Here is a 114,372-nt window from a genome sequence, read left to right as displayed (position 1 = left end):
CATTACTGCCCGTCGGGTTGCAGGCAGTGCGGCCTGACAGCCTCAGATGATGTCATCTACCACGCCGCCATCGACGCGCAGCGCCGCGCCCGAGGTGGCGGAAGCCTGGGGCGAACAGACATAAATCACCATATTGGCCACCTCTTCAACCGTGGCCGCGCGCTGGATCACCGAGCTGGGGCGGTTGGCCATCACAAACTCTTTCGCCAGCTGCTCCAGCGATTTACCGGTTTTTTCGATTTCATCCTTCATCATCTCTGCGAAACCGTCCGACATCGTTGGCCCCGGCAAGACGCTGTTGACCGTCACGCCGCTTCCCGCCACGAACTTTGCCAGCCCGCGCGCCAGGGAGAGCTGCGCCGTTTTGGTCACGCCGTAGTGGATCATATCCGCCGGGATATTGCAGGCCGACTCGGAGGAGATAAACACCACCCGCCCCCAGCCCTTTTGCACCATGCCTGGCAGCAGGGCGCGGGACAGACGCACGCCGGACATCACGTTGGTCTGCCAGTAACGCTCCCAGGTTTCATCGTCGGTGGCATAGAAATCCTGCGGTCCGTAAATCCCGGCATTGTTAACCAGAATATCGACGTTATTCGCTACCTTGAGCAGCGACTCGACCCCTTCCGCCATGCTGAGATCGGCAATCGCGGCGCGCACCTGCACGCCCGGCACCACCTGCTGCAGCTGCTGAATGCCTTTATTCACCGATTCCGTGCTGCGGCCATTGACGATCACCTCGGCACCGCTTTCTGCCAGCCCTCTGGCAATGGCGAACCCGATCCCGCCGGTTGAGGCGGTCACCAGCGCCACTTTCCCCGTAAAGTCGATTTTCATCATCCGCTCCTTATCGTTTTAACGTTCGGACCTTAAAGCGTAGCAGGTGAGGATGACGGCTCCTGGCTAAAAAGGCGCAGCAGCGTCTCCACCTGCTCGTCAAGCGGGGCGAGGGAGCGCTTAACAATCAGGTGAAGCGGCGTCGCTCTGCGTGCACCGTGGCTCAGCGGCAGGCGTTTCAGGATGCCTTGATCCAGCTGGGTCTGGATGCGTTCCTCCGGCAGCCAGCCGTAGCCGACCTGAGAGAGGACGGCCTCAATGGCGGCATCGATGGTGGAGAAGGTCCATGACTCACCGGCCGCGCGCGCGGCGGGCTGACTGTCCGCAATCTGAATGAGCGGCCACGGGCGTAGCATGTCGTCGTTAAGCTGCGCGTCGAGGTGAAAGAGAGGATGCTGATGGTGGGCCACGGCAACAAAGTCGATATTCATCAGCCATTCGCCGAGCCCGGTCATGTCCTGGCGGCGGGTGAGGACCATCACATCGGCTTCGTCGTTAATGGCATCGTCCCGGGTGTTTTCCAGCACCTCGGTGAGGCGTACCTGGGTTTGCGGATACTGCTGCTGGAACTGGCGCAGAATGGCAAACAGGCGGCGGCGGGGGAAAATGGAATCCACCACCAGATCCAGCCGCGTGCGCATTCCGTTGCGAAGGGCCGCTGCGCGCGTCTCAACGTACGAAAAGGCTTTCAGCAGCGGTTTAACCTGGTTGAGCAGCAGTTCTCCTGCCGGCGTTAACACCGCCCGTCGTCCTTCCGGCACCAGGAGGGCCACGCCCAGCCGCTCCTGCAGCAGCGACAGGTTATAGCTCACCGAAGACTGGCTGCGGTGCGTTTCTTCCGCCGCTCGGGCAAAGCTGCCCGCCTCGACCACTCTTTCCAGTAAAGACCATTGTTCCAGCGTCGTCTTATGCATAATTTATCTAAAATTTGGATGGATTTGATTAAAACATAGCGTTATTCATTCATTTTTTGAAGGGGTACGATCGTCTCATCAAAACAAAGGAGACATCTTATGAACACCTTCGACAAACACGACTTAAGCGGCTTCGTTGGCAAACACCTTGTTTATACCTACGACAACGGCTGGAACTACGAGATTTACGTCAAAAATGAGACGACCCTGGATTACCGTATTCACAGCGGTCTGGTGGCAAACCGTTGGGTGAAAGATCAGCAGGCTTACATCGTGCGGGTAGGGGAGAGCATCTATAAAATTTCCTGGACCGAGCCAACCGGTACCGACGTCAGCCTGATTGTGAACCTGGGCGACAAACTGTTCCACGGCACCATCTTCTTCCCGCGCTGGGTCATGAACAACCCGGAAAAAACCGTCTGCTTCCAGAACGATCATATTCCACTGATGAACAGCTACCGTGATGCGGGCCCGGCGTATCCAACGGAAGTGATTGATGAATTTGCCACAATCACCTTTGTACGCGACTGCGGTGCCAATAATGAAAGCGTGATCGCCTGCGCGGCCAGTGAATTACCGAAAAACTTTCCAGATAACCTGTAATAAGCGCGACAATTAACTAAATAGAAAAGTTCCCGGCTATTTCATATTATTTTGAAATGGCCGGGATTTTTTTTTGTTTGTTGAGGATTGGTTTAAATGTTTCCATTTCAAAATGTTGCGGAAGATCACATCAAAAATATTTAATATAAAATTAACTTGTTGTTTTTCAATTGGCTGCTAGTTGTCTTATAGCGTTGTAAACGCTGTCTTAATTTTTCCCTAAGGAAAGAGAGCTACTTTGATATGAGTTTATGGTTCGTTGAAATAAGCGGGCTGGCATTTGGTTAATATCAAAAACATGCCATTTTGATTGCAAGGAAATTAATAATGAGTGATTTTCTGCCTTTTTCGCGGCCGTCGATGGGCGCTGAGGAAATTGCGGCGCTTCAGGACGTTTTGATGTCGGGCTGGATCACCACAGGGCCTAAGAATCAGCAACTTGAAGAGGCATTCTGTCAACTTACCGGGAATCAGCATGCGATTGCCGTCTGTTCCGCCACCGCGGGCATGCACGTTACGCTGATGGCGCTGGATATTGGCCCGGGCGATGAAGTTATTACCCCTTCCCAGACCTGGGTCTCCACGCTGAATATGATCGTATTGCTGGGCGCCACGCCGGTCATGATTGATGTGGATAAAGATACATTAATGGTGACGCCAGAAGCCGTGGAAGCCGCTATTACTCCGCGAACCAAAGCCATTATTCCCGTTCACTATGCCGGCGCGCCGTGTGATATCGACGCAATTCATGCCATCGGTGAACGTCACGGTATTCCGGTGATTGAAGATGCGGCCCATGCCGCCGGAACGTATTACAAAAACCGTCACGTGGGCTGGAAAGGAACGGCAATTTTCTCCTTCCACGCCATTAAAAACATGACCTGCGCGGAAGGCGGCCTGGTGGTCACGGATAATGCCCAGCTGGCACAGCGGATCCGCAGTCTGAAATTCCATGGCCTCGGCGTAGACGCCTATGACCGCCAGACGCACGGCCGCGCGCCGCAGGCGGAAGTGATCGCGCCGGGCTATAAATACAACCTGGCGGACATCAACGCCGCGCTGGCGCTGGTGCAGCTAGGCAAACTGAAAGAGGCCAACAGGCGCCGTGAGGAAATAGCACAACGCTACCTGCGGGAGCTTGCCGATACGCCGTTCCAGCCGCTCACCATTCCATCATGGCCGCACGTGCACGCCTGGCACCTGTTTATTATTCGCGTGGATGAAGCGCGCTGCGGGATCTCACGCGACAACCTGATGGCGGCGCTGAAAGAGAAAGGCATCGGTACCGGCCTCCATTTCCGCGCGGCCCACACGCAAAAATACTACCGCGAGCGTTTTCCTGATGTATCGCTCCCGAATTCTGAATGGAATAGCGCGCGTATTTGTTCTCTCCCTCTTTTCCCGGACATGACTCATGACGACACAACCCGCGTCATTACCGCACTCCATCAGCTTGCAGGACATTGATATGTTCAGTGCACCGCCTGTACAAAAAGTATCCGTGGTCATCCCGGTTTATAACGAGCAGGAGAGCCTGCCCGAACTGATCCGCCGTACAACGGCCGCCTGCGACACGATGGGCAAGGCCTACGAAATTCTGCTGGTGGATGATGGCAGTAGCGATAATTCCGCGCTGATGATGACCGAAGCCGCGCAGGCCGAAGGCAGCCACATCGTTGCCGTGCTGCTCAACCGTAACTACGGCCAGCACTCGGCGATTATGGCGGGGTTTAGCCACGTCACGGGCGATCTGATCATCACCCTGGACGCGGACCTGCAAAACCCGCCGGAAGAGATCCCGCGCCTGGTGGCCAAAGCCGACGAAGGCTATGACGTGGTCGGCACGGTACGTCAGAACCGTCAGGACAGCCTGTTCCGCAAGCTGGCCTCGCGCACCATCAACCGTCTGATCCAGCGCACGACCGGTAAAGCGATGGGCGATTACGGCTGCATGCTGCGCGCCTACCGCCGCCATATTGTCGACGCCATGCTGCATTGCCACGAGCGCAGCACCTTCATTCCGATTCTGGCGAATACCTTTGCCCGTAAGGCAACGGAAATCCCGGTCCTGCACGCCGAGCGCGAGCACGGGGAGTCGAAGTACAGCTTTATGCGCCTCATCAACCTGATGTACGACCTCATTACCTGCCTGACCACCACGCCGCTGCGTCTGCTGAGCGTGTTCGGCAGCATCATCGCCGTGGCCGGTTTTGCGCTGTCCGTTCTGCTGGTGGTGCTGCGACTGGTCTTTGGCCCGCAGTGGGCGGCGGAAGGGGTCTTTATGCTCTTTGCCGTGCTGTTTATGTTCATCGGCGCCCAGTTTGTCGGGATGGGTCTCCTCGGTGAATACATTGGCCGTATCTATAACGACGTTCGCGCGCGTCCGCGCTACTTTATTCAACGTGTTGTCCGTCAGGAACACAAAGCATCTCAAGAGGAAATTCACCCATGAAAGCTGTTGTATTTGCCTATCACGATATGGGGTGCACGGGCACGCAGGCCCTGCTGGAAGCGGGCTATGACATTGCGGCAATCTTTACCCATCCGGACACGGCTGGAGAGAATAACTTTTTCGGCTCCGTGGCGCGTATCGCCGCCGAGCGTGGTATTCCGGTTTATGCGCCAGACGACGTCAACCACCCGCTGTGGGTGGAGCGCATCCGCGCCCTCGCGCCTGACGTCATCTTCTCGTTCTACTATCGCAACCTGCTCTCCGACGAGATCTTAGGCCTGGCTGCAAAAGGCGCCTTTAATCTTCATGGTTCTCTGCTGCCTGCCTACCGTGGCCGCGCCCCGCTGAACTGGGTGCTGGTGAACGGTGAAACGGAAACGGGCGTGACGCTGCACCGCATGGTGCGCCGTGCGGATGCGGGCGCTATCGTGGCGCAGCAGAAGGTCGCTATTGATGCGGACGACACCGCGCTGCAGCTGCATCAAAAGCTGAACGCGACGGCACAGACGCTGCTGCGCGATGCGCTGCCGGGCATCCTTAACGGCACCTTCAGCGAGACCGCGCAGGACGAGAGCAAGGCAAGCTGCTTTGGCCGCCGCGCGCCGGAAGATGGTCGTCTGGACTGGAACAAACCGGCCCGCCAGCTGCACAACCTGGTGCGCGCCGTGACCGACCCGTGGCCGGGCGCCTACAGCTTTGCGGGCGTCAGCAAGTTCATCGTCTGGAAATCCCGCGTGCGTGACGACATTCCGGCGGCAAAACCGGGCACCGTCGTCTCCGTCTCCCCGCTGATTGTGAGCTGCGGCGAGCAGGCGCTGGAGATCGTTACCGGCCAAACCGACAACGGTCTGTACGTTCAGGGCACCCAGCTGGCGCAGTCGCTGGGGCTGGTGGCCGGGGCGCTGATCACCAGCGCGCCGGTGGTGGCCATCAAACGCCGTACCCGCGTGCTGATCCTCGGCGTGAACGGTTTTATCGGTAACCACCTGACCGAACGTCTGCTCAAAGACGATAACTACGAAATCTACGGCCTGGATATTGGCGCGGATGCGATCAGCCGTTTCCTCGACAACCCGCGCTTCCACTTCGTGGAAGGGGATATCAGCATCCACTCCGAGTGGATTGAATACCACATTAAAAAATGCGACGTGGTGCTGCCGCTGGTCGCTATTGCCACGCCAATCGAGTACACCCGTAACCCGCTGCGCGTGTTCGAGCTGGACTTCGAAGAGAACCTGAAGATCATCCGCGACTGCGTGAAATACGACAAGCGCATCATCTTCCCGTCCACCTCTGAAGTGTACGGCATGTGTACCGATAAGAACTTCGATGAAGACACCTCCAACCTGGTGGTCGGGCCGATCAACAAGCAGCGCTGGATTTACTCCGTCTCCAAACAGCTGCTGGACCGCGTGATTTGGGCCTACGGTGAGAAAGAGGGCCTGCGCTTTACCCTGTTCCGTCCGTTCAACTGGATGGGTCCGCGTCTGGATAACCTGAACGCGGCGCGTATCGGCAGCTCCCGTGCGATCACCCAGCTGATCCTGAACCTGGTGGAAGGCTCGCCAATCAAGCTTATCGAAGGCGGGAAACAGAAACGCTGCTTTACGGATATCAGCGACGGTATCGAAGCGCTGTTCCGCATCATCGAAAACAAAGATAACCGCTGCAACGGTGAAATCATCAATATCGGCAACCCGGACAACGAAGCGAGCATTCGCGAACTGGCCGAGATGCTGCTGGCCAGCTTTGAGCGCCACCCGCTGCGCGATAAATTCCCGCCGTTTGCCGGCTTCCGCGAAGTGGAAAGCAGCAGCTACTACGGTAAAGGGTATCAGGACGTTGAGCACCGTAAGCCAAGCATTCGCAATGCGAAGCGCTGCCTGAACTGGACGCCGACGGTGAAGATGGAACAAACCATTGATGAAACGCTTGATTTCTTCCTGCGCACCGTGGAGCTGTCGGAACAGGTCTCATGAAAAAAGTCGGTTTACGCATTGATGTCGACACCTTCAGGGGAACGCGTGACGGCGTACCCAAACTGCTGGAACTGCTGAGCAAGCACGGCGTGCGCTCCAGCATTTTCTTCAGCGTGGGGCCTGACAACATGGGACGCCATTTATGGCGTCTGGTTAAACCGGCATTTCTGTTCAAAATGCTGCGCTCGCGCGCAGCATCCCTCTACGGCTGGGATATTTTGCTGGCCGGCACCGCCTGGCCCGGCAGACGCATCGGCGCGGGTAATGAAGCGGTTATCCGTGAAGCGGCGCAGCATCATGAGGTGGGTCTGCACGCCTGGGATCACCATGCCTGGCAAGCCTGGGCGGGCGTCTGGGATATCCCGCGCCTGTCCCGTGAGGTCGAGCGTGGGATGCTGGAGCTGGAGGCCATTATCGGTCAGCCCGTGTGCTGCTCCGCCGTGGCGGGATGGCGTGCGGATCAGCGCGTCGTGAAGGCCAAAGAAGCCTTTGCGTTTCGCTACAACAGCGATTGCCGCGGAACCGGGCCCTTTTTGCCGCTGTTGGGCGAAAATCGCTACGGTACGGTGCAAATTCCGGTCACGCTTCCCACCTGGGATGAAGTGGTCGGGCGCGAGGTGAAAGCTGATGAGTTCAATCGCTACATCCTGGACCGCATTCATCGTGACGCCGGTACGCCGGTGTATACCATCCATGCCGAAGTGGAAGGGATTGCGTATCAGCATGATTTCGACGAACTGCTGACGATGGCCGCTCAGGAGGGCATTGCGTTTTGCCCGTTAAGCGAGCTGCTGCCAGACGACCTCAGCACCCTCCCCGTGGGCAAAGTGGTCCGCAATGAACTGGCTGGCCGGGAAGGCTGGCTTGGCTATCAACAAACCGTGAGTCCGGTCCAATGAAAACAGCCCGTTATGGCTTAGCGCTTCTCGCACTGTTTATCGTTTACTACCTCATCCCGGTTGATATCCGCCTGCTTTGGCAGCCTGATGAAACGCGCTATGCGGAAATCAGCCGCGAAATGCTGGCCTCCGGAGACTGGGTTGTCCCGCATTTTTTGGGGCTGCGTTACTTTGAAAAGCCGATTGCCGGCTACTGGATCAACAGCATCGGGCAGATGCTGTTCGGGCACACGAACCTCGCCGTGCGCGCCGGGTCTATCTTCTCCACCGGTTTAGCGGCGCTGCTGGTCATCTGGATGGCCTGGCGTCTCTGGCGGGATAAGCGGACAGCCATTTTCTCCGGCCTGATCTTCCTGACCCTGTTTCTGGTGTATGGCATCGGCACGTATGCGGTGCTGGATCCCATCATCACCCTGTGGCTGGTGGCGGCGATGTGCAGCTTCTGGCTGGCGTCACAGGCCCAGACCGTTGCCGGAAGAGCGGGGGGCTATGTGCTGCTTGGGCTGGCCTGCGGGATGGGGGTGATGACCAAAGGCTTCCTGGCGCTGGCGGTACCGGTGATTGGCGTGCTGCCGTGGGTGATCGCCCAGAAGCGCTGGAAAGAGGTGCTGATTTTTGGCTGGCTCGCGATCCTGAGCTGCGTGCTGATTGTTCTGCCATGGGGGCTGGCGATTGCGCAGCGTGAGCCTGACTTCTGGCGTTACTTCTTCTGGGTTGAGCATATTCAGCGTTTCGCCCAGAGCGACGCGCAGCACAAAGCCCCGTTCTGGTACTACGTGCCGTTCCTGATCGCGGGTAGCCTGCCGTGGCTGGCGCTGCTGCCCGGCGCGTTTCGTCTCGGCTGGCATGACAGACAAAACGCGGGCGGTGGGTTCTATCTGCTGGGATGGGTGATAATGCCGCTGCTGTTCTTCAGCATCGCCAAAGGCAAGCTGCCGACCTATATCCTGCCGTGCTTTGCCCCGCTGGCGATCCTGATGGCGCGCTATGCCTGCCTCGCGGCGGAGAAGGGCGCCAGAGCGTTACGCATTAATGGCGGGATCAACCTGGCGTTTGGCGTTATCGGCATGGTGGCGGCGCTGGTGGTCTCTCCGTGGGGGCTGGCTAAGCATCCGGTCTGGTCCTCGGTTGAACTGTATAAAGTGTTCTGCGCGGTGGTCGCGTTCCTCATCTGGGCCGCGGTCGGCTGGTTTACGTTCAGGCAGAGTCAGCAGCGCTGGTGGCTTGCGGCGCTCTGCCCTGCGGGCCTGGCGCTGCTGATCGGTTTTGCCATTCCTAACCTGGTGGTGGATTCCAAACAGCCGCAGTCGCTGGTCGACACCGTGCGCGAGCCGCTTCAGGACAGCCGATTTGTCTTGGCCAATAACGTGGGCCTGGCCGCTGGCCTGGCGTGGGAGCTGAAGCGCAATGACATCACGCTGTTTGGTCAGAGCGGCGAACTGCGCTACGGGCTGGATTATCCTGATGTGAAAGATCGTTTTGTCGGTAAAGATGACTTCGCGCAGTGGCTGGCTGAGCACCGTCAGCAGGGACGCGTATCGCTGGTGATTCTGCTGTCAAAACGCGATGACCTTTCGCGGGCGAATCTGCCAGAACCGGACAGCCTGTATATCCAGGGCCGTCTGGCCTACCTGCAGTATCTGCCGAAGTGATGACCTGGATCTGGCTGATACTGGCAAGCCTGCTCAGCTGTGCAGGACAGCTGTGCCAGAAACAGGCTACCCGTCCGGCGAAAGCCGGGCGGCGTGGCGTGCATATCGCGCTGTGGCTTGGCCTGGCTCTGCTGGCGCTGGGCAGCGGGATGCTGGTCTGGCTGGTGGTGCTGCAGAGTCTGCCTGTCGGCATTGCCTACCCTATGCTGAGCCTCAATTTTGTCTGGGTGACGCTGGCGGCGAAGGTATTCTGGCGTGAAAACGTCGCCTTGCATCACTGGCTGGGGGTGGGGTTGATCATCATTGGGATTGTTATCCTGGGAGGGAGCCTGTGAAAGGAGCGTTCTGGGCCTTATGCAGCGTGCTGTTAGTCAGCGCCGCGCAGCTGCTGCTGCGCGATGCCATGCAGGCTCTGCCTCCGGTCAGCGAGATTCTGACGTTTATTTCCGCGCTGTGGCACGTCTCGTCCGGCACGGGCGCGCTGCTGCTGGGGTTGATGGGGTATGTGGCTTCTATGGGCTGCTGGTACCTGGCGCTGCATCGCATGGCACTCAGCAAAGCATATGCCTTGCTGAGCCTTAGCTATATCCTGGTGTGGGGCGCCGCGATTCTGCTACCGGGCTGGGGAGAAAGCTTCTCCTGGCACGGGCTGGTCGGCGTCGTGTTTATTATGTTGGGTGTACTGGTGATTTTCCTGCCCCGACGTGGATAATCGACTCGGTGGTCAGGGTGTAAGGGGTCGACGTACAAACGGCCAGGCTGAGTGAGCCGATCTGCACCTGGCTGACCGAGTGCGACGGCGCCGTGCTGTCGATGCTGACAATCTGCCAGGCGCTACCGCCACGCTGTTTGATGATTGCCTCTTTTCGCGTCCAGATACGCCAGAAGGCGGCAAGCCGTTCCTCTGGCGCTTCGCGCTCAAGCTCATCATGCTCCGTCATGCTGAAGACGGCATTCGCTAACGCCTGCCAGTTCTTCCTGGGGCGAATCACTTCGATATCACAGCCGACTTCGCCTTCATCGCTCATCAGCAAGGCGATATCGTCACCGCTGTGGCTCAGGTTGAACCACAGCGGATGGCCCTCCGCAAAGGCCGGTTTCCCCTGCTCGCCGTAAATAATGTCGGGGAGCGGATGAGGGGACAACGCTCTGGCGAGCAGCATCCTGCCAGCCAGCCATGAGGCATTGCGAGCACCCTGAGGTGCGCTGTCTGCGAACGTTGACGCCAGCGGGTCCGCGCAAAGGGTGGGTATTTTTCCCAGTACAAACTGGTACATAGTTACGCCCAGCGTTTAATGATAATCGAGGTGTTGATGCCGCCAAACGCGAAGTTATTGCTCTGCAGGTACTCGCAATCGATCTGGCGGGCTTCTCCCATAATATAATCTAAAGCACCACATTGCTCATCCGGTTGCCTCAAATTGAGTGTCGGGGCAAACCAGCCTTCACGCATCATCTGTAAACTCATCCACGCTTCCAGCGCGCCGCAGGCTCCGAGCGTGTGGCCAAAATAGCTCTTCAGCGATGAAATCGGCACGTTGTCACCATAGATAGCGGCAGTGGCCTGGCTTTCAGCAATATCACCGCGATCGGTGGCAGTACCGTGTGCGGAGATATACCCCATATCCAGGGCGCTTAATCCCGCCATGGCCAGCGACTGCTCCATACAAATCTGCATGGTTTCACGCTGAGGCTGGGTGATATGGGCCGCATCACAGTTAGTGGCAAAGCCCACGATTTCGCCGTAGATAGTGGCCCCGCGCGCTTTGGCATGCTCCAGCTCTTCGAGTATCAGGGTACCCGCGCCTTCCCCAATCACCAGACCATCGCGCTGCGTATCAAATGGCGTAGGGGTGGTTTTGGGTTCATCGTTACGCTGGCTGGTGGCAAACAGCGTGTCAAACACCGCCGCTTCAGACGGGCACAGCTCCTCAGCGCCCCCCGCAACCATAACGGTCTGATAGCCGTGGCGAATCGCCTCCCAGGCGTAGCCAATTGCCTGGCTGCCGGACGTACAGGCGCTTGAGGTCGGGATGACGCGGCCACGTAATCCGAAGAACAGTCCGGTATTCACCGCGGTGGTGTGCGGCATCATCTGCACGTAGGTTGTGCCGGTGATGTTATTGGTGTGCTTTTCGGTGAGCATAGTGGCGAATTCGCTGACGGGCCCGGTACTGCCTGTGGATGAGCCATACGCGATACCCGTTTGCCCATTGGTGAGCACCGCCTCGCCAATCAGCCCCGCCTGCTCCAGCGCCAGCTCGGTGGCGCGGGTCGACATCAACGACACGCGGCCCATGGCGCGGATCCGTTTGCGGGTATAATGTTCCGGCAGCGTGAAATCATCAATCGGCGCGCCCAGCAGGGTGTGCAGGCCATCATAGACCTGCCACTCCGGCATTTTACGCACCGCGTTTTCATACGCCAGCAGCCTGCTGGACACGGATTGCCAGTTTTCGCCAAAGGCGGTCACGCCGCCCATGCCCGTAATCACCACGCGACGCGTCATAGCATTCCTCCGTTAATGGAAATGACCTGGCGGGTGACGTAACCCGCAATATCTGACATCAGATAGCTTGCCAGCCCGGCGACCTCCTCAGCCTGGCCCATGCGTTTCATTGGAATGATGGACATCGCTTCTTTCAGCGCGGCCTCTTCCATTTCAATCATTCCGGTATCAATCAGCCCCGGCGCAATGCAGTTCACGGTGATTTTGCGTTTTGCCAGCTCAATCGCCAGCGCTTTGGTGGCACCGATAATGCCCGCTTTTGCCGCGCTGTAGTTCACCTGCCCGCGGTTACCCATCACGCCGGACACGGACGATAGGGTGATAATGCGTCCCCCTTTACGGGTGCCAATCATCGGCATAATGCAGGGGTGAATGACGTTATAAAAACTGTCGAGATTGGTGTGGATCACGCTGTCCCAGTCGTCTTCACTCAATGCCGGAAAGGCGCCATCGCGGGTGATACCCGCGTTGCTGACCACGCCATACCATGCGCCATGGGCTTCAATGTCCTGTTCCAGCACCTCGCGGCACTGTTCGCGGTTGCCCACATCAAACGAGAGTAAACGGCCGTTGCCGCCCGCCTGCGTGATGGCGTCCAGCGTCTCCTGCGCGCCTGCGGCATCACGATGGTAATGCACGCCTACGGTAAACCCGTCGGCGGCAAGCTGGCGGGCGATGGCGCGCCCTATGCCTTTGCTGGCCCCGGTGACCAGTACGGAACGACTCATGCGTTAGATCCCTGATTAAAAAGCGAGGTTAATTCTTCTGCGCTTGGCTGGAAGGTGTTGACCCGGCCCGTGGCCAGCGTCTCTTCATTAGCGGAAATTGCGCATTCAAAACTGCCGAAGCGTTCGTCCTGCATCAGCAGCTTAACGGTGATGTCCAGCGTCAAGCCTGCGGCGAAACGCCCGCTGGCGCAGATCAGTTCACGCGCGCCGAGCACCATGCCCAGCGCAATATGCTCCTGCCCCTGCTGCTGGCGATGCCAGCCGGACCAGACGCCGACGGTCTGCGCCATCAGCTCGAGCGCGTACCAGCCCGGCAGGTCGCCATCGGCATTCAGAAATGGTGCCAGCACGCTTTGTCTGTCTATCGCGACGCGGCATACCGCCATGTCGTCCGTCACATTCTCAACGGACTCCAGCAACATCATGGGCGCATCGTGCGGCAAATAGGCTTCGGGTGATAAGTAGCTCATGACGCTCTCCCCAGCAGAATACTGGCGTTGTTGCCGCCAAACGCGAACGAGTTAGACAGAATGACCGGCTTTGTCAGCGCGGTGCGCTGGTGCAGCAGACCGCACGGCGCCAGCGTGTCGTCCGGTGCGTAGCGGGCGAAGTCCTGCGGCGGTAAGGGCAGATCGCGCGTCAGAATCAGCCAGCTCAGGGCCGCTTCGGTGATACCGGCAGCGCCCAGCGTATGGCCGGTAAGGTGTTTGGTAGAGCTACAGGGCACGCTTTCCCCAAAGAGATCGTGTACCACCTGCGATTCAATCTGATCGTTAAGCGGCGTGGCCGTGCCGTGCAGGTTGATGTAGCCGATATCTCCGGGCTGCATACCCGCTTCGTTGAGCGCCTGCGTGATGGCCCTGATCGCCCCTTCGCCCTGCGGATGCGGAGCGGAGATATGGTACGCATCGCTGGATTCCCCCGTCCCGAGCAGCGCCACGTCCGCGGGCTCACGGCTAAGCACCATCAGCGCGGCGGCTTCACCGATGGTGATCCCCCGACGGTCGCGACCAAAAGGCTCGCAGAGCGTAGGGGAGAAGGATTCAAGGCTGTTAAACCCGTTGACGGGCATCCGGCTCAGGGTATCTGCTCCGCCAACAATGGCAATGTCCACCAGCCCAGCTTCAATCAGACGTTTGCCGCCGATCATCGCCCGCGCGCTGGAAGAGCAGGCTGTCGAGATCGTATAGGCCGGGCCTTCGAGCTGAAGCCAGTTGGCGAGGAAGCGGGACGGATCGCCGAGCTCCTGCTGCGGGTACTGCCAGTGCGTGCTCGCTTCGCCATGGGTCATGCGCTGCACGTGCTCATCGCCTTCATCCAGCCCAGAGGTGCTGGTCCCCAGCACCACGGCCACCCGATCGCGGCCGACGCGGGCGATAGCCTCGTCGACGGTCGACTGAATCTGCGCCAGCGCGGCCAGCAGAAGCTGGTTGTTGCGGGTGCGGTGTGCGGATAGCGTTTCCGGGATGGGCGGCAGTTCGCCTTCCACACCGCCCAGCACGGCGTCGGGTGAACCCTGTAACCAGCCGGTTCGGGCATGCATACCCGGCGCTACGCCCGTCACCAGGTTAGCAGCGATTTCATCATGCGAGTTGCCCAGCGCGTTGACCATGCCAACAGCGGAAATATAAATCATCTCAGTCACCCAGATATTGAATGGTGATGTGGTATTTAAAAACGTGTTGCTCGATGCTGATCGGCTCGCGCTTGCCTTTACGCTGCAGGTAGACAATCTCCGTCACCAGCTTGCCGCTGGCGTTACGCAGTTCGCGCCGATCGCCCGTGTCAGTCAGCGTCCAGCCCTTCGGCAACTGCGGCTGCCAGGCGCTAATCGGCCAGTGGCTGAGCATCACGTCGGCCAGCACCTGGCTGGCGGGCGGCAACTGCGGCACAACGATCGACTGCTCGGTATGAATACCGGTCTCATCGTACGTCGCCAGGAACAGACGAATGCCCACGGAAGAGAGCCCGGCCAGCGTCACTTTATGCGCATCCGCGTTGAGCATCACCAGCAGGGACTGCGTTTGCCCGTTAAAGCTGCCGGTCAGCAGCTGCTGGGAGCTTACCGCCGGGCTAATGCCGGGCGGCGGGAGCGTAACGCGGGTTCCCGGCTGGAGCCAGGCCTGGGGACGCGTCTCTTGGGTATCGGTCGAATGGCTGCAGCCTGCCAGCAGCAGCGCCGCGGTTAGCGCGACGGCGCGGTAAAAAGCGTTCATTTACGTTTTCTCTCTTTCTTATCCGGCATCGCCAGCGGCGCCAGCAGGAAGGCGGTAAAAATACCGCTCACCAGCACGATACCAAAGCTGCTAATGGCCTGCGTGGCGCTGAAGACGAGCATGCCCAGCGTCAGCAGCGTGGTCATCATCGCCAGCGTAATCGCCAGCATCGAGGTCAGCGGCGTGCCGCGCGGGTTGCTGAAAAACAGCGTGTAGTTAATGCCAATGCCGAGCACCAGCACCAGTGCCAGCAGTGAAAACAGGTTTACCGGGTGGCCGGTTGCAGCCAGTACTGCCAGCCCGCAGCTCAGCGACAGAACGGACGGCACCAGGCTTATCAGCCCCTTACGCCAGCCGAGGCGCACCATCGCCCCGCAGGCAATCACCGCCAGCGCGGCAAACAGAAGCCCCGTCAGCAGCGCGCGGTAGAGGGCAAACAGGGTGTCAAAACTGGCTTTGCGATCGACCCAGACGACACCGTCATGGCGCGCGGCCAGCTCGCCGAGGGCCGCGCTGTTTTTTGCGCCGTCCACCGGTACGAGCACGCCGCTTTGACCGTCGGGCAGGGTCAGCCAGAGCAGACGCCAGCCTTCGCTGGCCGGGCTTTTAAGCCACGCGTCTACGCTGACCGGCATGGCGTCCAGATTCGGGGAGACGGCGTTGAGCCCTGCGCTTTTCAGCACGTTCGTTACCGCAGGCGCGGCGTTTTGCAGCAGCGTAAGATCGCTTTTCTGACGGGCCAGTGAGTTCAGCGGCAGGGTGCGCCAGCGGGTAATTTCTCCCGCTTTCTGCGCCTCTGCCAGCGTCGGGGTAAAGGCTTCCAGCCGCTCCAGCGTTTGCTGAGGCGAAGCGCCATGAACCACAAACCATTTCTGATCCACGCTCTGTCCGGTCAGGGCGGTAATGGCCTTCTCCTGCGCCAGAATATCTTTCGGCAGCGCCTGCAGCTGGGCGATGTCGTCGTCCACCTTCAGCGTGCTTATTCCCACGGCGGAGAGCAGCGCCAGCGCGACGGGAAGACCAATTGACAGTTTTTTACTGCGTCGCCAGGCGGCCAGCCAGCGCAACATCAGGACCATAAAGGGAACCGGGCGCACCGGTAACCCGCGGCACAACCACGGATGCCAGAAAATCACCGTCAGGCAGGAGGCGCTGAGTCCCACGGCAGCGAACACCGCCATCTGGCGGATCCCGGGGAAGGGGGCCAGCATCATAATCAGGTAGGCGGCGACGGTCGTCAGCAGCGCCAGCAGCAGCGCATTGCGAACTTTGGCCAGGCTTTGCCAGGGAGAATGCTCCGCGCCGTGTACCATCCGTTCGGTCAGGTAGTAAAGCGTGTAGTCTGCCGAAATTCCGATGATGCTCATGCTCATCACCAGCGTCATCAGGTGCAGCTCGCCAAAGAGCAGCAGCGTCACCACCGTCCCCGCCAGCGCGCCGATGGCAATGGAGAGCACGCTCAGCAGCAGCGGGCGCAGAGAGCGGAACACCGCCACGATGAGCAGGAACACGCCAAGCAGGGTGGCGATACCCAGCGTCGAAACATCACGTTTGGCCTGCTGGCTGGCGTAATCGCTGTAGAACACGGTCCCGCGGGAAAGCAGCTGTGCCTGAGGGTAGCGGGCTTTCAGCGTCTCCTGCAGCGCGTTAAGCGTCGTCACGAGCCGGTGGGTCTGCTGCATATCAAATGATGAGCCCGCCAGCTCGCCGTGGAGCAGATACCAGTAGTTTCCCGCCTCATCTTTTGCCACCAGCCAGCCGTCCATCAGCCGCAGCTTCTGGCCGTTTTGCGCCAGAGCGAGCTGCGAGCCGCGCATCAGCATCAGGGGATCGTTTTGCAGCTCTTTACCGCTGACGCCGGAAAAGGCCGAATAGAGCTGAGATAAAATCCACTGCGCCTGCGCTTCTCCGCCGTTTTGCAGGCGGGCGCGGGTGGCGGGGTCAATCAGGCCATTTCGGTGCTGCCAGAAGAACTCTCCCCAGGCCTTTTGCCCGGCGGCGTCCATCGGGCCTTTGACCTCGCTGAGCGAATCAGTGCTTTGCAGCAGCGCCAGCCACTGCTGTGCCACGCGCGGATCCGGCTCTTTGCCGGGGCTGACCAGCCAGACCAGCTGGCGGTCGAGACGCTGCATAAACCCGTCGTTGAGCGCCGGCGGGATCGCCCCCAGCGTCTGCTTCGGCAGCATGGCCAGCACGCTGCTGTTCAGTCGCGCGCCGGGCAGCAGCGACAGCAACACGCCCAGCAGAATCAGGCATAGCGTGGCCCACAGCAGCGCCGGGCGCAGGGATTTACGGTGCGGCAAAGCGTTGGCGTTCGTCATCGGTCAGGCTGGCGGGCGTCAGTTGGTGGCGAGAAAGGGCGATATCGGTACGGTCGCCCTGTTTGTCGTTGAGGCGAATCGTTTCCAGATAGGTCGCGCCGCCCAGATCGAGGGTGGCGAAAATCTTGTCCAGCGGCGTCGTTTTTGGCGTAAGCACCAGCGACCAGCGGCCCGCTCCCAGGTCTTTAAAATCGATGCGGAAGTTCTCTTCCAGCACCTTGCGGTCCGCCTGGAACAGGGCGCGCAGAAGATGGTTGAACTGGAACATCTGCGGATTATTGTCGGCAGTGATGGTTTGCGGCGGCTGGCCGTTAATCGCCTGAACCATCCGCTTGTCGTCCAGCAGGAGCGTCATCGGAAACGGCGCTTTTTGATCCCACAGCAGGCCGCTGTCGCGGGCGATCAGCATCTCGCCCTGCGAGCGCAGCGGCTGCGGCATATCTTTTATCGTGCGAACCTGTTCGAAGTGCGCGCGCACCACGGGCTGCTCGGTGAAGCGCTGCTGCAGCTCATCCAGCGTCACGGCGCTGACCAGCGGGCTGACGATCAGCGCCAGTAAAGGCAACCATTTCATGGTGTTACTCCCATACGTTCAAACAGTATTGCCGGGCTCACAAAGCACATTTCGCGGGTCGCTTCTTCCACCGCCACCTGAATGGTGTAACCGGTGGTCGTGCGTTTGCCGGTCTGCGCATCGAAAATTTGATAGGCAATGCGCAGGCGGTTTTCATACTCTTCAATGTGCGCGCGGACGCGAATACGCTGCTCAAAGGTCACCGCATCGCGGTATTTCACCCGGGTGTCGACGACGGGCCAGACGTAGCCGGAGGCCTTCATCTGGCGATAGCCATAATCAAACTGATTGAGCAGCGCCTCGCGGGCGATCTCAAAGTAGCGGAAATAGTTACCGTGCCAGACCACGCCCATCATATCGACGTCGTGGAACGGAACGGTGATCTCGACTTCAGTCGTAAAGCGGGGATCGGTCAGCACCCTTTACTCCTTCTCACTGGACTCTGGCAGATGCCAGAAATCGAAAAAATTAAACCAGTCGAGCGGCGACATGAGGGCGTAATGTTCCAGCCGCTGCGCATAGCGATCGACGGTATCTTGCAGTGCCTGCTGGCGTTCACCGCGCGGCAGGCGCAGCGGGTCGGCAAACGGCTCGCAGTGCAGGACGAGCTTACCCTGCTGGCGCAGGGCGAAAATCAGCACCACCGGGCAGCGGAGGATGGAGGCCAGGATAAACGGCCCCTGTGGGAACGGTGCAGGCTGGCCCATGAATCGGCTCCAGATCACGCGCCATTCGCCGCCGCGCTGCGGATTCACCGCGATGCGATCCCCCACAATCGCGACCCATTCACCGCGCTCAAGCTTCTCTTTGATGGCAATGGCGGTGTCCGGGCCGATGTCGGTGACCGACATCAAATTCACGCCAGCTTCGGGCGCCATTTCGCTCATGATTTGCTTAAAGCGCTGGGCGTTCTCGCTGAAAACCAGGGCGTTGATGATTTTACTGCCTTCCAGCTGAGCCAGGGCCCGGCAGGCCTCTACGTCGCCAAGGTGCGAGGCCAGCAGCAGTTTGCCCTGCGGCGCCGCGATGTTTAACGCTTCGCTCGCGCCGGGGGCAAAGACAATATCGCGATGAAGCTTCAGCTCGCCGCGCCAGCTGGCGACTTTATCCAGCATCGCGTTGCCGAAGCGCATGAAATGGAAAAAGCTGTTAAGCCGTGAGGGAACAGACATGCTCCGCTGACGCAGTTCTTGCTTCACTCTCGCCATCCACTGCCGCGAGGCCTGCCGCGCCGGACGCGCGATAAGCCAGTACACGCCGATAACCGGCCACAACAGCACGGTAAAGGCCCGCCGACCCAGTAGTTCCCAGACGCGCAGCATCAGGCGCATCCCCCACAGACCCTTGACCTCGTCCTGCTGCGCCCAGTGCTGGCGGCGTCGACGGAAAAGCAGGCCGGGCATGCGGGGCAGCATGCCGAAGAAGAGCCGGGTATGCATCAGGGAGATCCGCACGTTATCTTTTAGCGCGTCGAAGTGGGACAAACCGTCCTGCGGATAGGTCACGCGCGTGGGCAGAAAGACGCTGGTGTTGCCCTGCCAGTAGAGACGAACCATCACTTCGGTGTCAAAGTCCATCCGCTTGCCGAGCGGTTCGCGCGCGGCCAGCCGCAGCGTGGGTGAAACCGGATAGACCCGAAAGCCGCACATGCTGTCTTTAAGCTGCAGCGATAAGGTTTCAATCCAGACCCAGACGTGGGTGATCCAGCGCCCGTAAAGTCGGGAGCGCGGAATAGAGTCATCGTAAATGGGCTGGCCGGAAATCAGCGCGTCCGGGTGGCGCTCCGCCAGCGCCAGCAGTTTGGGGATATCTTCGATGGCGTGTTGACCATCCGCATCCACCTGCACGGCGTGGGTGTAGCCCGTCCGCGCGCACTCCTCCAGCCCTCTGATGACCGCGGCACCTTTTCCGGCGTTTTGCGCCAGACGAACCAGCGTCATCTGCGGCTGCTCCGCCGCCAGGCGCTCAAGCTCCTGACGGGTGACTGCGTCGCTGCCGTCATCCACCACCAGGCACGGCAGGCCGAACGGCGCGAGACGTGACAGCACGCGGGCAATCATCGCGCCGTGGTTGTAGCACGGGATCAGCACGCAGGGACGAAAGATTACTGACATAGACGAATTTTCCCGCTGCTGGCGGTGTGGCGCTCAGCCCCGGCATGGCGCTGATAGCTGAAGGTCAGCATCTGACGTTCGGCATGCCACTCAAGCATCAGCGTCACCGTGGTTTCCGGCAGCAGTGGTGCCTGAAACTTCACGTTTTGAATGCTGTGAAAGCGATAGCCCGGTGCCAGTAACGTCGTGGCGTAGTGCATCACCCAGTCAAGCTGCGCAACGCCGGGCAGCAGCGGTTGTACGGCGAAATGGCCCTGAAACCAGAACAGCGTTGCGTCGAGATGCAAAACGATCTCCAGCTTCTCCGGCTGTGTCTGGTGGCGCTCAATTTCATGAATTTTCATGAAATAACTCCTCTAACTGCGCATAGACACGCTTGTTCATACTGTTTACCGGCATTTCATCAACGATGCGCCAGTAGCGCGGCACCGCGACAGGTTCAAGCCACGGCAGCAGGGCGCGACGCCAGGCGAACTCCTGCGCTTTTTTATCCTGCACATACCCGCGCTGACGGGCCGTTTCATCCAGAACCAGCAGGGCGCCAATCCCCTGACGACCCCCGCGCGTGACCGGCAGGGCGGCCGCTTCGCAAATACCGTCGAGCTCCAGCAGGCGGCGTTCGATCTCGTTAAGCGAGATGCGTTTTTCTTCAATTTTGACCACTCGCCCGCGGCGACCGGCGATGCTGAAAAGCCCCTCGCTGTCGAAGTGCAGGATATCGTCGAGCTGGAGCCCTTCTGGCTCATGGATCAGTGGCGACGTAACGCGACAGGCGTCATCTTCCTGATGGAAGATCACGCCGGGGAACGGTAGCCAGGGCACGTTATCCTCCTGACGATGGCGCCAGGCGAGGATCCCGGTTTCGGTACTGCCATAAATTTCATCCGGCCAAAGGTTAAGCCAGCCAGAGGTGGTCGAGACGTCACGCCAGGGCAGCATTCCACCTGCTGAAATCAGCATCCTGACGGGCGGCGCGGCAAGCTCGGTATCCAGGCGCTTCAGGAACGCCGGGCTGCTGATGAACAGGTATTGCCTGTCAGGAGGCAGGGCGGCCAGTTGTTCTGCGTAATAGAGCATCGCGGCATGCAGCGGCAGGCCCAGCGCCATCGGCAATACGATACGGAATGTCAGGCCATACAGATGTTGCGGTACGACCGAGGCCACAATGCTGCATCCGGCCAGACGCTCACCAAAGCGGTTAGCCAGCAGGCAGGCTTCGCGATCCAGACTGACGATGTGCTTAACCACCCGGCGCGGCGTGCCCGTGGAGCCTGAGGTGAACAGTTCAACGAAGCGGTTTTCGTCAATGATCGGCAGAGGCACCCAGTGGCTGGCTGTCTGGTGGCTGGAGGCCACCACAATCTGTTTCCCATGAAAACCAAGAGTTCGATCGCTCAGAACGCCGCTAAACAAAGATTGCTGTTCTTCAAGCTGCGAAACGCGGCTATGGCCGGGAATGACCGGTGTTTTACCGGCGTGCAGCGAGGCCAGCAGCGCAACAATAAACAGGTAGCTGTTTTCAAAGCACAGCGCCCAGCGCTCGCCTTCCTGCTGACGCAGGGTCTCGACCAGTAAGGTTACATCGTGGCGCAACTGGCCCAGCGTCCAGGTACGATCGTCAAGCCATGCAACAGGCGTGTTGTCAGGGCGCGGCGCATTTAACCACTGGCCCAGCGGAAGGGGGTTAGTCATTGTGCATCTCTTTTTTTATCACCCGCTGGCGCACCAGCCACTCTGCTGCCATCAGCATCCCCATCAGGATGTAAGCCACCATACCGTTCCATAGCGTCCACAGATGCATGTCGCCGTGGAGGACGGTAAACAGCGCCATCGTGCCGTTGCCGACGAAAAAACCGCACCAGACGAGGGTCACCTTACGGGTATAGCGCACGCCCTCCGGGGGCAAGTTTGGCTCGCGCAAGCGCGCCAGTCGTTCGACAAGCGGCATCGCTGTCCACAGCGAACCGCCAAACACGGCCAGCATGATAAGGTTGACGACCACCGGGTAGAGCAGCAGCCACTGGTGGGCTTTCAGCAGGTAGCTTGCCGTGCAGAGGGCGATCCCCGCCAGCGCCACGCACTGCACCACATACCGCATCGGGCTTGTGTTCCGCTGCGCCTGACGCAGCCGCAGCAGTAACACCAGAGCCATCACGGGTAATAGCCACTGCAGGCTGTTATGCGCCAGCCCAAATCCAATCAGGAAGGGCCACGCCAGCAGCATCAACCCCGTCAGAAGTGGGATGATCGGGAATGTCCGTCCGCCGCGCACGACGTCTTACTCTTCGCGCAGAAGCTGTTCGACGGCGTCTACCACATCCTGAACGGTACGAACCGATTTGAAGGTTTCCGGCTTGATTTTCTTGCCCGTTTTCTTCTGCAGATGAACAATCATGTCCACCGCATCAATGCTGTCCAGCTCCAGGTCTTCGTAAAGACGGGCTTCAGGGGTAATATCCTGCGGGTCGATTTCAAACAGTCGGGTCAGAAGGCCACAGACTTCCTGATAAATGGTTTCTTGTTCGGTCATCGTGATCACATCTCAGGCGCGTTGAGCGTTGATAAAGGACGCCAGCGTGGCGACGGAAAAGAAGTGCTGGCGCATCTCTTCGCTTTCAGCAGAAAGCACCACGCCATACTGGTTTTTCACGGCCAGACCCAGTTCCAGCGCGTCGATAGAGTCGAGACCCAGCCCATCGCCAAACAGCGCGGCATCGGTATCAATATCCTCTGCGGTAAGCTCGTCCAGATTCAGCGTGGTGATAATGAGATTCTTAATTTCAAGATAAAGCGCTTGCATCATTAATTCCTGACAAAGATTGAAGGCCTGATGTTAATCGATGCTGTAGATGCCGGTTTAACTGCCTTGCCGCCAGCGCCGGTTCTTGTTCATTTGCATCGTAAAATTCGTCGATGTTCACGCGGTCGCGGACATCCACGGTGAAGACAGGTTTTTCTGGCGGCACATCATACCAGCGACTTTTTTTATCCAGCAGATGTTCGCTACAGTGGATCAGCACCACCCGCAGATCGCTGTTACAGCGCACGGCGATATTTGCTGCGCCGCGCTGGAGGGAAATAGCTTCGCCAGACCGGGTACGTGTGCCTTCCGGGAAGATTAACAGCGTGTCGCCCTGAGCCAGACGCTGCTGGCTTGCAGCAAGCAGAGGCTCGGCTTCGCTGTTAATCAGGTAATCCGCCGCGCGGATGACGCCGCTGACAAACGGATTGCGCAGCAGCGCGCTTTTCACCAGACAGTCGGTTTCTGGCATCACCGATGCCAGAATCACGTAGTCAATTAACGTGGGGTGGTTAGCCACCACCAGACAACCCCGATCGTTGCGCAGGGCGTCAAGATTGTGAATGCGATAGTCCAGTACCCCGAGGCCACGGGCAACGGTCAGGAAGAAGCGGAAGCTGGCCGCAATGCTGCGCCGCGCAAGGCGACGGCGGTTGGTGCGGTCGCGCTGGACGATCAGCAGCAGGTTGAACCATACCAGTGACAGCAGCAGCCCGCCCACGCCAAACAGCACGAAGCAGAATCCGGTCATCACCAGACGCCATAACCAGTTAATTCGGGCAGTCAGGCGGTTCATGCGCGCGTCCATTGCCACAGCAAACGTTCGCCGGGTACCACAAACTGGCGTGCCTCGCTGAGATAGCGTTGCAGGAACACCAGGCTTTGCGGAAGGGCGGGTTCATCCCCCGTGCTGCCGCTGCGGGTTTCACACTGCAATTCCTTGCCGGATTCAATCACCAGCGCCAGCGCGTAGGGCCAGGTGGGCATCTGGTGCGGTAACGCCGGGTGGTAAAATTCCGGCAGTGCGCCGTCAAAATCGACCAGCAAGACGCGGGAGTAGCCCGCCTGCAGCAGGCTCAGGACTTCACATAATGCCTGCTGGAAGGTGTCCAGCCCGGCAGAAATGGATGACGAGACGATTGCCTGGCGTGCGGTAATCGTGAGATTGCCCACCGCCGAGTTGTGCACGGACATGGCGAAGTCGGTAGGCGATACGGATTGCCCCGTCGCCAGAGCATGCAGAATACGGTAGTTGCGCTCCAGCTCGCCGTGGCGGCTGGAATAGACGACGGCATCAATGGCGTGGTGTTGCAGCATAGCGAGACCAATGTCCACCGCCAGCTTACTGCCTGAATTGAGGCGGCGCGCGGTCATCATGGGTAAAGCGGTCAGCCGGGGAAGCGGGGCCGCTGGATCGACGGGCAGCTGCAGGCGTGACCACGCCTGCCACTCTGTGGCATCGCTGAGTCCTGGGGCTCTCGCCTGCCAGTCGATAATGTTCAGTGAAAATTTCATCTACGCGCGTCCGCGAAAAAAAACCGTATTCAAAGGGCAGACCTGGCCACCCGGGCAGCTAAGCTGCTCTATTGTTCACGTTTGGTGCATATCAGCAGGGTATGCCCGACCCCAAGGTTATCCAGACGCTGTTCAACGCTGAAACCTGCGCTCTCCAGGTAACGATAAAACGCCTCTACGCTGTAAAACCGGCTATTGCCATTCGCCATACAGGTGAAATAGAGCGAGGTGGCATTCAGGCTGAAAGAGGCCGCTTCAAACTTCTGGGCATCCCAGAAAAGCTCCATGATGCACAAACGTGCGCCTGGCTTCATGACCTGTGCGACGCGCGTCAGCATGGCGACAATCTGATCCGGAGAGAAACAATCCAGAAACTGGCTCATCCACCAGACGTCGGCCTCACCCGGCAAGGCTGCTGGGCTAAGCATATCGACAGCATGGAATCCAATACGATGAGAAAAACCTGCTTTTGCGATGTTTTCCTGCGCCAGCGCTATCTGCTGCGGCAGGTCGAGGATCGTCACGGCAACATTTTCGTCATAGCGGCAGCAGCGTAACGCCCATTTACCCGTATTTCCGCCCACATCGTACAATTTTGTCGGCGAGCTTGCGAATATATATGGCAAAGCGGCGTCAAACGCGGCGTCGGAATAGTAATGATCAAAGGCGAACCAGCTCTCTTTCGCCTGTGCCGGTAATTGGGATAATGCCGGATAGATGGTTGGCCAGTTGCCAAACACCGCTAAGCCCGCAGGTTTTTCTTCCTTCAGGGCGTCCGCCAGGTGAAATAGCCCTTTGTAACAAACGTCCTGAGTGAAATCCATATTTACGCGGGTCATTTCATCGTGCAGTAAAAAGTGGCCCACTTTCGCCAGAAAATAACGTCCATGCTGTTGGGTAACGATCCGCCCGCTTAATCCCATATCCAGCAGTACGCTGACGCCATAGCTGCCGAGCGTGCTGTGTTCGGTTATTTCCTCGAGGCTGGCACCCTCTTTACCTTGTTTATCGAGCCAGGCGAGAATGCCTGAGTTACGCAGACAAAGCGCGGTCTGAAATAACATCGGAGCAAAAGCGATGCGTTGCGCTTCGGTAATGGCATCCAGTGCGCTGAGCGTATCCTTTTCGTACATTGCTGCGTAACCTTTCAGGGCAAGAAATAAGGGTTATCGGGCCATATGCGGCCCGACTTTAGAAAAATATTACAGTGCGGCGCCCGCGGAGAGGTTCAGCTGAATATCGTGGTCGAGGTTATTCACCCAACGGTTATAATTTTTGTGAATTTTACCGTCAGCCGCTTTCAGGTTCATACTGCTTTCGTAGTTAATGGAATAGCTTGTTGCGGAATAAGGAATACGAACGTCGACCGAGTGGTCGCGCGCCTGCAGACGACCTTTGATAACGCCCGGACCGGCTTCCGTCATGATCCAGTCACGTTTTTGTCCTGCTTTCAAAATCGCTGTTTTTACCTGGTCGGCGGTATGACCCGCGCTCACAGTAGAGTGAACCTGAGCGATTGGGGCAGTACGCGCACAGCCTGCCAGTGCGCCAACGAATACGGCGGCAGCACACCATTTAACGATCTTTTTCATCAACAACTCCATATCAATAATAACAATTAAAGGTAGTGGTTTTTACAAATAATATTCATCCGGCGTTTCTTATGTGCCAGATGTTTTTTTAATCAATATTAAGGTTTGCATTACGTTGACGCGAAGGCGGGCATAATAACATGGAAAATAATTAACAATTTCATTTTTTTTAATTTGCGTTAAATCATGATTTGCGTTTCAACGTAATGCGACCGACGTAAACAAAAACAGAATTAATATTTCCTTAACGCAAATAAAAATACCGCGACAGATTATGAACGCGGTAATTTAAGGCGGATTATTGACGGTTTAAACCTACCTATACAGGTAGGTCAGCTACCCAGGCAACCGGCTTTTCGGCCTTCCCGGCCCGAGCAAAATGGCCAGCTTGCTGCCGCCTTTGGTGGTCTCCATCCAGATCTTACACACGCTGGTCAGGGGGACCGAGAGCAGCATACCGACCGGGCCCAGCAGCCATCCCCAAACCAGTAAGGATAAAAAGACGACCAGCGTCGACATGCCGAGCCGGTGCCCCATCATGCGTGGTTCGAGAATATTGCCCAGCACCATGTGCACGACGAGGAATAACGCGCCGACCAGCATACATTCGTAGAAACCGTTAAACAGAAACGCCTGAATCATCGGCGGCACGGCGGAAAGCACCGCGCCAATGTTGGGCACGTAGTTCAGCAGAAACGCCAGCACGCCCCACATCAGCGCGAACTGCACGTTCATCAGCATCAGCCCCAGCCAGACGATGATCCCGGTCCAGACGCTCAGCAGCGTTTTCAGCGCCAGATATTTAGAGACGCCCTTCAGCGCCCGGTGTAAGCCAGCAATGTGAATTTGTGGGTTATTCAGTGCAAAGCGCAGCTTATAGGGGACGTGGCGGACTTCAAACAGCATAAACACCACCGTCATGACCAGCAGCAGAATGCTGGCCATCGCGCCGGAAAGCCCCGTCATCAAGGTGGTGGCGTAGGTCATGACCTTCTCGGAGTCCATCCTGCGCAGCATCCGTTCGGGTGAGATATGCAGATTAAGGAAAGGCACCATCTCCTGGAGTGCGACGATCTTACGCGTCAGCTCTTTGTTGTACTGCGGCAGCATGGTGGAGAATTCACTCAGCGAGGCCGCCAGCACGCCGAAGAGCGCCGTCAGGGCAATCAGCATCACGATGACGACGATAGTGATGGCGACCGGGCGGCTAACGCCCCGGCGCAGAAACCAGGTGACCAGAGGATTAAGCACAATGGCAAAAAAGAGCGCCAGCAGGAGCTGAACTATGATGTCGGCGGCCGCATGGATACCCGCAAGGATAACCACCAGACAGGCGAGTTTTAATAAGATGTGGAGTCCTGCTTTGTCGGACGGGTTAGCGATCATGCGCGTTCCTTAATGTGATGACCCGGTAAGTGTAGTGCCCGGGCCTCGCTTCGTCTGGCACCGTTAATCTGAAAGTCGCTGCTGATTTTCTTATTGGGGCGTGGTAATAGTGAAACACTGTTGTAAAAAATCCAGGTAGAACCCCATGCCCGAACCTGCCGCTGAACCGGCACTGAGCGGACTGCGCCTCAATCTGCGCATCGTTTCCGTTGTGATTTTTAACTTGCCAGCTATCTCACCATCGGCCTGCCGCTGGCGGTTCTGCCGGGCTATGTCCATGACGTGATGGGCTTCAGTGCCTTCTGGGCGGGGCTGGTGATTAGCCTGCAGTATTTCGCCACGCTCCTGAGCCGCCCGCATGCCGGGCGCTACGCGGACACGTTCGGTCCAAAAAGCATCGTGGTGGTGGGATTGTGCGGCTGCTTCCTCAGTGGTCTGAGCTACCTGCTGGCTGCCTCAGCCAGCCACTGGCCGCTGGTCAGCCTGGCGCTGCTCTGCCTGGGCCGCGTCATCCTCGGCATTGGGCAAAGCCTGGCGGGAACCGGCTCAACGCTCTGGGGCGTGGGGGTGGTAGGCGCGCCGCACATTGGTCGGGTGATCTCCTGGAACGGGATTGTCACCTACGGCGCGATGGCGCTCGGTGCGCCGCTTGGCGTGGCCTGCTATGCCTTTGGCGGACTGTATGGACTGTCGCTCACCATTATGGCGGTCGCGCTTGTGGCGATACTGTTTGCGCTGCCGCGCCCGAAAGTGAAGGCCAGCAAGGGCAAGCCGCTGCCGTTCCGGGCGGTGCTCGGGCGGGTCTGGCCATACGGGATGGCACTGGCGCTGGCGACCACCGGCTTCGGGGTCATCGCCACCTTCATTACCCTGTTCTATGACGCCAAAGGCTGGGACGGCGCGGCCTTTGCGTTAACCCTGTTCAGCTGTGCGTTTGTTGGCGCGCGTCTGCTTTTCCCTAACGGCATCAACCGTCTGGGCGGGCTGAACGTGGCGACGATCTGCTTTGTGGTAGAGATTGTCGGGCTGCTGTTGACCGGCGTAGCCAGCGCGCCCTGGATGGCGAAAATGGGCGTATTTCTCGCGGGAGCCGGTTTTTCACTGGTCTTCCCGGCGCTGGGCGTGGTCGCGGTAAAAGCGGTACCGCAGCAGAACCAGGGGGCGGCGCTGGCGACCTATACGGCATTTATGGATATGTCGTTGGGCATTACCGGGCCGCTGGCAGGGCTGGTAATGGCCCGGGCGGGGGTACCGGTGATCTATCTCGCCGCGGCGGGTCTGGTCATGATGGCATTGCTGCTGACGTGGCGGTTAAAAAAATGGCCCCCGGTGCAGGCACCGGAGGCCACGTCATCATCGTGAAACGTTACTGGATCACGATGGTGTTAATGATGTTTTCAGCAGCCGTCTGCGCTTTCTGCTGATCTTCCGCTGGCAGGGTGATCTGCAGGGTCAGGAGTTTGTTATCGACCTTGCCCAGCACGACAGAGGAGTACGCGGTCTGGCCTTTCGCAGAGATGATGCTGTCCAGCTGCTGCAGCTTATGGCCTTTCAGCTCGATGGATTTGTTGGTCACGACCTGCAGCTGCGGGTCGCGGCCGCGCTGCTGATCTTCCAGACGTTTGGACAGGACGGCCAGATCTTCGCTGGTGTCGTCGCCCACAATCACAATGACCGCTTTCTGCCCGGTTGCGTCGGAGTAAACGTGCATGTTGTTCGCCTGAGTGCCCAGCTTGCCGCTCTGGTCAGTCATATCGGCTGGCAAAGAGAAGCTGAGTTTGCCATCCATCAGATTCACCGGCTGGCCGGTCGCATTGCTTTCTGCGGATGCGCCCTGAGCAGGCGTTTTCGTGTCGCTGTTATCACAGGCTGCAAGACCCACAACCAGCAGGCCAATCCCGACATATTTAACCAGATTGCGCATTGACTTCTTCCTTTCGATAAACGGCCATAACGGCTCATTCGCTCATCTTATCACAACTGATAAAGCGAACCCTTAACCAGCCTGCAATGCCGTGATTTCAGATTTATCTGCCAGCCTTTTCAGCAGCATATTCAGCAGCACGCCGTACATGGGCAGGAAGAACACAATGCTGATGAGCACCTTGAAGCAGTAGTCCACCAGCGCGATTTCCATCCAGTGTTCGGCCATGAACGCATCCGGGCTACGCCAGAAGGCGATGAAGAAGAAGGCCAGCGTATCGCTCACGTTACCGAACAGCGTGGAGGCGGTGGGTGCCATCCACCAGCGATGATTCTGACGCAGGCGGTTAAACACGTGTACGTCCAGTATCTGCCCCAGCGCGTAGGCCATAAAGCTTGCTGCGGCGATACGGGCGACAAACAGGTTGAAGTGGGTTAACGCCTCAAAACCCTGCCAGCTTCCCATATAAAACAGGGACGACACCCCGTACGAGATGAACAGCGCCGGGAGCATGACCGCAAAAATAATGCGGCGAGCCAGCGGTGCGCCAAAAATACGCACGGTCAGATCGGTGGCGAGGAAAATAAACGGAAAGCTGAACGCGCCCCAGGTGGTATGAAAACCAAAGATGGAGATAGGGAGCTGCACCAGATAGTTGCTGGAGGTGATCACCAGCAAATGGAAAAGCGAAAGCCAGAACAACGCTTTTACGCGCTGAGATTCAGAAAACTGCGTCATATTGTGACCTTTTTATACGTTGGGGTGAGGGAACCCAATAAAAACCGCAGCATGATACTGCTTTGGCAGGACATTGCAATGGTTAGTTTTTACGCAATCGTTAACCTGGTTTGCATTGATCGCAACCGGGCGTAAACTACAGCCGTTTTTACCTGACCGAGAAGATCATGACCGACCTGTTTTCCAGCCCAGACCACACCCTTGATGCCCAGGGCCTTCGCTGCCCGGAACCGGTAATGATGGTACGTAAAACCGTGCGCAACATGCAGACCGGTGAAACGCTGCTGATCATCGCCGACGACCCGGCCACGACCCGCGACATTCCCGGTTTTTGTACCTTTATGGAGCATGAGCTGGTGGCACAGCAGACTGAGGCGCTGCCGTACCGGTATTTGATTCGTAAGGGGTAAGTTTTGTAGGCCGGGTAAGGCGAAGCCGCCACCCGGCGAATATGTTTCCTCTGCGGCCTGATGCCCTCACCCCGGCCCTCTCCCACGGGGAGAGGGAGCAAACACTAAAAATGGCCACGTAGTGGCCATTTTGCTTTTACCTAGCCCTTCATCCACGCCCGGATCCCGTCCAGGAACATCTGCGTTGCCATCATGACCAGAATCAGCCCCATCAGGCGTTCCAGCGCGTTTACCCCTTTTTCGCCCAGCAGGCGCAGGAACAGGGACGACTGCAGCAGGATAATGAACGTTCCGCCCCAGGCAATCAGCAGGGCAATCACCAGATGGCTCATCTGATTCGGATACTGATGCGACAGCAGCATCAGCGTGGCCAGAATGGTCGGGCCCGCGACGAGGGGGATCGCCAGCGGCACAATAAATGGCTCTTCACCCGCAGGCAGGCCGCTGCTGCTGCCTTCCGTGCTCGGGAAAATCATCTTAATGGCAATCAGGAACAGAATAATCCCGCCGGAAATCGACACGGTTTCGGCACGCAGGTTCAGGAATGCGAGAATTTTTTCACCCGCAAACAGGAAGATAAACATCACCAGCAGGGCGATGAGCAGCTCGCGGATCATGATCGCCCGGCGTCGCTTCGGCTCGGTGTGTTTTAGCACCGACATGAAGATGGGCAGGTTGCCCAGGGGATCCATAATCAGGATCAATAAAACCGCGGCGGAAATGATTTCACTCATGTAAATTATCCCTGAAACTCTCTAAGGTTATTATGATAATTAGCTGTATTTCTGATTGCCGGGCAATCATCGATTAATTTCGCTTGCGACTTTGGCAGCATTTTGTAATGTGAAGCATATCCCAGTTCAATACTGGCTTGCACAATCAGCACACACCCTCAGCAGGAAAAAAATGCTATGAAAAACGTTGGTTTTATCGGCTGGCGCGGTATGGTCGGCTCTGTACTCATGCAACGCATGGTTGAAGAGCGCGATTTCGACGCTATCCGCCCTGTCTTCTTCTCCACTTCTCAGCTCGGCCAGGCTGCTCCGTCCTTTGGTGGTACCACAGGCACGTTGCAGGATGCTTACGATCTGGAAGCGCTGAAGGCGCTCGACATTATTGTGACCTGCCAGGGCGGCGATTATACCAACGAAATCTATCCAAAGCTGCGTGAAAGCGGCTGGCAGGGCTACTGGATTGACGCGGCCTCGTCGCTGCGCATGAAAGACGATGCCATCATCATTCTCGACCCGGTTAACCAGGGCGTGATCACCGATGGCCTGAACAACGGCGTGAAAACTTTTGTTGGCGGTAACTGCACCGTCAGCCTGATGCTGATGTCCCTCGGCGGCCTGTTCGCGCAGGATCTGGTGGAGTGGGTCTCCGTGGCGACCTACCAGGCGGCGTCCGGCGGCGGTGCGCGTCACATGCGCGAGCTGCTGACCCAGATGGGCCAACTGCACCAGAGCGTTGCGACCGAGCTGGCAAACCCGGCATCCGCTATTCTGGATATCGAGCGTAAAGTGACCCAACTGACCCGCAGCGGCGAGCTGCCGGTGGATAACTTTGGCGTACCGCTGGCCGGTGGCCTGATCCCGTGGATCGACAAGCAACTGGATAATGGCCAGACCCGTGAAGAGTGGAAAGGCCAGGCTGAGACCAACAAAATCCTCAATACCGCGAACACCATTCCGGTTGACGGTCTCTGCGTACGTATCGGCGCACTGCGCTGCCACAGCCAGGCCTTCACCATTAAACTGAAAAAAGATGTGTCTATTCCGACCGTGGAAGAGCTGCTGGCCGCGCACAACCCGTGGGCGAAAGTGGTACCAAACGATCGCGATATCACTATGCGCGAGCTGACCCCGGCAGCGGTGACCGGCACGCTGATCACGCCGGTTGGCCGTCTGCGTAAGCTGAATATGGGGCCGGAGTATCTCTCCGCGTTCACCGTCGGTGACCAGCTCCTGTGGGGCGCCGCCGAGCCGCTGCGCCGCATGCTGCGCCAGCTGGCGTAATAATTTGTTAAATACCAGGGGTGATTTTCACCCCTTTTTTTTGCGTACTACATGGAGTAACACGCGTATGTCTTATTTTTTATCAGGAGTCATCTAGAGCGTTGGCTATGCTTTAAGGAAGAGTCATTTCTTACCTGAGGTTCGAGCGGAGCAGAATGGATGCACATTTTTGTGCTGTCCCGTTCAGGTCACATTAAAAGTCGTCCCGGAGCGCTTAAAAAGGACGACATAAAAAACAGGATGAATACCATGTCCGATCGTGTGGATAGAGACGTGATTAATGCGCTTATTGCGGGTCATTTCGCTGACCCCTTTTCTGTGCTTGGGATGCACCGTACTGAGGCCGGTCTGGAAGTTCGGGCACTGTTACCGGATGCCACAGAAGTCTGGGTGATTGAACCCAAAACCGGCCGCAAGGTCGGTAACCTGGAATGCCTCGATTCCCGTGGCTTCTTCTCGGGCGTGATGCCCCGTCGTAAAAATCCTTTTCGCTATCAGCTCGCCGTTCTCTGGCACGGTCAGCAAAACCTGATTGACGATCCCTACAGCTTTGGCCCTCTGCTTAAAGAGATGGATGCCTGGCTGCTCTCCGAAGGGACGCATCTTCGCCCTTATGAAACGCTGGGTGCCCATGCCGATACCATGGACGGCATTACCGGCACGCGGTTCTCCGTGTGGGCGCCCAATGCCCAGCGCGTCTCCGTTGTCGGACAGTTCAACTACTGGGATGGCCGTCGCCACCCGATGCGCCTGCGTCGAGAAACCGGCATCTGGGAGCTGTTTATCCCCGGGGCGCACCACGGGCAGCTTTATAAATTCGAGATGATTGACGCCCACGGCAAGCTGCGCATTAAAGCCGACCCGTATGCCTTCGAAGCGCAGATGCGCCCGGATACCGCATCGCTGATTTGCGGCCTGCCGGAGAAGGTTATCCAGTCGGAGGAGCGTAAACAGGCTAACCGCTTTGATGCGCCGATCTCCGTTTATGAAGTCCATCTCGGCTCATGGCGTCGCCACACCGATAACAACTTCTGGCTCAGCTACCGGGAGCTTGCCGACCAGCTGGTCCCGTACGCCAAATGGATGGGCTTTACCCACCTGGAGCTGCTGCCGGTCAACGAGCACCCGTTCGACGGCAGCTGGGGCTATCAGCCCACCGGGCTGTATGCGCCGACCCGCCGCTTCGGCACCCGCGACGACTTCCGCTATTTCATTGATGCCGCGCACGCCGCCGGGCTGAACGTCATCCTCGACTGGGTGCCGGGCCATTTCCCGGCGGATGATTTCGCGCTGGCAGAGTTTGACGGTACGAAGCTGTACGAGCACAGCGATCCGCGCGAAGGCTATCACCAGGACTGGAACACGCTGATCTACAACTACGGTCGCCGTGAGGTCTCAAACTACCTGGTCGGGAATGCCCTGTACTGGATCGAGCGGTTTGGCATCGATGCCCTGCGCGTGGATGCGGTGGCGTCGATGATCTACCGCGACTACAGCCGCAAAGAGGGGGAGTGGATCCCGAACGAGTTTGGCGGCCGCGAAAACCTGGAAGCGATTGAATTCCTGCGTAATACCAACCGCATTATCGGCGAGCAGGTGGACGGTGCCGTGACCATGGCGGAAGAGTCCACCGACTTTGCGGGCGTCTCCCGTCCGCCGTCATTGGGCGGCCTGGGGTTCTGGTATAAGTGGAACCTGGGCTGGATGCACGACACGCTCGACTACATGAAGCTGGATCCGGTTCACCGTAAGTATCATCACGATAAGCTGACGTTCGGGATGCTCTACAACTACACCGAAAACTTCATGCTGCCGCTGTCGCATGATGAGGTGGTACACGGTAAAAAATCGATTCTCGACCGCATGCCGGGCGACGCATGGCAGAAGTTTGCCAACCTGCGCGCCTATTACGGCTGGATGTTTGCCTTCCCGGGCAAGAAACTGCTGTTCATGGGCAATGAGTTCGCCCAGGGGCGCGAGTGGAACCACGACGCCAGCCTCGACTGGCATCTGCTGGAAGGCGGCGACAACTGGCACCACGGGGTGCAGCGTCTGGTGCGCGATCTGAACCTGACCTATCGCCACCACAAAGCGCTGCACGAGCTCGACTTCGATCCGTACGGCTTTGAATGGCTGGTGGTGGACGACCATGAGCGCTCGGTGTTTGTCTTTGTGCGTCGTGACAAGGCGGGTAACGAGATCATCGTCGCCAGCAACTTCACCCCGGTGCCGCGTGAACACTACCGCTTCGGCATTAACCAGCCGGGCAAATGGCGTGAAATTCTGAATACCGACTCGATGCACTACCACGGCAGCAACGCCGGTAACGGCGGGCTGGTACAGAGCGACGCCATCGAAAGCCACGGGCGACCCAACTCCCTGAGCCTGACGCTGCCGCCGCTTGGCACCATCTGGCTGATGCGGGAGGGCGAATGACGCAGCTTACGGCAGGTAAACCCGAACCGCTCGGGGCGCATTTTGACGGAAAGGGGGTCAATTTCACCCTCTTTTCCGCTCACGCCGAGCGGGTAGAACTGTGCGTGTTTGACGGGGAAGGTAACGAGCACCGTTACGATTTACCCGCGCGCACGGGGGATACCTGGCACGGCTACCTGTCCGGCGGGCGGCCCGGCATGCACTACGGCTTTCGCGTTCACGGTCCGTGGGATCCCGCGCAGGGGCACTGGTTTAACCCGGCGAAGCTGTTGATTGATCCGTGCGCGCACCGCGTGGACGGCGAATTTAAAGATGACCCGCTCTTCCACGTGGGCTACGGCGAGCCTGACCACCGCGACAGCGCGCCCGTCGCGCCAAAAAGCGTGGTGGTGAACGATCTTTATGACTGGGAAGACGATGCCCCGCCGCACACGCCGTGGGGCAATACGGTTATTTATGAAGCCCACGTCAAAGGGCTGACCTACCTGCATCCGTCGATCCCCAAAGAGATGCGCGGCACCTACAAGGCGCTCGGGCATCCCACCATGATCGCCTACCTGAAACACCTCGGCATCACCGCTCTGGAACTGCTCCCCGTCGCCCATTTTGCCAGCGAGCCGCGCCTGCAGCGGCTGGGGCTAAGCAACTACTGGGGCTACAACCCGCTGGCGATGTTCGCGCTCGAACCGCGCTATGCCGTCCATCCGGAAAAGGCGCGGGACGAGTTCCGCGATGCGGTGAAGGCGCTCCACGCGGCGGGCATTGAGGTCATTCTGGACGTGGTACTGAACCACAGCGCAGAAAGCGATCTCGACGGCCCGACGCTCTCCATGCGCGGAATTGATAACCGTAGCTATTATTGGATCAGGCAGGATGGCGATTACGAGAACTGGACCGGCTGCGGCAACACGCTCAATCTCAGCCATCCGGCGGTCACGCATTTTGCGTATGAATGCCTGAAATACTGGGTAGAGACGTTCCACGTCGACGGTTTTCGTTTCGACCTGGCGCCGGTGATGGGGCGCACGCCGGCGTTCAGCCAGCAGGCGCCGCTGTTTGAGGCGATAAAAAACTGCCCGGTGCTCTCGCAGGTGAAGCTCATTGCCGAGCCGTGGGACATCGGTGAAGGCGGTTATCAGGTCGGGAATTTCCCGCCGCTGTTTGCCGAGTGGAACGACCACTACCGCGACGCCGTGCGCCGCTTCTGGCTGGAGCGGAACCTGTCGCTGGGGGAATTTGCCGGGCGCTTTGCCGCGTCGAGCGATCTCTTTAAGCGCGACGGCAAACGCCCGTCGGCCACCGTCAATCTGTTGACGGCACACGACGGTTTTACGCTCAGGGACTGCGTTTGTTTCAATCAGAAACACAATGAGGCGAACGGCGAAGAGAATCGCGATGGCACTAACAATAACCATAGCTTCAATCATGGTATAGAAGGGTTAGGCGGAAGTCTGGATGTGATAGAGCGGCGACGCGCCAGCGTTCATGCGCTGCTGACAACGCTTTTACTGTCGCAGGGCACGCCGATGCTGCTGGCAGGCGACGAACATGGTCACAGCCAGCACGGTAACAACAACGCCTATTGCCAGGACAACACCTTAACCTGGCTCGACTGGGGTGAAGCCAACAGCGGGCTGATTCATTTTACCGCTGCGCTGATCCATCTTCGCCAGCAGATCCGCGCGCTGACCGCCAACAGCTGGTGGGAAGAGGGTGACGGAAACGTTCGCTGGCTGAATAAAGACGCGCAACCGTTAAGCGCGCAAGAGTGGCAACACGGCGTACCACGCCTGCAAATCCTGCTGTCGGATAAATGGCTGGTCACGCTGAACGCGACGGATGACGTCGCAGAGATTGTTTTACCTGACGGGGAGTGGCGAGCCGTTCCCCCCTTTGCCGGAGCGGATAATCCGGTAGTAATGGCTGTCTGGCACGGGCCTGCGCACGGAGTGTGCGTATTCCAAAGATGATAAAAAAGGAGTTAGTCATGGTTAGATTAGAGAAGAACGATCCCTTAATGTTGGCACGCCAGCTACCATTAAAAACGGTTGCCCTGATACTTGCGGGCGGGCGTGGTACCCGTCTGAAAGATTTGACCATCAAGCGCGCCAAGCCGGCCGTTCACTTTGGTGGTAAGTTCCGTATTATCGACTTTGCGCTCTCCAACTGCCTGAACTCGGGCATTCGCCGCATTGGCGTCATCACGCAGTATCAGTCGCACACCCTGGTGCAGCATATTCAGCGCGGCTGGTCATTCTTCAGCGAAGAGATGAACGAATTTGTCGATCTCCTTCCTGCGCAGCAGCGCGTTCACGGCGAGAACTGGTATCGCGGGACAGCGGATGCGGTGACCCAGAACCTCGACATCATTCGTCGCTATAACGCGGAATACATTGTGATCCTCGCCGGGGACCACATTTACAAGCAAGATTACTCCCACATGCTGATCGACCACGTCGAAAAAGGGGCGCGCTGCACCGTGGCGTGTCTTCCCGTGCCCGTTGCTGAAGCGACGGCGTTTGGCGTCATGCACGTAGATGCCGACGACAAAATTATCGACTTCGTTGAAAAACCGGCGAACCCGCCAACCATGCCGGGCGATGACACCAAATCGCTCGCCAGCATGGGGATCTATGTCTTTGACGCAGATTATCTTTATGAGCTGCTGGAAGAAGACGACAAAGACGAAAACTCAAGCCACGACTTCGGTAAAGACATCATTCCGAAAATCACCAAAGCTGGCATGGCGTATGCACATCCTTTCCCGCTGTCCTGCGTGCAGTCCGACCCGAATGCGGAACCTTACTGGCGCGATGTGGGCACGCTGGAAGCGTACTGGAAAGCGAACCTCGATCTGGCATCGGTCACGCCTGAACTGGATATGTACGACCAGAACTGGCCGATTCGTACCCATATGGAGTCGCTGCCGCCAGCCAAATTCGTGCAGGACCGCTCCGGTAGCCACGGTATGACGCTGAACTCGCTGGTGTCCGGCGGGTGCATCATCTCCGGTTCGGTCGTGGTGCAGTCGGTGCTGTTCCCGCGCGTGCGGATAAATTCATTCTGTAATATCGATTCGGCAGTCTTGTTGCCGGACGTCTGGGTAGGGCGCTCGTGTCGTCTGCGTCGCTGCGTGATCGACCGTGCCTGCGTCATCCCTGAAGGGATGGTCATTGGGGAGAATGCGGAAGAAGACGCGCGTCGTTTCTACCGTTCGGAAGAGGGGATCGTGTTAGTCACACGGGAAATGTTGCGGAAGCTGCAAATCAAACAGGAGCGATGATGCAGGTTTTACACGTATGTTCTGAGATGTTCCCGTTATTAAAAACGGGCGGTCTGGCAGATGTGCTTGGCGCATTACCGGCGGCGCAAATCGCCGGAGGCGTGGATACCCGAGTCCTGCTGCCCGCCTTTCCGGATATCCGGCGCGGTATACCTGATGCAAAAGTGGTGACCCGCCGTGAAACGTTTGCCGGACGCATTACCCTGCTGTTTGGACATTACAATGGCGTAGGGATTTACCTGATCGACGCGCCGCATTTATACGATCGCCCGGGTAGCCCGTATCACGATACGAACCTGTTCGCCTATACCGACAACGTGCTGCGCTTTGCGCTCCTCGGCTGGGTTGGAGCAGAAATGGCGACGGGGCTGGATCCGTTCTGGCGTCCGGATGTGGTGCATGCGCACGACTGGCACGCCGGGCTTGCCCCGGCGTATCTCGCCGCGCGCGGCCACCCGGCGAAATCGGTCTTTACCGTGCATAACCTGGCCTATCAGGGGATGTACTACGCCCATCACATGAATGACATCGATCTGCCATGGTCGTTCTTTAACATGCACGGTCTGGAGTTTAACGGGCAGATCTCGTTCCTGAAGGCGGGGCTGTACTACGCCGATCACATCACGGCGGTGAGCCCAACCTACGCGCGTGAGATCACCCAGCCGGCGTTTGGCTACGGCATGGAAGGGTTGCTGCAGCAGCGCCACCGCGAAGGCCGCCTGTCGGGCATTCTGAACGGCGTGGATGAACAGATCTGGAGCCCGGAAACCGATCTCCTGCTGGCGGCGCGCTATGGCCGTGATTCCGTGGAAGACAAAGCGGAAAACAAACGCCAGCTGCAGATTGCGATGGGCCTGAAGGTTAACGACAAAGTGCCGCTGTTCGCCGTCGTAAGCCGCCTGACCAGCCAGAAAGGGCTGGATCTGGTGCTGGAGGCGCTGCCCGGTTTACTGGAGCAGGGCGGGCAGCTGGCGCTGCTCGGCGCGGGCGACCCGGTGCTGCAGGAAGGTTTCCTTGCCGCCGCCGCGGAACATCCGGGGCAGGTGGGCGTACAGATTGGCTACCACGAGGCGTTTTCGCACCGCATTATGGGCGGCGCGGACGTCATCCTGGTGCCGAGCCGTTTCGAACCCTGCGGCCTGACGCAGCTTTACGGCCTGAAATACGGCACCCTGCCGCTGGTTCGCCGCACGGGCGGGCTGGCGGATACGGTATCGGATAGCTCACTGGAAAACCTGGCGGACGGTATCGCCAGCGGGTTTGTCTTTGAGGACAGTAATGCCTGGTCGCTGCTTCGGGCGATTCGGCGTGCTTTCGTCTTGTGGTCCCGTCCATCGCTGTGGCGCTACGTCCAACGCCAGGCGATGTCCATGGACTTTAGCTGGCACGTTGCGGCGCAGTCATACCGCGATCTCTATCAACGCTTGATGTAACGAGGCGAAGTTACTGATATGAACGCTCCATTTAGCTACTCTTCACCCACGCTCAGCGTTGAGGCGTTAAAGCACTCCATCGCCTACAAGCTGATGTTCACCATCGGGAAAGATCCGGTTATTGCCAACAAGCACGAGTGGCTGAACGCCACCCTGTTTGCGGTGCGCGACCGCTTAGTTGAACGCTGGCTACGCTCAAACCGCGCCCAGCTCTCGCAGGAGACGCGTCAGGTTTACTATCTGTCGATGGAATTTTTGATTGGCCGCACGCTGTCCAATGCGCTGTTGTCGCTCGGTATTTATGACGACGTCAAAACCGCACTGGAAGAGATGGGGTTAGATTTAGAAGAACTGATCGACGAAGAGAACGACCCGGGCCTCGGTAACGGCGGTCTGGGACGTCTTGCCGCCTGCTTCCTCGACTCGCTGGCGACGCTGGCGCTGCCGGGCCGCGGCTACGGTATTCGCTACGATTACGGCATGTTCAAACAGAACATCGTTGACGGGCGCCAGAAAGAGTCCCCGGACTACTGGCTGGAGTACGGCAACCCGTGGGAGTTCAAGCGCCACAACACGCGCTACAAGGTGCGCTTTGGCGGGCGTATTCAGCAGGAAGGAAAAAAATCCCGCTGGGTGGAAACGGAAGAGATCCTGGCCGTGGCCTACGACCAGATCATCCCCGGCTACGACACCGATGCCACCAACACGCTGCGCCTGTGGAGCGCTCAGGCCAGTAGCGAAATTAACCTCGGTAAATTTAACCAGGGTGACTACTTCGCGGCGGTGGAGGATAAAAACCACTCCGAGAACGTGTCCCGCGTGCTGTACCCGGATGACTCGACCTACTCAGGCCGCGAGCTACGCCTGCGTCAGGAGTATTTCCTCGTTTCGGCGACCATTCAGGACATCCTCAGCCGCCACCATCAGCTGCACAAAACCTACGCCAACCTGGCGGAGAAAACCGCGATCCACCTTAATGACACCCACCCGGTGCTCTCCATTCCGGAGCTGATGCGCCTGCTGATCGACGAGCATAAGTTCAGCTGGGACGACGCCTTTGAGGTGACCTGCCAGGTGTTCTCGTACACCAACCACACGCTGATGAGCGAAGCGCTGGAGACGTGGCCGGTGGACATGCTCGGCAAAATCCTGCCGCGCCATCTGCAGATTATCTTTGAGATTAACGACTACTTCCTCAAGACGCTGCAGGAGCAGTATCCAAACGATACCGGCCTGCTGAGCCGCGCGTCCATCATTGATGAGTCGAACGGCCGCCGCGTGCGCATGGCCTGGCTGGCGGTTGTCATCAGCCACAAGGTCAACGGCGTGTCAGAGCTCCACTCGAACCTGATGGTGCAGTCGCTGTTTGCGGACTTCGCGAAGATCTTCCCGACGCGGTTCTGCAACGTGACCAACGGCGTCACCCCGCGCCGCTGGCTGGCGCTGGCTAACCAGCCGCTCTCTGAGGTGCTGGACGAGAATATCGGCCGCACCTGGCGTACCGATTTGAGCCAGCTGAGCGAGCTGGAACAGCATATTGATTTCCCGACGGTGAACAAAGCCGTGCGCGAAGCCAAGCTGCTGAACAAAAAGCGTCTGGCGGTCTGGCTGGCGATGCACCTGAACGTGGTGGCAAACCCGAAAGCGCTGTTCGACGTTCAGATCAAACGCATCCACGAATACAAGCGTCAGCTGATGAACGTGCTGCACGTGATCACCCATTACAACCGCATTAAGGCCGACCCGACGGCCGAATGGGTGCCGCGCGTGAAGATCTTCGCCGGTAAGGCGGCGTCGGCCTACTACATGGCGAAGCATATTATTCATCTCATCAACGACGTGGCGAAGGTGGTTAACCAGGATCCGGACATTGGCGACAAGCTGAAGGTGGTGTTCATTCCGAACTACAGCGTCAGCCTGGCGCAGCTGATCATCCCGGCGGCGGATCTCTCTGAGCAGATTTCCACGGCGGGGACGGAGGCATCCGGCACCAGTAACATGAAGTTTGCCCTTAACGGCGCGCTGACCATCGGCACGCTGGACGGGGCGAACGTCGAGATGCTGGAGCACGTGGGCGAAGAGAATATCTTTATCTTCGGTAATACGACGGAAGAGGTAGAGGCGCTGCGCAGGAAAGGCTACTCCCCGCGTCAGTATTACGAAGAGGATGAAGAGTTACGTCAGGTGCTGACGCAGATTGCAACCGGCGTGTTTAGCCCTGATGAACCGAGCCGCTACCGCGATCTGGTGGATTCGCTGATTAACTTTGGCGATCACTACCAGGTGCTGGCGGATTACCGCAGCTACGTCGACTGTCAGGATAAGGTGGACGAACTGTATCGCCAGCCTGAGAAGTGGACCAGCGCCGCGATGTACAACATCGCCAATATGGGCTATTTCTCGTCAGACAGGACCATCAAGGAGTATGCCGAGACGATCTGGCATATTGATCCGGTGAGGTTGTAAAAACAAAGCCGGGTGGCGCTGCGCTTACCGGGCCTACGGGATCGAGTAGGCCGGGTAAGGCGGAGCCGCCACCCGGCTTTTTTGTATTAGGACGCCAGCGACAGCTCACGTTTCGCCGCATGTTGCAGCAACCACTGCGCCACGCGAGACTGCTGTTCGGCGTTGAGCCACATCCCTTCTTTGGTACGGCGCCAGATAGCATCATCCAGACGACGCACCCACTCGTGCTCAACCAGATAACGCAGCTCGGCTTCGTACAGCTCGTGGCCGAAATGCTCGCCCAGATCGGCAATCTCTTTTGCATCACCCAGGATCAGCTCGGTATTGCTGCCGTAGGTGCGGGCATAGTGGCGCGCCATCCCTTCAGTGATGAACGGGAAGCGACGGCGCAGCTTCGCGGCGTAATCATCGCGGTTATCGCCGATATCACCGCCGGGCAGTACCGCGCCTTTGGTCCATGCCGGGCCAATGCCTTTATAGTACGGCGCCAGTTTTTCCAGCGCGTGCTCGGCCAGCTTGCGGTAGGTGGTGAGCTTACCGCCAAATACGGAGAGCAGCGGCGCCTGGCCGTCAACGTCGTGAATATCGAGCGTATAGTCGCGGGTAATGGCCTGCGGTGAATCAGACTCGTCATCGCACAGCGGACGCACGCCGGAGTAGGTCCAGACCACGTCGTCGCGCGACAGCTGTTTCTTAAAGTGCGCGTTATACACTTTAAGCAGGTAGTTCACTTCGCTCTCGTCGATCTCGACGTTCTTCGGATCGCCTTTGTACTCCACGTCGGTGGTACCGATGATCGAGAATTCGTCCATCCACGGGATGACGAACACGATGCGCTTGTCTTCGTTCTGCAGAATGTACGCCTGCTTCTGGGTATGCACGCGCGGCACCACAATGTGGCTGCCTTTGATCAGGCGGATGCCGTACGGGGAAGGCAGATGCATGCCCTCGTCAAAGAACTGTTTCACCCACGGGCCGGTGGCGTTCACCAGGCCGCGCGCTTTCCAGCTGAATTTCTCGCCGGTATCGATATCTTCCGCCTCGACAATCCACAGGCCGTTTTCACGACGGGCAGCGGTCGCGCGGGTGCGGGTTTTCACCTCGCCGCCTTTCTTCTCAACCATCTGCGCGTTCGCCAGCACCAGGCGCGCATCGTCCACCCAGCAGTCGGAATATTCGAATCCGCGCACGATTTCTGGCTTAAGGACCGATTCTGAGCCAAAACGCAACCCTTTCGAACCCGGGAGGCTGGTGCGTTTACCCAGATGATCGTACATAAACAGACCAATGCGGATCATCCACGCCGGACGCAGATGCGGGCGATGGGGCAGGCGGAAGCGCATCGGAATCGCCAGATGCGGGGCCATTTTCAGCAGCACTTCACGTTCGGCCAGCGCTTCACTGACCAGGCGGAATTCGTAGTGTTCCAGGTAGCGCAGGCCACCGTGAATCAGTTTGGAGCTGGCGGACGACGTCGCGCAGGCGAGATCGTTAGCTTCCAGCATCAGTACGGATAAACCGCGTCCTGCGGCATCGACCGCAATACCGGCACCGTTGATGCCACCGCCTATCACAATCAGATCTTTGGTTTCCATAACACCCTCATGCACTTTCGTTAAAGCTCAGAAATGTTCGATATCGCTCATAATAGCAAAGGAACGCGCTTTTGGTAACATCAAAAAAACAATTTAGAGTGATATGGATAACATAATGGCGTTTACCCGCCGCCAGGACGTACACTACGGGGTAAAATCTTGTCGTTGACCACTGTTAAGAGAACACCATGGATCAGTTTGAATGTATTAACGTAGAAGAAGCCCACCAGAAGATGCACCAGGGAAAAGCGGTGCTGGTGGACATCCGCGATCCGCAGAGTTTTGCGATGGGCCATACGCCGGGCGCGTTTCATCTTACCAACGACACGCTGGGCGCGTTTATGCGCGATAACGACTTCGACACGCCGGTGATGGTCATGTGCTACCACGGCAACAGCAGCAAAGGCGCGGCGCAGTATCTGCTTCAGCAGGGTTACGACGCGGTTTACAGCGTCGACGGCGGTTTCGATGCCTGGCATCGTCATTTCCCGGCGGAAGTGGAATACGCGTTTGAGCGCTGATCCCGCTATACTGTCCCCTTTTGTGTGGAAATAAGCGACCGCTGCCCATGTTGATGATCACCTCTTTTACCAACCCGCGCGTCGCCCAGGCGTTTGTCGACTATATGGCGACGCAGGGCGTTATTCTTACTATTCAGCAACATACGCAGACCGACGTCTGGCTGGCCGATGAGAGCCAGGCCGGGCGGGTAAACGAGGAGCTGGCGCGTTTTCTTGAGAACCCTGGCGACCCGCGCTATCTCGCGGCCAGCTGGCAATCCGGACAGACCGGCAGCGGATTGCACTACAGCCGCTTTCCCTTCCTTGCCACCCTTCGCGAGCGCGCGGGCCCGTTTACGCTGCTGCTGATGGCGGCCTGCATCATCGTCTTTATTATCATGAACGTGGTCGGCGACCAGAGCGTGATGATTGCCCTGGCGTGGCCCTATGATCCGTCGCTTGAGTTTGAGGTATGGCGCTACTTTAGCCACGCGCTGATGCACTTCTCGGTGATGCATATCCTCTTTAACCTGCTCTGGTGGTGGTATCTCGGCGGTGCCGTTGAAAAGCGTCTGGGCAGCGGCAAGCTGATCGTTATCACCATCATCAGCGCCCTGTTGAGCGGCTACGTACAGCACAAGTTCAGCGGCCCGTGGTTTGGCGGGCTGTCGGGTGTCGTCTATGCCCTGATGGGCTACGTCTGGCTTCGCGGGGAGCGCGATCCGCAAAGCGGCATCTATCTGCAACGCGGATTGATAACCTTTGCGTTAATATGGCTAATTGCCGGATGGTTTGATCTGTTTGGTATGTCTATCGCCAACGGTGCGCACGTCGCCGGGCTGGCCGTGGGGCTGGCGATGGCCATTGCCGACACGCTCCATGCGCGAAAACGAACATAATTCTCAGGGATAATTGATGAAACAAACACAACGTCATGACGCCATTATCGAACTGGTAAAAAAACAGGGATACGTCAGCACCGAAGAGCTGGTGGAGCAGTTTGCCGTCAGCCCACAAACCATCCGTCGTGACCTGAACGACCTGGCCGATCAGAACCGCATCCTTCGCCACCACGGCGGCGCGGCGCTGCCGTCCAGCTCGGTCAACACCTCCTGGCACGACCGAAAAGCGACGCAGACGGCGGAGAAAGAGCGCATTGCCCGCAAGGTCGCCAGCCAGATCCCGAACGGGGCGACGCTGTTTATTGATATCGGCACCACGCCGGAAGCGGTCGCCCATGCGCTGCTGGATCACGAGAACCTGCGCGTGGTCACCAACAACCTGAACGTGGCCAACACCCTGATGCAGAAAGACGATTTCCGCATCATCCTCGCGGGCGGCGAGCTGCGCAGCCGCGACGGCGGGATTATCGGTGAAGCGACCCTCGACTTTATCTCTCAGTTCCGCCTCGACTTCGGCATTCTGGGCATCAGCGGCATCGACAGCGACGGTTCGCTGCTGGAGTTTGATTACCACGAGGTGCGCACCAAGCGCGCGATCATTGAAAACTCACGCCACGTGATGCTGGTGGTGGACCATTCGAAGTTTGGCCGTAACGCGATGGTGAACATGGGCAGCATCAGCATGGTGGATGCGGTCTATACCGACGTGATGCCGCCAGCGGGCGTGATGCAGGTAATTAAAGATAATAATTTGCAGCTGGAACTGTGCTAACGGTTGTGTCGGGTGGCGCTGCGCTTACCCGACCTACAAATTGTTTTCCCTCTCCCTGTGGGAGAGGGCATCAGACCGCACAAAACTAAACGCCGTACCCCATCATCTTCAACAGCTGCTGCGCATGCTGCACCGCATCCTGTCGATGCGCCACGCCCAGCTTCTGGTACAGGTTGCGGATATGCGTTTTGATGGTGGTCGCCGCCACCGCCAGCTCGCCGGCAATCTGCTCGTTGCTGTAGCCTGAATAGATCAGCCCCAGAACCTGCCATTCGCGCTGGGTAAGCGGACTGGTGCGGATAAGCTCCGGCACTTCCGGGTGGTTCAGAAGACGTTCAACGAAGTTCTCATCGAAATGCGCAAACTTGTGGCGATGATGCTGGTTAATCTCGCGCAGAATGCGCTGGGCGCGATGCTGATCCAGCTCCGGCAGCGTGTTGAGCTGAATGAGCTGACGCAGCTGCTGGGCCATCACTTCCCCTTCAATCACAAAGTGGCTGATAAACCCGGTGCGGTTTGCCAGCTGTAGCGCCTCCAGCAGCACGCGCTGGGCATCGTTTTTACGGCCCGCCTGCCAGTAGAGCTGGTTTTGCAGCAGCAGGTTGCGGTTCAGGTCGCTCATCAGGCGCAGGCTGCGCGCGTTTTCGTTCAGCTCTTCCAGCACAATCTCTGCGGGCTCTAATTCACCGAGCAGGATCTGCGCGCGGGCAATGTTGCGCCACTGGCTCTGCAGGAAGTGGTTGTTGGCAAATTCCGGTTTTGGCGTCTGACGCAGCCAGTTGGCGGCGGATTTTTTATCGCCGGTCATCTGCCAGTAAATCACCCGGACCTTGTCGGCGTTTGACACCCAGTCGCTATGATACTGGCCGTTGCCGAGCAGGTTTTCCAGGCGGTTAAGATGGTTGCGGGCGTTATCGAGATCGCCGCGCGCCAGCGAGCACTGCACCAGCAGCGCCAGGCACTGCAGCTGCTGCTGAGGCTGGAAACTGGAAAGAACATCCACACCCTGGCGGGCGCAGCTTTCTGCTTCATCCAGACGCGACCATGCCCACAGTAATTGAGCGCGAATACGCAACAGGAACTCGTGCATCGGCAGCTGTTCCAGATGCTGCTCGCGAATCAGCTGGAACGCTTTCTCCTGGTTTTCCCAGGCGGCCTGCAGGAACCCCTGCGCGAATAAAATCTCGCTCTGCTGGATCAGGCTCCACAGCGCGTAGTGCCAGACATCATGACGACGCGCCATCTGTTCGGTTTGCTGCATCAGTGAAAGCGAGCGCGTGAGGTCGCCCTTGCAGTGCAGTACTTCGCCGTGTACGGAGGTCGCCACGATGCGGCTGTAGAAGTTGGCCAGCGGCAGTTCATCCAGCGCGACCATCGCCAGCCGTTCCGCTTCGTCCGGGTCGCCATCGTTAATGGCCACCTGAGCGCGCAGCGCGTTGAACTCGCCGTGCAGGGTGGTATCCATCTCGCTTTCCATCTCCTGCTCGGCGCGTGCCAGCAGGGTGTTCACTTCGCTGTAGCGATGCTGGCTCTGCATCAGCCAGGCCTGCAGCAGCACCAGACGCGGATTCTCCAGCAGGCTTTCCCACGGCAGGGCTTTGAGTGACTCTTCCAGCAGGGTCAGCTCGCTGTGGTTAAACAGGCCCCACGCGTGATTGAGGAGGATATCGCGCAGCATGCTGGCATCCCCGGCGGCGAGCGCGTGGTGGATGGCCTCGCTTGGGAAGCCCTGTGCCATCCAGCTTTCGGCAGCGGCGCGGTGGATCTCCGGCAGTTCAACCGCCAGCTCCCACTGACAGCGCTGGCGCAGGAAGCTACCAAACAGCGGATGATAGCTAAACCACTCGCCGGGATCGTCCATGCGCGTCAGGAAAAGGCCCTGACGTTCAATCTCTTCGAGCTGAAGCTGACCGTTTTCACAGCCCGTCACCCGCACGATCAGCGCATCGTTCATGGAGCGCAGCAGCGAGCTTTTCAGCAGGAAATTACGCGTCGAGGGATCGACGCTGTCCAGCACCTCATCCACCAGGTAATCAGAGAGGTGGCTGGCGTTGATGCCGGCCAGACGGCGCGCTGACTGGTGTGCCGGACTGTTGTTTTGCCGGGCAGAGAGGGCAATCAGCTGCAGCGCCGTTGCCCAGCCCGCGACGTCATCACACAGACGGCTGCTTTCGGCGGCCTCAATCGGTGAGTTCAGGCGGCAGTCGAAGAACTGTTTCGCTTCCTGGTGGGTAAAAGCAAGCTGTTGGCTACCCACTTCCAGAAGCTGATCGCGCACGCGCAGGTTGGCAATACCCAACTGCGGCAGGTTGCGTGACAGCACCACTAACGTCAGGTTTTCCGGCTGATGGCGCAGGAAGAAACGCATCGATTCATGAATCACCGGGTTAGTGATGAGATGGTAATCATCAATCACCACGTAAAGCGGGCGATGCCATTCAGCCAGTTCGATAAACAGCTGAGAGAAAAGGGAGGACAGGCTGGCGTACTGGCGCTTTTGCACCATCACCTCACTGGCGACGCAGTGTCCATGGGTGGCTTGCTGTATGGCGGCAATCAGATAGCTGGCAAAACGTTCTTGCTGGTTATCGCCCTCATCAAGGGAGTACCAGCCAAGATCGCTCTTACCTGCGGCCCATTGCGAGATGAGCGTTGTTTTTCCATAACCTGCAGGGCTCGTAACCAGCGCCAGTCGGAAATTATGCGCGCCGGAAAGTTTAGCCAACAGACGCTCGCGGACCACTGTATGGTCAAGACGAACCGGGCGACTTAATTTAGACGGAATCAACATAGGTTTCACTTCACTGTGGGGAACGAGAGATTTTATTTTTTTGCGCTTCGTAATTAATACGATATAAGGTCGGTCAGAAAGAGAACTATTGCAAGTTATGTCTGGATTTGGTGGCTCTGAATTTGCACTCTGTCACAAAACATTCAGGCAGATGATGGAACTTTCTGGAAAGGGCTTTAATGCCGCGTCAATGCTGGCTTGTATGGTTGTGCTGCGGCTGCGCTGAAACTGGTTTCAGGAAGGGATAGTGACGTCAAATTTAATAAAGTGTGGGTAAAGTTCAGCGAGAATAATACCTTTCATCGTCATGACATCCTGTTGCAAAAATATTATTCCAGGTAAGTAATTATTTCGGCAGGGTTTAATTTCATCCGAAACTGCATTTCATTTCTTTGACATTCTCCTCGGTTACTTTTTTATCTTCCGGGCACACTCGAACTATGCTCTGAGAGTGGCCTTGATCACACTTTTCTGCTCATCCCCGCTACTCCTCCCTGTCTAATCCCCTACGGGAGGAGGAAGAGGTGAAATGAGCCAGGCACACTAGCGCCAACTTGTGTTTTCTTTCTAAAGGATGCCGATCCCCTATGTCACAGCCTACCTTCAACAAAGCTCAATTCCAGGCTGCCCTGACGCGTCAGTGGCAGCGTTTTGGCCTTCATGCTGCAAACGAGATGACGCCTCACCAGTGGTGGCAGGCAGTGAGCGGTGCGCTCGCAGAGCAGCTGGATGCTCAACCTCTGGCAAAACCGGCAAACGGGCAGCGCCATGTAAACTACATTTCAATGGAGTTCCTGATTGGCCGTCTGACGGGCAACAACCTGTTGAACCTCGGCTGGTATCAGGAGGTTGGTGACGTTCTTAAAGAACACGACATTAACCTGACCGATCTGCTGGAAGAAGAGATTGACCCGGCGCTGGGCAACGGTGGCCTGGGTCGTCTGGCGGCCTGTTTCCTGGATTCCATGGCGACCGTCGGCCAGTCGGCGATTGGTTACGGTCTGAACTACCAGTACGGCCTGTTCCGTCAGTCCTTCGCTGACGGCCATCAGATGGAAGCGCCGGACGACTGGCATCGCAATACCTACCCGTGGTTCCGCCATAACGCGCAGCTGGACGTGCAGGTTGGCATTGGCGGGAAAGTGACGAAGCAAGGCCTCTGGGAGCCTGCGTTCACCATTACCGGCGAAGCCTGGGATCTGCCGGTGCTTGGCTACCGTAACGGCGTGGCGCAGCCGCTGCGTCTGTGGCAGGCGAAGCACGCCCATCCGTTTAACCTGACCAAATTTAACGACGGCGATTTCCTGCGTGCCGAGCAGCAGGGCATCGACGCCGAGAAGCTGACCAAAGTCCTCTACCCGAACGACAACCACCTGGCCGGTAAAAAGCTGCGCCTGATGCAGCAGTACTTCCAGTGCGCCTGCTCCGTGGCGGACATTCTGCGTCGCCATCACCTGGCGGGCCGCAAGCTGGCGCAGCTGCCGGACTTCGAAGTCATTCAGCTCAACGACACGCACCCGACCATTGCCATCCCGGAACTGCTGCGCGTGCTGATTGACGAGCATCAGCTGAGCTGGGACGACGCCTGGTCCATCACCAGCCGTACCTTTGCCTACACCAACCACACCCTGATGCCAGAAGCGCTTGAGTGCTGGGATGAGAAGCTGGTGAAAGCGCTGCTGCCGCGCCACATGCAGATCATCAACAAGATTAACGACCAGTTTAAAACCCTGGTGGATAAAACCTGGCCGGGCAACAAAGCGGTCTGGGCGAAGCTGGCGGTGGTTCACGATAAGCAGGTACGCATGGCGAACATGTGCGTAGTGAGCGGCTTTGCGGTGAACGGCGTGGCGGCGCTGCACTCGGATCTGGTGGTCAAAGATCTGTTCCCGGAATACCACCAGCTGTGGCCGACCAAATTCCACAACGTGACCAACGGCATTACGCCGCGTCGCTGGATCAAGCAGTGCAACCCGCTGCTGGCTGGCCTGCTGGACAAGACCCTCAAGAAAGAGTGGGCCAACGATCTGGACCAGCTCATCAACCTGGAAAAATACGCTGACGACGCGAAATTCCGCGAACAGTACCGCGCGATCAAGCTGGAGAACAAAGTTCGCCTGGCGGCGTTCGTGAAAGCGCGCACCGGGATTGAGATCAACCCGAATGCGATTTTCGATATCCAGATCAAACGCCTGCACGAGTACAAACGTCAGCACCTGAACCTGCTGCACATTCTGGCGCTGTACAAAGAGATCCGCGAGAACCCGCAGGCTGACCGCGTGCCGCGCGTGTTCCTGTTCGGCGCGAAGGCGGCGCCGGGCTACTACCTGGCGAAAAACATTATCCTCGCCATCAATAAAGTGGCGGAGGCGATCAACAGCGATCCGAACGTGGGCGACAAGCTGAAGGTGGTATTCCTGCCGGATTACTGCGTCTCGGCGGCTGAAATGCTGATCCCGGCGGCGGATATCTCCGAGCAGATCTCAACCGCAGGAAAAGAAGCCTCCGGTACCGGCAACATGAAGCTGGCGCTGAACGGCGCGCTGACCGTCGGCACGCTGGACGGGGCGAACGTCGAAATCGCCGAGAAGGTGGGCGAAGAGAATATCTTTATCTTCGGCCACACCGTGGAAGAGGTGAAAGCCATCAAGGCCAAAGGCTACGACCCGGTGAAATGGCGTAAGAAAGACAAAGTGCTGGACGCGGTGCTGAAGGAGCTGGAGAGCGGCAAATACAGCGACGGCGACAAGCACGCGTTTGACCAGATGCTGCACAGCATGGACAAACACGGCGGTGACCCGTATCTGGTGATGGCGGACTTCACGGCCTACGTTGAAGCGCAAAAACAGGTCGACGTGCTGTATCGCGACCAGGAAGCGTGGACCCGCGCGTGCATCCTGAACACCGCGCGCTGCGGCATGTTCAGCTCTGACCGCTCAATCCGTGATTATCAGGCCCGTATCTGGCAGGCAAAACGCTAAGGAAGCGCGATGGAGAGTAAACGTCTGGACAGTGCCGCGCAGGCGGCGGGAATTAGCCTCAGTTACATTAATGCTCACGGCAAACCACAGTCTATTGGCGCCGACACCAAAAGACGTTTGCTGGATGCCATGCACAAAACCGACGCGAAAGCGTCGGCTGCGCCGGTGCCGAACGTGAAGGTATTCACCGCAGGTAAAAAGATGCCGCTCGCGGTGGAAGGGCGCGGCGAGTTTAGCTGGCTGCTCACGACCGAAGAGGGGCATCAGCACAAAGGCCACGCCACCGGCGGCAAAACCCTTAACCTTCCGGCGAAGCTGCCGGAGGGCTACCACACCCTGACGCTCACCCAGGACGATCGGCGTTTCCACTGCCGGGTGATCGTCGCGCCAAAACGCTGCTACGAGCCGCAGGCGCTGCTCGAAGGGAAAAAGCTGTGGGGCGCCTGCGTGCAGCTCTACACGCTGCGCTCCGACAGCAACTGGGGGATCGGTGATTTTGGCGATCTGAAGAACATGCTGGCATCCGTGGGCGAGCGCGGCGGCGCGTTTATCGGCCTCAACCCGATCCACGCCCTCTATCCGGCCAACCCGGAGAGTGCCAGCCCGTACAGCCCGTCCTCCCGTCGCTGGCTGAACGTGATTTATATCGACGTTAACGCCTTAGATGACTTCAAAAACAGCAAAGAGGCGCAGGCCTGGTGGAAACTCAGTACCACGCAGCAGGCGCTGAAGCAGGCGCGCGAAGCCGACTGGGTGGATTATTCCACCGTCACGGCGCTGAAAATGGCCGCGCTGCGTCTGGCGTGGAAAGGCTTTTCGCAGCGCGATGACGAGCAGATGGCGGCGTTCCGCCAGTTCGTGACGCAGGAGGGCGAGAGCCTGTACTGGCAGGCGGCGTTCGATGCGCTGCACGCGTATCAGGTGAAAGAGGACGAAATGCGCTGGGGCTGGCCGGTCTGGCCTGAAGCGTATCAATCCGTCGACACGCCGGAAGTGAAAGCGTTCTGTAAAAAATATGCCGATGAAGTGGACTTCTACCTGTGGCTGCAGTGGCTGGCGTACAGCCAGTTTGCCGCCTGCTGGCAGGTGAGCCAGGGCTATAAAATGCCGATTGGCCTGTACCGCGATCTGGCCGTCGGTGTGGCAGAGGGCGGCGCGGAAACCTGGTGCGACCGTGAACTCTACTGCCTGAAGGCCTCCGTCGGCGCGCCACCGGATATCCTGGGGCCGCTCGGCCAGAACTGGGGCTTACCGCCGATGGATCCACACGTCATGGCGGCGCGCGCCTACGAGCCGTTTATCGACCTGCTGCGCGCCAACATGCAGAACTGCGGGGCGCTGCGTATCGACCACGTGATGTCCGTGCTGCGCCTGTGGTGGATCCCGTACGGTGAAACGGCGGATCACGGGGCATACGTGCAGTATCCGGTTGACGATCTGCTGTCGATCCTGGCCCTGGAAAGCAAGCGTCACCAGTGCATGGTGATCGGTGAAGATCTCGGTACCGTGCCGGTGGAGATTGTCAGCAAGCTCCGCGACAGCGGCGTCTACTCCTATAAAGTGCTCTATTTTGAAAACGACCATGAGAAAACCTTCCGCGCGCCGCAAGCGTACCCTGAACAGTCAATGGCAGTCGCGACGACGCATGACCTTCCTACGCTTCGTGGCTATTGGGAAAGCGGCGATCTGACCCTTGGCAAAACGCTGGGCCTGTATCCTGACGAAGAGGTGTTACGCGGTCTTTATCAGGATCGCGAGCTCTCCAAGCAGGGGCTGCTGGATGCGCTGCATAAGCATGGCTGTCTGCCGAAGCGCGCCGGGCATAAAGCGTCGCTGATGGCGATGACTGCGACACTCAACCGCGGTTTGCAGCGCTATATTGCCGACAGCAACAGTGCGCTGCTGGGCCTGCAGCCGGAAGACTGGATTGATATGGCGGAGCCGGTGAACATTCCGGGTACCAGCTATCAGTACAAGAACTGGCGTCGCAAGCTGTCCACCACGCTTGAGGCGATGTTTGCCGATGACGGGGTGAACAGGCTGATCAAGGATTTGGATAAGCGGCGAAAAGCTGCTGGTAAGAAGTGATAAAAAACCCGCCAGTGGCGGGTTTTTTATTATCAGGTGGTGCTCATGTAGGTCGGGTAAGGCGTAGCCGCCACCCGACTTAGGGCATCAGACCACCATATTCAGCAGCAGCACCCCGACCAGACCGCACACCGAAATAATGGTTTCCAGCGCGGACCAGGACTTGATGGTTTCACCGATCGTCAGGTTGAAGTACTCCTTGAACAGCCAGAAGCCCGGATCGTTTACGTGAGAGAAAATCACGCTACCGGAACCGACGGCGATAACCATCAGCTCAGGGCTCACGCCCGTGGTGGCAATCAGCGGCGCAACGATGCCGCCTGCGGTGATCGCTGCAACGGTCGCAGAACCCAGCGCAATACGCAGAACCGCGGCAATAGACCAGGCCATCAGGAGCGGCGACACGTTGGTTTCATGCATCATGGCAGCGATGTATTTGTCCACGCCGCTGTCGACCAGAACCTGTTTGAACGCACCGCCACCGCCGATGATCAGCAGCATCATGGCAATGATTTTGATGGAAGAGGTCAGCGTGTCGTTGATCTGATCCATGGAGCGGCCGCGGTTCAGACCGAAAGTGAACATCGCGATCAGCACGGCAATCAGCGTTGCCATCACCGGGTCACCCAGGAATTCTGCAACGGACAGGAACGCATGACCTTTTGGCAGAACCATCTCTGCCACGGCGCGCATCGCCATCAGGATCACCGGTACCAGAGAGGTCCAGACGCTGACGCCAAAGCCAGGCATCTCTTCTTCGGTGAAGGTTTTGGCGCTGTACAGACCTTCCGGAATCGGCTTATCAATGCCTTTCAGGAAGCGGGCATAAATCGGGCCTGCCAGAATCACCGTTGGGATCGCCAGAATCGTACCGAACAGCAGGGTTTTACCCATGTCGGCGTGGAAGATGGTCGCGATAGCGGTTGGGCCCGGGTGCGGCGGCAGGAAGCCGTGGGTCACGGACAGCGCCGCGGCCATTGGCACACCGACATACAGCAGCGGGATGCTCGCGGCAGCCGCAATGGTGAACACCAGCGGCAGCATCAGCACGAAGCCTACTTCATAGAACAGCGCGAAACCAACGGTAAAGCCGGTTAACACCACTGCCCACTGAATGTTCTTCTTACCAAATTTGTCGATAAGCGTGGTAGCAATACGCTGCGCGCCACCGCAGTCCGCCAGCATTTTACCGAGCATGGCGCCGAAGCCCATGATCAGCGCCAGGCTGCCGAGCGTGCCGCCGACACCGGCTTTAATCGAGCTGATAACTTTTACCAGCGGCATCCCCTGCATCAGACCGACTGCAAGTGCCACCAGAACCAGAGCGATAAATCCGTTCATTTTGAAGCGGATCATCAAGAGCAGTAATAACACAACACCGATAGCAACGATGACTAATGGCATGATTTACCTGGCCTTTGAATTGTTATGGGTAACGTCATTGTTTCAACGACAAATTCCGGTTGTCCCAACTGGGAACAGAGAAGTAACGGCACTAATACTGATGCCTTTTAAACGATTAAGTTTAGTCGGCTGTTATGAGTGTGCTTAGTGCCCATGAGAATGATACGGGTAACATGGCGTGATTGAGAATCACCCTGGAAGGCAAAATGTGAATTATGAGACGCAGGTCAACATATAGAGGGGAGCGAAGAGGGGGAGCAGGGTTTTGTAGGCCCGGTAAGCGCAGCGCCACCGGGCAATACAGACGGGCAATGAATCAGTAGTAAGAGTGCTCGCCGCGCTGGTGTTCGGTCAGGTCACGCACGCCTTTCAGTTCCGGGAACTCGTTCAGCAGCTGCTTCTCGATCCCTTCTTTCAGGGTGACATCGACCATTGAACAGCCGTTACAGCCGCCGCCAAACTGCAGAATGGCAAAACCTTCGTCGGTGATTTCCATCAGGGAAACACGACCGCCATGGCCAGCCAGCTGCGGGTTAATCTGGGATTGCAGCAGATACTCAACGCGCTCCATCAGCGGGGCATCGTCAGACACTTTACGCATTTTCGCGTTCGGCGCTTTCAGGGTCAGCTGAGAACCCAGCTGATCGGTGACGAAGTCGATCTCCGCATCTTCAAGATACGGTGCGCTCAGCTCATCAACATAGGCGGTGAGCTGTTCAAATTTAAGGGCAGTGTCGGTGGCTTCCACGGCGTCCGGAGGACAATAAGAAACACCACATTCTGCATTCGGCGTGCCTGGATTGATCACAAACACACGGATCTGCGTCCCTTCTTCCTGATTTGCCAGCAGTTTGGCAAAGTGCGCTTGTGCAGAATCGGAAATACGGATCATAGCTTTGGCCTAATAGTTGACTAAATTACCTGGGTATAATCATACGCCCATTGAAGAAGGGCTACAAGGTACGGCACAGACACCATACCTGAACCGACGCGGCGCCGCTTTGCAAAAGCAGTCGGGAAAGTTCAGCAACGGTACTGCCTGTGGTGACGACATCATCCACAATCGCGATATGGAGACCGTCGACCGGCAATTCAAGGCGAAAGGCATTTTTGAGGTTTCTTTTGCGAAGCCGGGCGCTGAGCTGATGCTGGATGGCGGTGGCATGAACACGCGTCAGCGCGCGGGCATCATACTGACAGCCAAGCCACCGGGCGAGGGGACGGCAGATCAGGTCACTCTGGTTATAGCCCCGCCGCCAGTGCCGACGTCGGTACAGGGGGACATTCACCAACCTGTCGATTTTCGGCAGTGCACGGTGGCGCCGCGCCTGCAAAACCGCCAGCAGTAGCAGTCGCGCAAGGGGCTGTGCCAGTGAACTTTGACCAGAAAACTTCAGCGCGTGAATCAGCCTGCTCAGCGGCGGAACATAATTATCCACCGCCACCAGCGCGCTCCACGGCGGGGATTTTTTCAGGCACCGGCCACAGGGCAAAGAGGGATTTGTGGCCGGTAAACCACATTGTGGACAGATCCCGATACGCCATTGCAGCGATCGCGTACAGACGGAGCAGATGCCCCACCTGCTGAGTGCCAGCGGCATTCGGCATAGCCAGCACAACCCAGGTACTGTTAGCATGTGCAACCTCCATGTGAAAAAGAGAACAGTAACTGATGAAGACGCTGTGGTGGCAGACCGTCGGAACGGGAAATTGCCATCTTGTGCTGCTGCACGGATGGGGACTGAATGCTGAAGTGTGGCGTTGCGTAAGCGAGGAACTTGCCTCGCAATTTACGCTGCATCTGGTGGATTTGCCGGGTTATGGCCGCAGCCGCGGCTTTGGCGCGATGTCGCTTGATGAGATGGCGCAGCAGGTTCTGGACGCCGCGCCGCAAAACGCTGTCTGGCTGGGCTGGAGCCTGGGCGGGCTGGTGGCAAGCAAGATTGCGCTGGATAACCCCGGGCGCGTAAGCGCGCTGGTTACCGTTGCCTCGTCACCCTGCTTTAGCGCGCAGGACGCGTGGCCGGGGATCAAGCCTGAAGTGCTGGCAGGGTTCCAGCAGCAGCTAAGCGACGATTTCCAGCGGACGGTGGAGCGTTTTCTCGCGCTGCAGACGATGGGTACAGAAACCGCGCGTCAGGACGCGCGCACGCTGAAGCAGACCGTGCTGTCGCTGCCGATGCCTGACGTTGAGGTGCTTAACGGGGGGCTTGAGATACTCAAGACGATCGATCTGCGTGAACCGCTGGCGTCGCTGGCGCTTCCGCACCTGCGTATGTATGGCTATCTGGACGGACTGGTTCCGCGTAAGGTGGTTCCACTGCTGGATAACCTGTGGCCGGAAAGCCAATCAATGGTGGTTGCTAAAGCGGCACACGCGCCATTTATTTCACATCCTGGCGAGTTTTGTTCGGCGCTGTCCGCCTTTATTCGCGCAGTGCCCACCACTCCCTGAGGCAGGCTTTTCCTTCCGGGCAATGTTTACAGCTGCCGGACAGACAACCGTCCGGCTCTTCCTGAATGCGCACCGCTTTCCCCATGGCTTCCAGTCTTTCCAGCATGGCGTCGATCATCGGCTGCGGTGTATGCAGGCTGAGGCTCAGCTGTTTCGCCTCCATTCGCCCCTGCAGTGCCAGCAGGTCACGAACCTGAATCAACGATGCCATGGGGCGTGCTCCTTAGTGACAGTCGCCTGCCGGGCTGTTGCAGCAGGTCGCCGCGGTTTTACGGTTTGCCAGCAGGTCGATGTCGACGCGGCTGCGTGCCCGCCGCAGCAGGCCGAGAACGATCACGTTAAACAGCACAACCGCGAGAATGCAGACCAGGCTGTAGCGCGGGTGCTGGCTGAAATTGACGGTTTGATAAAACAGCGTCGCCAGCGAATACGCGATGTTTAATCCCCACAGGATGGAGAAGCCCATCCAGCCGCGGCTGGACTCGCGGGCAATCGCCCCCATCACGGAGATGCATGGAATATAGAGCAGAACGAAGATGAGGTAGCTGTAGGCCGCGGACGCGCTGCCAAACTTCTCGCCCATCACGCCCATGGCACCGGTCGCCATCTCGCCGTCGCCTTTGCTCGCCTCAATCGGGTTCGCCAGCACGCTCAGGCTGAAGGTGTCCTTCAGGCTTTGCCAGGTTTCCTCTACGGCACCCAGCAGTTCGTCACCGAGGTGAAACTCCGCCGGGTTAAATTCCTGCTCCTGAATGTTCTCGGCGGTGTAGAGCGTGTTCAGGGTACCGACAACCACCTCTTTTGCCATCGCGCCGGTAAACAGCCCGACGGTTGCCTGCCAGTTATCCTCATGCACGCCAATTGGTTTGAAGACCGGCGTGATGACGCGGCTGACGGAGGCGAGGGCAGAGTCGTTAATGTTATCCGCTGCCTGTCCACTCAGGGTAAAGCTGTTCAGCGCGCTCAGGAAAACGCTGACGATGACAATCACCTTACCGGCGCGCAGGACGAAGCCTTTCAGGCGCTGCCAGGTCTGGATCGCCAGGCTTTTCAGATGGGGGACGTGGTACACCGGCAGCTCCATCACGAACGGTGACGCTTCACCGCGCATGATGGTGTGTTTCAGCATTAAGCCGGTCAGGATCGCCATCACGATGCCCAGGACATACAGCGAGAAGACCGCCAGCGCGCCCTGCTGGCCAAAGAAGGCTGCCGCAAAGACCGCAAAGATCGCCAGTCGGGCACCGCAGGACATAAACGGCGCCATCATGATGGTCATCAGACGCTCGCGCGGTGCATCCAGCGTGCGTGCGCCCATCACCGACGGCACGTTACAGCCGAAGCCGACGATCAGCGGGACGAAGGATTTGCCCGGCAGGCCCAGCGCCTGCATCAGACGATCCATCACGAACGCCGCGCGCGCCATGTAGCCGGAATCTTCCAGGAACGAGAGGAACAGGTACATCATGCCGATCTGCGGCACCAGCGGCAGAACGGTATTGATACCGCCGCCGATCCCCTGCGCGAGGAAGATGGTGAGCCATTCCGGGAAGTGCAGGGTGTAACCCACCCACTGGATCCCGTGCACGAAGACCGCGACGGAACCGGCGTCAAAAATCGGCTGCAGTGCGCCACCGATGTTAATGGCGAGCAGGAACATCACGTACATCACCAGCAGGAAGATGGGCAAACCGAGGAAGCGGTTAAGCACAATCTTATCCACTGCCGCCGTAAAGCGGCTGGGTTCTGCCGTCAGCGCGTTACTGACCACGTCGCAAATCGAGGCGATGGCCTGGTAACGGGCATCGGCGATGTGCAGCGCCGGGTCGTCCAGCTCGTCGCTAAGACGGGCCACCGTTACGTCCAGCTTATCGGCCGCATGCCCGGCGTAAGCGCGGCTGTAGATATCCCCTTCCAGCATCTGCAGGCCAAGCCACAGACGCTGTTTCGCAGGCATAGCGTTATCCATCTCCTGCGCCAGCACGTTGGCTTCACGCAGGAGAGGCTGTGCGTAATGCACCAGCTCAACGTCGCGATTTCCCGCGTGACGGTCAATGGCCAGCTTCAGCGCATCAATACCGCGCGCGCGCGTCGAGACCAGCGGAACGACCGGGCACCCCAGGCGCGCGGAGAGGGCATCGACGTCGATGCGCAGCTTTTGTTTCTCTGCGATATCGAGCATGTTGAGCGCCACGATGCAGGGGATACCCAGCTCCAGCAGCTGCAGCGTCAGATAAAGGTTACGCTCGAGGTTTGAGGCGTCGACCACGTTGATCAGCAGGTCCGCGTCACCGCTAAGAATATAGTGGCAGGCAATCTGCTCATCGAGCGAGGTTTGCGACGAAATGGTGGTTAAGGAGTAGGTGCCGGGAAGGTCAACCAGCGTCACCTGGTTGTCTGTCGTCGTGAACTGGCCCTCTTTACGTTCAACCGTCACGCCCGCCCAGTTGCCCACGCGCTGGCGAGCCCCGGTCAGCTGGTTAAAAAGCGTGGTCTTGCCGGAATTAGGATTGCCAATTAAGCCAATAGTTAACTTTTTCATTTTTTTAGACTCACTGAAACCGCTGGCTTGTTATCGGGATAAGGCTTCGACTTCTATTAACGCGAGGTCTTTTTTACGCAGGACCAGATTCACGCGTCGGGTTTCGATATGAACCGGATCGCCTAACGGCGCCACGCGTACGACCTGGAATGACGAGCCGGGCAGCATGCCCAGCGACAGCAGCTTCTGCCGATAGGCCGGGCTAATTTCGCGGGTAAAACCGGTAATCTTCCATGCACTGTCTGGAGTGAATTGCATAACGCCTGATTCCACGAAAGGTTAAATTATCTACTATGCGATGATAATGAGAATAGTTTTTATCAGCAATATTAAAACTGTGACGGAATGTTGTTTGCGATATTAATTTACGGCCTTTTTGACCTTGCTCAATATTTGCTGAAATGCCGGGAAAACGAAAAGCGGAGTATTTGTTAACGGGGTGATAATTCGCGGTTTAAATATGGCTACTTAATTCCCTGCGGCCTGCTTGCCGGGCGGCACTGCGTTTGCCCGGCCAACAAAACCGTAGGCCCGGTAAGCGCAGCGCTACCGGGCATTTATGACCTTAGCGTTTTTTACCCATCGCGGCCGCCAGCGCATCCATCATCGCGCTGTTGCCTGCAGGCTGGGCGTCACGTCCACGCGGTTTTGCCGCTTTCGCGGCCGGACGCTGCTGCTCGCGGCCCCCGCCATTGCCGCCGCGGCGCGCGTCGGTGTCACCCGGCTGCTCGTCCAGACGCATGGTCAGCGCGATACGCTTGCGCTGCAGGTCCACTTCCAGCACTTTGACCTTCACGATGTCGCCCGCTTTGACCACGGTGTGCGGGTCTTCAACGAACTTGTCGGCAAGGGATGAGATATGGACCAGGCCATCCTGATGCACGCCGATATCCACGAACGCGCCAAAGTTGGTGACGTTAGTCACCGCACCTTCCAGCACCATGCCTGGCAGCAGGTCGTTCATGGTCTCGATACCGTCAGCAAAGGTCGCGGTTTTGAACTCAGGACGCGGATCGCGGCCCGGTTTTTCCAGCTCTTTGATAATGTCGGTAACGGTTGGCACACCAAATTTGTCGTCGGTGAAATCGACGGCTTTCAGGTTGCGCAGGGCGCTGCTGTCGCCCATGAGATCTTTCAGCGCCTGCTGGGTAGCGGCCAGGATGCGTTCCACCACCGGATACGCTTCCGGGTGAACGGTGGAGGCATCGAGCGGGTTATCGCCGTGGTTGATGCGCAGGAAGCCCGCACACTGCTCAAACGCTTTTGGCCCCAGACGGCTTACCTTCAGCAACTGCTGACGGTTCTGGAACTGGCCGTTCTCGTCGCGCCAGGCGACGATGTTCTGCGCCATCATGCGGGTTAAGCCCGCCACGCGGGTCAGCAGAGGAACGGAGGCGGTGTTCAGGTCAACGCCAACGGCGTTTACGCAGTCTTCCACGACCGCATCCAGCTTGCGCGCCAGCTGAGTCTGGCTCACATCGTGCTGATACTGGCCCACGCCGATCGATTTCGGATCGATCTTCACCAGTTCCGCCAGCGGATCCTGCAGACGGCGAGCGATCGAGACTGCACCGCGCAGGGAAACGTCCAGGTCCGGGAACTCCTGTGCCGCCAGCTCGGACGCGGAGTAGACGGATGCCCCGGCCTCACTGACGATCACTTTCTGTGCCGTCACTTTCGGGAACTGCTTCTGCACGTCGAGATAGAAACGCTCGGTTTCGCGGGACGCCGTACCGTTGCCGATGGCGACCAGCTCGACGTTGTATTTTTCGCACAGCGCCGCCACCACGACGGCCGCTTTCGCTGCCTGGCCGGTGTGCGGATAGATGGTGTCGGTGGCGACCAGCTTGCCGGTGCCGTCAACGACAGCGACTTTTACACCGGTACGCAGACCCGGATCGAGACCCATGGTCGCGCGCAGGCCTGCAGGGGCGGCCATCAGCAGGTCGTGCAGGTTGCGGGCGAAGACGTTAATCGCTTCATCTTCGGCACGTTCGCGCACGGTGCCCATCAGCTCGGTTTCGAGGTGCATCAGCACCTTGATGCGCCAGGTCCAGCTCACCACGCCTTTACGCCAGCTATCAGCCGGGGCGTTGTTCAGGCGCAGGCCGAGATGGTCGATGATGATTTGCTCGCAGTGGCTCTCTTTCGGCGGCTCGTCAAACTGCGGGTCGGCGTTCAGGGAGAGTTGCAGCACGCCTTCGTTGCGGCCGCGGAACATTGCCAGCGCGCGGTGGGAAGGGGTGGTGGAAATCGGTTCGTGGTGATCGAAGTAGTCGCGGAATTTCGCGCCTTCTTCCTCTTTACCCGCGACGACGGTAGAGACGATGTGGGCGTTCTTCCACAGGTAATCACGCACTTTGGCGAGCAGGGCAGCGTCTTCGGCGAAGCGCTCCATCAGAATATAGCGCGCGCCGTCGAGGGCGGCCTTGGTGTCCGCTACGCCTTTGTCGGCGTCGATGAATCTCGCCGCTTCGGTATCCGGATCGTGGGACGGTTCGTTCCACAGCAGGTCGGCCAGCGGCTCAAGACCCGCTTCAATCGCAATCTGTCCGCGCGTACGGCGCTTCGGCTTGTACGGCAGATAGAGGTCTTCGAGTTCGGTTTTGCTCAGGGTGCCATTGATGGCGCTTTCCAGTTCGCTGGTCAGCTTGCCCTGTTCGCCGATGGATTTGAGGATCGCCTGACGACGTTCTTCCAGTTCGCGCAGATAACCGAGACGGGTTTCCAGGTTACGCAGCTGCGTGTCATCCAGACCGCCGGTGACTTCCTTACGATAGCGTGCAATAAACGGCACGGTGTTCCCTTCATCAAGCAGGCGAACGGCAGCTTCTACCTGTTCGGCTCTGGCCTGAAGTTCACCCGCAATAATGCGGCAGAGCGAATCTTTCATCATGGCTTTATCATCTGTTGAGTCGAAAAAATCAGGGGATAGTTATACGGGCTGACACGGCAAAATGCCAGCCGGGGAGGGCGCTCTCGGACTATTTTACGTAGACGATCTCATTAACGTACCAGCTGGCTTCACCGGCTGGGGTCTGCACGACGGCCAGATCGCCCACTTCCTTTTTCAGCAGCGCGCGGGCCATCGGCGAGTCGATGGAGATGTAATCCTTACGACCAAAAATTTCATCGTAGCCTACAATGCGAAAGCGCAGGGTGTCACCGTCGTCGTTTTCAATCTCCACCCACGCGCCGAAGAACACTTTGCCCTCCTGCTGCGGGGAGTAATCGACAATTTTTAGATTTTCGAGGCATTTCGTCAGATAGCGTACCCGGCGGTCAATTTCGCGCAGCCGCTTCTTGTTGTACTGGTAGTCAGCGTTTTCGCTGCGATCGCCCAGGCTCGCGGCCCAGGTCACTTTTTTGGTTACCTCAGGACGCTCTTCGCGCCAGAGGAAATCCATCTCTTTTTTGAGTTTCTCGTACCCTTCGCGGGTGATCAGGGGCGTTTTCATGGTGCTGCCTTTGCTGCCGGTTCTCTGTTTTGCGCACAATACGTACCACACAGTGTAACAGACAGGATTAATAATGATTTATGTGATGAAATGAACAGATAAGCTGCTGTTAAATATGCTTTGTAACAATTTCGACTAGAATTTATACCAGAATTAACTGGTCGAATACGTGCACTTTTTTAGAATACGCTGTTACAAAGACTATCCGAACCTTTGGGAGTACACACAATGCAAGAAAACTACAAAATTCTGGTCGTGGATGACGACATGCGCCTTCGTGCGCTGCTGGAACGTTATCTGACCGAGCAGGGCTTCCAGGTTCGTAGCGTCGCGAACGCTGAGCAGATGGACCGTCTGCTGACCCGTGAATCTTTCCATCTGATGGTTCTCGACCTGATGCTGCCTGGCGAAGATGGGCTTTCTATCTGCCGCCGTCTGCGCAGCCAGAGCAACCCGATGCCGATCATCATGGTGACGGCGAAGGGCGAAGAAGTTGACCGTATCGTGGGCCTCGAAATCGGTGCCGATGACTATATTCCAAAACCGTTTAACCCGCGTGAACTGCTGGCACGTATTCGCGCCGTGCTGCGTCGTCAGGCGAACGAACTGCCGGGCGCGCCGTCGCAGGAAGAAGCCGTTATTGCCTTCGGCAAGTTCAAGCTGAACCTCGGCACGCGCGAAATGTTCCGTGAAGACGAGCCAATGCCGCTCACCAGCGGCGAGTTTGCGGTCCTGAAAGCGCTGGTCAGCCACCCGCGTGAACCGCTTTCCCGTGACAAGCTCATGAACCTGGCGCGCGGTCGCGAATACTCCGCAATGGAACGCTCTATCGACGTGCAGATCTCCCGCCTGCGCCGCATGGTAGAAGAAGATCCGGCGCATCCTCGTTATATTCAGACCGTATGGGGTCTGGGCTACGTGTTCGTCCCGGACGGCTCTAAAGCATGAGGCGAATGCGCTTCTCGCCGCGAAGCTCGTTTGCCCGCACCCTGTTACTGATCGTCACCCTGCTGTTCGTCAGCCTGGTGACGACCTACCTGGTGGTGTTGAACTTTGCGATCCTGCCGAGCCTCCAGCAGTTTAATAAGGTCCTGGCCTACGAAGTGCGTATGCTGATGACCGATAAGCTGCAGCTGGAGGACGGCACACAGCTCGTCGTTCCCCCGGCGTTTCGTCGTGAAATCTATCGTGAACTGGGCATTTCGCTCTACTCGAATGAAGCGGCGGAAGACGCGGGCCTGCGCTGGGCGCAGCACTATGAATTCCTCAGCCAGCAGATGGCGCAACAGCTGGGTGGCCCGACGGAAGTGCGCGTTGAGGTCAACAAAAGCTCGCCCGTCGTCTGGCTGAAAACCTGGCTGTCACCCAACATCTGGGTGCGCGTCCCGCTGACCGAAATCCATCAGGGCGATTTCTCGCCGCTGTTCCGCTATACCCTGGCGATCATGCTGCTGGCGATAGGTGGGGCCTGGCTGTTTATCCGTATACAGAACCGACCGCTGGTCGACCTGGAGCACGCTGCGCTGCAGGTCGGTAAAGGCATTATTCCTCCTCCGCTGCGCGAGTATGGCGCCTCGGAAGTCCGCTCGGTGACGCGTGCGTTTAACCATATGGCGGCAGGCGTGAAGCAGCTGGCGGATGACCGTACGCTGCTGATGGCGGGCGTGAGCCATGACCTGCGCACCCCACTGACGCGTATCCGTCTGGCGACGGAGATGATGGGAGAAGAGGACGGTTATCTCGCCGAGTCCATCAACAAGGATATCGAAGAGTGCAACGCCATCATCGAGCAGTTCATCGACTACCTGCGCACCGGTCAGGAGATGCCGATGGAGATGGCGGATCTGAACGCGGTGCTGGGCGAAGTGGTGGCGGCGGAAAGCGGCTACGAGCGTGAAATTGATACCGACCTTCAGGCGGGCGAGATCCAGGTACGCATGCACCCGCTCTCCATTAAGCGCGCGGTGGCCAACATGGTGGTTAACGCGGCGCGCTACGGCAACGGCTGGATTAAGGTCAGCAGCGGGTCTGAGCTCAACCGCGCCTGGTTCCAGGTGGAAGACGACGGTCCGGGCATCAAGCCCGAGCAGCGTAAGCATCTGTTCCAGCCGTTTGTGCGCGGCGACAGCGCGCGCAGCACCAGCGGTACGGGCTTAGGCCTGGCGATTGTGCAGCGTATTGTGGATAACCATAACGGGTTGCTGGAGATTGGTACCAGCGAGCGGGGTGGGTTGAGTATTCGCGCCTGGTTGCCGGTTCCGGTGACGCGGGGGCAGGTGAAAGAGAGTTGAAAAAAGGGTGGCTCGAGCCACCCTTTTTTGTAGGTCGGGTAAGGCGAAGCCGCCACCCGACATGGACTACAGTTTTGGACCCGCACTCACCAGCGCAGCACCCGCCTGGGTATCGGTGTACTTCTCGAAGTTCTCGATAAACAGCTTCGCCAGCGATTCCGCTTTCTCACGCCACTGCTCCGGCGAACCGTACGTATTGCGCGGGTCGAGGATATGCGTATCCACACCCGGCAGCGACGTTGGGATCGCCAGGTCAAACATCGGCAGCGTGAAGGTTTCGGCGTCGTCCAGAGAACCATCCAGAATGGCGTCGATAATGGCGCGGGTATCTTTGATGGAGATACGTTTGCCGGTGCCGTTCCAGCCGGTGTTCACCAGGTATGCCTGCGCACCGGATGCCTGCATGCGTTTCACCAGCACTTCAGCGTACTGCGTCGGGTGCAGCGACAGGAAGGCTGCGCCGAAGCAGGCGGAGAAGGTTGGGGTTGGCTCCGTCACGCCGCGCTCGGTACCCGCCAGCTTGGCGGTGAAACCGGAGAGGAAGTGGTACTGCGTCTGGCTGGCCGTCAGGCGAGATACCGGAGGCAGCACGCCGAACGCATCCGCCGTCAGGAAAATAACCTTCGTGGCATGACCCGCTTTAGACACCGGCTTCACGATATTGTCGATGTGGTAGATCGGATAAGAGACGCGGGTGTTTTCCGTTTTCGACGCATCGTCGAAGTCGATGGAGCCGTCGGCACGCACGGTGACGTTTTCCAGCAGCGCATCGCGACGGATCGCGTGGAAGATATCCGGCTCGGCCTCTTCAGACAGGCGAATGGTCTTCGCGTAGCAGCCGCCTTCAAAGTTGAATACGCCGTCGTCATCCCAGCCGTGTTCGTCATCACCAATCAGACGACGTTTTGGATCGGTAGACAGGGTGGTTTTCCCGGTGCCGGAAAGGCCGAAGAAGACCGCCACGTCGCCTTTTTCACCGACGTTAGCCGAGCAGTGCATGGAGGCGATGCCCCGCAGCGGCAGCAGGTAGTTCATGACCGAGAACATCCCTTTCTTCATTTCGCCGCCGTACCAGGTACCGCCGATCAGCTGGATACGCTCGGTCAGGTTGAAGGCAATAAAGTTTTCGGAGTTCAGACCCTGCTCTTTCCACTGTGGGTTGGTGCATTTCGCGCCGTTCATCACGATGAAATCAGGGGTGAAGTTCTGCAGCTCTTCGTCGGTTGGACGGATAAACATGTTTTTCACGAAATGCGCCTGCCAGGCCACTTCGGTGATAAAACGTACGGAGAGACGGGTGTCGGCGTTAGCGCCGCAGAAAGCGTCGACAATAAACAAACGCTTGCCGGAAAGTTGATGGGTGACGAGCCCTTTCAGGTGCTGCCAGGTTTCCGGAGAGAGCGGTTTGTTGTCGTTCTTCCCTTTGCCCTTGTCAGCCCACCACAGCGTATCGCGGGTGGTTTCGTCTCGGACGATATACTTATCTTTCGGCGAACGACCGGTAAAGATACCGGTATCGACGGCGATAGCACCAAGATTCGTCAACACACCGCGCTCGTATCCTTCCAGTGCTGGATTGAGCTCTTCCTGATACAGCGTATCGTAGTCGGGGTTGTAGACGACTTCCTGGACGTCGTGAATACCATAAGCCTTGAGATCTTGCGGGGTTAAACCAGTAACACGCATATCACTGCTCCTTAGCCAATATGTACTGCCTGAAATTGTAGGGTTTTTCTGAGGTTGTTTACCGCGACGGGGCTCATAGATTCACGCATCTGGACAAAACCCTTACTAACGGAAAACGCTGCGACTCCAGTCACAGCGCAGGCGGATTATCGCAGGAATCGCTTTTTGGTTGGGGAAAATGTTCCGAAAAGGTTAAAGGCTGGTGATTTTATCGGAGAGAATGTGAATGTAATCGCATACACGTAAGAAAATTACGTAAGAGTTACATTGGGAAAACGATTCAGCTTGGGTGGAGTTTTTTGCCCCTCAGCCCAGCCCTCTCCCCTTTGGGGAGAAGGTTAAGGTGAGGGGAAGAGAGGTTTAGTGAACCTGCGGATCCGCCGGGGAGGCGTTATTGCGGATCTCAGCGATATCCATCGAATTGAACACATAGTGCGTACCGCAGTAGTCACAGTGCATATCAATTTCGCCGTCTTCCGCCATGATGCTGTCGATCTCTTCATCCGGCAGGGTTTTCAGTGCGCCAGCGCAGCGCTCGCGGGAGCAGGTGCACTTAAACTCCACGGACTGCGGGTCGTAGACGGTCACTTCTTCTTCGTGGTACAGACGCCACAGCACGTCGGTCGCCGACAGGTTGAACAGCTCTTCCGCCTTGATGGTTTCGGTCAGCGTCGCCAGGTGCTCAAAATCATTGGTCTGCGCGTCCTGCGCAGGCAGAACCTGCAGCAGCATGCCGCCAGCAGCAGGCTGACCATCCACTTCACCGGTGCGGATGAAGAGACGCGTCGGCAGCTGTTCAGAACGCATGAAGTAATCTTCCAGGCAGGCTGCCAGGGTATCGCCTTCCAGACCGACCACGCCCTGATAGCGTTCACCTTCCTCCGGGGAGATGGTGATCACCAGGTAGCCATTACCTACCAGCGTTTTGAGGTCAGCATTTTCAGGCACGTCGCCCTGAACGCGCGCCACGCCGCGCATCTGCTGCTGGTTATTGCCGTTGATCACCGCCAGCGACATTGGGCCGTCACCTTGCAGCTGCACGGTGATATCGCCGGCAAACTTCAGCGTTGCGGTCAGCAGGCTGGTGGCAACCAGCAGTTCGCCCAACAGGGTCTTCACCGGCAGCGGGTAGTTGTGGTTTTCCAGAATCTGTTTCCAGGTTTCGGATACGGTGACCAGCTCGCCGCGCACGGCGAATTGTTCAAACAGATAGCGGTGTAATTGGTCGTGTTGGGCCATTTTCATCTCTCGTGCGGGTGAGGGTTACTCGCTCTCACCGTGTTTAAATTTCATCAGATCGCGGCGCTCTTTTTTATCCGGTCGCCGGTCCGGGTGGGGCATGGTCAGCGCATTCATTTTGCGCGCCAGCGCGGTCTTCTCGCGCTTTTCAATGCTTTCCGCCGTCTCTTCATAAAGCAGGACGGCTTCCGGGGCGGGCCGTCGTTGTTCGGTAATGGCTTTAATCACTACCGTACGTTCATCGTTGCCCTGACGCAGCGTTAAGGTGGCATTCAGCTCAACCAGCTTGCTTGGTTTGCTGCGCTGGCCGTTGTAATGCACCTTTCCGCCGTCAATCATCTCGCGGGCAAGGGCGCGCGTTTTATAAAAACGCGCCGCCCACAGCCATTTGTCCAGTCTTACCCCGTCAGAGGGTTTTTCTTTCATGGCCTCTCCTTCACGGTCAGTGAGGGGATCATCTGGCGGTAGTCGTTCAGTCCCGGGTGGCGCAGATAGCTTTTTTCAGCCAGGCCAGAGTCAGGATTGGTGACGCCCAGACAATAGCGAATGCCAAACCTTGCCGCGGAATCCAGAATGGGCTCGCTGTCGTCAATGAACAGCGTACGTTCCGGCTGCAAGCCCGTCTCTTCCTTCACCGCATGCCACAACCGCTGATCCTCTTTCGGATAACCAAATGTGTGGGTGGAAAGTAATAAATCAAGGTGTGATGCCAGACCCGTATGCTCCAGCTTCACGGCCAGGTTATGGGGATGCGCATTGGTCAGCAAAATACGGCGTTTGCCGCTTGCTTTCAGCGCATCCAGGAACGGAACCGTATCCTCGCGCAGTACGGCGCGTGGACCCTGGGCGGTGGTCATGGCACAAATATCCAGACCGAGGCGCTCGCTCCAGTAGTCCAGACAGTACCAGTTTAGCGTATGTTGCACGGCGCTATATTGCGAACGAATGAATGCCTGCGCTTCTGCCGGGGAGATTCCCTGCTGCTCGCCATAGGTTTCCGGCACCAGCGTTTGCCAGAAATAGTTGTCAAAGGCGAGATCGAGCAGCGTGCCGTCCATATCCAGCAGAACGGTGTCGACCTGCTGCCAGTCGATATCAAGATGCATAGGGGGGGAACTCCAGCCAGAAGAAACGTGCGCGACAGGGTAGCACATCTTGTCGCGCAACGACGTTATCAGATCAGGCTCTCAGAGGAGGGGATCAGCTTAGGATTGAGGCAATTTTCATAATATTGCTGGATCTCTGCAAGCCGGGTGCGCGAGCGCTGGTAGCGTCGCAGGGCCATAAAGCCGTTCCAGAAAATGGCGATCAGCATCGCGGTCATCAGCAGAGAGGTGCCGATGTAGCGCCATAAACCTGCGCTATCCGGCATCCGGTGCAGGCCGATATGGCGCGTGCCGTTGGCGTCGGTATAAACACTCGTGACAATCCCTTCTGCGCTGAACGGCGTTTGCATCAGCATCTGCGCCAGGCGCTGGAACTGGCTCCACTGCTCCTGCGCCGGGTAGTCATAAAGCGCCACCTGCGGGTAAGGCTGATCGACCAGGTCGCTGCCTTCATCGCTTGCAATCACAAAGCCTCCCGGTGCCGGGCTGTTCAGCGCCTGAGCCGCCCGGGTGGTTTCGCGCATCATAAACGGTGATGTGGAGGTGGCGACCAGGTTATCCAGCGATTCAGCACTCACCGGACGCAGCAGCACGTTGACGCCATCCAGTCGTCCCGCTTCGGCGCGCTTTACCAGCGAGTCCCAGTCTTTACTGTTCCCCAGGTTGACCAGGGCATTTTTAAGACGTATGCACTCATCCTGCGAAGAACAGAGATCCTGCGTTTTCAGAACGATGTCACCAAAATCATCCAGCAGAACCATGCCTGATTTTTGAATGGCCGAACGCAGCGCAGGGCTGACGCGCGAATCATCGTCCGGTTTCGGGTGCAGCTGGCGGTTAACCGTCTGGGTAAGCGCCGTGGCTTTATTCACCACTTCTGATTCCGGCAGCGGCAGCGGCGGTGCGTCGTTCCAGATAATTTGCGAGCAATCGAACGGCATAAATGGCGAGTTCTGACGCGTGTTCCATGCCCCCGGCGTGTGAATATTACACATCCCGGTTCCCTTCAGGCGCAGCGTGTCCCCCACGCGCACACCGGCTTCATCCAGTTTGTTGACGCTGGTCGCTTCAATGGTTTGCGCCCCTTTGATCCACGACAGGGTGAATTTGATGGGCATATCCAGCGGCACGAAAAGCAGCAGCATGACTAAGACCAGCGCCGCGCCCCCGGCAATGACCGTGCTGCGAAGCCAGTGCTGAAGCGGGAAATTTTTCACTTCATCATGCAGGGATAAGAAGCGTCCCTGACGCACAACGTGGCGGTCAAGGTAGATATCAATATCGGTTTTCTGGCCTAAATCCTGCGCGATCCACGGTTGCCAGTGGCGCGGGTAGATCAGGTCAATAATCCCGAGCGAGATATTGTTGAGGTGTTCCTGATCGTTTTCACCGAACAGACCCCAGCGCTTTGGCGTCCCGCGCAGGCAGTGGATCTCGCGCAACGAGGTTTTGGCCGGCGGAGCAAAGAGCCCCCAAAGCCCGCCCGCCAGCAGCAGCACCGCACCGCCCGCCAGCCAGGGGACAAACACATCCGGCGTCAGCAGGCAGAAAAAAAAGAGCAGGAAGGCGGCGACGATCAGCAGGGCTTCACGAATGCCGTCCGGGCGGCTCAGGGCGTACTCTTCATGCGTCTCCTGACGAATGTTCAGCAGTTCAATCTGCTCTGTCTCTTCGCCACGAATAGAAGCCTGCGTCGAACTGGCGCGCTCCAGCGCAAAACGCGGGGCTTCCTGAAGATATTCATTCAGCGTGTGACCGTTAAGCGAGATAACCAGAGGCAATGAATCGGTGTGAATCAGCTCAACGCTGTTTTCGTCATTAATGTATTGCTCCCAGGACGGAGGGAGATGCACTTCGACGGAATCAAGGTAATAGCGCCACTTGTTGGGGTCATCAGTCGTGATGCCGTAGCGCGTGATGGAACGCGTCACGCAGAGCACGGTATCACTCTGCGCATTAAGCTTTAACGCCACGGGCGCAGCGGTGGCACCCGTTGGCCCAGGCGTGAGCTGAGTACGGTTCAGGATTTCGAGATAGTTTTCAACCGCATCGCGCTCGTCTTGCGTGAGTTTACGTGTGGTCGCGCCCGCAAATGCAGTTAAAAAAGGCAGGCGATAACGGCGCTGTATGCGGCGCCTGTACAACCACCCTGCAACCAATGCGCCGGCCAGCATAGCAGCGAGAACAATCAAAATGGTGCTCATGCTTTCCCCATCTTACTTATCTTCTTACAGGTGTAGTCAGTAGCACCTTTACATTGAATGAGAGTCTGTGGCTGGCTATCGGCAAGTATGGAGTCGAACTTGAGCATTCTGAAGCGCATCCCAGTGACCGGTGATGATAGCAAAGCCTGTTATGGCGCGATATCAGCAAATTCCTGGAAACATTTCAACCTCTTGACATTTGTTTTGAATTGAGGATTGATCCCTGCTACGTTGCATAAATGTAAATAAAGAACGATTGACATTGCCGAAACCGTGCGGCGTATCGCACAATAACGCCAGTTCTCACTGCTAAGACCCATCACGATGAGCAAACCACTACAAAAACCCACCATTCTGAATGTTGAAACAGTCGCAAAATCGCGCCTGTTTAATGTCGAAAGTGTGGATCTGGAGTTCAGCAACGGTGTGCGTCGCGTTTATGAACGTATGCGCCCCTCGTCGCGCGAAGCGGTGATGATTGTGCCGATTGTCGACGATCATCTGATTTTGATCCGCGAATACGCTGTGGGAACGGAATCTTACGAGCTTGGGTTCTCGAAAGGGCTGATCGACCCGGGCGAAACCGTCTTTGAAGCGGCAAACCGCGAGCTGAAAGAAGAGGTGGGGTTCGGGGCGAATGAGCTTTCATTCCTGAAAAAACTGAGCATGGCGCCGTCCTATTTTTCCAGCAAAATGAATATCGTGGTGGCTGAAGATCTCTATCCTGAATCGCTGGAAGGGGATGAGCCGGAGCCGCTGCCGCAGGTTCGCTGGCCGCTGGCGCATCTGATGGACCTCCTGGAAGACCCTGACTTTAATGAGGCTCGCAACGTGAGCGCGCTGTTCCTGGTACGGGAGTGGCTGAAGGGGCAGGGGCGACTGTAGGCCATAAAAAAGCCGGGTGGCGGCTTCGCCTGACCCGGCCTACGCTGTATTGCCCGGTTTTTACCGGGCATTTTTACATTTAGAACAGCTCGTGCGTTTCGCCGTTATCGATAATCTCTGTACCCACCTCATGCACCGCCTGTGTGGTTGGCTGTGTGCCCTCGATGAAATACTCCTCGCGACTATTACCGCCGTTGGCGAGCTGGCCCGTGCTGCGGTCGATATTGACCGTCACCACGCCTGGCGGTGGCGTCAGCGGCTGCTCCGGCACGCCTTCAAGAACGGCCTTCATGTAGGCGTCCCAGGCTGGCTGCGCGCTCTTCGCGCCGCCTTCATAGCCGGAAATCTGATCTTTAATTGCGCCGGAGGCCGTGGTACGCCCTAAATCGCGGCGGTGATCGTCGAAGCCGATCCAGACCGAGGTCACCACGCCCGGACCGTAACCGGAGAACCACGCGTCTTTCGAGCTGTTGGTTGTCCCCGTTTTACCGCCGATATCATGGCGCTGCAGATCGCGTCCTGCGCGCCAGCCGGTACCCTGCCAGCCTGGCTCACCGAAGATGTTGGTGTTCAGCGCGCTTTTGATCAGGAAAGACAGCGGCGTGTTGATCACATGCGGGGCGTATTCCTGCGCGCCGGTCTGCGCCACCAGCGCCTGGTTCGCCTGCTCGAGCTGCGGCTGCGGCACCACGCCGTTCTGCTGCTCCTGCGACACGGCAGGATCTTCCATGTCCTTGTTTTCAAGTACTTCAGATTTCGGCGTATTGCCATAAATGACCGGAATATCGCAGTCAGGGCAGGCAATTTTCGGCTTCGCCTCGAACAGCACGCCGCCCTGATCGTTCTCGATCTTGCTGATGAAGTACGGGTCAATCAGGAAGCCGCCGTTGGCCATCACCGAGTATCCACGCGCGACCTGAAGCGGCGTAAAGGAGGCTGAGCCTAACGCCAGCGACTCGGTGCGAACGATGTTCTGCGCCGGGAAACCGAAGCGCTGCAGATACTCTGCGGCATAGTCGACCCCCATGGCGCGCATGGCACGCACCATCACCACGTTTTTCGACTGTCCCAGACCCTGACGAAGACGAATCGGGCCGGCATATTCCGCAGGGGAGTTTTTCGGCTGCCAGTCGGAACCCGCCCCCGCATCCCAGCGGGAGATTGGCACGTCGTTGAGGATGCTGGCGAGGGTCAGGCCCTTATCCATCGCGGCCGTGTAGAGGAACGGTTTGATATTCGAACCGACCTGACGCAGCGCCTGGGTGGCACGGTTAAATTTGCTCTGGTTGAAATCGAACCCGCCTACCAGGGCCAGTACAGCGCCGTTCTGCGGATTGATAGAAACCAGGGCCGAGTTGACGTCCGGCACCTGCGCCAGCCACCAGGATTCGCCAACCTTGCGCACCCAGATTTGCTGCCCGGTCTGTACCGCATCGGTCACTTTACGCGGCGTGACGCCCTGCAGGGTATCCGAGCGGTACGGACGCGCCCAACGGATACCGTCCATGCGCAGGGAGACGGACGTACCGTCCGCGAGCGTTGCAACGGCTTCCTGAGGATCGGCCTGCGTCACCACCGCAGGAAGGAGCGGCCCGTAGGTAGGCAGTGCTCTCAGCGTACTGATGATTTTTTTGCTGTCCCACGCGCTTTCGCCCACCTTCCAGAGCACGTTTGACGGGCCGCGATAGCCGTGACGCATATCGTAGTCCATCACGTTGTTGCGCACCGCGTCCTGCGCCGCCTGCTGCACTTTACGGGTGACGGTGGTGTACACGCGATAGCCATCTTCATAGGCCTTGTCGCCATAACGGTTCACCATCTCCTGGCGAACCATTTCGGTCAGGTAAGGCGCAGAGAAGGCGATCTCCGGGGCGTGGTAGTTAGCGTCAATGACGTCGTTGCGCGCCTGGTCGTACTCGCTCTGGCTGATATAGCCTTCGCTCAGCATACGTGACAGGACGACGTTACGACGCGCGGTGGCGCGATCGAGCGAGTAGAGCGGGTTAAAGGTGGACGGCGCTTTTGGCAGACCGGCGATGGTGGCCATTTCGCTTAAGGTGAGTTGCTCCACAGGCTTACCGAAGTACACCTGCGCGGCCGCCCCCACGCCATAGGCACGGTAGCCCAGGTAGATTTTATTGAGGTACAGCTCAAGGATCTCGTCTTTGCTCAGCAGCTGCTCAATACGGATCGCCAGGAACACCTCTTTGATCTTACGGGTCAGCGTCTTTTCAGGGCTGAGGAAGAAGTTACGCGCCAGCTGCTGCGTAATGGTACTCGCCCCCTGAGAGGCGTGACCAGAGAACAACGCAATGCTCGCGGCACGGAAAATCCCCACCGGATCGACACCGTGGTGCTCGTAAAAACGGCTGTCCTCCGTGGCGATAAAGGCTTTCACCATCACGGGTGGAATTTGGTTTAAGGTCAGCGGGATACGACGCTTCTCGCCATACTGCGCCATGAGCTCGCCATCGGCGCTATAGACCTGCATCGGGATCTGGAGACGCACATCGCGAAGCGTGGCGACATCAGGTAGCTGTGGCTCAATATATTTGTACAAACCGTAAATCGAGCCTGCTCCCAGCAGAATGCAACAGACTGCAAGGATGAATAAATACTTTACGAACTTCACCGGAGATTTCCCATTTGGTTTCACTTGGGCAGTTTCTAAACAATCGCGCGGTAGTATAAAGGCAAGCCTGATTCATTGATATAGCCGTCAGGGCGACGGGCGATAAGGAGATCGTGAAGCATGGCCTTCAAAACATGGCAAACGGGCGTTCACATTCAACAGGATAGGGTGCTGATCGTGGCGCTGGACCGGGAGAAGTCCGGCTGGCGTCTGCGGCGCTGGTGGGCAATCCCGCTGGCTGAAGGCATCATTCGTGACGGCAAAATTTGTCAGCCAGAACAGCTGGTTGATGCGTTGCGCGACTGGCGAAAAACGCTGCCGCACGCCCATCGGGTGTTCCTCTCTTTCCCGGCAGCACGCACTCTGCAGCGGTCGCTTCCTCGCCCGACCGTTGCGCTGCGCGACAGCGAGCAGCTCTCATGGCTGGGTAGCGCGCTCGCCCGCGAACTGGAGATGTCTGCCGATACCCTCTGTTTCGACTACGCCCAGGATACCTTCAGCAATACCTTTCACGTGACGGCCGCACAAAACAACGAGGTCGATACCCTTCTGGCGCTGGCGAAAACGCTGCGTTTGCGGCTGGTGACCATTACCCCGGATGCCAGCGCGCTGACGAATCTTCTTCCCGCAGTGGCGCCGGCGCAGTGCGTTGCCTGGCGGGACGATCGTCAGTGGCTCTGGGCGATGCGCCACCAGTGGGGACGCCGCTTAACTACCGAAGCAGAAAACGTGGCCGAGCTGGCGGCGCTGCTGGCGCTTGGTCCGGATGACATCGCGCTGTTTGATTGCCAACGTGATCCGTGGGAAATCCTGGAACGCTGCCATGCTCCGCTGCCGGAATGCGGGGCTGATTATACCGTCGCGCTGGCGTTGGCCATGAGCGAGGTGCCCGGATGAGCATCCTGAATTTTCTGCCCTGGCGACAGCAGCGGCGCGCGCGATGCCTGCGTTTCTGGGGCGCAATGTGTATCGGCACAGTACTGTTGATGTTCGTAGTCATTGTTTGTCTGCGGATGAACCAGTTCGTGAAACTGCGCGCGCTGCAAACGGAACTGACGGGAATGCAGTCCGTGCAGCACGCGCTTGTCGCCCGGCAAAAACTGGCCGCACAGGCGCAGCTCCCCGTGCAAACCAGGCAACGACGCGCATGGCAACCGGTGCTGGCCTCCCTTTCCCGCGCCATTCCTTCACAGGTCTGGCTGACAGAGCTGCGCTATCAGCCGCCTGCGCTGATATTGACCGGTTACGCTATCACCCTGCCGGCCCTCTCTACTCTGCGCGATGCGCTTGGCCAAATAGCGGGCTTTACGCCCGGGACGCCGGGCGAGCTTCGGCAGGATAGCCGGGGGCACTGGCTGTTTACGCTTCATCTCAAAAGTGAGGGGTAACGCGTGAAAACCTTGTTAGAACGCTGGTGCGAAAGCCGTCCCTGGCATCGGGTACTCTACTGGTGCCTGGGGAGTCTCCTGGCAGGGCTGGTCGCGTGGGGCGCGTTGCTCAGACCGGTAGACAGGCAGTGTGCTGAACAACAACGCCAGCTGATTGAGAATGCAAGCACTAATGCATCGTTATGGCCTGTTGTCAGAAAGGGGCCGTTTCGTCCGGACGCTGCAAAGGCACGGGAGCTGGCGCCATTCTCCCCGCTCGATTTTCAGAACGATGAGACGACGCTGGTTCACTGGAAGCCGCTGCAGAATGGAGGGGAACTGACGCTGGATACGGAGTGGCAGGCCATTCCGGAACTTTTTTCCCGTCTGGCACAGCAGGATGTGCAGATCGCCGCTTTCGCGATTGCGCCACAAGGTACGGCGTTGCGCCTGCAGTTGGAGCTGGAACATGCGAAATAGCGCGCGATGTTTGCTGGTTTGCTCAGTGCTGCTATTGACCGGTATGCGCGATCCGTTTCGTCCTCCGGACGATCCTTGCGCCATTGGCGAGCTGGCGCAGTGGCGCTTTCGCGGCATGGTGGAAGGGCAGGAGACTATCGGCATTTTACAGGATGGGCAAAAGCGCTGGCACCGGCTGAAAATGCATGAGCGCTTCCCGGCTGGCTGGAGGATAACCGCCGTCAATGCAGCGGAGCTGGCAGTTGATGTGGGTGACACCTGTGACCCGGGAAAATGGACGTGGCAACGAGAAGGAACGGATAAAAATGAATTTACGGATAATGCTGTGGCTGCTGGCGTTCAGCCAACGGCTGTGGGCCGCCGCGCCAAAACCGGTCACGCTGGTGGTGGATGACGTGCCTGTGGTCCAGGTGTTACAGGCCCTGGTCGCACAGGAGAACCGTAATCTGGTGGTATCGCCTGATGTCAGCGGTACGCTTTCGCTTAACCTGACGCGCGTTCCCTGGAGACAGGCGTTACGGACGGTCGTCTCCAGCGCCGGACTCGTCTTGCGCGAGGAGGGCGGTATTTTTTATGTGCATACCGCGGCCTGGCAGCGTGAGCAGCGGGAGCGTTCAGAACAGGAACAGGCGCGTCGACAGCTTGATGCCCCGCTGGTCACTCAGGGCATTCCCTTTTCTTATGCGGATGCCGGGGAGCTGCAAAAAGCCGCGGAAAAACTCCTGAGCCCAAAGGGGAGTTTATCCGTCGACAAACGTACTAACCGTCTGCTGATTCGGGATAACCAGGCTGCGGTGGATACGCTGCAGCGCTGGGCCGCCCAGATGGATATTCCCGTCGAGCAGGTCGAACTGGCGGCGCATATTGTGACCATTAACGAAAAAAGCCTGCGTGAGCTGGGGGTGAAGTGGAATCTCGCCGACGCTACCGATGCGGGCAAGGTGGGACAACTGACGACGCTGGGCAGCGATCTTTCTGTTGCCAGCACCACCAGCCACGTGGGGTTTAATATCGGTCGGATTAACGGCAGGTTGCTTGATCTGGAACTTTCAGCGCTGGAGCAAAAACAGCAGGTCGATATTATCGCCAGCCCGCGGCTGTTGGCCTCGCATATGCAACCTGCCAGCATTAAGCAGGGCAGTGAGATCCCGTATCAGGTCTCAAGCGGGGAAAGCGGCGCCACCTCCGTTGAGTTTAAAGAGGCGGTTCTCGGAATGGAGGTCACACCGGTGGTGTTGCCGGGGGGACGCGTGCGCCTGAAATTACACATCAGCGAAAATATGCCGGGACAGGTTCTGCAGCAGGCCGATGGCGAAACGCTGGCTATCGATAAGCAGGAGATAGAAACCCAGGTGGAGGTAAAAAGTGGAGAAACGCTGGCGTTGGGCGGAATATTTTCCCAGAAGAACAAAACCGGCACTGACAGCGTACCCGGTCTGGGAAGCATCCCCTGGATTGGATCGCTTTTTCGCCATGACGGGAAAGACAACGAACGGCGTGAATTAGTGGTGTTTATTACACCACGTCTGGTCGGTATTCGCTGACGGGTAACGATCCCCGCAATGATTTTGCATTCAGTTTGTTGCAGATGTTTGACGTGGGGCATGAATTAGCATACAAGGAGTACCGATTTGAGTTGGACTTACGTCTTATTACCTTATGCGCCCGGCGCGGTGATTTAATCAGTTGCCAAACAAGCCGGAGTATTGAGATAATTTTTAGTCTGACTCTCGCTCTATTGCATATGAGGTTTCAGTTCATGTCCTGCTACGCCGGGTGTCTGCGAAGCGGGGATTACCATTAACGAATAGTCTTAGTAGTACCGATAAAATGGCAGAGAAACGCAATATCTTTCTGGTTGGGCCTATGGGTGCCGGCAAAAGCACTATTGGGCGTCAGTTAGCTCAACAACTCAATATGGAATTTTACGATTCTGATCAAGAGATTGAGAAACGAACCGGAGCTGATGTGGGCTGGGTTTTCGACGTAGAAGGCGAAGAAGGTTTCCGTGACCGAGAAGAAAAAGTGATCAACGAACTCACGGAAAAACAGGGCATCGTTCTGGCAACAGGCGGCGGCTCTGTGAAATCTCGCGAAACCCGCAACCGTCTCTCCGCCCGTGGCGTAGTGGTCTATCTTGAGACGACCATTGAGAAACAGCTGGCACGTACGCAGCGCGATAAAAAGCGCCCGCTGCTGCAGGTTGAAACGCCACCACGCGAAGTTCTGGAAGCGTTGGCCGATGAACGCAATCCGCTGTATGAAGAGATTGCCGATGTGACCATTCGTACCGACGACCAGAGCGCTAAAGTGGTTGCAAACCAGATTATTCATATGCTGGAAAGCAACTGATTCTGGCTTTATATACACTCGCCTGCGGGTAAAAGCATTAAAGGTGGATGTCGCGTCATGGAGAGGATTACAGTTACTCTCGGGGAACGTAGTTACCCTATCACCATCGCGGCTGGTTTGTTTAACGACCCAGCTTCCTTTTTACCACTGAAAGCGGGTGATCAGGCGATGCTGGTCACCAACGAGACGCTGGCTCCGCTTTATCTCGACCGCGTACGCCACCTGCTTGAGCAGGCGGGCGTAAAAGTCGACAGTGTGATTCTCCCCGATGGCGAGCAGTATAAAAGCCTGACGGTACTGGATACCGTCTTTACCGCATTGCTGCAAAAACCGCATGGTCGCGATACGACACTGCTTGCCCTGGGCGGTGGTGTTGTGGGCGATCTGACCGGCTTTGCGGCCGCAAGCTATCAGCGTGGTGTCCGCTTTATTCAAATCCCTACCACGCTGCTGTCCCAGGTCGACTCCTCTGTCGGTGGCAAAACGGCAGTGAACCATCCGCTCGGCAAAAACATGATTGGCGCGTTCTACCAGCCCGCATCGGTGGTGGTGGATCTCGACTGTCTGAAAACCCTGCCGAAGCGCGAACTGGCTTCGGGTCTGGCGGAAGTGATCAAATACGGCATTATTCTGGATGGCGAGTTCTTTAACTGGCTTGAAGAGAATATGGATGCGCTGCTGGGCCTCGATGAGGCAAAACTGGCATACTGCATTCGTCGTTGCTGTGAGCTGAAAGCAGAAGTTGTAGCCGCAGACGAGCGTGAAACGGGCTTACGTGCTTTACTGAATCTTGGGCATACGTTTGGTCACGCGATTGAAGCCGAAATGGGTTACGGCAACTGGCTGCACGGTGAAGCCGTCGCGGCCGGCATGGTGATGGCTGCCCGCACCTCTGAACGCCTTGGGCAGTTCAAACCGGAAGAGACGGCACGTATCATTGCGCTGCTTGAGCGTACAGGTTTGCCGGTGAACGGGCCGCAGGAGATGTCGGCGCAAGCGTATTTACCCCACATGATGCGCGATAAAAAAGTATTGGCAGGTGAGATGCGTCTTGTACTCCCGCTTGCAATAGGGAAGAGTGAAGTGCGCGGCGGAGTGCCGCACGATGTCGTTCTTGGCGCTATCGCTGACTGTCAGCAGGCGTAACAACTAGAAAGGTCAGGCCACTGTCGCAGGTGGTCGTTTAGCTTCAGGTGAAATGCAAAGTCGTTGGCATAAGCCTTTGAGTGGGGTGTTAAATGGATGAATTCAAACCAGAAGACGAGCTGAAACCCGATCCCAGCGATCGTCGTACTGGTCGTTCTCGTCAATCTTCAGAACGTGATAACGAGCCGCAGATCAACTTTGACGATGTTGATCTGGATGCAGACGATCGTCGCCCTTCGCGCAGCCGCAACGCGCACGAAGAGCGAGCAGAAGAGGATTATGAGTCCGAAGAAGATTCAATGGACGAACAGCCTGTAGAGCGTCGCCCGCGTAAACGTAAAAAAGCCGCTGCGCCAAAACCGGCGTCCCGCCAGTACATTATGATGGGCCTTGGCGTTCTGGTGCTTGTGCTGCTGATTGTCGGCATTGGCTCCGCGCTTAAAGCACCGTCAACGAACTCAACCGAGCAAACGGCTTCCGCTGAGAAGAGCATCAACCTTTCCGGTAACGATGCGTCCAATCAGGCGAATGGCGCACAGCCAGCGCCGGGTGCTACTTCCGCAGAGCAGACCGCCGGTAACACCACAGCGCCGCAGGATGTTTCTCTGCCGCCCGTTTCTTCAACCCCAGCTCAGGGTCAGGCACCTGCTGCGCCAGAAGGTCAGCAGCGTGTGGAAGTTCAGGGAGACCTGAACAATGCGCTGACGCAGCCGCAGAACCAGCAGCAGGTTGATAACGTCGTGGTTAACTCTACGCTGCCAACTGAACCTGCAACCGTTGCCCCGATTCGCGGCGGTAACGCTCAGCCGCAAACGGCCGCGACGGAAACCAAACCGCACCAGACGCAGACTACAACACGTCCTGAACGTAAGCAGGCAGTGATTGAGCCTAAGCGTGAAACCAAACCTCAGGCAGTGGTAAAAGCGCCTGAAGTGAAAGCCGTACCGGCCCAGCCGAAACGCACGGAAACGGCTGCGGTGAGCGAGCCTGCTAAAGCGCCCGTCACGCAGACTGCGCCGAAAGCCACGGCGACCACCACGGCACCGGCTGCCACAGCGGCACCAGCCGCGACGGCAACCGCCCCCAGCAGCGCGGCAGGTAAAACGGCAGGTAACGTCGGTTCGCTGAAGTCTGCGCCTTCCAGCAACTACACGCTGCAGCTGAGCAGTTCGTCTAACTACGACAACCTCAACAGCTGGGCGAAGAAATCAAATCTGAAAAACTATGTTGTTTATCAGACGACCCGTAACGGTCAGCCGTGGTATGTGCTGGTGAGTGGTGTTTATTCGTCAAAAGATGAAGCAAAACGTGCCGTAGCGGCGCTGCCAGCTGACGTTCAGGCGAAGAACCCATGGGCGAAGCCGATTCATCAGGTTCAGGCCGATCTGAAGTAATGTTTAAAGCGCAGGATGCTGTCGGAGCTTTCTCCACAGCCGGAGAAGGTGTAATCAGTTAGTCAGCATGAAAAAAAATCGCGCTTTTCTGAAATGGGCAGGGGGGAAATACCCCCTGCTCGATGATATTAAAAAGCACCTGCCTGAAGGCGAGTGTCTTATCGAACCTTTCGTGGGTGCGGGATCGGTGTTCCTCAACACCGATTTTTCTCGTTATATCCTGGCGGATATCAACAGCGACCTTATCAGCCTCTATAACATCGTTAAGCTCCGTACCGATGAGTATGTCGCAGAGGCGCGCAAGCTGTTTACGCCCGAGAACAATAACCCGGACGTTTACTACCAGTTCCGCGCGGAGTTTAACCAGAGCCAGGATCCGTTCCGCAGAGCCCTGCTGTTCCTCTATCTCAATCGTCATGGTTACAACGGCCTGTGCCGGTATAACCTGCGCGGGGAATTTAACGTGCCGTTTGGTCGCTACAAGCGCCCGTATTTCCCACAGGACGAGCTTTATCACTTTGCTGAAAAAGCGCAGAACGCGGAGTTTCATTGCCTCTCCTATGAAGAGTGTATGGAACTGGCAGGCGTCAATTCGGTGGTTTACTGTGACCCCCCATACGCGCCGCTGTCTGCGACGGCGAACTTCACCGCCTACCACACCAACAGCTTCAGCCCTGCCGAGCAGGCGCGTCTGGCGGAGATGGCGGAAAAGCTGGTCAGCAAAAGAATTCCGGTGTTAATTTCGAATCACGACACGCCTGATACGCGCGAATGGTACAAAGCCGCGAAGCATTTTCAGGTTAAGGTGCGGCGTAGCATTAGCAGCAACGGCGGCACACGTAAAAAGGTGGACGAACTCCTGGCTCTTTATCGCCCCTGAGCCGTTTTGCCCGCCGGTAAACACATTTCAAGGAGAAGCGGATGAAACAGTTTTTGATTGCTCCCTCAATTCTGTCGGCCGATTTTGCCCGCCTGGGTGAAGATACCGCCAACGCACTGGCGGCTGGCGCGGATGTCGTCCATTTCGACGTGATGGATAACCACTACGTTCCTAACCTGACCATCGGTCCGATGGTGCTCAAGGCGCTGCGTAACTATGGCATTACCGCCCCGATCGACGTTCACCTGATGGTGAAACCGGTTGATCGCATCGTGCCTGACTTCGCCGCGGCGGGTGCCAGCATCATCACCTTCCATCCGGAAGCCTCTGAACATGTGGATCGCACGCTGCAGCTGATCAAAGAGAACGGCTGTAAAGCGGGTCTGGTGTTTAACCCGGCCACGCCGCTGAGCTATCTCGACTATGTCATGGACAAGCTGGACGTGATCCTGCTGATGTCCGTTAACCCCGGTTTTGGCGGCCAGTCATTCATTCCTCACACGCTGGATAAGCTGCGTGAAGTCCGCCGTCGTATCGACGAGTCAGGCTACGACATTCGTCTGGAAGTAGACGGCGGCGTGAAAGTGAATAACATTGGTGAAATTGCGGCGGCAGGCGCGGATATGTTCGTTGCAGGTTCTGCCATTTTCGACCAACCGGATTACAAAAAAGTCATTGATGAAATGCGCCGCGAGCTGGCGAAGGTAAGTCATGGATAAATTACAGGCTATTCGGGGTGTGGCATTCGACCTCGACGGCACGCTGGTTGACAGCGCGCCGGGCTTAACGAGCGCCGTCGACCAGGCGCTGTATGCACTTGAACTCCCCGTTGCGGGTGAAGAGCGCGTCGTCACGTGGATTGGCAACGGCGCCGATGTTCTGATGGCGCGCGCGTTGACGTGGGCGCGTCAGGAGCGTGCGTCGCAGCGTTCCGCCCAGGGTAAACCGAGCGTCGATCACGCGGATATCCCGCAGGAAGAGCAGCTGCGTATTCTGCGCAAACTGTTCGATCGTTTCTATGAAGAGACTGTCGAGGAGGGCAGCTTCCTGTTCCCGGACGTTCAGGAAACGCTGAGCGCGCTGCACGCGAAGGGCATCCCGCTGGGTCTGGTGACCAACAAACCCACGCCGTTTGTCGCACCGCTGCTGGAAGCGCTCGATATCGCGAAGTATTTCTCCGTGATTGTGGGCGGCGACGACGTGCAGAACAAAAAGCCCCATCCGGAACCGCTGCTGCTGGTGGCAGGAAAATTATCCTTAACGCCTGCGGAGCTGCTCTTTGTCGGCGATTCCCGCAATGATATTCTGGCTGCCCGCGCGGCCGGGTGTCCTTCCGTGGGGTTAACCTATGGCTACAACTACGGTGAGGCCATTACGCTGAGTGAGCCGGACGTCGTTTTCGACCACTTCAAAGATTTGTTGCCCGCACTCGGGCTTTCGCACAGTGAACATCAGGAATTGAACAATGACTAAGCCCATCGTTTTTAGTGGCGCACAGCCTTCAGGTGAATTGACCATTGGTAACTACATGGGCGCGTTACGTCAGTGGGTCAGCATGCAGGATGACTACCATTGCATTTACTGCATCGTCGATCTCCATGCGATTACCGCCCGTCAGGATCCTGAGAAGCTGCGCAAAGCCACGCTGGACACCCTGGCGCTGTATCTGGCCTGCGGCATCGATCCGGAGAAGAGCACCATCTTCGTTCAGTCTCACGTGCCGGAGCACGCGCAGCTGGGCTGGGCGCTGAACTGCTACACCTATTTCGGCGAGCTGAGCCGCATGACGCAGTTCAAGGATAAATCCGCGCGCTACTCTGAAAACATCAACGCCGGCCTGTTTGACTATCCGGTGCTGATGGCGGCAGACATTCTGCTGTACCAGACAAACCAGGTCCCTGTCGGCGAAGACCAGAAGCAGCACCTGGAGCTGAGCCGCGATATCGCCCAGCGCTTCAACGCGCTCTACGGCGATGTGTTTAAAGTACCAGAGCCATTTATTCCGAAGTCCGGCGCACGCGTGATGTCGCTGCTGGAGCCGACCAAGAAGATGTCCAAGTCTGACGATAACCGCAACAACGTTATCGGCCTGCTGGAAGATCCGAAATCGGTTGTCAAAAAGCTCAAGCGCGCGGTCACGGACTCCGACGAGCCGCCAGTCGTGCGCTACGACGTGCAGAACAAAGCGGGCGTCTCCAACCTGCTGGATATCCTCTCCGGCGTCACCGGCCAGAGCATCCCAGAGCTGGAAAAACACTTCGAAGGCAAGATGTACGGCCACCTGAAAGGCGAAGTGGCAGATGCCGTTTCCGGCATGCTGACCGAGCTGCAGGAGCGTTATCACCGCTACCGTAACGACGAAGCGTTCCTGCAGAAAGTGATGAAAGAGGGGGCGGAAAAAGCCAGCGCGCGCGCGTCCGAAACCCTGAAAGCGGTGTATGAAGCGATTGGGTTTGTGGGTAAACCTTAAGCTTGCTTTGCCGGGTGGCGGCTCCGCCTTACCCGGCCTACGGGACCGTGTAGGTCGGGTAAGCGTCAGCCCCACCCGACAAAAAACACACTCTCCAAAACTAAAAAACCGGGACATCCCGGTTTTTTTATGCCTGTAAAACGCTTACTGCTGTGCCGCCGGGCCGCAACCACCGATGATCTTCGAAATGGAGATCGCCGGGTGCAGCAGGTAATCGTAGCTGCAGTTATTTTTGGTGTTCTGTACGTGACCGGTGCAGGCCGTCAGAGTCGATAACAGGCCAACCAGAACGGCGGCCTTTGCCAGTTTGAACATACGCATTCCTTGTCTTTAAAACGAAAATTGGATGTAACTCAAGGGAATAAAGGGAAAAGTTCCACTTCGGGGCGGTATGTTATCGGTAGCGGTAAGAGGGGAGTAGTCCGCTTAAGGACTACTCCAGGAAGGGAGAATATGCGTTAGTGATTCGAGAACCAGTTCAGCCTGTCGCGCAGTTCAACCACGCGGCCCACCACAATCAGCGCCGGGCTTTCGACCTGCTGCGCCAGCTCGCCTAACTGCGTCAGCACGCCATCCACCACGCGCTGCGTAATGGCGGTGCCGTTTTCGACCAGCGCGACGGGCATATCCGCATTCATACCGTGCTCCAGCAGCTTCGCCTGAATCGTGGCGGCCTGATTGAGCCCCATGTAGAACACCAGCGTCTGCTTTTCGGCGGCCAGGTTATGCCAGTCCAGCTCGCTGCCGGTCTTCAGGTGGCCCGTCACCAGACGCACGCTCTGAGCGTAGTCGCGGTGGGTCAGCGGAATGCCAGAGTACGCTGAACAGCCGGACGCCGCCGTAATGCCGGGCACCACGGAGAACGGAATACCCGCGTCGCACAGGGTTTCCAGCTCTTCACCGCCGCGTCCAAAGATAAACGGATCGCCCCCCTTCAGGCGCACCACGCGTTTTCCCTTTTGCGCTTCGCGCAGCAGGATCTGGTTAATCTCCTCCTGCGGCACGCAGTGGTAGCCCGCGCGCTTGCCCACGAAAACGCGGTCGGCGTCGCGGCGCACCAGGTTCATGATGTCATCGGAGACCAGACGGTCGTACACCACGATATCCGCCTGCTGGATCTGCTGTAGCCCTTTCAGCGTCAGCAAACCCGCATCTCCGGGGCCTGCGCCTACCAGCACCACTTCGCCGCGATGGTCCAGCGGTTCGCTTAGCAACTGCTCAGTCGTCTCTTCAACGGCTTTGGTGTCCTGATTCGCCAGCGACTGCGCCAGCCTGTCGTTCACAAAGAATTTTTCCCAGAAGCGACGGCGCTCGCCCACGGTCGCGAAGGTTTGCTTCACGCGTGAACGCAGCTGCCCGGCATAATGCGCAATCTGGCCAAGGTGTTGAGGCAACAGGGCTTCCAGTTTTTCCCGCAGCAGACGCGCGAGAACCGGTGAACGTCCCCCGGACGATACCGCAATCATCAGCGGCGAGCGGTCGATAATCGACGGCATGATAAAGCTGGCTTCTTTCGGCGCATCCACCACGTTGCAGAAGATACGGCGCGCTTCGCAGGCGTCGCTCACGCGCTGGTTCACTTCATCATCATCCGTCGCGGCGATGGTCAGCCAGCAGGTGTCCAGCAGGGATTCATTAAACGCGCCCTGTTCCAGCGTGAGCATCCCTTCCTGGGCCCAAACCTCAAACTGGGGGGCGAAGGAAAGGGCATTCACGGTCAGGCGGGCGCCAGCCTCTAACAGCAGGCGCGCTTTGCGCTCGGCCACGTCGCCGCCGCCCACGAGCAGGCAGTCGCGGTTGCGTAATTGACAAAAAATCGGCAGGTGATCCACGACGTTACCTCACAGCATTCATGGCGGGGGAAGAATTGACGTCAGGATAACAGCAGGAATCGTACAGAACATACGGTTTTTCCTGCCGTTACCCATAAGGGGTCATAAGCCTTTCCTATTGAAAAGGCGAGGGGTTACGCTTTCAGCTGCACCTCGCCGTCCTTCACGCGGACGTCGTAGTGTTTGACCGAGAAGCTTTCATCTTCCATGCAGAGTCCGTCGGTTAAGCGGAAACGCTGCTTTTTCAACGGGCTGGCGACCCACAGTTCACCCTGATGCTCGGCAATCAGTCCGCGGGAGAGCACGCTGGCCTCGAAGAACGGGTCGATGTTGCTGATAGCAAAGACCTGTTCATCGTGGCGAGGGCGGAAAATCGCCACCTGCTCGTTGCCCAGCAGCGCACAGACGCCGGTGGCGGGGAGAATGTCGTTAATATTGCAGATGTTTACCCACTGGCTCATGCGTTTTCCTCCACCAGCGTGACCGGAATACGTTCATACGGCGTGGCCGGACGATGCTGTTCGCGCTCCGGCACCACCTGCACGTTCGGGTCGCGCTGGGTGCTGTTGATAAAGTGTTTGAAGCGCGTCTGCGCCGCCGGGGTGTTGACGGTTTCCGTCCACTCGCAGATCACCGCCTCGCGCAGGCGCGCCATTTCCGCTTCCAGATGCTCGTTCAGGCCCAGTTTGTCGTCGATAATGACCGATTTCAGGTAGTCGATGCCGCCCTCGAGGTTATCGAGCCAGGAGGCGGTACGGGTCAGCTTATCGGCGGTACGGATGTAGAACATCATGAAGCGGTCGAGATACTGAATCAGCGTGTCGCGATCGAGATCCGCCGCCAGCAGGTCCGCATGGCGCGGTTTCATCCCGCCGTTGCCGCATACATACAGGTTCCAGCCTTTTTCGGTGGCAATAATACCCACGTCTTTACCCTGCGCTTCCGCACATTCGCGGGTACAGCCGGAGACGCCGAACTTCATTTTGTGCGGGGTGCGGATGCCTTTGTAGCGGTTTTCCAGCTCAACGCCGAAGCCCACGCTATCGCCGACGCCGTAGCGACACCAGGTGCTGCCCACGCAGGTTTTCGCCATGCGCAGCGCTTTGGCGTACGCGTGGCCGGTTTCGAAGCCCGCTTCAATCAGCTGACGCCAGATTTCCGGCAGGTCGTCCTTCTGCGCGCCAAACAGGCCGATACGCTGGGAGCCGGTAATTTTGGTGTAGAGGTTAAATTCACGTGCGATACGGCCCACCGCGACCAGCCCTTCCGGCGTGATTTCACCACCGGCCGAGCGTGGAATCACGGAGTAGGTGCCGTCTTTCTGGATGTTGGCCAGGAAGTTGTCGTTGGTGTCCTGCAGCGGCGTATGCTCGGGTTTGAGCACGTACTCGTTCCAGCAGGAGGCCAGCAGGGAGCCGACGGTCGGTTTACACACTTCACAGCCGTAGCCCTGGCCGTGCTTCGCCAGCAGTTCGTCGAAGGACTTGATGCCTTCCACGCGGATCAGATGGTACAGCTCCTGGCGAGAGTAAGCGAAGTGCTCGCACAGGTTGTTGTTCACTTCGATGCCCTGTTTCGCCAGCTCGGCGTTCAGCACCTGGGTGACCAGCGGAATACAGCCGCCGCAGCCGGTACCGGCTTTGGTTTCCGCTTTCAGCGCCGCAACGGTGTGGCACCCTTTGTTGATCGCGGAGATCAGCATGCCTTTGGTGACGTCGAAGCAGGAGCAAATCTGCGCGCTGTCCGGCAGTTTATCCACGCCGATGGACGGCTTACCGCTGGAGGCGTGCGCCGGGAGGATCAGCGCGTCCGGGTTTTCCGGCAGCTCGATGGCGTTGAGCACCAGCTGGAGCAGGTTACCGAAGTCGCTGGTGTCGCCCACCAGCACCGCGCCGAGCAGGGTTTTGTTGTCCTGGCTGACGATGAGACGTTTGTAGACCTCTTTGCTTTCGTCGAGATAGACGTAGCTGCGCGCGCCGGGCGTGCGACCATGCGCATCGCCAATACCGCCTACGTCCACGCCCAGCAGCTTCAGCTTGGCGCTCATGTCTGCGCCGGTGAAGGCGTTTTCGCTGCCGAGGATATGATCCACGGCGACCTGCGCCATTTTGTAGCCCGGCGCCACCAGGCCGTATACGCGGTTGTTCCAGCTGGCGCATTCGCCGATGGCGTAGATATCCGGATCGGAGGTCTGGCAGGTGTCGTTAATCATGATCCCGCCGCGCTGCGCGACGGCCAGGCCGCACTGGGTCGCCAGCTTGTCGCGCGGACGAATGCCGGTGGAGAAGACGATGAAGTCCACCTCCAGCTCGCTGCCGTCGGCAAAGCGCATGGTTTTGCGCGCTTCAGTCCCTTCCTGAACGATCTCTTTGGTGTTCTTGCTGGTGTGAACCTTCACGCCCATGCTTTCGATCTTACGGCGCAGCTGATCGCCACCCATGTGGTCGAGCTGTTCGGCCATCAGCATTGGCGCAAATTCGATAACGTGGGTTTCAACACCGAGGTTTTTGAGCGCGCCAGCCGCTTCCAGGCCCAGCAGACCGCCGCCGACCACCGCGCCGCGTTTGCTTCGACGCGCGCAGGATTCGATGGCGTTGAGGTCCTCAATCGTGCGATAAACGAAGCAATCCTGAGTCTCCGAGCCTTTAATGGGTGGGATCCACGGATACGAGCCCGTCGCCATGATCAGCTTGTCGTAAAAAACCGTACGGCCGGCGCTGGAGTGGATCACTTTTTCCTGACGGTTGATGGTGATAGCGCGTTCGCCCACCAGCACTTTTACGCCATGCTTCTCGTAGAAACCTTCACGCACCAGAGAGAGCTCTTCGGCGGTATGATGGGAGAAGTAGGAAGACAGGTGCACACGGTCGTACGCCTTGCGGGGTTCTTCACAGAACACGGTAATATCGAACTGCTCAGCATCGGCTTTATCGAGAAGATCCTCAATAAAGCGGTGGCCGACCATGCCGTTACCGATGATAGCGAGTCTGACTTTGCTCATTATTGCCTCGATTTCTTTTCTATTATTGCCTACCTTAACGATTCAGCAGGGGCGCTTATTGATGCAAATCAAATACGCCTTCGCCTACTCCTTAGGTGGTATATGACTGATTTGTCAGGATTTTTATAAGTGGCGGAAATCGCAGGCTTTTCGTGTTCGTTGAATTTGTGTACAAATCAGGGGCGGTTTTGCAAAAATCGATACGCCTGAATATCAGCTGCGTTTATGAGGGGAAAGGTATGTCTACATCACCGTTATGGCTTGTTCAGAATGTGCGTTTACCGGGTCGGGAAGGGCTGTGGCAACTTGCCATCGAGAACGGGCGTTTTGGTGATATCACCCCCATGGACGATACCCACGCCGAAAGTTATGAGGTACTGAACGCGCGCGGTGGGCTTGCTCTCCCGCCGTTCATCGAGCCGCATATTCATCTTGATACCACCCAGACGGCGGGGGAGCCGAACTGGAACCAGTCCGGCACGCTGTTCGAAGGCATTGAACGCTGGGCGGAGCGCAAGGCGCTGCTCAGCCACGAGGATGTGAAAGCACGCGCCTGGAAAACGCTGAAGTGGCAAATCGCTAACGGCATTCAGTTTGTCCGCACCCATGTGGATGTCTCTGACCCAACGCTTACCGCCCTGAAGGCGATGCTGGAGGTGAAGCAGGAGGTGGCCCCGTGGGTAACGCTGCAAATCGTCGCGTTTCCGCAGGAAGGTATTCTCTCTTACCCGAACGGCGCGGCGCTGCTGGAAGAGGCGTTAAAACTGGGGGCCGACGTGGTGGGGGCGATCCCACATTTTGAGTTCACCCGTGAGTACGGCGTCCAGTCGCTGCACATCGCTTTTGAGCTGGCGAAGAAGTATGACCGCCCGCTGGATATCCACTGCGATGAAATTGACGACGAACAGTCGCGGTTTGTCGAGACGGTGGCCACGCTGGCGTATGAGGCCGGCATCGGCCCGCGCGTGACGGCCAGCCACACCACCGCCATGCACGCCTATAACGGCGCTTACACCTCGCGGCTCTTCCGTCTGCTGAAGATGTCGGGGATTAACTTCGTTGCGAACCCGCTGGTCAACATCCACCTGCAGGGGCGCTTTGATGACTATCCGAAGCGTCGCGGCATCACCCGCGTGAAAGAGCTGCAGGAGGCGGGCATTAACGTCTGCTTTGGTCATGACGACGTCTTCGACCCGTGGTACCCGCTCGGCACCGGCAATATGCTGCAGGTGCTGCATATGGGGCTACATGTCTGCCAGATGATGGGCTATCCGCAAATCGACAGCGGCCTGAACCTGATTACCCATAACAGCGCCCGCACCTTTGGCCTGAGCGATTACGGTATTGAAACGGGAAATCCGGCAAACCTGATTATCCTGCCTGCGGAGAGCGGGTTTGAAGCGGTGCGCTGTCAGGTGCCGGTGCGCTGGTCGATTCGTCAGGGGCGGATTATTGCCACTACGCAGCTGGCGCAGACCTGGATCCAGATGGATACCGGAGGAGAAGAGGTCAGTTTCGCCAGAAACAGCCCCTCTGCGTAATGCAAAAGGGCGCAGGGTTTAGTGCGATGTCGCTGCCGCGTTGTGCTGGCGGTGACGGGTCACAAAGCCCAGGATGAAGCACATGATGAACACCACGGCGTACAGACCGTTCGCGGTGTGCAGCGCGGCCAGCGGGCCGCTGTGGGCAACGATCGGGCCCGTCACCACGAAGGTCAGCATGGTGCCGATAGTGCCGCAGGTCAGAACGAAGTTAACCAGCTTCGGCGAGGCCACTTTGGTCTGCAGAGAGCCCAGGGTGATGATCGAGGTGTAAATCGCGCTGGAGAAGAAGCCCAGGGTCAGAATGAACCATGGCATATGCTCCGGGGAACCGTTGATGAACAGATACATCAGCACGGTCGCCAGGCCCGCCAGCACGGTCAGAATGCGCTGCAGGTCGAAGAAGCGCAGGATGAAGCTAAACGCCCACATGCCGAACATGTAGGACATCCAGAAATCGCTCACCAGTTTGCCCGCGTCGTTCAGGCTCATGCCCAGACCTTTGGCGTATTCCGGTACCCAGGAGATAAAGCCCAGCTGGCCCAGGATGTAGCACAGGGCGGCGATGGAGAGGAACAGCACGCCGATACCCCATTTCTCTTTCGCCACAGGCTCTGCCGTGGTTTGCGCTTTTTTACCCAGCACCGGGAACTCGCAGCCGAAGGTCAGAATAAAAATAGCAACGTAGACCAGACCGATGCAGGCGTAGACCCAGTACCACTCAATGCTGCGCGCCAGCAGAACGGCAGCGACCATCGGGAAGATCATTCCGGCCATGCTGAAGAAGGAGTCGGTAAACAGCAGGCGCGCGCCGCGCTGGCGGCCTTCATACATATGGGTAATCAGGAACGTCCCGATCGACATGGTGATCCCGCTGACCAGGCCGAGCACGAACATGGCGGCTGAGAACAGGGCGATGCTGTGGCTGAGCATCAGACCCGCCACGGCGGCAACCATCAGCACGAAGCCGAAGCGAAGCTGGGTTTTCAGCGGCACGATTTCCATCAGCCAGGCATTCAGGAAGATAGAGATCAGGATCCCTGCGTTGAGGAAGGTGAAGGTGTTACTCATGCTGGAAACGGGCAGCTGGAAGTAGTCTGCGATATTCCCCATCACCATCCCGGTGACGATCACCAACGCGCCGGTCAGGGCGTAGGAGAAGAAGCTGATCCATGTGAGCTTGATGCGATTGCTGTTAGTCATGTCTGGCCTGTTCAAAAAAAGAAAAGCGCCGAAGGGGCGCTGAGAGCGGGCAGATTTTAGTCGCTAAAGTGATCCATTCCTATCTTTTAAGGGTAATGATTATGTCATTGCAGGTTTTAATGTGATCTAAATCACATTAAGTGACGGTCTAACCAATCGTTTGCGCAGTAATAATTGTTTCAATTTCGTAAAATTAGGTAAAAGGCTGGTCTACGTTCATACTGCTCTTTAGAATCAAGCCATTCGCTTTTTATACTGCGCTTTGTTAAGGAATTCTCATGCTCAAATTAACACTGGCGGCTGTCGCAGCTGTGTTTGCTCTTTCTGCCGTTTCCCCTGCTGCGCTGGCAGCAAAAGGGGACCCTCACGTTCTGCTGACCACCTCCGCCGGGAATATTGAGCTGGAACTGAATAGCCAGAAAGCTCCGGTTTCTGTGAAAAACTTCCTCGACTATGTGAACAGTGGTTTCTATAACAACACCACCTTCCACCGCGTGATCCCGGGCTTCATGATTCAGGGTGGCGGCTTCAACGAGCAGATGCAGCAGAAACAGCCGAACCCGCCAATCAAAAACGAAGCGGACAACGGCCTGCTGAACAAGCGCGGCACGATCTCTATGGCGCGTACCGCAGACAAAGATAGCGCGACCAGCCAGTTCTTCCTCAACGTGGCGGATAACGCCTTCCTCGACCACGGCCAGCGCGACTTCGGCTATGCGGTGTTCGGTAAAATTGTGAAAGGAATGGATGTGGCCGATAAGATTTCTCAGGTGCCTACCCATGACGTCGGTCCGTATCAGAATGTGCCGTCCAAACCTGTCGTGATCCTCTCCGCAAAAGTTCTGCCGTAACGTTCTTCGACGCGGGCGAGGCTCGCCCGTGTTGTGACCCCTCCCTGCGAAAGCGCGTTTTGCTGCTTATACTTGTGGCAAACGGACTATTCAGGGAGGCGTTAAGTGAAAAAGCTCACCGACAAGCAAAAATCCCGTCTCTGGGAGCAGCAGCGTAGCGTCAACTTTCAGGCCAGTTGTCTCCTTGAGAAAGGTAATGGTCCATCGGATCCCGAGATTGAGAGCCTGGCGCTTGGGCCTTCCGCGCCCGGGTTACCCCATCTGTGCCTTATTCACCGCCATCTCTACCGCAGAGAGATGAAGCGGGCAGGTGAGTTCCGGACCGACGATATTTTCAAAGGTGATATTCCCTTCTGCCATTTCGAATACATCGAAAAGATGGGTAATGAACTGATGGCGGCGCTGGAAAGCGAAAAGTATCTGGCTGGCCTTGAGAAAGCGGCGTTCATTGAAAAAATTAGCCATTATTATTGTGAAATCAACATGCTGCATCCTTTTGCGCGTGGTAACGGTATTGCTCAGCGCGTTTTCTTTGAGCAGCTGGCGATCCATGCGGGCTATTCACTGGACTGGCGCGATATCGATCCCGAGGAGTGGGTGTCCGCTAACCGCAGCGGCGCAACGGGGGATTTAACCGCGCTAAACGCGATCTTTGCCAAAGTAGTGAGCGAAGCGCGGGAATCTGAGTAGAATAGGGCGGCATTTTTTTCGGGAGCCGCCATGATTCTGCTGATTGATAACTACGATTCCTTCACCTGGAACCTTTACCAGTATTTTTGCGAACTGGGTGCAGAGGTGGTTGTCCGACGTAACGACGAGATTGGCCTGGCCGATATCGAGACGCTGGCTCCGCAGAAAATCGTGATTTCACCCGGCCCCTGCACGCCGTCGGAATCAGGTATTTCGCTGGAGGTTATCCAGCACTATGCCGGCAAGCTGCCGATCCTCGGCGTTTGTCTGGGCCATCAGGCGATTGCCCAGGCCTTTGGTGCCACCATCGTGCGCGCCGCCAAAGTCATGCACGGTAAAACCTCGCCGGTCACCCACACGGGCACCGGAGTGTTCACGGGGCTCAATAATCCGTTAACGGTGACGCGCTACCATTCGCTGGTGATTGACCCGTCGACGCTGCCCGACGGCTTTGAGGTGACCGCCTGGAGCGATACGCAGGAGATCATGGGGATTCGACATCGCGAATGGGATCTCGAAGGCGTGCAGTTCCATCCGGAAAGCATCCTCAGCGAGCAGGGGCACGCGCTGCTGGCAAATTTCCTCCATCGCTGAATATCTGTTGCCTTGCTGTGATTTTTTATGCATATTTTGTGATTATATTTTCACAATCAATGTGACATAAAATGGATGGGCATGACATGACAACTGAACAACCAGCAATTACCCGCGCGACATTCGATGAAGTGATTCTGCCGATTTATGCACCGGCTGAATTTATCCCGGTGAAGGGGAAAGGCAGCCGCGTCTGGGATCAGCAGGGCAAGGAGTATGTGGATTTCGCGGGCGGTATTGCGGTCACGGCGCTGGGTCATTGCCATCCCGCGCTGGTGGAGGCGCTGAAAACCCAGGGTGAAACCCTGTGGCACACCAGCAACGTGTTCACCAACGAACCGGCGCTGCGCCTGGGCCGTAAGATCATTGATGCCACGTTTGCCGAGCGCGTGCTGTTTATGAACTCCGGCACCGAAGCCAACGAAACCGCCTTTAAGCTGGCGCGCTACTACGCGACCACGCGCCACAGCCCGTACAAAACCAAAATCATCGCCTTCCACAATGCCTTCCACGGACGCTCCTTCTTTACCGTCTCCGTTGGCGGTCAGCCAAAGTATTCCGACGGGTTTGGCCCGAAACCGGCCGACATCGTCCACGTGCCGTTTAACGATCTGCACGCGGTGAAAGCGGTGATGGACGACCACACCTGCGCGGTGGTGGTCGAGCCTATTCAGGGGGAAGGCGGCGTGACCGCGGCAACCCCGGAATTCCTGAAAGGGCTGCGCGCGCTGTGCGACGAACATCAGGCGCTGCTGGTGTTTGATGAAGTGCAGTGCGGGATGGGGCGTACCGGGGACCTGTTTGCCTATATGCACTACGGCGTGACGCCGGATATTTTGACCAGCGCGAAAGCGCTCGGCGGCGGTTTCCCGGTGAGTGCGGTCCTGACGACGCAGGAGATCGCCTCCGCGTTCCACGTCGGTTCTCATGGCTCTACCTACGGCGGTAACCCGCTGGCGAGCGCCGTAGCGGGGGCCGCGTTCGACATCATCAACACGCCAGAGGTGCTAAACGGCGTTAGCGCGAAGCGCGAGCTGTTTGTGAAGCACCTGAAGCAGATTGACGAGCAGTACGACGTGTTCAGCGAGATCCGCGGGATGGGGCTGCTGATTGGCGCCGAGCTGAAGCCGCAGTACAAGGGCCGCGCGCGTGATTTCCTGCACGCCGCCGCTCGCGAAGGGGTGATGGTGCTCAACGCCGGGCCGGACGTGATGCGCTTTGCGCCGTCGCTGGTGGTGGAAGACAAAGACATCGAAGACGGCTTAACCCGCTTTGCCGCGGCGGTTGCAAAGATCGTTAAAGGCTAATATTCGGTTCGTTTCAACCTTCGCGTTAACCAAACCCCATGATGCGGACGCTGACGCCATGCCACCGACGAAATGGTGTGCATGGTGTTCAGATGCCCCAGCACGCGCTGCAAGTGTTGCTCCAGGGTGCTCATTGGCCCGTGGGTTAACGTCTCCGGCGCTTCCAGAATATTTAAATCCCCCGACTCGCCCGGTGAGTCATACTCCAGACGCTGCTGGCAGCGCTGCAACGCAATTTCACACGACTGCAGGTAGCGCTGCGCCAGATCCGGCGTCAGCATCGTGTGCTCGCGCGCCAGCGTCGTCATGGCGTTAATGTGCTCAACGATAAACTGACTGTGCGTTACCCACAGCTTCATATCGGCCAGATAATGTGAGTTAAAGCCCGGCTCCTGCATCGCCTGGTTGAGCGAGTTGAACAGAGCGTTGTGCGCCTGGTTGACCTTCATGCGCTGATACGCCAGCGGGGAGGGCTGCGGGTCGTCGCTCAGGATGAGGCGAATGGCCTGCTGGTCGGCCTCCAGCGCGTCGTGGGCGTTCTGCCTGAGCAGCCCGCTTTGCCACTGAGGCCACAGCCAGACCATGCCGCCGAAGGCAATCAGGCAGCCGATCAGGGTATCAATCAGCCTGGCGATAATAAACTGTTCGCCGTTCAGCGTAAGCAGCTGCAGGGTGTATACCGCCGTCACCGTAAAGCCCACCATCGCCCAGCCGTAGTTTTTGCGGATAATCAGGTAGCTCACCAGCGTGATCGCCAGCATGCCTGCCAGGGTATAGCCTTCCGGCACGTGGAAGTGCAGCGTTACGCCTGCAATGATCAGCCCGGCCATGGTGCCGCCCGCCCGGTGCAGAATACGCACCCGCGTGGCGCCGTAGCCGTTCTGGGTGACGAACAGCACGGTCATTAAGATCCAGTAGGGCTTCGGCAGATGCAGCGCCATGCCCATCAGGCTGGCGATACTGAGCATCACGCTAATTCGTGCGGCATTGCGCAGGGCGGACGATTTGAGAGACAGATAGCTTTTGAGCGCGGGCAACAGGGGAAGCCGTTTTTGTTTATCTGCCATCAGGTCGCGTGAATAAAGCGGGCGCTGGGTGCGCAGCACGCGGGCGATGCGGCTGAAGTGCCAGGCGGCAAACTGGCCGACCGGGTTATCCGGATGCTGACGGGCGATTTTCTCCAGCGCACCGAGCTGTTTTTCCATGTTAAAGCGCGTGGGATAGCGGTGGTAGAGAATATCGTCAGCCAGCACGCGCAGGCGTGCCGAGACGGTCTGCGCGTTCCAGCGGATCACCGCTTCGGCGTGGCTGCGCTCAACCAGCTTTTGCACCTCCTGCGGGTGGTGCAGGCTAACGGAGATATGCTCCTGCAGATCCAGGCCTACCTGGAAGGTGCGCAGCAGCCGTTTGTATTCGTGGTTCTTATTGGCGGCGAGCATATGCAGCTGCTGATAGCACTGGCTTATCAGATCCACCACCTTCTGCTGGCGCGTCAGCAGCGGCGGTAAGGCTTTTTCCGGATCGGTATGCTGGGTGAGCAGGGTGTATTTGGCTTCGCAGTATTCCGCTAACTGCACATAGAGCAGGCTGAGGGATTCGCGCAGCGGCTGTTCCCGCCACAGCCAGAACCAGAACCAGTTAAACAGCCCGTACCACAGTGTCCCCAGCGCGTAGATCAGTAGCGGCTCCCACACCGGCATATTCCCGGCGAGGCTCAGCGTGAAGATGGCCGCAATCAGCGAGGCGGGAAGCAGGCGGGCGTGCAGCGAGCTGATTTCCGCCGTGACGCCGAGCGTCATCGCCAGCACCGTCAGGATCAGCGGCAGCGGGATATCCCGGGCCAGTAAAAGCTGTACGGCAAGGCTACAGCCAGCAAACAGGCAGCCGCCCACGATCAGTCGTTTGAAAAAGCGCTTATGCGGTGTGTCCAGGCCAGCAATGTTGCAGCAGGCGGGCACGAGGGAAAAGAGCAGGCCTTGCTGAAGGTGTCCGAGGATCAGGCCGATGGCCACGGGTAGACACAACACCAGCGTTTGTCGCAGTGCGTAGTTAACTTCCGGGTGATAGATCAGCCTGCGCCACATGAGGAGTAGAGACAAAAACGGCGTGACACCTTGCGATGGCACGCCGTTTAAGCGGAATTAACGCGTTCCGTAAACCACGATGGTTTTACCGTGGGCGGAGATCAGGTTTTGATCTTCCAGCATTTTCAGGATACGGCCCACTGTTTCACGGGAGCAACCGACGATCTGACCAATTTCCTGACGGGTAATTTTAATTTGCATGCCGTCCGGATGGGTCATGGCGTCCGGCTGTTTCGCCAGATTCAGCAGAGTTTGTGCGATGCGGCCCGTCACGTCCAGGAAGGCGAGGTTGCCCACTTTCTCTGAGGTGACCTGCAGACGGCGCGCCATCTGGGAAGAGAGACGCATCAGAATGTCAGGGTTAACCTGAATCAGCTGACGGAACTTCTTGTAAGAAATTTCAGCCACTTCACATGCTGTCTTTGCACGAACCCAGGCGCTACGTTCCTGGCCCTCTTCAAACAGGCCCAGTTCACCGATGAAATCGCCCTGGTTCAGATAAGAAAGGATCATCTCTTTCCCTTCTTCATCTTTGATCAGCACTGCCACCGAGCCTTTAACGATGTAATACAACGTTTCCGCTTTTTCACCCTGGTGAATCAGCGTGCTCTTTGATGGGTACTTATGAATGTGGCAATGAGACAAGAACCATTCGAGAGTCGGGTCTGTTTGCGGTTTGCCAAGCACCATGCGCTGTTATCCTCTGTTATAAGCTGTCACCAGAGTCATCAGATGCATCCGGACTCTGGGGTTGCAATCGAATTCTTACCCATACCCTGGGAAGTCGGCTACCGTAACGTTTCGCAGCCAGTAAAGTTTGATGTCCTCTGCATACATGTGTAACGTCAATGTATTACTGTAGCATCCTGAGTGTTTTAGCATAGCTTTCGCCGCGTGTCTCCTGGTGTCTCGCTTCAGCATGATGCAGGTCGCCTTCCATTGCGAGAAATGTAACGCACGCGTAATCTGTCACCAAAAATGCAACGTTGGAGTTTAAGAATATGCAAGCGCGCGTGAAGTGGGTTGAAGGTTTAACGTTCCTGGGCGAGTCCGCGTCAGGACATCAGATTTTGATGGATGGTAACTCCGGCGATAAAGCGCCCAGCCCAATGGAAATGGTGCTGATGGCGGCAGGGGGATGCAGCGCCATTGACGTGGTGTCGATTCTGCAAAAAGGCCGTCATGACGTGACGGATTGTGAGGTCAAACTCACGTCAGAACGCCGCGAAGAGGCGCCACGCCTGTTCACCCACATCAATCTGCACTTTGTGGTCACCGGTAAAGAACTGAAAGACGCGGCGGTTTCACGTGCGGTGGACCTGTCTGCGGAGAAGTACTGCTCTGTGGCGTTAATGCTGGAGAAAGCGGTAAAAATCACCCATTCGTATGAAGTGATCGAGGCTTAATGTTTTGGCGGGTGGCGCTTCGCTGACCCGCCCTACAAAAGCACGACCATAGGCCCGGTAAGCGCAGCGCCCCGGGCAAAAAACTCACGCGATCTGTTTCCCTTCCATCAGTCGCTCCACCAGCGGCGTCATGATGAGCTCCATCGCCAGCCCCATTTTTCCGCCCGGTACGACTAATGTATTCATGTGAGAAATAAACGAGCCCTGCAGCATCGCCAGCAGCCAGGGGTAGTCAATGCCTTCGAGATTGCGGAAATGGATCACCACAAAGCTCTCATCCAGGGATGGGATACTTTTGGCCGCGAACGGGTTGGAGGTGTCCACCGTCGGCACGCGCTGGAAGTTGATATGGGTGCGGGAAAACTGCGGCGTCAGGAAGTTGATGTAGTCTTCCATGGAGCGCACCACCGAATCCATCACTGCTTCGCGCGAGTGGCCGCGCTCGCTCATGTCACGCGTCAGCTTCTGGATCCACTCCAGGTTAACGATAGGCACCACGCCAACCAGCAGATCCACGTGGCGCGCCACGTCGTGCTGCGGCGTGACCACGCCGCCGTGTAATCCTTCGTAGAACAGCACGTCGGTAGGTTCCGGCAGGGGCTGCCAGGGGGTAAAGGTGCCAGGCACCTGATTCCAGGGAACGGCTTCATCATAGGTATGCAGATACTTGCGGGACTGCCCTTTACCGCTCTGGCCGTACTCAATAAAGGTTTGTTCCAGCAGGCCGAAGTCATTGGCTTCCGGACCGAAGTAGCTGATGTGTTTACCCAGATCGCGCGCCTTACGGATGGCCATGTCCATCTCCGGGCGCGTGTAGCGGTGAAAGCTGTCGCCTTCGACCTCCGCCGCACGGAGATTCAGCTGGGCGAAAATCTTGCGAAATGCGAGGCTGGTGGTGGTGGTTCCCGCACCACTTGACCCCGTAACGGCAATAACCGGATGTCTGGCAGACATAGCAACTCCCTGACTGAAAAGGGTGGAAGATCAGCCGTGAAACGCGTTGCGGGGCATGATATTCACCGTCTCATGCAGTTCTGACCACACCAGCACCACGTCGCCGCTTTTCAGCTGGCGCTTTACATCGTTGACCTTTTGCTCAAGCGAGCGTTCCTGTTCACCATAATCGGTGCCTTCGCGTAATACAAAGCTTTCAATCAGATTATCGAGCGTTTCGGGAGCCAGATCCTGCCAGGGAATAATCATGTTGCACCGTCCAGATAAGGGGTTAGCCAGTCAGGAATACGCGCCTCAAGCCACATTTTCGGGCGGCGCAGCGTGCCGCCGATAAACCCGACGTGGCCGCCGTGCTCGGTCAACTGATAGTGAACGTTGTCGGGCAGAAATTCCTGAGCGGGAATCGAGTGATGATCCATAAAAGGGTCATCTTTGGCATGAATAATCAGCGTTGGCTGCGTGATTTTGCTGAGCAGCGGCATGGCGCTGCACTGACGATAATAGTCAATCGCATCGGCGAAGCCGTGAATTTTCGCGGTGATCAGATCGTCGAATTCGCGAATGCGGCGCACCTTTTTCAGCTGGCGCAGGCTGACCGGAAGGGTGTCCGGGTAGGCCTTCAGCTTACGCGCGGCGTTGGCCTTCAGCAGGTTGAGCAGGTAGCGCTGATAGACGCGGGAAAAGCCTTTATCCATGTGGTAGCTGCACTGCTCCAGCATAAACGGGGCGGAGACGATGACGGCGGCATCTAGCGGGACGCTTTCCCCTTCTTTAGCTAACAGGCAGGCCAGCATATTTCCGCCTAACGAGTAGCCTACGGCCGCGGTGGGCACGGTGCCAAAGTTGTCCCGCAGCCAGTGTAAAAACCACGTGCCGTCTTCTGTTTCACCCGAGTGATAGATACGCTTCTGCCGGTTCGGCTCGCCGCTGCAGCCGCGAAAATGCATCACCACGCCGAGCCAGCCGCGCGCTTTGGCCGCCTCAATGAGCCCGTGTGCATACGGGCTGTGCAGGCTGCCTTCCAGACCGTGAAAAACCACCAGCCGCGGCTTATGTCGAGCCTGATCCGGCGCTTCGCTCCAGGCGAGATCCAGAAAGTCACCGTCTGGCAGATCTAGCCGCTGCCAGTGAGGGGTGAACTGTACCTTGCGGCGGATCAGTCGCGGCAGCATGGTCTGCAAATGGCGATTGGCGACGCCGCGCATAGGCACGAACTCAGTGCTGTCTTCGGCGGCAATGTCGAAGCCTGATGGAATGATTTGGGTCATAGGCGCGATGCTGATTCTTGTCGGAAATTTACGATACTTTCCGAATTGTACCCCGTTTAGCCTGGATTTCCGAACCAGGCAAAACGGAGCAATGAATTCAGTCAGCCTGCAGCATTGTTTCCAGCTGTTCCTGCGCGTCCAGCCACGCCATCTCACACTCTTCAAGGCTCGATTTGGTCTTCGCCTGCGTTTGCAGGCAGTCCGTCAGTTCCGCTTTACGGCTCTGGTCATACAGACTGCTGTCGCCCAGCTTCTCTTCAACGGTAGCAAGCGTGGCGTTGAGCTTTTCCATCTCTTTTTCGAGACGGGCAATCTCTTTACGCAGCGGCTGCGTCTGGGTGCGCAGCTCCGCTTCACGGCGCTTCTGGTCTTTACGCGCCTGCGCGCTGTTGGCGTTGTCTTTCGCCGACTCTTCCGGCTGGTTCTCCTGCTTCTGCACGTCCGTCAGCCACTGCTGGTAGTCTTCCAGATCGCCGTCGAACGGTTCGACTTTGCCGTCGTGCACTAAGTAGAGATCGTCCGTGGTGGAGCGGATCAGGTGACGATCGTGCGAAACGACAACCAGCGCCCCTTCGAATTCAATCAGCGCTTCGGTCAGCGCCTGACGCATGTCGAGATCCAGGTGGTTGGTCGGTTCATCGAGCAGCAGCAGGTTCGGGCGCTGCCAGACGATCAGCGCCAGCACCAGACGGGCCTTTTCGCCGCCGGAGAAGCGCTCGGTGTTTTCGGTGACCTTATCGCCCTGGAAGCCGAAGCCGCCGAGGTAGTCGCGCAGCTTCTGCTCCATCTCCTGCGGCGCCAGACGCGCAAGGTGCTGAATCGGGGATTCATCCGCGCGTAAAAATTCCAGCTGATGCTGGGCGAAGTAACCCAGCTTGATGCCCTTCGCCAGGCCGATTTCACCCTTGACCGGATTAAGCTCGCCCGCCAGCAGTTTGATCAGCGTGGATTTACCGGCACCGTTGCGCCCGAGCAGACCAATACGTGAACCCGGCACCAGGTTGAGCTTGATGGAGTCGAGAATAATGCGGTCGGCATAACCCGCGCTGACCTTTTCCATTTTCAGCAGGGGATTTGGCAGGCTTTCCGGGACCCGGAAGCTGAAGTGGAACGGGTTGTCGACGTGCGCCGGGGCGATCATCTCCATGCGCTCCAGCATCTTGATGCGACTCTGGGCCTGCTTCGCCTTTGACGCCTTGGCCTTGAAGCGATCCACAAAGCTTTGCAGGTGCGCCACGCGCTGCTGCTGGCTTTCGTACATGGACTGCTGCTGGGCAAGACGCGTCGCGCGCTGGCGCTCGAAGGAGCTGTAGTTGCCGGTGTACTCGAACATCGTTTGCTGTTCGATATGAATGATTTTATCCACCACCGGGTCAAGGAAGTCGCGGTCATGGGAGATCAGAATCAGAGTGCCCTGATAGCTCTTGAGCCACTTCTCCAGCCAAATAACCGCATCGAGATCGAGGTGGTTAGTCGGTTCATCGAGCAGCAGCAGGTCAGAGCGGCAGATCAGCGCCTGCGCCAGGTTGAGGCGCATCCGCCAGCCGCCGGAGAAGTCGCTGACCGGGCGTTCCAGCTGCTCATTGCTGAAGCCCAGGCCGTGCAGCAGGCTGGAGGCGCGGGAGCGAATGGTCCACGCGTCGATGGCGTCCAGCTTGCCGTGAACGGTGGCGATGGCGTGGCCGTCGTTGCGCTCGTTTGCGGCATTGAGTTCCGCTTCAAGTTTTCGGTACTCACGATCGCCGTCGATAACATAGTCGAGTGCCGGTTCGCTCAGCGCGGGCGTCTCCTGGTTTACCCAGGCGAGCTGCCAGTTCCCCGGGAAGGTGAAGTTACCGCCATCCGCGCTAATCTCGTTTTTCAGCAGCGCCAGCAGCGTGGATTTACCACAGCCGTTTTTGCCGACCAGGCCCACTTTCTGGCCCGGGTTGATGGTAGCAGTGGCGTTATCCAGCAGGACGCGCACGCCGCGACGAATTTGTAACGAGGAGAAAACAATCATAGAAGCGCCGTATGTTCCGACTATGTTAATTTGTCATTATGATAATGTAAGGTGTGGGCCGTTTTCCGCACCGGGCCGTCATGGTAGCCCAAAACAGCGACGATACACAAAAACAGAAACAAGACCGGGAGGGGAATGATGTCTCAGACAGCAAAAGTGCTGCTGCTGTATGCCCATCCGGAATCTCAGGACTCGGTGGCAAACCGGGTGCTGCTTAAGCCGACTACTCAGCTCAGCAACGTGACGGTGCACGATCTCTACGCGCACTATCCTGATTTCTTTATTGATATTCCTTACGAGCAGGAACTGCTGCGTCAGCATGACGTGATTGTGTTCCAGCATCCGCTTTATACCTACAGCTGTCCGGCGCTGCTCAAAGAGTGGCTGGACCGCGTGCTTAGCCGGGGCTTCTCCAGCGGGGTGGGGGGCAACCAGCTGGCGGGAAAGTACTGGCGTAGTGTGATTACGACCGGTGAACCCGAAAGCGCCTATCGCCACGACGGGCTGAACCGTTATCCGATGAGCGACATCCTGCGGCCTTTCGAGCTGACGGCGGCGATGTGCCGCATGCACTGGATGAGTCCGATTATTGTCTACTGGGCGCGGCGTCAGGATCCGAAAGAGCTGGCAAGCCACGCCAGAGCCTACGGCGAATGGCTGGCGTCACCGATTCCGGCAGGAGGGCGTTAATGGAAGGATCGAATTTGCTCCTCGCCGGGGTGCTGTTTTTATTTGCGGCCGTCGTCGCGGTGCCGCTTGCAGCGCGTATTGGTATCGGTGCGGTACTGGGGTATCTGCTGGCGGGGATCGCGATTGGCCCCTGGGGACTGGGATTCATCAGCGATGTGGATGAAATTCTCCATTTCTCCGAGCTGGGCGTGGTGTTCCTGATGTTCATCATTGGCCTTGAGCTCAACCCTTCTAAATTGTGGCAGCTCCGACGCTCCATCTTTGGCGTAGGTGCCGCTCAGGTGTTGCTCAGCGCCGCGATTCTGGGTGGCCTGTTAATGCTGACGAATTTCTCCTGGCAGGCGGCGGTGATCGGCGGGATAGGCCTTGCGATGTCGTCGACGGCGATGGCCCTGCAGCTGATGCGCGACAAGGGGATGAACCGCAACGAAGCCGGTCAGCTGGGCTTTTCGGTGCTGCTGTTTCAGGATTTAGCGGTGATCCCGGCGCTGGCGCTGGTGCCGCTGCTGGCGGGCTCCGGCGACGACCACTTTGACTGGGCGAAAATCGCCATGAAGGTGCTGGCCTTCGCGGGGATGCTGATTGGCGGACGTTTCCTGTTACGTCCGGTGTTCCGCTTTATTGCCGCGTCCGGCGTGCGCGAGGTGTTTACTGCCGCGACGCTGCTGCTGGTGCTGGGGTCGGCATTGTTTATGGACGCGCTGGGGCTGTCGATGGCGCTCGGGACCTTTATCGCCGGGGTGCTGCTGGCGGAGAGCGAGTATCGGCACGAGCTGGAAATTGCCATCGATCCCTTCAAAGGACTGCTGCTAGGTCTGTTCTTTATTTCGGTGGGGATGGCGCTCAACCTTGGCGTGCTCTATACCCATCTGCTGTGGGTTGTGGTGAGCGTCGCTATCCTGGTGGCGGTGAAAACGCTGGTGCTGTACGTCATGGCGCGCATATACGGCCTGCGCAGTTCGGAGCGCATGCAGTTTGCGAGCGTGTTGAGCCAGGGAGGCGAGTTCGCGTTTGTGCTGTTCTCTACCGCCTCGTCCCAGAAGCTGTTTAAAGACGATCAGATGGCGCTTTTGCTGGTAACGGTCACGCTGTCCATGATGACCACGCCGCTGCTGATGAAGATGGTGGATAGACTGCTGTCGCGCCGCCTGAACCCGGCAGACGACGAAGACGAAGCGCCGTGGGTGGAAGACGATAAGCCCCAGGTGATCGTGGTGGGCTTTGGCCGCTTTGGACAGGTAATCGGACGTTTGCTGATGGCGAACAAAATGCGCATTACGGTGCTGGAGCGGGATATCAGCGCGGTCAACCTGATGCGCAAATATGGCTATAAGGTTTACTACGGCGATGCGACCCAGCTCGAGCTACTGCGCTCGGCGGGGGCAGAGGCGGCAGAGTCCATCGTCATTACCTGTAACGACCCGGAAGACACGATGAAGCTGGTGGATCTGTGCCAGCAGCATTTCCCGCATCTGCATATTCTGGCGCGTGCGCGGGGACGTGTTGAAGCTCACGAATTATTGCAGGCGGGTGTGAAACACTTCTCCCGTGAGACGTTCTCCAGTGCGCTGGAGCTGGGGCGCAAGGCGCTGATCTCGCTTGGCATGCATCCGCATCAGGCGCAGCGCGCCCAGATGCACTTCCGCCGGCTGGATATGCGGATGCTGCGCGAGCTGATGCCGGTACATACCGATACGGCGCAGATCTCCCGCGTGCGGGAAGCGCGTCGCGAGCTGGAGGAGATCTTCCAGCGCGAGATGCAGCAGGAACGACGCCAGCTCGATGGCTGGGATGAATTTGAATAAAGGGTAACGAAAGATGGCTGTACGTAAACGCTTTATCGCGGGTGCAAAATGCCCGACCTGCCAGGCGCAAGACACCCTGGCGATGTGGCGGGAAAATAATATTGATGTTGTTGAGTGTGTTAAGTGCGGTCACCAGATGCGTGAGGCCGACAAAGAGGCGCGCGAGCACGTTCGCAAAGAAGAGCAAGTTATCGGGATTTTTCATCCGGACTAGCGATATGCCCTGAGTTTTTTTAAGCTAAAGGGTACACAGGTGCAGATTTCCGCTACAATCTGCGCCAGCAATTTTCCCACGCTCAGGAGATATCATGAAAGTAGCAAAAGACCTGGTGGTCAGCCTGGCCTATCAGGTACGTACAGAAGACGGTGTGTTGGTTGATGAGTCTCCGGTGAGTGCGCCGCTTGACTACCTGCATGGTCACGGTTCCCTGATTTCCGGCCTGGAAAACGCGCTGGAAGGTCATGAAGTTGGCGACAAATTTGACGTTGCTGTAGGCGCGAACGACGCTTACGGTCAGTATGACGACAACCTGGTTCAGCGCGTTCCTAAAGACGTGTTCATGGGCGTTGACGAACTGCAGGTTGGCATGCGCTTCCTGGCGGAAACCGACCAGGGCCCGGTTCCTGTTGAAATCACCGAAGTGGAAGATGACCACGTCGTGGTTGACGGCAACCACATGCTGGCTGGCCAGAACCTGAAGTTCAACGTAGAAGTTGTTGCGATCCGCGAAGCGACCGAAGAAGAGCTGGCTCATGGCCACGTTCACGGTGCGCACGGTCACGACCATGACCACGATCACGGCCACGACGGCTGCTGCGGTGGTCACGGCCACGACCATGGTCATGACCACGGCCACGGTAAAGGTGGTTGCGGTAACGGCGGCTGCGGCTGCCACTAATACCGTTATGCGGAAAATAAAAAAGCGGGATTATCCCGCTTTTTTTACGCCTCAATAATGAGGCGGTGGCGTCTCTTCTGACTGAGAGGCGATGTTCGACGGCTGCGTAGCCTTCAGCTTTTCCGTCAGCAGGCGCATATGATCGCGCAGTTTCGCCATTTCGAGCTCATGTGCGGTCACGGTCTGGTTTAGCTCTTCGATGGTGATGTCCTGAAAAGCCAGGCGGCTTTCCAGCTCAGCCATTCTCGCTTCTATCGTTGTATCCTTCATCATTCACCTCGTTTATTTCAGATTCGCCATAATGGCCCAGCGGCGGCGCAGTTTAACTGAGTTTATCCTTAAGTACAGTTCGCATCCCTCTGGCAAGAAACTTATTTAAACAAAAATAGTCTGAAAAGTGGCGAGAATTGGACGTGTCTGTCTGTAGATTTCTTCTGCAACGTTTTATAGTACGTCACTCATTTACGTTTAACGCTGGGGTGAGAGTCCCCAGGCCCTGGAGATATGGATGAAATCACTGTTTAAAGTAACGCTGCTGGCGACGACGATGGCTGTTGCGTTGAACGCGCCGCTGTCATTCGCTGCTGATACTGCTGCGAAGCCTGCTGCCACTGCAGACAGCAAAGCAGCGTTCAAAAATGACGACCAGAAATCCGCCTACGCACTGGGCGCATCTCTGGGTCGTTACATGGAAAACTCTCTGAAAGAACAAGAGAAACTGGGCATCAAACTGGATAAAGCTCAGCTGATCGCAGGCGTTCAGGACGCATTTGCCGATAAGAGCAAGCTGTCTGACCAGGAAATTGAACAGACTCTGCAGGCGTTCGAAGCGCGTGTGAAGGGCGCCGCGCAGACTAAGATGGACGCGGACGCAAAAGACAACGAAGCGAAAGGCAAAGCCTACCGCGATGCTTTCGCTAAAGAGAAGGGTGTGAAAACCTCTTCGACTGGCCTGGTGTACAAAGTTGAGAAAGAAGGCACCGGCGATGCGCCTAAAGACAGCGACACGGTTGTCGTGAACTACAAAGGTACGCTGATCGACGGTAAAGAGTTCGATAACTCTTACACCCGTGGTGAGCCGCTCTCCTTCCGTCTGGATGGTGTGATCCCTGGCTGGACTGAAGGCCTGAAAAACATCAAGAAAGGCGGCAAGATCAAGATGGTCATCCCACCGGATCTGGCCTATGGCAAAACCGGCGTTCCGGGGATCCCTGCCAACTCTACGCTGGTCTTTGACGTAGAGCTGCTGGACATCAAACCGGCACCGAAAGCGGATGCCAAGGCAGACGCACCGGCAGACGATAAAGCCGCTGCTGCTAAGAAGTAATGCTGAAAAAAAACCGCCGCCTTTAAGGCGGCGGTTTTTTATTGTGGGGCAGATATAATTAACACTGGAAAGCGTTAGGCACGCTGTATTAATTTAGTTGTCCGTGTAGATAATGAGCCTGCCCTGAAAACCTAACGACAGGTTCCTGAAAAGGAGTGTTTTTTTCATGTCCAGGTCGCTTTTAACCAACGAAACCAGTGAACTTGATTTGCTGGATCAACGTCCTTTTGACCAGACCGACTTCGATATTCTGAAATCCTATGAAGCGGTAGTGGACGGGTTAGCGATGCTCATTGGCTCCCACTGCGAAATCGTATTGCACTCCCTGCAAGATCTGAAGTGTTCCGCCATCCGCATTGCGAATGGTGAGCATACTGGCCGTAAAATTGGCTCGCCAATTACCGACCTTGCATTGCGTATGTTGCATGACATGACCGGCGCGGACAGCAGCGTCTCCAAATGCTATTTCACCCGCGCCAAAAGCGGCGTGCTGATGAAGTCAGAAACCATCGCGATTCGAAACCGCGAGCATCGTGTGATTGGGCTGCTGTGCATCAACATGAACCTTGATGTGCCTTTCTCGCAGATCATGAGCACCTTTATTCCACCAGAGACGCCGGATGTTGGCTCTTCTGTTAACTTTGCCTCTTCCGTCGAAGATCTCGTCACGCAGACGCTTGAGTTCACCATTGAAGAGGTGAATGCCGACCGCAACGTCTCGAACAACGCCAAGAATCGCCAGATCGTGCTCAATCTCTATGAAAAAGGGATTTTTGATATTAAAGACGCTATCAACCAGGTGGCCGATCGTCTCAACATCTCCAAGCACACGGTCTACCTCTATATTCGCCAGTTCAAAAGCGGTGATTTCCTGGGACAAGACAAGTAATGCGTTATGCGTTAATGGTGACAGGCCCAGCGTACGGGACTCAGCAGGCCAGCAGCGCGCTGCAGTTTGCGCATGCGCTGCTGGCAGCCGGACATGAGCTGGCGAGCGTCTTCTTCTATCGGGAAGGGGTGTATAACGCGAACCACTTTACGTCGCCGGCGAGCGATGAGTTTGATGTGGTGCGCGGCTGGCAGGCATTAAACGAAAAGCAGGGCGTAGAACTGCACATCTGCGTGGCGGCAGCACTGCGCCGCGGCGTGACCGATGCAACCGAAGCCGCCCGTCTTGGTTTGTCGGGTTCTAACCTCCAGCCCGGTTTTTCGTTAAGCGGTTTGGGCGCGCTGGCACAGGCGGCGCTCACCTGCGACAGAGTGGTGCAATTCTGATGAAGCGCGTGGCATTTGTTTTTGCGTCTGCGCCGCACGGGAGCGCTTCTGGCCGCGAAGGGCTGGATGCGTTACTTGCGACGTCCGCGCTGACCGAAGATATCGGCGTCTTCTTTTTAGGGGACGGTGTGTTTCAGCTTCTGGCGGGTCAGCAGCCACAGGCCATTCTGGCGCGGGATTACATCGCTACGTTTAAAGTGCTGCCGCTGTATGACATTGAAACCCTTTATGTCTGCGCCGACTCGCTGGCCGCTCGCGGTTTGGATGAGAAGACGCCTTTCGTGCTGGATGTGACCGTCGTCTCTTCTGCGGCATTGCGCGAACACCTTTCCCACTACGACACCGTTCTGACTTTCTGAGGCTGCCATGCTCCATACTCTGAGCCATTCACCATGGCAATGTGATATCGACGCGTTACTGAGTATGCTGCGCGACGGCGATGACCTGCTGCTGATTCAGGACGGCGTGCTTGCCGCACTTGAAGGCAGCCGTTTCGTTGAAATGCTCACGAATGCCCCCATAACAGTTTCTGCGCTGAAAGACGATCTGGATGCGCGGGGTCTTTCTGGTCAAATTTCAGCCAAAATTGACGTGGTTGGCTATACTGATTTCGTCAATCTTACTGTGACGCACGCCAGTCAAATGAACTGGTGATTTGAGATCGCTGTATATTTCTTGACACCTTTTCGACGTAGCCCTAAAATTTCGCGTCCTCATATTGTATGAGGTCGTTTTATTACGTGTTTACGAAGCAAAAGCTAAAACCAGGAGCTATTTAATGGCAACAGTTAACCAGCTGGTACGCAAACCACGTGCACGCAAAGTTGCGAAAAGCAACGTGCCTGCGCTGGAAGCCTGCCCGCAGAAACGTGGTGTATGTACTCGTGTATATACCACCACTCCTAAAAAACCAAACTCCGCACTGCGTAAAGTATGCCGTGTGCGTTTGACTAACGGTTTCGAAGTGACTTCCTACATCGGTGGTGAAGGTCACAACCTGCAGGAGCACTCCGTGATCCTGATCCGTGGCGGTCGTGTTAAAGACCTTCCGGGTGTTCGTTACCACACCGTTCGTGGTGCGCTGGACTGCTCAGGTGTTAAAGACCGTAAGCAGGCTCGCTCCAAGTACGGCGTGAAGCGTCCTAAGGCTTAATGGTTCTCCGTTAAGTAAGGCCAAACTGATTTATCTTAATGTCATACTAAACTCTTTGAGTTTTGGACAATCCTGAATTAACAACGGAGTATCCCCATGCCACGTCGTCGCGTCATTGGTCAGCGTAAAATTCTTCCAGATCCGAAATTCGGATCAGAACTGCTGGCAAAATTTGTAAATATCCTGATGGTAGATGGTAAAAAATCTACTGCAGAAGCAATCGTATACAGCGCGCTGGAGACCCTGGCTCAGCGTTCTGGTAAAAATGAACTGGAAGCTTTCGAAGTCGCTCTCGACAACGTTCGCCCAACTGTAGAAGTTAAGTCCCGCCGCGTTGGTGGTTCTACTTATCAGGTTCCAGTTGAAGTTCGTCCGGTTCGTCGTAATGCCCTGGCAATGCGTTGGATCGTTGAAGCTGCTCGTAAACGCGGTGATAAATCCATGGCTCTGCGTCTGGCGAACGAACTTTCTGATGCTGCAGACAACAAAGGTACTGCAGTTAAGAAACGTGAAGACGTTCACCGTATGGCAGAAGCCAACAAGGCGTTCGCACACTACCGTTGGTAATCCCTTCGGAGTCTTAGTCACCAGGCGGGCGCTTCAGAGAAGCCGCCCGCTCTGGGTAACTTAACTGAACGCCTAAAGATATAAACGAGGAATCAAATGGCTCGTACAACACCCATCGCACGCTACCGCAACATCGGTATCAGTGCGCACATCGACGCCGGTAAAACCACTACTACCGAACGTATTCTGTTCTACACCGGTGTAAACCACAAAATCGGTGAAGTTCATGACGGCGCAGCCACCATGGACTGGATGGAACAGGAGCAGGAGCGTGGTATCACTATCACCTCCGCAGCGACTACTGCATTCTGGTCAGGTATGGCTAAGCAGTACGAACCGCATCGCGTAAACATCATCGACACCCCAGGGCACGTTGACTTCACCATCGAAGTAGAACGTTCCATGCGTGTTCTTGACGGCGCGGTAATGGTTTATTGCGCAGTTGGTGGTGTTCAGCCACAGTCTGAAACCGTATGGCGTCAGGCGAACAAATATAAAGTTCCACGCATCGCGTTCGTTAACAAAATGGACCGTATGGGTGCTAACTTCCTGAAAGTTGTTGGTCAGATCAAAACCCGTCTGGGCGCGAACCCTGTTCCGCTGCAGCTGGCAATTGGTGCTGAAGAAGGCTTCACCGGCGTTATCGACCTGGTGAAAATGAAAGCCATCAACTGGAACGATGCAGACCAAGGCGTTACCTTCGAATACGAAGATATCCCAGCTGCAATGCAGGACCTGGCTGACGAATGGCACCAGAACCTGATCGAATCCGCTGCTGAAGCTTCTGAAGAGCTGATGGAGAAATACCTGGGTGGTGAAGAACTGACTGAAGAAGAGATCAAAAAAGCTCTGCGTCAGCGCGTTCTGAACAACGAAATCATCCTGGTAACCTGTGGTTCTGCGTTCAAGAACAAAGGTGTTCAGGCGATGCTGGATGCGGTAGTTGACTACCTGCCATCCCCGGTTGACGTTCCTGCAATCAACGGCATCCTGGACGACGGTAAAGATACCCCGGCTGAGCGTCACGCAAGCGACGAAGAGCCATTCTCTGCACTGGCGTTCAAAATTGCTACCGACCCATTCGTGGGTAACCTGACCTTCTTCCGCGTTTACTCTGGTGTGGTTAACTCCGGTGACACCATCCTGAACTCCGTGAAAGCGGCGCGTGAGCGTTTTGGCCGTATCGTACAGATGCACGCTAACAAACGTGAAGAGATCAAAGAAGTTCGTGCGGGCGACATCGCTGCAGCTATCGGTCTGAAAGACGTGACCACTGGTGACACCCTGTGTGACCCGGATCACCCGATCATTCTGGAGCGTATGGAATTCCCAGAGCCGGTAATCTCCATCGCAGTTGAACCAAAAACCAAAGCTGACCAGGAAAAAATGGGTCTGGCTCTGGGCCGTCTGGCGAAAGAAGACCCATCATTCCGCGTATGGACTGATGAAGAATCTAACCAGACCATCATCGCTGGTATGGGTGAACTGCACCTGGACATCATCGTTGACCGTATGAAGCGTGAATTCAACGTTGAAGCGAACGTGGGTAAACCTCAGGTTGCTTACCGCGAAGCGATTCGCGCGAAAGTTACCGACATTGAAGGTAAACACGCTAAGCAGTCTGGTGGTCGCGGTCAGTACGGTCACGTTGTGATCGACATGTACCCACTGGAGCCGGGCTCTAACCCGAAAGGTTACGAGTTCATCAACGACATCAAAGGTGGTGTAATTCCTGGCGAATACATCCCAGCCGTTGATAAAGGCATCCAGGAACAGCTGAAAGCGGGCCCTCTGGCTGGCTATCCGGTTGTTGACATGGGTGTTCGTCTGCACTTCGGTTCTTACCACGACGTTGACTCCTCTGAACTGGCGTTTAAACTGGCTGCGTCTATTGCCTTTAAAGAAGGCTTTAAGAAAGCAAAACCAGTTCTGCTTGAGCCAATCATGAAGGTTGAAGTAGAAACTCCTGAAGAGAACACCGGTGACGTTATCGGTGACTTGAGCCGTCGTCGCGGTATGCTGCGTGGTCAGGAATCCGAAGTAACTGGCGTTAAGATCCACGCTGAAGTTCCGCTGTCTGAAATGTTCGGATATGCAACTCAGCTGCGTTCTCTGACCAAAGGTCGTGCATCATACACCATGGAATTCCTGAAGTATGATGATGCGCCTAACAACGTTGCTCAGGCCGTTATTGAAGCCCGTGGTAAGTAATCCACAGGATTAAAACCTAAGTCCCGTGCTCTCTCCAGAGGGGAGAGCACTATAGTAAGGAATATAGCCGTGTCTAAAGAAAAATTTGAACGTACAAAACCGCACGTCAACGTTGGTACTATCGGCCACGTTGACCATGGTAAAACTACCCTGACTGCTGCAATCACTACCGTTCTGGCTAAAACCTACGGTGGTTCTGCTCGTGCATTCGACCAGATCGATAACGCACCAGAAGAAAAAGCTCGTGGTATCACCATCAACACTTCCCACGTTGAATACGACACCCCGACTCGCCA

Annotated in this window: 109 protein-coding genes and 1 pseudogene (1 of these 110 only partly in view); 57 read left to right on the top strand and 53 right to left on the bottom strand. The window is 57.4% G+C overall.

The window, feature by feature from the left end; genetic code table 11:
- A protein-coding gene (locus B498_RS02275) for an NlpC/P60 family protein (protein WP_008503106.1) crosses the window boundary here: on the top strand, positions 1–37 show its end. Its footprint begins 410 nt before the window's first position; the window shows 37 of its 447 coding nt (coding positions 411–447); its start codon lies off the left edge, out of view; the stop codon is at positions 35–37.
- Between the two features lie 5 nt (positions 38–42).
- Here the strand turns inward: B498_RS02275 and B498_RS02280 are convergent, their stop codons facing one another.
- Positions 43–837 (bottom strand): SDR family NAD(P)-dependent oxidoreductase, encoded by a 795-nt coding sequence (locus B498_RS02280; protein ID WP_008503105.1) that lies wholly within the window; start codon positions 835–837, stop codon positions 43–45.
- Positions 838–869: 32 nt separating this feature from the next.
- A complete protein-coding gene (locus B498_RS02285) occupies positions 870–1,751 on the bottom strand; it encodes a LysR family transcriptional regulator (protein ID WP_008503104.1) in 882 nt (293 codons plus the stop codon).
- Positions 1,752–1,850: 99 nt separating this feature from the next.
- Between B498_RS02285 and B498_RS02290 the strand changes: the two genes are divergently transcribed.
- The 8 genes from B498_RS02290 to arnF all read left to right on the top strand — a co-directional run bounded on the left by B498_RS02290 (position 1,851) and on the right by arnF (position 10,048).
- Positions 1,851–2,354 (top strand): phenolic acid decarboxylase, encoded by a 504-nt coding sequence (locus B498_RS02290; RefSeq protein WP_008503103.1) that lies wholly within the window; start codon positions 1,851–1,853, stop codon positions 2,352–2,354.
- A 327-nt stretch (positions 2,355–2,681) separates the two neighbouring features.
- On the top strand, positions 2,682–3,821 hold the full coding sequence (gene arnB, locus B498_RS02295) for a UDP-4-amino-4-deoxy-L-arabinose aminotransferase (RefSeq protein WP_008503102.1): 1,140 nt from the start codon (positions 2,682–2,684) through the stop codon (positions 3,819–3,821).
- A 1-nt stretch (position 3,822) separates the two neighbouring features.
- Entirely contained in the window at positions 3,823–4,806 is a 984-nt protein-coding gene (gene arnC, locus B498_RS02300; protein ID WP_008503101.1) for an undecaprenyl-phosphate 4-deoxy-4-formamido-L-arabinose transferase, read from the top strand.
- Positions 4,803–6,785 carry a bifunctional UDP-4-amino-4-deoxy-L-arabinose formyltransferase/UDP-glucuronic acid oxidase ArnA gene (gene arnA / locus B498_RS02305; protein ID WP_008503100.1) on the top strand — a complete coding sequence of 661 codons (1,983 nt, stop codon included), beginning with the start codon at positions 4,803–4,805 and terminating at the stop codon, positions 6,783–6,785. Before arnC ends, arnA begins: the two co-directional genes overlap by 4 nt.
- Positions 6,782–7,684 carry a 4-deoxy-4-formamido-L-arabinose-phosphoundecaprenol deformylase gene (arnD, locus tag B498_RS02310; protein WP_008503099.1) on the top strand — a complete coding sequence of 301 codons (903 nt, stop codon included), beginning with the start codon at positions 6,782–6,784 and terminating at the stop codon, positions 7,682–7,684. Before arnA ends, arnD begins: the two co-directional genes overlap by 4 nt.
- The gene (arnT, locus tag B498_RS02315; protein WP_008503098.1) at positions 7,681–9,336 is read left to right on the top strand and encodes a lipid IV(A) 4-amino-4-deoxy-L-arabinosyltransferase; all 1,656 of its coding nucleotides are present in this window, start codon (positions 7,681–7,683) and stop codon (positions 9,334–9,336) included. The genes arnD and arnT overlap by 4 nt, the downstream gene beginning before the upstream one ends.
- Positions 9,336–9,671 carry a 4-amino-4-deoxy-L-arabinose-phosphoundecaprenol flippase subunit ArnE gene (arnE, locus tag B498_RS02320; protein ID WP_008503097.1) on the top strand — a complete coding sequence of 112 codons (336 nt, stop codon included), beginning with the start codon at positions 9,336–9,338 and terminating at the stop codon, positions 9,669–9,671. Before arnT ends, arnE begins: the two co-directional genes overlap by 1 nt.
- Positions 9,668–10,048 carry a 4-amino-4-deoxy-L-arabinose-phosphoundecaprenol flippase subunit ArnF gene (gene arnF, locus B498_RS02325; RefSeq protein WP_008503096.1) on the top strand — a complete coding sequence of 127 codons (381 nt, stop codon included), beginning with the start codon at positions 9,668–9,670 and terminating at the stop codon, positions 10,046–10,048. Before arnE ends, arnF begins: the two co-directional genes overlap by 4 nt.
- Here the strand turns inward: arnF and acpT are convergent.
- From acpT to B498_RS02425, 20 genes are all read right to left on the bottom strand, one after another.
- A complete protein-coding gene (gene acpT / locus B498_RS02330; RefSeq protein ID WP_008503095.1) occupies positions 10,005–10,613 on the bottom strand; it encodes a 4'-phosphopantetheinyl transferase AcpT in 609 nt (202 codons plus the stop codon). The genes arnF and acpT overlap by 44 nt on opposite strands.
- A 2-nt stretch (positions 10,614–10,615) precedes the next feature.
- Complete coding sequence (locus tag B498_RS02335; RefSeq protein ID WP_008503094.1) at positions 10,616–11,845, bottom strand: beta-ketoacyl-ACP synthase; 1,230 nt, start codon at positions 11,843–11,845, stop codon at positions 10,616–10,618.
- The gene (locus B498_RS02340; RefSeq protein WP_008503093.1) at positions 11,842–12,573 is read right to left on the bottom strand and encodes a 3-ketoacyl-ACP reductase FabG2; all 732 of its coding nucleotides are present in this window, start codon (positions 12,571–12,573) and stop codon (positions 11,842–11,844) included. Before B498_RS02340 ends, B498_RS02335 begins: the two co-directional genes overlap by 4 nt.
- The gene (locus B498_RS02345; RefSeq protein ID WP_008503092.1) at positions 12,570–13,043 is read right to left on the bottom strand and encodes a 3-hydroxy-fatty acyl-ACP dehydratase; all 474 of its coding nucleotides are present in this window, start codon (positions 13,041–13,043) and stop codon (positions 12,570–12,572) included. The genes B498_RS02340 and B498_RS02345 overlap by 4 nt, the downstream gene beginning before the upstream one ends.
- On the bottom strand, positions 13,040–14,209 hold the full coding sequence (locus B498_RS02350) for a beta-ketoacyl-[acyl-carrier-protein] synthase family protein (RefSeq protein ID WP_008503091.1): 1,170 nt from the start codon (positions 14,207–14,209) through the stop codon (positions 13,040–13,042). The genes B498_RS02345 and B498_RS02350 overlap by 4 nt, the downstream gene beginning before the upstream one ends.
- A 1-nt stretch (position 14,210) precedes the next feature.
- The gene (locus tag B498_RS02355; RefSeq protein WP_008503090.1) at positions 14,211–14,789 is read right to left on the bottom strand and encodes a DUF3261 domain-containing protein; all 579 of its coding nucleotides are present in this window, start codon (positions 14,787–14,789) and stop codon (positions 14,211–14,213) included.
- A complete protein-coding gene (locus tag B498_RS02360) occupies positions 14,786–17,110 on the bottom strand; it encodes an MMPL family transporter (RefSeq protein ID WP_008503089.1) in 2,325 nt (774 codons plus the stop codon). Before B498_RS02360 ends, B498_RS02355 begins: the two co-directional genes overlap by 4 nt.
- The gene (locus B498_RS02365; RefSeq protein ID WP_008503088.1) at positions 17,079–17,684 is read right to left on the bottom strand and encodes a LolA family protein; all 606 of its coding nucleotides are present in this window, start codon (positions 17,682–17,684) and stop codon (positions 17,079–17,081) included. Before B498_RS02365 ends, B498_RS02360 begins: the two co-directional genes overlap by 32 nt.
- Complete coding sequence (locus tag B498_RS02370) at positions 17,681–18,103, bottom strand: acyl-CoA thioesterase (RefSeq protein WP_008503087.1); 423 nt, start codon at positions 18,101–18,103, stop codon at positions 17,681–17,683. The genes B498_RS02365 and B498_RS02370 overlap by 4 nt, the downstream gene beginning before the upstream one ends.
- Before the next feature lie 3 nt (positions 18,104–18,106).
- The gene (locus B498_RS02375; RefSeq protein ID WP_008503086.1) at positions 18,107–19,798 is read right to left on the bottom strand and encodes a glycosyltransferase family 2 protein; all 1,692 of its coding nucleotides are present in this window, start codon (positions 19,796–19,798) and stop codon (positions 18,107–18,109) included.
- On the bottom strand, positions 19,789–20,142 hold the full coding sequence (locus tag B498_RS02380) for a hydroxymyristoyl-ACP dehydratase (protein WP_008503085.1): 354 nt from the start codon (positions 20,140–20,142) through the stop codon (positions 19,789–19,791). Before B498_RS02380 ends, B498_RS02375 begins: the two co-directional genes overlap by 10 nt.
- Entirely contained in the window at positions 20,129–21,490 is a 1,362-nt protein-coding gene (locus B498_RS02385) for an acyl-CoA synthetase (RefSeq protein WP_008503084.1), read from the bottom strand. The genes B498_RS02380 and B498_RS02385 overlap by 14 nt, the downstream gene beginning before the upstream one ends.
- Entirely contained in the window at positions 21,483–22,022 is a 540-nt protein-coding gene (locus tag B498_RS02390; RefSeq protein ID WP_008503083.1) for a hypothetical protein, read from the bottom strand. The genes B498_RS02385 and B498_RS02390 overlap by 8 nt, the downstream gene beginning before the upstream one ends.
- Before the next feature lie 54 nt (positions 22,023–22,076).
- Positions 22,077–22,328 (bottom strand): acyl carrier protein, encoded by a 252-nt coding sequence (locus B498_RS02395; protein ID WP_008503082.1) that lies wholly within the window; start codon positions 22,326–22,328, stop codon positions 22,077–22,079.
- A 12-nt stretch (positions 22,329–22,340) separates the two neighbouring features.
- The gene (locus tag B498_RS02400) at positions 22,341–22,598 is read right to left on the bottom strand and encodes a phosphopantetheine-binding protein (protein ID WP_008503081.1); all 258 of its coding nucleotides are present in this window, start codon (positions 22,596–22,598) and stop codon (positions 22,341–22,343) included.
- Positions 22,579–23,394, bottom strand: a complete 816-nt coding sequence (locus B498_RS02405) for a lysophospholipid acyltransferase family protein (protein ID WP_008503080.1) — start codon at positions 23,392–23,394, stop codon at positions 22,579–22,581. Before B498_RS02405 ends, B498_RS02400 begins: the two co-directional genes overlap by 20 nt.
- Complete coding sequence (locus B498_RS02410) at positions 23,391–24,113, bottom strand: beta-ketoacyl synthase chain length factor (protein WP_008503079.1); 723 nt, start codon at positions 24,111–24,113, stop codon at positions 23,391–23,393. Before B498_RS02410 ends, B498_RS02405 begins: the two co-directional genes overlap by 4 nt.
- A gap of 68 nt (positions 24,114–24,181) precedes the next feature.
- Positions 24,182–25,246 carry a class I SAM-dependent methyltransferase gene (locus tag B498_RS02415; protein WP_008503077.1) on the bottom strand — a complete coding sequence of 355 codons (1,065 nt, stop codon included), beginning with the start codon at positions 25,244–25,246 and terminating at the stop codon, positions 24,182–24,184.
- Between the two features lie 69 nt (positions 25,247–25,315).
- Positions 25,316–25,705 (bottom strand): hypothetical protein, encoded by a 390-nt coding sequence (locus B498_RS02420; protein WP_008503076.1) that lies wholly within the window; start codon positions 25,703–25,705, stop codon positions 25,316–25,318.
- A gap of 336 nt (positions 25,706–26,041) precedes the next feature.
- Positions 26,042–27,091, bottom strand: coding sequence for an AI-2E family transporter (locus tag B498_RS02425; RefSeq protein ID WP_008503075.1), 1,050 nt, complete (start codon positions 27,089–27,091; stop codon positions 26,042–26,044).
- 145 nt (positions 27,092–27,236) lie between these two features.
- On the opposite strand from B498_RS02425, the pseudogene B498_RS02430 reads away from it, so the two are divergent.
- A pseudogene (locus B498_RS02430) lies at positions 27,237–28,453 on the top strand (MFS transporter).
- A gap of 4 nt (positions 28,454–28,457) precedes the next feature.
- Here the strand turns inward: B498_RS02430 and B498_RS02435 are convergent.
- Positions 28,458–29,015, bottom strand: a complete 558-nt coding sequence (locus B498_RS02435; protein ID WP_008503073.1) for a DcrB family lipoprotein — start codon at positions 29,013–29,015, stop codon at positions 28,458–28,460.
- Between the two features lie 72 nt (positions 29,016–29,087).
- Positions 29,088–29,753, bottom strand: coding sequence for a 7-cyano-7-deazaguanine/7-aminomethyl-7-deazaguanine transporter (locus tag B498_RS02440; protein ID WP_008503072.1), 666 nt, complete (start codon positions 29,751–29,753; stop codon positions 29,088–29,090).
- Positions 29,754–29,920: 167 nt separating this feature from the next.
- Between B498_RS02440 and tusA the strand changes: the two genes are divergently transcribed.
- Positions 29,921–30,163 (top strand): sulfurtransferase TusA, encoded by a 243-nt coding sequence (gene tusA / locus B498_RS02445; RefSeq protein WP_008503071.1) that lies wholly within the window; start codon positions 29,921–29,923, stop codon positions 30,161–30,163.
- Positions 30,164–30,303: 140 nt separating this feature from the next.
- Here tusA and B498_RS02450 read toward each other — a convergent pair whose 3' ends face one another.
- Complete coding sequence (locus tag B498_RS02450; protein ID WP_008503070.1) at positions 30,304–30,897, bottom strand: YhgN family NAAT transporter; 594 nt, start codon at positions 30,895–30,897, stop codon at positions 30,304–30,306.
- A 177-nt stretch (positions 30,898–31,074) separates the two neighbouring features.
- On the opposite strand from B498_RS02450, the gene asd reads away from it, so the two are divergent.
- The 6 genes from asd (at position 31,075) to glgP (ending at position 41,796) form a co-directional block, all read left to right on the top strand.
- Complete coding sequence (gene asd, locus B498_RS02455; RefSeq protein WP_008503069.1) at positions 31,075–32,178, top strand: aspartate-semialdehyde dehydrogenase; 1,104 nt, start codon at positions 31,075–31,077, stop codon at positions 32,176–32,178.
- Positions 32,179–32,427: 249 nt separating this feature from the next.
- Positions 32,428–34,614 carry a 1,4-alpha-glucan branching enzyme gene (gene glgB / locus B498_RS02460; RefSeq protein WP_032623089.1) on the top strand — a complete coding sequence of 729 codons (2,187 nt, stop codon included), beginning with the start codon at positions 32,428–32,430 and terminating at the stop codon, positions 34,612–34,614.
- Complete coding sequence (gene glgX / locus B498_RS02465) at positions 34,611–36,584, top strand: glycogen debranching protein GlgX (protein ID WP_008503067.1); 1,974 nt, start codon at positions 34,611–34,613, stop codon at positions 36,582–36,584. The genes glgB and glgX overlap by 4 nt, the downstream gene beginning before the upstream one ends.
- Before the next feature lie 17 nt (positions 36,585–36,601).
- The gene (gene glgC / locus B498_RS02470) at positions 36,602–37,897 is read left to right on the top strand and encodes a glucose-1-phosphate adenylyltransferase (protein WP_008503066.1); all 1,296 of its coding nucleotides are present in this window, start codon (positions 36,602–36,604) and stop codon (positions 37,895–37,897) included.
- Complete coding sequence (gene glgA, locus B498_RS02475; protein WP_008503065.1) at positions 37,897–39,330, top strand: glycogen synthase GlgA; 1,434 nt, start codon at positions 37,897–37,899, stop codon at positions 39,328–39,330. Before glgC ends, glgA begins: the two co-directional genes overlap by 1 nt.
- An 18-nt stretch (positions 39,331–39,348) precedes the next feature.
- On the top strand, positions 39,349–41,796 hold the full coding sequence (glgP, locus tag B498_RS02480) for a glycogen phosphorylase (RefSeq protein WP_008503064.1): 2,448 nt from the start codon (positions 39,349–39,351) through the stop codon (positions 41,794–41,796).
- An 86-nt stretch (positions 41,797–41,882) separates the two neighbouring features.
- Here the strand turns inward: glgP and glpD are convergent, their stop codons facing one another.
- Positions 41,883–43,391 carry a glycerol-3-phosphate dehydrogenase gene (gene glpD, locus B498_RS02485; protein WP_008503063.1) on the bottom strand — a complete coding sequence of 503 codons (1,509 nt, stop codon included), beginning with the start codon at positions 43,389–43,391 and terminating at the stop codon, positions 41,883–41,885.
- A gap of 188 nt (positions 43,392–43,579) precedes the next feature.
- Here glpD and glpE point away from each other — a divergent pair, with 188 nt between their 5' ends.
- Genes glpE through B498_RS02500 form a run of 3 tightly spaced genes read left to right on the top strand, consistent with a single transcriptional unit; the run spans position 43,580 to position 45,565 of the window.
- The gene (gene glpE / locus B498_RS02490; RefSeq protein WP_008503062.1) at positions 43,580–43,912 is read left to right on the top strand and encodes a thiosulfate sulfurtransferase GlpE; all 333 of its coding nucleotides are present in this window, start codon (positions 43,580–43,582) and stop codon (positions 43,910–43,912) included.
- A gap of 47 nt (positions 43,913–43,959) precedes the next feature.
- On the top strand, positions 43,960–44,790 hold the full coding sequence (gene glpG / locus B498_RS02495) for a rhomboid family intramembrane serine protease GlpG (protein ID WP_008503061.1): 831 nt from the start codon (positions 43,960–43,962) through the stop codon (positions 44,788–44,790).
- A 16-nt stretch (positions 44,791–44,806) separates the two neighbouring features.
- On the top strand, positions 44,807–45,565 hold the full coding sequence (locus B498_RS02500; protein ID WP_008503060.1) for a DeoR/GlpR family transcriptional regulator: 759 nt from the start codon (positions 44,807–44,809) through the stop codon (positions 45,563–45,565).
- Between the two features lie 85 nt (positions 45,566–45,650).
- Here the strand turns inward: B498_RS02500 and malT are convergent, their stop codons facing one another.
- Complete coding sequence (gene malT, locus B498_RS02505; protein WP_008503059.1) at positions 45,651–48,356, bottom strand: HTH-type transcriptional regulator MalT; 2,706 nt, start codon at positions 48,354–48,356, stop codon at positions 45,651–45,653.
- A 587-nt stretch (positions 48,357–48,943) separates the two neighbouring features.
- Between malT and malP the strand changes: the two genes are divergently transcribed.
- Positions 48,944–51,337, top strand: a complete 2,394-nt coding sequence (malP, locus tag B498_RS02510; protein ID WP_008503058.1) for a maltodextrin phosphorylase — start codon at positions 48,944–48,946, stop codon at positions 51,335–51,337.
- A gap of 9 nt (positions 51,338–51,346) precedes the next feature.
- A complete protein-coding gene (malQ, locus tag B498_RS02515) occupies positions 51,347–53,425 on the top strand; it encodes a 4-alpha-glucanotransferase (protein WP_008503057.1) in 2,079 nt (692 codons plus the stop codon).
- A gap of 87 nt (positions 53,426–53,512) precedes the next feature.
- On the opposite strand, the gene gntT is transcribed toward malQ, so the two are convergent.
- From gntT to gntX, 3 genes are all read right to left on the bottom strand, one after another.
- Complete coding sequence (gntT, locus tag B498_RS02520) at positions 53,513–54,829, bottom strand: gluconate transporter (protein ID WP_008503056.1); 1,317 nt, start codon at positions 54,827–54,829, stop codon at positions 53,513–53,515.
- 316 nt (positions 54,830–55,145) lie between these two features.
- Entirely contained in the window at positions 55,146–55,721 is a 576-nt protein-coding gene (nfuA, locus tag B498_RS02525) for a Fe-S biogenesis protein NfuA (RefSeq protein ID WP_008503055.1), read from the bottom strand.
- Positions 55,722–55,782: 61 nt separating this feature from the next.
- Positions 55,783–56,466, bottom strand: coding sequence for a DNA utilization protein GntX (gene gntX, locus B498_RS02530; protein ID WP_008503054.1), 684 nt, complete (start codon positions 56,464–56,466; stop codon positions 55,783–55,785).
- A gap of 35 nt (positions 56,467–56,501) precedes the next feature.
- Here gntX and bioH point away from each other — a divergent pair, with 35 nt between their 5' ends.
- Positions 56,502–57,284 carry a pimeloyl-ACP methyl ester esterase BioH gene (bioH, locus tag B498_RS02535; protein ID WP_008503053.1) on the top strand — a complete coding sequence of 261 codons (783 nt, stop codon included), beginning with the start codon at positions 56,502–56,504 and terminating at the stop codon, positions 57,282–57,284.
- On the opposite strand, the gene feoC is transcribed toward bioH, so the two are convergent.
- The 5 genes from feoC to greB all read right to left on the bottom strand — a co-directional run bounded on the left by feoC (position 57,256) and on the right by greB (position 63,284).
- On the bottom strand, positions 57,256–57,495 hold the full coding sequence (gene feoC, locus B498_RS02540; RefSeq protein WP_008503052.1) for a [Fe-S]-dependent transcriptional repressor FeoC: 240 nt from the start codon (positions 57,493–57,495) through the stop codon (positions 57,256–57,258). The genes bioH and feoC overlap by 29 nt on opposite strands.
- Before the next feature lie 12 nt (positions 57,496–57,507).
- Positions 57,508–59,826 (bottom strand): Fe(2+) transporter permease subunit FeoB, encoded by a 2,319-nt coding sequence (gene feoB / locus B498_RS02545; protein ID WP_008503051.1) that lies wholly within the window; start codon positions 59,824–59,826, stop codon positions 57,508–57,510.
- A gap of 30 nt (positions 59,827–59,856) precedes the next feature.
- The gene (gene feoA / locus B498_RS02550) at positions 59,857–60,084 is read right to left on the bottom strand and encodes a ferrous iron transporter A (protein ID WP_008503050.1); all 228 of its coding nucleotides are present in this window, start codon (positions 60,082–60,084) and stop codon (positions 59,857–59,859) included.
- Between the two features lie 307 nt (positions 60,085–60,391).
- The gene (locus B498_RS02555; RefSeq protein WP_008503049.1) at positions 60,392–62,722 is read right to left on the bottom strand and encodes a Tex family protein; all 2,331 of its coding nucleotides are present in this window, start codon (positions 62,720–62,722) and stop codon (positions 60,392–60,394) included.
- Positions 62,723–62,810: 88 nt separating this feature from the next.
- On the bottom strand, positions 62,811–63,284 hold the full coding sequence (gene greB, locus B498_RS02560; RefSeq protein ID WP_008503048.1) for a transcription elongation factor GreB: 474 nt from the start codon (positions 63,282–63,284) through the stop codon (positions 62,811–62,813).
- Between the two features lie 228 nt (positions 63,285–63,512).
- Here greB and ompR point away from each other — a divergent pair, with 228 nt between their 5' ends.
- Together ompR and envZ are read left to right on the top strand one after the other, a co-directional pair.
- Entirely contained in the window at positions 63,513–64,232 is a 720-nt protein-coding gene (gene ompR, locus B498_RS02565; protein ID WP_001157751.1) for a two-component system response regulator OmpR, read from the top strand.
- Complete coding sequence (envZ, locus tag B498_RS02570) at positions 64,229–65,575, top strand: two-component system sensor histidine kinase EnvZ (protein ID WP_008503047.1); 1,347 nt, start codon at positions 64,229–64,231, stop codon at positions 65,573–65,575. Before ompR ends, envZ begins: the two co-directional genes overlap by 4 nt.
- A gap of 66 nt (positions 65,576–65,641) precedes the next feature.
- Here envZ and pckA read toward each other — a convergent pair whose 3' ends face one another.
- The 5 genes from pckA to B498_RS02595 all read right to left on the bottom strand — a co-directional run bounded on the left by pckA (position 65,642) and on the right by B498_RS02595 (position 71,810).
- Positions 65,642–67,261, bottom strand: a complete 1,620-nt coding sequence (pckA, locus tag B498_RS02575; protein WP_008503046.1) for a phosphoenolpyruvate carboxykinase (ATP) — start codon at positions 67,259–67,261, stop codon at positions 65,642–65,644.
- A gap of 360 nt (positions 67,262–67,621) precedes the next feature.
- Entirely contained in the window at positions 67,622–68,506 is an 885-nt protein-coding gene (hslO, locus tag B498_RS02580; RefSeq protein WP_161958630.1) for an Hsp33 family molecular chaperone HslO, read from the bottom strand.
- 18 nt (positions 68,507–68,524) lie between these two features.
- Positions 68,525–68,926, bottom strand: coding sequence for a ribosome-associated heat shock protein Hsp15 (gene hslR / locus B498_RS02585; RefSeq protein WP_008503044.1), 402 nt, complete (start codon positions 68,924–68,926; stop codon positions 68,525–68,527).
- Positions 68,923–69,606, bottom strand: coding sequence for a GMP/IMP nucleotidase (gene yrfG, locus B498_RS02590; protein ID WP_008503043.1), 684 nt, complete (start codon positions 69,604–69,606; stop codon positions 68,923–68,925). Before yrfG ends, hslR begins: the two co-directional genes overlap by 4 nt.
- Before the next feature lie 68 nt (positions 69,607–69,674).
- A complete protein-coding gene (locus B498_RS02595) occupies positions 69,675–71,810 on the bottom strand; it encodes an intracellular growth attenuator family protein (RefSeq protein WP_008503042.1) in 2,136 nt (711 codons plus the stop codon).
- A 324-nt stretch (positions 71,811–72,134) separates the two neighbouring features.
- Between B498_RS02595 and nudE the strand changes: the two genes are divergently transcribed.
- Positions 72,135–72,695 (top strand): ADP compounds hydrolase NudE, encoded by a 561-nt coding sequence (gene nudE / locus B498_RS02600; RefSeq protein WP_008503041.1) that lies wholly within the window; start codon positions 72,135–72,137, stop codon positions 72,693–72,695.
- Positions 72,696–72,774: 79 nt separating this feature from the next.
- Here nudE and mrcA read toward each other — a convergent pair whose 3' ends face one another.
- Complete coding sequence (mrcA, locus tag B498_RS02605) at positions 72,775–75,327, bottom strand: peptidoglycan glycosyltransferase/peptidoglycan DD-transpeptidase MrcA (RefSeq protein ID WP_008503040.1); 2,553 nt, start codon at positions 75,325–75,327, stop codon at positions 72,775–72,777.
- A gap of 120 nt (positions 75,328–75,447) precedes the next feature.
- Here mrcA and pilM point away from each other — a divergent pair, with 120 nt between their 5' ends.
- The 12 genes from pilM to trpS all read left to right on the top strand — a co-directional run bounded on the left by pilM (position 75,448) and on the right by trpS (position 85,416).
- A complete protein-coding gene (pilM, locus tag B498_RS02610) occupies positions 75,448–76,224 on the top strand; it encodes a pilus assembly protein PilM (RefSeq protein WP_008503039.1) in 777 nt (258 codons plus the stop codon).
- Positions 76,221–76,715 carry a PilN domain-containing protein gene (locus B498_RS02615; RefSeq protein ID WP_008503038.1) on the top strand — a complete coding sequence of 165 codons (495 nt, stop codon included), beginning with the start codon at positions 76,221–76,223 and terminating at the stop codon, positions 76,713–76,715. Before pilM ends, B498_RS02615 begins: the two co-directional genes overlap by 4 nt.
- 3 nt (positions 76,716–76,718) lie before the next feature.
- The gene (locus B498_RS23285) at positions 76,719–77,174 is read left to right on the top strand and encodes a hypothetical protein (RefSeq protein WP_008503037.1); all 456 of its coding nucleotides are present in this window, start codon (positions 76,719–76,721) and stop codon (positions 77,172–77,174) included.
- Entirely contained in the window at positions 77,164–77,568 is a 405-nt protein-coding gene (locus tag B498_RS0121715; protein ID WP_032623079.1) for a HofP DNA utilization family protein, read from the top strand. Before B498_RS23285 ends, B498_RS0121715 begins: the two co-directional genes overlap by 11 nt.
- Entirely contained in the window at positions 77,480–78,718 is a 1,239-nt protein-coding gene (gene hofQ, locus B498_RS02625; protein WP_008503036.1) for a DNA uptake porin HofQ, read from the top strand. Before B498_RS0121715 ends, hofQ begins: the two co-directional genes overlap by 89 nt.
- Before the next feature lie 286 nt (positions 78,719–79,004).
- The gene (gene aroK, locus B498_RS02630) at positions 79,005–79,526 is read left to right on the top strand and encodes a shikimate kinase AroK (protein ID WP_003861630.1); all 522 of its coding nucleotides are present in this window, start codon (positions 79,005–79,007) and stop codon (positions 79,524–79,526) included.
- Between the two features lie 57 nt (positions 79,527–79,583).
- Positions 79,584–80,672: a 3-dehydroquinate synthase gene (gene aroB / locus B498_RS02635; protein ID WP_008503035.1), complete on the top strand. Its 1,089-nt coding sequence runs from the start codon at positions 79,584–79,586 to the stop codon at positions 80,670–80,672.
- Between the two features lie 92 nt (positions 80,673–80,764).
- Positions 80,765–82,066, top strand: coding sequence for a cell division protein DamX (gene damX, locus B498_RS02640; RefSeq protein ID WP_008503034.1), 1,302 nt, complete (start codon positions 80,765–80,767; stop codon positions 82,064–82,066).
- A gap of 67 nt (positions 82,067–82,133) precedes the next feature.
- Positions 82,134–82,946 carry an adenine-specific DNA-methyltransferase gene (gene dam, locus B498_RS02645; protein WP_008503033.1) on the top strand — a complete coding sequence of 271 codons (813 nt, stop codon included), beginning with the start codon at positions 82,134–82,136 and terminating at the stop codon, positions 82,944–82,946.
- 41 nt (positions 82,947–82,987) lie between these two features.
- Positions 82,988–83,665, top strand: coding sequence for a ribulose-phosphate 3-epimerase (gene rpe / locus B498_RS02650; protein WP_008503032.1), 678 nt, complete (start codon positions 82,988–82,990; stop codon positions 83,663–83,665).
- Positions 83,658–84,419 (top strand): phosphoglycolate phosphatase, encoded by a 762-nt coding sequence (gene gph / locus B498_RS02655; protein WP_008503031.1) that lies wholly within the window; start codon positions 83,658–83,660, stop codon positions 84,417–84,419. Before rpe ends, gph begins: the two co-directional genes overlap by 8 nt.
- The gene (gene trpS / locus B498_RS02660) at positions 84,412–85,416 is read left to right on the top strand and encodes a tryptophan--tRNA ligase (RefSeq protein WP_008503030.1); all 1,005 of its coding nucleotides are present in this window, start codon (positions 84,412–84,414) and stop codon (positions 85,414–85,416) included. Before gph ends, trpS begins: the two co-directional genes overlap by 8 nt.
- A 144-nt stretch (positions 85,417–85,560) precedes the next feature.
- Here the strand turns inward: trpS and B498_RS02665 are convergent, their stop codons facing one another.
- The 4 genes from B498_RS02665 to nirB form a co-directional block, all read right to left on the bottom strand.
- Positions 85,561–85,731, bottom strand: a complete 171-nt coding sequence (locus B498_RS02665) for a YhfL family protein (RefSeq protein ID WP_008503029.1) — start codon at positions 85,729–85,731, stop codon at positions 85,561–85,563.
- 143 nt (positions 85,732–85,874) lie between these two features.
- Entirely contained in the window at positions 85,875–87,248 is a 1,374-nt protein-coding gene (cysG, locus tag B498_RS02670; RefSeq protein WP_008503028.1) for a siroheme synthase CysG, read from the bottom strand.
- 134 nt (positions 87,249–87,382) lie between these two features.
- A complete protein-coding gene (gene nirD, locus B498_RS02675; protein ID WP_008503027.1) occupies positions 87,383–87,709 on the bottom strand; it encodes a nitrite reductase small subunit NirD in 327 nt (108 codons plus the stop codon).
- Positions 87,706–90,249, bottom strand: a complete 2,544-nt coding sequence (gene nirB / locus B498_RS02680) for a nitrite reductase large subunit NirB (protein WP_008503026.1) — start codon at positions 90,247–90,249, stop codon at positions 87,706–87,708. The genes nirD and nirB overlap by 4 nt, the downstream gene beginning before the upstream one ends.
- A gap of 239 nt (positions 90,250–90,488) precedes the next feature.
- Between nirB and B498_RS02685 the strand changes: the two genes are divergently transcribed.
- Complete coding sequence (locus tag B498_RS02685; protein ID WP_008503025.1) at positions 90,489–91,790, top strand: cytosine deaminase; 1,302 nt, start codon at positions 90,489–90,491, stop codon at positions 91,788–91,790.
- Between the two features lie 18 nt (positions 91,791–91,808).
- Here B498_RS02685 and tsgA read toward each other — a convergent pair whose 3' ends face one another.
- Positions 91,809–92,993 (bottom strand): MFS transporter TsgA, encoded by a 1,185-nt coding sequence (tsgA, locus tag B498_RS02690; protein ID WP_008503024.1) that lies wholly within the window; start codon positions 92,991–92,993, stop codon positions 91,809–91,811.
- Positions 92,994–93,271: 278 nt separating this feature from the next.
- Between tsgA and ppiA the strand changes: the two genes are divergently transcribed.
- The 4 genes from ppiA (at position 93,272) to argD (ending at position 96,435) form a co-directional block, all read left to right on the top strand.
- Entirely contained in the window at positions 93,272–93,844 is a 573-nt protein-coding gene (ppiA, locus tag B498_RS02695; protein WP_008503023.1) for a peptidylprolyl isomerase A, read from the top strand.
- 105 nt (positions 93,845–93,949) lie between these two features.
- The gene (locus B498_RS02700) at positions 93,950–94,534 is read left to right on the top strand and encodes a putative adenosine monophosphate-protein transferase Fic (RefSeq protein ID WP_008503022.1); all 585 of its coding nucleotides are present in this window, start codon (positions 93,950–93,952) and stop codon (positions 94,532–94,534) included.
- A 30-nt stretch (positions 94,535–94,564) separates the two neighbouring features.
- Positions 94,565–95,128 (top strand): aminodeoxychorismate synthase component 2, encoded by a 564-nt coding sequence (gene pabA, locus B498_RS02705; RefSeq protein WP_008503021.1) that lies wholly within the window; start codon positions 94,565–94,567, stop codon positions 95,126–95,128.
- 86 nt (positions 95,129–95,214) lie between these two features.
- Positions 95,215–96,435: a bifunctional acetylornithine/succinyldiaminopimelate transaminase gene (gene argD, locus B498_RS02710; protein WP_008503020.1), complete on the top strand. Its 1,221-nt coding sequence runs from the start codon at positions 95,215–95,217 to the stop codon at positions 96,433–96,435.
- Here argD and B498_RS02715 read toward each other — a convergent pair.
- Together B498_RS02715 and crp are read right to left on the bottom strand one after the other, a co-directional pair.
- Positions 96,432–98,519 carry a YccS/YhfK family putative transporter gene (locus tag B498_RS02715; RefSeq protein WP_008503019.1) on the bottom strand — a complete coding sequence of 696 codons (2,088 nt, stop codon included), beginning with the start codon at positions 98,517–98,519 and terminating at the stop codon, positions 96,432–96,434. The two genes, argD and B498_RS02715, sit on opposite strands and share 4 nt — an antisense overlap.
- 57 nt (positions 98,520–98,576) lie before the next feature.
- Positions 98,577–99,209: a cAMP-activated global transcriptional regulator CRP gene (crp, locus tag B498_RS02720; RefSeq protein ID WP_000242758.1), complete on the bottom strand. Its 633-nt coding sequence runs from the start codon at positions 99,207–99,209 to the stop codon at positions 98,577–98,579.
- 311 nt (positions 99,210–99,520) lie between these two features.
- Here crp and B498_RS02725 point away from each other — a divergent pair, with 311 nt between their 5' ends.
- Entirely contained in the window at positions 99,521–99,925 is a 405-nt protein-coding gene (locus B498_RS02725) for an OsmC family protein (RefSeq protein WP_008503018.1), read from the top strand.
- 84 nt (positions 99,926–100,009) lie between these two features.
- On the opposite strand, the gene B498_RS02730 is transcribed toward B498_RS02725, so the two are convergent.
- From B498_RS02730 to B498_RS02745, 4 genes are all read right to left on the bottom strand, one after another.
- A complete protein-coding gene (locus B498_RS02730) occupies positions 100,010–100,879 on the bottom strand; it encodes a phosphoribulokinase (protein WP_008503017.1) in 870 nt (289 codons plus the stop codon).
- A 30-nt stretch (positions 100,880–100,909) separates the two neighbouring features.
- Positions 100,910–101,128, bottom strand: a complete 219-nt coding sequence (locus B498_RS02735; protein WP_008503016.1) for a YheU family protein — start codon at positions 101,126–101,128, stop codon at positions 100,910–100,912.
- Positions 101,125–102,147 (bottom strand): hydrolase, encoded by a 1,023-nt coding sequence (locus B498_RS02740; RefSeq protein ID WP_008503015.1) that lies wholly within the window; start codon positions 102,145–102,147, stop codon positions 101,125–101,127. Before B498_RS02740 ends, B498_RS02735 begins: the two co-directional genes overlap by 4 nt.
- A gap of 97 nt (positions 102,148–102,244) precedes the next feature.
- Entirely contained in the window at positions 102,245–104,149 is a 1,905-nt protein-coding gene (locus B498_RS02745) for an ABC transporter ATP-binding protein (protein WP_008503014.1), read from the bottom strand.
- A gap of 135 nt (positions 104,150–104,284) precedes the next feature.
- Here B498_RS02745 and kefG point away from each other — a divergent pair, with 135 nt between their 5' ends.
- The 4 genes from kefG (at position 104,285) to slyD (ending at position 107,543) form a co-directional block, all read left to right on the top strand.
- Positions 104,285–104,839, top strand: a complete 555-nt coding sequence (gene kefG / locus B498_RS02750; protein ID WP_032623077.1) for a glutathione-regulated potassium-efflux system ancillary protein KefG — start codon at positions 104,285–104,287, stop codon at positions 104,837–104,839.
- The gene (kefB, locus tag B498_RS02755) at positions 104,839–106,644 is read left to right on the top strand and encodes a glutathione-regulated potassium-efflux system protein KefB (RefSeq protein ID WP_008503012.1); all 1,806 of its coding nucleotides are present in this window, start codon (positions 104,839–104,841) and stop codon (positions 106,642–106,644) included. Before kefG ends, kefB begins: the two co-directional genes overlap by 1 nt.
- A 13-nt stretch (positions 106,645–106,657) precedes the next feature.
- On the top strand, positions 106,658–106,858 hold the full coding sequence (locus B498_RS02760; RefSeq protein WP_008503011.1) for a YheV family putative zinc ribbon protein: 201 nt from the start codon (positions 106,658–106,660) through the stop codon (positions 106,856–106,858).
- Between the two features lie 94 nt (positions 106,859–106,952).
- Positions 106,953–107,543 (top strand): peptidylprolyl isomerase, encoded by a 591-nt coding sequence (gene slyD, locus B498_RS02765; protein ID WP_008503010.1) that lies wholly within the window; start codon positions 106,953–106,955, stop codon positions 107,541–107,543.
- Between the two features lie 51 nt (positions 107,544–107,594).
- On the opposite strand, the gene B498_RS02770 is transcribed toward slyD, so the two are convergent.
- Positions 107,595–107,813, bottom strand: coding sequence for a protein SlyX (locus B498_RS02770; protein ID WP_008503009.1), 219 nt, complete (start codon positions 107,811–107,813; stop codon positions 107,595–107,597).
- 238 nt (positions 107,814–108,051) lie between these two features.
- On the opposite strand from B498_RS02770, the gene fkpA reads away from it, so the two are divergent.
- The 9 genes from fkpA to B498_RS21890 all read left to right on the top strand — a co-directional run.
- Positions 108,052–108,870 carry an FKBP-type peptidyl-prolyl cis-trans isomerase gene (gene fkpA, locus B498_RS02775; RefSeq protein WP_008503008.1) on the top strand — a complete coding sequence of 273 codons (819 nt, stop codon included), beginning with the start codon at positions 108,052–108,054 and terminating at the stop codon, positions 108,868–108,870.
- A gap of 166 nt (positions 108,871–109,036) precedes the next feature.
- A complete protein-coding gene (locus B498_RS02780; protein ID WP_003861697.1) occupies positions 109,037–109,759 on the top strand; it encodes a transcriptional regulator in 723 nt (240 codons plus the stop codon).
- Positions 109,759–110,145 (top strand): sulfurtransferase complex subunit TusD, encoded by a 387-nt coding sequence (gene tusD, locus B498_RS02785; RefSeq protein ID WP_008503007.1) that lies wholly within the window; start codon positions 109,759–109,761, stop codon positions 110,143–110,145. Before B498_RS02780 ends, tusD begins: the two co-directional genes overlap by 1 nt.
- Positions 110,145–110,504, top strand: a complete 360-nt coding sequence (tusC, locus tag B498_RS02790; RefSeq protein WP_008503006.1) for a sulfurtransferase complex subunit TusC — start codon at positions 110,145–110,147, stop codon at positions 110,502–110,504. Before tusD ends, tusC begins: the two co-directional genes overlap by 1 nt.
- Before the next feature lie 7 nt (positions 110,505–110,511).
- Positions 110,512–110,799: a sulfurtransferase complex subunit TusB gene (gene tusB, locus B498_RS02795; protein WP_008503005.1), complete on the top strand. Its 288-nt coding sequence runs from the start codon at positions 110,512–110,514 to the stop codon at positions 110,797–110,799.
- A gap of 124 nt (positions 110,800–110,923) precedes the next feature.
- The gene (rpsL, locus tag B498_RS02800) at positions 110,924–111,298 is read left to right on the top strand and encodes a 30S ribosomal protein S12 (protein ID WP_000246815.1); all 375 of its coding nucleotides are present in this window, start codon (positions 110,924–110,926) and stop codon (positions 111,296–111,298) included.
- 96 nt (positions 111,299–111,394) lie between these two features.
- Complete coding sequence (rpsG, locus tag B498_RS02805; RefSeq protein WP_004106370.1) at positions 111,395–111,865, top strand: 30S ribosomal protein S7; 471 nt, start codon at positions 111,395–111,397, stop codon at positions 111,863–111,865.
- A gap of 96 nt (positions 111,866–111,961) precedes the next feature.
- Positions 111,962–114,076 carry an elongation factor G gene (gene fusA, locus B498_RS02810; protein ID WP_008503004.1) on the top strand — a complete coding sequence of 705 codons (2,115 nt, stop codon included), beginning with the start codon at positions 111,962–111,964 and terminating at the stop codon, positions 114,074–114,076.
- 69 nt (positions 114,077–114,145) lie between these two features.
- Positions 114,146–114,372 (top strand): GTP-binding protein (locus B498_RS21890; protein ID WP_008502775.1); only part of this gene is annotated, 227 nt, incomplete at its 3' end.

Source organism: Enterobacter sp. SST3, assembly GCF_000286655.1.
Taxonomy (GTDB): domain Bacteria; phylum Pseudomonadota; class Gammaproteobacteria; order Enterobacterales; family Enterobacteriaceae; genus Enterobacter; species Enterobacter roggenkampii.
Note: the sequence above shows the minus strand (reverse complement) of the source record. Positions and strands in the feature narration are given on the sequence as shown.

Excerpts from the sequence above, each read along its gene's own strand:
- greB (WP_008503048.1), bottom strand. The coding sequence starts at position 63,284 with ATGAAAACGCCCCTGATCACCCGCGAAGGGTACGAGAAACTCAAAAAA.
- B498_RS02420 (WP_008503076.1), bottom strand. The coding sequence starts at position 25,705 with ATGAAAAAGATCGTTAAATGGTGTGCTGCCGCCGTATTCGTTGGCGCA.
- B498_RS02450 (WP_008503070.1), bottom strand. The coding sequence starts at position 30,897 with ATGAGTGAAATCATTTCCGCCGCGGTTTTATTGATCCTGATTATGGAT.
- acpT (WP_008503095.1), bottom strand. The coding sequence starts at position 10,613 with ATGTACCAGTTTGTACTGGGAAAAATACCCACCCTTTGCGCGGACCCG.
- kefB (WP_008503012.1), top strand. The coding sequence starts at position 104,839 with ATGGAAGGATCGAATTTGCTCCTCGCCGGGGTGCTGTTTTTATTTGCG.
- fusA (WP_008503004.1), top strand. The coding sequence starts at position 111,962 with ATGGCTCGTACAACACCCATCGCACGCTACCGCAACATCGGTATCAGT.
- glpE (WP_008503062.1), top strand. The coding sequence starts at position 43,580 with ATGGATCAGTTTGAATGTATTAACGTAGAAGAAGCCCACCAGAAGATG.
- hslO (WP_161958630.1), bottom strand. The coding sequence starts at position 68,506 with ATGAAAATGGCCCAACACGACCAATTACACCGCTATCTGTTTGAACAA.
- tusD (WP_008503007.1), top strand. The coding sequence starts at position 109,759 with ATGCGTTATGCGTTAATGGTGACAGGCCCAGCGTACGGGACTCAGCAG.
- B498_RS02500 (WP_008503060.1), top strand. The coding sequence starts at position 44,807 with ATGAAACAAACACAACGTCATGACGCCATTATCGAACTGGTAAAAAAA.
- malT (WP_008503059.1), bottom strand. The coding sequence starts at position 48,356 with ATGTTGATTCCGTCTAAATTAAGTCGCCCGGTTCGTCTTGACCATACA.
- hslR (WP_008503044.1), bottom strand. The coding sequence starts at position 68,926 with ATGAAAGAAAAACCCTCTGACGGGGTAAGACTGGACAAATGGCTGTGG.
- B498_RS02555 (WP_008503049.1), bottom strand. The coding sequence starts at position 62,722 with ATGATGAAAGATTCGCTCTGCCGCATTATTGCGGGTGAACTTCAGGCC.
- crp (WP_000242758.1), bottom strand. The coding sequence starts at position 99,209 with ATGGTGCTTGGCAAACCGCAAACAGACCCGACTCTCGAATGGTTCTTG.
- slyD (WP_008503010.1), top strand. The coding sequence starts at position 106,953 with ATGAAAGTAGCAAAAGACCTGGTGGTCAGCCTGGCCTATCAGGTACGT.
- arnC (WP_008503101.1), top strand. The coding sequence starts at position 3,823 with ATGTTCAGTGCACCGCCTGTACAAAAAGTATCCGTGGTCATCCCGGTT.
- B498_RS02735 (WP_008503016.1), bottom strand. The coding sequence starts at position 101,128 with ATGATTATTCCCTGGCAGGATCTGGCTCCCGAAACGCTCGATAATCTG.
- nfuA (WP_008503055.1), bottom strand. The coding sequence starts at position 55,721 with ATGATCCGTATTTCCGATTCTGCACAAGCGCACTTTGCCAAACTGCTG.
- envZ (WP_008503047.1), top strand. The coding sequence starts at position 64,229 with ATGAGGCGAATGCGCTTCTCGCCGCGAAGCTCGTTTGCCCGCACCCTG.
- pabA (WP_008503021.1), top strand. The coding sequence starts at position 94,565 with ATGATTCTGCTGATTGATAACTACGATTCCTTCACCTGGAACCTTTAC.
- tusC (WP_008503006.1), top strand. The coding sequence starts at position 110,145 with ATGAAGCGCGTGGCATTTGTTTTTGCGTCTGCGCCGCACGGGAGCGCT.
- glpG (WP_008503061.1), top strand. The coding sequence starts at position 43,960 with ATGTTGATGATCACCTCTTTTACCAACCCGCGCGTCGCCCAGGCGTTT.
- gntX (WP_008503054.1), bottom strand. The coding sequence starts at position 56,466 with ATGCTAACAGTACCTGGGTTGTGCTGGCTATGCCGAATGCCGCTGGCA.
- B498_RS0121715 (WP_032623079.1), top strand. The coding sequence starts at position 77,164 with ATGCGAAATAGCGCGCGATGTTTGCTGGTTTGCTCAGTGCTGCTATTG.
- B498_RS02280 (WP_008503105.1), bottom strand. The coding sequence starts at position 837 with ATGAAAATCGACTTTACGGGGAAAGTGGCGCTGGTGACCGCCTCAACC.
- gntT (WP_008503056.1), bottom strand. The coding sequence starts at position 54,829 with ATGCCATTAGTCATCGTTGCTATCGGTGTTGTGTTATTACTGCTCTTG.
- pilM (WP_008503039.1), top strand. The coding sequence starts at position 75,448 with ATGGCCTTCAAAACATGGCAAACGGGCGTTCACATTCAACAGGATAGG.
- B498_RS02415 (WP_008503077.1), bottom strand. The coding sequence starts at position 25,246 with ATGTACGAAAAGGATACGCTCAGCGCACTGGATGCCATTACCGAAGCG.
- B498_RS02715 (WP_008503019.1), bottom strand. The coding sequence starts at position 98,519 with ATGTGGCGCAGGCTGATCTATCACCCGGAAGTTAACTACGCACTGCGA.
- B498_RS02340 (WP_008503093.1), bottom strand. The coding sequence starts at position 12,573 with ATGAGTCGTTCCGTACTGGTCACCGGGGCCAGCAAAGGCATAGGGCGC.
- fkpA (WP_008503008.1), top strand. The coding sequence starts at position 108,052 with ATGAAATCACTGTTTAAAGTAACGCTGCTGGCGACGACGATGGCTGTT.
- aroB (WP_008503035.1), top strand. The coding sequence starts at position 79,584 with ATGGAGAGGATTACAGTTACTCTCGGGGAACGTAGTTACCCTATCACC.
- malQ (WP_008503057.1), top strand. The coding sequence starts at position 51,347 with ATGGAGAGTAAACGTCTGGACAGTGCCGCGCAGGCGGCGGGAATTAGC.
- trpS (WP_008503030.1), top strand. The coding sequence starts at position 84,412 with ATGACTAAGCCCATCGTTTTTAGTGGCGCACAGCCTTCAGGTGAATTG.
- damX (WP_008503034.1), top strand. The coding sequence starts at position 80,765 with ATGGATGAATTCAAACCAGAAGACGAGCTGAAACCCGATCCCAGCGAT.
- malP (WP_008503058.1), top strand. The coding sequence starts at position 48,944 with ATGTCACAGCCTACCTTCAACAAAGCTCAATTCCAGGCTGCCCTGACG.
- B498_RS02290 (WP_008503103.1), top strand. The coding sequence starts at position 1,851 with ATGAACACCTTCGACAAACACGACTTAAGCGGCTTCGTTGGCAAACAC.
- B498_RS02375 (WP_008503086.1), bottom strand. The coding sequence starts at position 19,798 with ATGTCAGTAATCTTTCGTCCCTGCGTGCTGATCCCGTGCTACAACCAC.
- arnB (WP_008503102.1), top strand. The coding sequence starts at position 2,682 with ATGAGTGATTTTCTGCCTTTTTCGCGGCCGTCGATGGGCGCTGAGGAA.
- pckA (WP_008503046.1), bottom strand. The coding sequence starts at position 67,261 with ATGCGTGTTACTGGTTTAACCCCGCAAGATCTCAAGGCTTATGGTATT.
- B498_RS02410 (WP_008503079.1), bottom strand. The coding sequence starts at position 24,113 with ATGAAATTTTCACTGAACATTATCGACTGGCAGGCGAGAGCCCCAGGA.
- arnD (WP_008503099.1), top strand. The coding sequence starts at position 6,782 with ATGAAAAAAGTCGGTTTACGCATTGATGTCGACACCTTCAGGGGAACG.
- arnE (WP_008503097.1), top strand. The coding sequence starts at position 9,336 with ATGACCTGGATCTGGCTGATACTGGCAAGCCTGCTCAGCTGTGCAGGA.
- glgC (WP_008503066.1), top strand. The coding sequence starts at position 36,602 with ATGGTTAGATTAGAGAAGAACGATCCCTTAATGTTGGCACGCCAGCTA.
- rpsG (WP_004106370.1), top strand. The coding sequence starts at position 111,395 with ATGCCACGTCGTCGCGTCATTGGTCAGCGTAAAATTCTTCCAGATCCG.
- tsgA (WP_008503024.1), bottom strand. The coding sequence starts at position 92,993 with ATGACTAACAGCAATCGCATCAAGCTCACATGGATCAGCTTCTTCTCC.
- rpe (WP_008503032.1), top strand. The coding sequence starts at position 82,988 with ATGAAACAGTTTTTGATTGCTCCCTCAATTCTGTCGGCCGATTTTGCC.
- dam (WP_008503033.1), top strand. The coding sequence starts at position 82,134 with ATGAAAAAAAATCGCGCTTTTCTGAAATGGGCAGGGGGGAAATACCCC.
- B498_RS02365 (WP_008503088.1), bottom strand. The coding sequence starts at position 17,684 with ATGAAATGGTTGCCTTTACTGGCGCTGATCGTCAGCCCGCTGGTCAGC.
- glgA (WP_008503065.1), top strand. The coding sequence starts at position 37,897 with ATGCAGGTTTTACACGTATGTTCTGAGATGTTCCCGTTATTAAAAACG.
- yrfG (WP_008503043.1), bottom strand. The coding sequence starts at position 69,606 with ATGCATCTTGATATCGACTGGCAGCAGGTCGACACCGTTCTGCTGGAT.
- B498_RS02400 (WP_008503081.1), bottom strand. The coding sequence starts at position 22,598 with ATGCAAGCGCTTTATCTTGAAATTAAGAATCTCATTATCACCACGCTG.
- bioH (WP_008503053.1), top strand. The coding sequence starts at position 56,502 with ATGAAGACGCTGTGGTGGCAGACCGTCGGAACGGGAAATTGCCATCTT.
- tusA (WP_008503071.1), top strand. The coding sequence starts at position 29,921 with ATGACCGACCTGTTTTCCAGCCCAGACCACACCCTTGATGCCCAGGGC.
- B498_RS02405 (WP_008503080.1), bottom strand. The coding sequence starts at position 23,394 with ATGAACCGCCTGACTGCCCGAATTAACTGGTTATGGCGTCTGGTGATG.
- B498_RS02615 (WP_008503038.1), top strand. The coding sequence starts at position 76,221 with ATGAGCATCCTGAATTTTCTGCCCTGGCGACAGCAGCGGCGCGCGCGA.
- hofQ (WP_008503036.1), top strand. The coding sequence starts at position 77,480 with ATGAATTTACGGATAATGCTGTGGCTGCTGGCGTTCAGCCAACGGCTG.
- argD (WP_008503020.1), top strand. The coding sequence starts at position 95,215 with ATGACAACTGAACAACCAGCAATTACCCGCGCGACATTCGATGAAGTG.
- B498_RS02730 (WP_008503017.1), bottom strand. The coding sequence starts at position 100,879 with ATGTCTGCCAGACATCCGGTTATTGCCGTTACGGGGTCAAGTGGTGCG.
- B498_RS02285 (WP_008503104.1), bottom strand. The coding sequence starts at position 1,751 with ATGCATAAGACGACGCTGGAACAATGGTCTTTACTGGAAAGAGTGGTC.
- B498_RS02725 (WP_008503018.1), top strand. The coding sequence starts at position 99,521 with ATGCAAGCGCGCGTGAAGTGGGTTGAAGGTTTAACGTTCCTGGGCGAG.
- feoC (WP_008503052.1), bottom strand. The coding sequence starts at position 57,495 with ATGGCATCGTTGATTCAGGTTCGTGACCTGCTGGCACTGCAGGGGCGA.
- glpD (WP_008503063.1), bottom strand. The coding sequence starts at position 43,391 with ATGGAAACCAAAGATCTGATTGTGATAGGCGGTGGCATCAACGGTGCC.
- glgP (WP_008503064.1), top strand. The coding sequence starts at position 39,349 with ATGAACGCTCCATTTAGCTACTCTTCACCCACGCTCAGCGTTGAGGCG.
- B498_RS02760 (WP_008503011.1), top strand. The coding sequence starts at position 106,658 with ATGGCTGTACGTAAACGCTTTATCGCGGGTGCAAAATGCCCGACCTGC.
- B498_RS02685 (WP_008503025.1), top strand. The coding sequence starts at position 90,489 with ATGTCTACATCACCGTTATGGCTTGTTCAGAATGTGCGTTTACCGGGT.
- B498_RS02385 (WP_008503084.1), bottom strand. The coding sequence starts at position 21,490 with ATGACTAACCCCCTTCCGCTGGGCCAGTGGTTAAATGCGCCGCGCCCT.
- ppiA (WP_008503023.1), top strand. The coding sequence starts at position 93,272 with ATGCTCAAATTAACACTGGCGGCTGTCGCAGCTGTGTTTGCTCTTTCT.
- arnT (WP_008503098.1), top strand. The coding sequence starts at position 7,681 with ATGAAAACAGCCCGTTATGGCTTAGCGCTTCTCGCACTGTTTATCGTT.
- B498_RS02780 (WP_003861697.1), top strand. The coding sequence starts at position 109,037 with ATGTCCAGGTCGCTTTTAACCAACGAAACCAGTGAACTTGATTTGCTG.
- B498_RS02350 (WP_008503091.1), bottom strand. The coding sequence starts at position 14,209 with ATGATTTATATTTCCGCTGTTGGCATGGTCAACGCGCTGGGCAACTCG.
- nirB (WP_008503026.1), bottom strand. The coding sequence starts at position 90,249 with ATGAGCAAAGTCAGACTCGCTATCATCGGTAACGGCATGGTCGGCCAC.
- nirD (WP_008503027.1), bottom strand. The coding sequence starts at position 87,709 with ATGAGCCAGTGGGTAAACATCTGCAATATTAACGACATTCTCCCCGCC.
- kefG (WP_032623077.1), top strand. The coding sequence starts at position 104,285 with ATGATGTCTCAGACAGCAAAAGTGCTGCTGCTGTATGCCCATCCGGAA.
- B498_RS02770 (WP_008503009.1), bottom strand. The coding sequence starts at position 107,813 with ATGAAGGATACAACGATAGAAGCGAGAATGGCTGAGCTGGAAAGCCGC.
- arnA (WP_008503100.1), top strand. The coding sequence starts at position 4,803 with ATGAAAGCTGTTGTATTTGCCTATCACGATATGGGGTGCACGGGCACG.
- rpsL (WP_000246815.1), top strand. The coding sequence starts at position 110,924 with ATGGCAACAGTTAACCAGCTGGTACGCAAACCACGTGCACGCAAAGTT.
- B498_RS02435 (WP_008503073.1), bottom strand. The coding sequence starts at position 29,015 with ATGCGCAATCTGGTTAAATATGTCGGGATTGGCCTGCTGGTTGTGGGT.
- B498_RS02390 (WP_008503083.1), bottom strand. The coding sequence starts at position 22,022 with ATGCTGCTGGCGTGGCCCTTCCTGATTGGATTTGGGCTGGCGCATAAC.
- asd (WP_008503069.1), top strand. The coding sequence starts at position 31,075 with ATGAAAAACGTTGGTTTTATCGGCTGGCGCGGTATGGTCGGCTCTGTA.
- nudE (WP_008503041.1), top strand. The coding sequence starts at position 72,135 with ATGAGCAAACCACTACAAAAACCCACCATTCTGAATGTTGAAACAGTC.
- B498_RS02665 (WP_008503029.1), bottom strand. The coding sequence starts at position 85,731 with ATGTTCAAACTGGCAAAGGCCGCCGTTCTGGTTGGCCTGTTATCGACT.
- B498_RS02425 (WP_008503075.1), bottom strand. The coding sequence starts at position 27,091 with ATGATCGCTAACCCGTCCGACAAAGCAGGACTCCACATCTTATTAAAA.
- feoA (WP_008503050.1), bottom strand. The coding sequence starts at position 60,084 with ATGCAATTCACTCCAGACAGTGCATGGAAGATTACCGGTTTTACCCGC.
- tusB (WP_008503005.1), top strand. The coding sequence starts at position 110,512 with ATGCTCCATACTCTGAGCCATTCACCATGGCAATGTGATATCGACGCG.
- ompR (WP_001157751.1), top strand. The coding sequence starts at position 63,513 with ATGCAAGAAAACTACAAAATTCTGGTCGTGGATGACGACATGCGCCTT.
- gph (WP_008503031.1), top strand. The coding sequence starts at position 83,658 with ATGGATAAATTACAGGCTATTCGGGGTGTGGCATTCGACCTCGACGGC.
- aroK (WP_003861630.1), top strand. The coding sequence starts at position 79,005 with ATGGCAGAGAAACGCAATATCTTTCTGGTTGGGCCTATGGGTGCCGGC.
- B498_RS02440 (WP_008503072.1), bottom strand. The coding sequence starts at position 29,753 with ATGACGCAGTTTTCTGAATCTCAGCGCGTAAAAGCGTTGTTCTGGCTT.
- B498_RS02335 (WP_008503094.1), bottom strand. The coding sequence starts at position 11,845 with ATGACGCGTCGCGTGGTGATTACGGGCATGGGCGGCGTGACCGCCTTT.
- B498_RS02345 (WP_008503092.1), bottom strand. The coding sequence starts at position 13,043 with ATGAGCTACTTATCACCCGAAGCCTATTTGCCGCACGATGCGCCCATG.
- B498_RS02395 (WP_008503082.1), bottom strand. The coding sequence starts at position 22,328 with ATGACCGAACAAGAAACCATTTATCAGGAAGTCTGTGGCCTTCTGACC.
- B498_RS02745 (WP_008503014.1), bottom strand. The coding sequence starts at position 104,149 with ATGATTGTTTTCTCCTCGTTACAAATTCGTCGCGGCGTGCGCGTCCTG.
- glgB (WP_032623089.1), top strand. The coding sequence starts at position 32,428 with ATGTCCGATCGTGTGGATAGAGACGTGATTAATGCGCTTATTGCGGGT.
- B498_RS02360 (WP_008503089.1), bottom strand. The coding sequence starts at position 17,110 with ATGACGAACGCCAACGCTTTGCCGCACCGTAAATCCCTGCGCCCGGCG.
- B498_RS02380 (WP_008503085.1), bottom strand. The coding sequence starts at position 20,142 with ATGAAAATTCATGAAATTGAGCGCCACCAGACACAGCCGGAGAAGCTG.
- feoB (WP_008503051.1), bottom strand. The coding sequence starts at position 59,826 with ATGAAAAAGTTAACTATTGGCTTAATTGGCAATCCTAATTCCGGCAAG.
- B498_RS02740 (WP_008503015.1), bottom strand. The coding sequence starts at position 102,147 with ATGACCCAAATCATTCCATCAGGCTTCGACATTGCCGCCGAAGACAGC.
- glgX (WP_008503067.1), top strand. The coding sequence starts at position 34,611 with ATGACGCAGCTTACGGCAGGTAAACCCGAACCGCTCGGGGCGCATTTT.
- B498_RS02355 (WP_008503090.1), bottom strand. The coding sequence starts at position 14,789 with ATGAACGCTTTTTACCGCGCCGTCGCGCTAACCGCGGCGCTGCTGCTG.
- B498_RS02595 (WP_008503042.1), bottom strand. The coding sequence starts at position 71,810 with ATGAGCACCATTTTGATTGTTCTCGCTGCTATGCTGGCCGGCGCATTG.